The sequence below is a fragment of the Micromonospora zhanjiangensis genome, from assembly GCF_042650605.1.
GTDB lineage: Bacteria > Actinomycetota > Actinomycetes > Mycobacteriales > Micromonosporaceae > Micromonospora_J > Micromonospora_J zhanjiangensis.
This window is the reverse complement of the sequence record NZ_JBHSBN010000009.1, coordinates 110,505-224,525: the sequence shown is the minus strand read 5'-3', so window position 1 is coordinate 224,525 and position 114,021 is coordinate 110,505. Positions and strand designations below refer to the sequence as shown.

Annotated in this window: 94 protein-coding genes, 1 tRNA gene, 1 other RNA gene and 1 riboswitch (1 of these 97 cut by a window edge); of the genes, 66 read left to right on the top strand and 30 right to left on the bottom strand. The window is 71.7% G+C overall.

Annotated elements, in window-relative coordinates:
- Positions 1 to 4,660: beta-ketoacyl synthase N-terminal-like domain-containing protein (locus ACFOX0_RS16145; RefSeq protein ID WP_377546344.1), on the bottom strand; the 4,660-nt coding region annotated here is incomplete at its 3' end.
- A 486-nt stretch (positions 4,661 to 5,146) separates the two neighbouring features.
- On the opposite strand from ACFOX0_RS16145, the gene ACFOX0_RS16140 reads away from it, so the two are divergent.
- The 10 genes from ACFOX0_RS16140 (at position 5,147) to ACFOX0_RS16095 (ending at position 26,801) form a co-directional block, all read left to right on the top strand.
- The gene (locus ACFOX0_RS16140; protein ID WP_377546342.1) at positions 5,147 to 5,626 is read left to right on the top strand and encodes an ester cyclase; all 480 of its coding nucleotides are present in this window, start codon (positions 5,147 to 5,149) and stop codon (positions 5,624 to 5,626) included.
- 164 nt (positions 5,627 to 5,790) lie between these two features.
- Positions 5,791 to 8,349 carry an acyltransferase domain-containing protein gene (locus tag ACFOX0_RS16135; protein WP_377546340.1) on the top strand — a complete coding sequence of 853 codons (2,559 nt, stop codon included), beginning with the start codon at positions 5,791 to 5,793 and terminating at the stop codon, positions 8,347 to 8,349.
- The gene (locus tag ACFOX0_RS16130; protein WP_377546337.1) at positions 8,346 to 14,723 is read left to right on the top strand and encodes an amino acid adenylation domain-containing protein; all 6,378 of its coding nucleotides are present in this window, start codon (positions 8,346 to 8,348) and stop codon (positions 14,721 to 14,723) included. The genes ACFOX0_RS16135 and ACFOX0_RS16130 overlap by 4 nt, the downstream gene beginning before the upstream one ends.
- Positions 14,716 to 17,601, top strand: a complete 2,886-nt coding sequence (locus ACFOX0_RS16125) for a type I polyketide synthase (protein WP_377546335.1) — start codon at positions 14,716 to 14,718, stop codon at positions 17,599 to 17,601. Before ACFOX0_RS16130 ends, ACFOX0_RS16125 begins: the two co-directional genes overlap by 8 nt.
- Before the next feature lie 4 nt (positions 17,602 to 17,605).
- Complete coding sequence (locus tag ACFOX0_RS16120; protein ID WP_377546333.1) at positions 17,606 to 18,475, top strand: class I SAM-dependent methyltransferase; 870 nt, start codon at positions 17,606 to 17,608, stop codon at positions 18,473 to 18,475.
- Positions 18,472 to 18,684 carry an MbtH family protein gene (locus ACFOX0_RS16115; protein ID WP_377546331.1) on the top strand — a complete coding sequence of 71 codons (213 nt, stop codon included), beginning with the start codon at positions 18,472 to 18,474 and terminating at the stop codon, positions 18,682 to 18,684. Before ACFOX0_RS16120 ends, ACFOX0_RS16115 begins: the two co-directional genes overlap by 4 nt.
- The gene (locus tag ACFOX0_RS16110; RefSeq protein WP_377546329.1) at positions 18,685 to 20,172 is read left to right on the top strand and encodes an alpha/beta hydrolase; all 1,488 of its coding nucleotides are present in this window, start codon (positions 18,685 to 18,687) and stop codon (positions 20,170 to 20,172) included.
- Between the two features lie 28 nt (positions 20,173 to 20,200).
- Positions 20,201 to 20,623, top strand: coding sequence for an aspartate 1-decarboxylase (gene panD, locus ACFOX0_RS16105; RefSeq protein WP_377546326.1), 423 nt, complete (start codon positions 20,201 to 20,203; stop codon positions 20,621 to 20,623).
- Between the two features lie 48 nt (positions 20,624 to 20,671).
- Entirely contained in the window at positions 20,672 to 21,103 is a 432-nt protein-coding gene (locus ACFOX0_RS16100) for a hypothetical protein (RefSeq protein WP_377546324.1), read from the top strand.
- An 85-nt stretch (positions 21,104 to 21,188) separates the two neighbouring features.
- A complete protein-coding gene (locus ACFOX0_RS16095) occupies positions 21,189 to 26,801 on the top strand; it encodes a non-ribosomal peptide synthetase family protein (RefSeq protein ID WP_377546322.1) in 5,613 nt (1,870 codons plus the stop codon).
- A 21-nt stretch (positions 26,802 to 26,822) separates the two neighbouring features.
- Here ACFOX0_RS16095 and ACFOX0_RS16090 read toward each other — a convergent pair whose 3' ends face one another.
- The 4 genes from ACFOX0_RS16090 to ACFOX0_RS16075 all read right to left on the bottom strand — a co-directional run bounded on the left by ACFOX0_RS16090 (position 26,823) and on the right by ACFOX0_RS16075 (position 29,909).
- Entirely contained in the window at positions 26,823 to 27,479 is a 657-nt protein-coding gene (locus ACFOX0_RS16090) for a 4'-phosphopantetheinyl transferase family protein (protein ID WP_377546319.1), read from the bottom strand.
- Positions 27,476 to 28,309 carry a metallophosphoesterase family protein gene (locus tag ACFOX0_RS16085; protein WP_377546317.1) on the bottom strand — a complete coding sequence of 278 codons (834 nt, stop codon included), beginning with the start codon at positions 28,307 to 28,309 and terminating at the stop codon, positions 27,476 to 27,478. Before ACFOX0_RS16085 ends, ACFOX0_RS16090 begins: the two co-directional genes overlap by 4 nt.
- 117 nt (positions 28,310 to 28,426) lie before the next feature.
- Positions 28,427 to 29,113: a hypothetical protein gene (locus tag ACFOX0_RS16080; protein WP_377546315.1), complete on the bottom strand. Its 687-nt coding sequence runs from the start codon at positions 29,111 to 29,113 to the stop codon at positions 28,427 to 28,429.
- 145 nt (positions 29,114 to 29,258) lie between these two features.
- Positions 29,259 to 29,909 carry a hypothetical protein gene (locus tag ACFOX0_RS16075; RefSeq protein ID WP_377546312.1) on the bottom strand — a complete coding sequence of 217 codons (651 nt, stop codon included), beginning with the start codon at positions 29,907 to 29,909 and terminating at the stop codon, positions 29,259 to 29,261.
- Between the two features lie 23 nt (positions 29,910 to 29,932).
- Between ACFOX0_RS16075 and ACFOX0_RS16070 the strand changes: the two genes are divergently transcribed.
- From ACFOX0_RS16070 to ACFOX0_RS16060, 3 genes are all read left to right on the top strand, one after another.
- Positions 29,933 to 30,454 (top strand): acyl-CoA thioesterase, encoded by a 522-nt coding sequence (locus ACFOX0_RS16070; RefSeq protein WP_377546309.1) that lies wholly within the window; start codon positions 29,933 to 29,935, stop codon positions 30,452 to 30,454.
- Between the two features lie 233 nt (positions 30,455 to 30,687).
- Entirely contained in the window at positions 30,688 to 32,751 is a 2,064-nt protein-coding gene (locus ACFOX0_RS16065; RefSeq protein WP_377546307.1) for an acetoacetate--CoA ligase, read from the top strand.
- A gap of 163 nt (positions 32,752 to 32,914) precedes the next feature.
- On the top strand, positions 32,915 to 33,262 hold the full coding sequence (locus ACFOX0_RS16060) for a hypothetical protein (protein ID WP_377546305.1): 348 nt from the start codon (positions 32,915 to 32,917) through the stop codon (positions 33,260 to 33,262).
- A gap of 9 nt (positions 33,263 to 33,271) precedes the next feature.
- Here the strand turns inward: ACFOX0_RS16060 and ACFOX0_RS16055 are convergent, their stop codons facing one another.
- Entirely contained in the window at positions 33,272 to 33,964 is a 693-nt protein-coding gene (locus ACFOX0_RS16055; RefSeq protein ID WP_377546303.1) for a TIGR03089 family protein, read from the bottom strand.
- A gap of 167 nt (positions 33,965 to 34,131) precedes the next feature.
- On the opposite strand from ACFOX0_RS16055, the gene ACFOX0_RS16050 reads away from it, so the two are divergent.
- Together ACFOX0_RS16050 and ACFOX0_RS16045 are read left to right on the top strand one after the other, a co-directional pair.
- On the top strand, positions 34,132 to 35,277 hold the full coding sequence (locus tag ACFOX0_RS16050; protein ID WP_377546301.1) for a glycosyltransferase family 4 protein: 1,146 nt from the start codon (positions 34,132 to 34,134) through the stop codon (positions 35,275 to 35,277).
- A 66-nt stretch (positions 35,278 to 35,343) separates the two neighbouring features.
- Positions 35,344 to 36,444: a mannose-1-phosphate guanylyltransferase gene (locus ACFOX0_RS16045; protein WP_377546299.1), complete on the top strand. Its 1,101-nt coding sequence runs from the start codon at positions 35,344 to 35,346 to the stop codon at positions 36,442 to 36,444.
- On the opposite strand, the gene ACFOX0_RS16040 is transcribed toward ACFOX0_RS16045, so the two are convergent.
- Positions 36,413 to 36,979 carry an NUDIX hydrolase gene (locus ACFOX0_RS16040; RefSeq protein ID WP_377546296.1) on the bottom strand — a complete coding sequence of 189 codons (567 nt, stop codon included), beginning with the start codon at positions 36,977 to 36,979 and terminating at the stop codon, positions 36,413 to 36,415. The two genes, ACFOX0_RS16045 and ACFOX0_RS16040, sit on opposite strands and share 32 nt — an antisense overlap.
- 258 nt (positions 36,980 to 37,237) lie before the next feature.
- Here ACFOX0_RS16040 and ACFOX0_RS16035 point away from each other — a divergent pair, with 258 nt between their 5' ends.
- Complete coding sequence (locus ACFOX0_RS16035; RefSeq protein WP_377546294.1) at positions 37,238 to 38,248, top strand: ArsR/SmtB family transcription factor; 1,011 nt, start codon at positions 37,238 to 37,240, stop codon at positions 38,246 to 38,248.
- Positions 38,249 to 38,269: 21 nt separating this feature from the next.
- Here ACFOX0_RS16035 and ACFOX0_RS16030 read toward each other — a convergent pair whose 3' ends face one another.
- On the bottom strand, positions 38,270 to 39,457 hold the full coding sequence (locus ACFOX0_RS16030; protein ID WP_377546291.1) for a coenzyme F420-0:L-glutamate ligase: 1,188 nt from the start codon (positions 39,455 to 39,457) through the stop codon (positions 38,270 to 38,272).
- Complete coding sequence (gene cofD / locus ACFOX0_RS16025; RefSeq protein ID WP_377546288.1) at positions 39,454 to 40,407, bottom strand: 2-phospho-L-lactate transferase; 954 nt, start codon at positions 40,405 to 40,407, stop codon at positions 39,454 to 39,456. The genes ACFOX0_RS16030 and cofD overlap by 4 nt, the downstream gene beginning before the upstream one ends.
- A 98-nt stretch (positions 40,408 to 40,505) precedes the next feature.
- On the opposite strand from cofD, the gene ACFOX0_RS16020 reads away from it, so the two are divergent.
- The 6 genes from ACFOX0_RS16020 to ACFOX0_RS15995 all read left to right on the top strand — a co-directional run bounded on the left by ACFOX0_RS16020 (position 40,506) and on the right by ACFOX0_RS15995 (position 47,555).
- The gene (locus ACFOX0_RS16020; protein ID WP_377546286.1) at positions 40,506 to 41,825 is read left to right on the top strand and encodes a hypothetical protein; all 1,320 of its coding nucleotides are present in this window, start codon (positions 40,506 to 40,508) and stop codon (positions 41,823 to 41,825) included.
- A gap of 304 nt (positions 41,826 to 42,129) precedes the next feature.
- Positions 42,130 to 44,733: a bifunctional FO biosynthesis protein CofGH gene (locus tag ACFOX0_RS16015; RefSeq protein ID WP_377546283.1), complete on the top strand. Its 2,604-nt coding sequence runs from the start codon at positions 42,130 to 42,132 to the stop codon at positions 44,731 to 44,733.
- A gap of 131 nt (positions 44,734 to 44,864) precedes the next feature.
- Positions 44,865 to 45,137 (top strand): hypothetical protein, encoded by a 273-nt coding sequence (locus ACFOX0_RS16010; protein WP_377546281.1) that lies wholly within the window; start codon positions 44,865 to 44,867, stop codon positions 45,135 to 45,137.
- Between the two features lie 9 nt (positions 45,138 to 45,146).
- Entirely contained in the window at positions 45,147 to 46,538 is a 1,392-nt protein-coding gene (locus ACFOX0_RS16005) for a DUF4331 domain-containing protein (protein ID WP_377546279.1), read from the top strand.
- Positions 46,535 to 46,897, top strand: a complete 363-nt coding sequence (locus ACFOX0_RS16000) for a phospholipase (RefSeq protein WP_377546277.1) — start codon at positions 46,535 to 46,537, stop codon at positions 46,895 to 46,897. The genes ACFOX0_RS16005 and ACFOX0_RS16000 overlap by 4 nt, the downstream gene beginning before the upstream one ends.
- Before the next feature lie 400 nt (positions 46,898 to 47,297).
- Positions 47,298 to 47,555 carry a WhiB family transcriptional regulator gene (locus ACFOX0_RS15995; protein ID WP_192765159.1) on the top strand — a complete coding sequence of 86 codons (258 nt, stop codon included), beginning with the start codon at positions 47,298 to 47,300 and terminating at the stop codon, positions 47,553 to 47,555.
- Between the two features lie 4 nt (positions 47,556 to 47,559).
- On the opposite strand, the gene ACFOX0_RS15990 is transcribed toward ACFOX0_RS15995, so the two are convergent.
- Positions 47,560 to 48,009 carry a metallopeptidase family protein gene (locus ACFOX0_RS15990; RefSeq protein ID WP_377546275.1) on the bottom strand — a complete coding sequence of 150 codons (450 nt, stop codon included), beginning with the start codon at positions 48,007 to 48,009 and terminating at the stop codon, positions 47,560 to 47,562.
- Positions 48,010 to 48,266: 257 nt separating this feature from the next.
- Here ACFOX0_RS15990 and ACFOX0_RS15985 point away from each other — a divergent pair, with 257 nt between their 5' ends.
- The 10 genes from ACFOX0_RS15985 (at position 48,267) to ACFOX0_RS15940 (ending at position 57,061) form a co-directional block, all read left to right on the top strand.
- Entirely contained in the window at positions 48,267 to 48,632 is a 366-nt protein-coding gene (locus ACFOX0_RS15985; RefSeq protein WP_377546273.1) for a DUF3499 domain-containing protein, read from the top strand.
- 146 nt (positions 48,633 to 48,778) lie between these two features.
- Entirely contained in the window at positions 48,779 to 49,978 is a 1,200-nt protein-coding gene (locus tag ACFOX0_RS15980) for a polyamine ABC transporter substrate-binding protein (RefSeq protein WP_377546271.1), read from the top strand.
- Positions 49,979 to 50,157: 179 nt separating this feature from the next.
- Positions 50,158 to 51,354 carry a polyamine ABC transporter substrate-binding protein gene (locus ACFOX0_RS15975; protein ID WP_377546269.1) on the top strand — a complete coding sequence of 399 codons (1,197 nt, stop codon included), beginning with the start codon at positions 50,158 to 50,160 and terminating at the stop codon, positions 51,352 to 51,354.
- Positions 51,351 to 52,505 (top strand): ABC transporter ATP-binding protein, encoded by a 1,155-nt coding sequence (locus ACFOX0_RS15970; protein WP_377546267.1) that lies wholly within the window; start codon positions 51,351 to 51,353, stop codon positions 52,503 to 52,505. The genes ACFOX0_RS15975 and ACFOX0_RS15970 overlap by 4 nt, the downstream gene beginning before the upstream one ends.
- Positions 52,502 to 53,377, top strand: a complete 876-nt coding sequence (locus tag ACFOX0_RS15965; RefSeq protein WP_377546265.1) for an ABC transporter permease — start codon at positions 52,502 to 52,504, stop codon at positions 53,375 to 53,377. The genes ACFOX0_RS15970 and ACFOX0_RS15965 overlap by 4 nt, the downstream gene beginning before the upstream one ends.
- Positions 53,374 to 54,174, top strand: coding sequence for an ABC transporter permease (locus tag ACFOX0_RS15960; RefSeq protein WP_377546263.1), 801 nt, complete (start codon positions 53,374 to 53,376; stop codon positions 54,172 to 54,174). Before ACFOX0_RS15965 ends, ACFOX0_RS15960 begins: the two co-directional genes overlap by 4 nt.
- A gap of 137 nt (positions 54,175 to 54,311) precedes the next feature.
- Positions 54,312 to 54,677 carry a hypothetical protein gene (locus tag ACFOX0_RS15955; protein ID WP_377546261.1) on the top strand — a complete coding sequence of 122 codons (366 nt, stop codon included), beginning with the start codon at positions 54,312 to 54,314 and terminating at the stop codon, positions 54,675 to 54,677.
- Positions 54,678 to 54,706: 29 nt separating this feature from the next.
- Positions 54,707 to 55,201, top strand: a complete 495-nt coding sequence (locus ACFOX0_RS15950; protein ID WP_377546259.1) for a DUF6036 family nucleotidyltransferase — start codon at positions 54,707 to 54,709, stop codon at positions 55,199 to 55,201.
- A 73-nt stretch (positions 55,202 to 55,274) separates the two neighbouring features.
- On the top strand, positions 55,275 to 55,763 hold the full coding sequence (locus tag ACFOX0_RS15945; protein WP_377546257.1) for a Uma2 family endonuclease: 489 nt from the start codon (positions 55,275 to 55,277) through the stop codon (positions 55,761 to 55,763).
- Positions 55,764 to 55,912: 149 nt separating this feature from the next.
- Positions 55,913 to 57,061, top strand: a complete 1,149-nt coding sequence (locus ACFOX0_RS15940; RefSeq protein ID WP_377546255.1) for a protein kinase family protein — start codon at positions 55,913 to 55,915, stop codon at positions 57,059 to 57,061.
- Between the two features lie 66 nt (positions 57,062 to 57,127).
- On the opposite strand, the gene ACFOX0_RS15935 is transcribed toward ACFOX0_RS15940, so the two are convergent.
- The 9 genes from ACFOX0_RS15935 to ACFOX0_RS15895 all read right to left on the bottom strand — a co-directional run bounded on the left by ACFOX0_RS15935 (position 57,128) and on the right by ACFOX0_RS15895 (position 62,477).
- Entirely contained in the window at positions 57,128 to 57,787 is a 660-nt protein-coding gene (locus ACFOX0_RS15935) for a hypothetical protein (protein ID WP_377546253.1), read from the bottom strand.
- A 123-nt stretch (positions 57,788 to 57,910) separates the two neighbouring features.
- Positions 57,911 to 59,059: a restriction endonuclease gene (locus tag ACFOX0_RS15930; protein WP_377546251.1), complete on the bottom strand. Its 1,149-nt coding sequence runs from the start codon at positions 59,057 to 59,059 to the stop codon at positions 57,911 to 57,913.
- A gap of 131 nt (positions 59,060 to 59,190) precedes the next feature.
- A complete protein-coding gene (locus ACFOX0_RS15925; protein WP_377546249.1) occupies positions 59,191 to 59,622 on the bottom strand; it encodes a hypothetical protein in 432 nt (143 codons plus the stop codon).
- Positions 59,623 to 59,657: 35 nt separating this feature from the next.
- The gene (locus ACFOX0_RS15920; protein ID WP_377546247.1) at positions 59,658 to 60,089 is read right to left on the bottom strand and encodes a hypothetical protein; all 432 of its coding nucleotides are present in this window, start codon (positions 60,087 to 60,089) and stop codon (positions 59,658 to 59,660) included.
- Positions 60,064 to 60,744, bottom strand: coding sequence for a hypothetical protein (locus ACFOX0_RS15915; RefSeq protein ID WP_377546245.1), 681 nt, complete (start codon positions 60,742 to 60,744; stop codon positions 60,064 to 60,066). Before ACFOX0_RS15915 ends, ACFOX0_RS15920 begins: the two co-directional genes overlap by 26 nt.
- A complete protein-coding gene (locus ACFOX0_RS15910) occupies positions 60,741 to 61,001 on the bottom strand; it encodes a hypothetical protein (protein ID WP_377546243.1) in 261 nt (86 codons plus the stop codon). Before ACFOX0_RS15910 ends, ACFOX0_RS15915 begins: the two co-directional genes overlap by 4 nt.
- Positions 61,002 to 61,003: 2 nt before the next feature.
- On the bottom strand, positions 61,004 to 61,267 hold the full coding sequence (locus ACFOX0_RS15905; protein ID WP_377546241.1) for a hypothetical protein: 264 nt from the start codon (positions 61,265 to 61,267) through the stop codon (positions 61,004 to 61,006).
- A 141-nt stretch (positions 61,268 to 61,408) separates the two neighbouring features.
- Positions 61,409 to 61,606 (bottom strand): DUF397 domain-containing protein, encoded by a 198-nt coding sequence (locus tag ACFOX0_RS15900; RefSeq protein ID WP_377546239.1) that lies wholly within the window; start codon positions 61,604 to 61,606, stop codon positions 61,409 to 61,411.
- The gene (locus tag ACFOX0_RS15895; protein ID WP_377546367.1) at positions 61,599 to 62,477 is read right to left on the bottom strand and encodes a helix-turn-helix domain-containing protein; all 879 of its coding nucleotides are present in this window, start codon (positions 62,475 to 62,477) and stop codon (positions 61,599 to 61,601) included. The genes ACFOX0_RS15900 and ACFOX0_RS15895 overlap by 8 nt, the downstream gene beginning before the upstream one ends.
- A 365-nt stretch (positions 62,478 to 62,842) precedes the next feature.
- On the opposite strand from ACFOX0_RS15895, the gene ACFOX0_RS15890 reads away from it, so the two are divergent.
- On the top strand, positions 62,843 to 63,160 hold the full coding sequence (locus ACFOX0_RS15890) for a DivIVA domain-containing protein (protein ID WP_377546365.1): 318 nt from the start codon (positions 62,843 to 62,845) through the stop codon (positions 63,158 to 63,160).
- Positions 63,157 to 65,433 (top strand): hypothetical protein, encoded by a 2,277-nt coding sequence (locus ACFOX0_RS15885; RefSeq protein ID WP_377546237.1) that lies wholly within the window; start codon positions 63,157 to 63,159, stop codon positions 65,431 to 65,433. Before ACFOX0_RS15890 ends, ACFOX0_RS15885 begins: the two co-directional genes overlap by 4 nt.
- Before the next feature lie 242 nt (positions 65,434 to 65,675).
- Here ACFOX0_RS15885 and ACFOX0_RS15880 read toward each other — a convergent pair whose 3' ends face one another.
- On the bottom strand, positions 65,676 to 66,395 hold the full coding sequence (locus ACFOX0_RS15880; RefSeq protein WP_377546235.1) for a VOC family protein: 720 nt from the start codon (positions 66,393 to 66,395) through the stop codon (positions 65,676 to 65,678).
- The gene (locus ACFOX0_RS15875) at positions 66,349 to 67,218 is read right to left on the bottom strand and encodes a hypothetical protein (protein WP_377546233.1); all 870 of its coding nucleotides are present in this window, start codon (positions 67,216 to 67,218) and stop codon (positions 66,349 to 66,351) included. The genes ACFOX0_RS15880 and ACFOX0_RS15875 overlap by 47 nt, the downstream gene beginning before the upstream one ends.
- Positions 67,219 to 67,307: 89 nt before the next feature.
- Between ACFOX0_RS15875 and ACFOX0_RS15870 the strand changes: the two genes are divergently transcribed.
- The 17 genes from ACFOX0_RS15870 (at position 67,308) to hpf (ending at position 87,774) form a co-directional block, all read left to right on the top strand.
- Entirely contained in the window at positions 67,308 to 68,324 is a 1,017-nt protein-coding gene (locus ACFOX0_RS15870) for an HAD family hydrolase (RefSeq protein ID WP_377546231.1), read from the top strand.
- A gap of 116 nt (positions 68,325 to 68,440) precedes the next feature.
- Complete coding sequence (locus ACFOX0_RS15865) at positions 68,441 to 69,880, top strand: aldehyde dehydrogenase family protein (RefSeq protein ID WP_377546229.1); 1,440 nt, start codon at positions 68,441 to 68,443, stop codon at positions 69,878 to 69,880.
- A 172-nt stretch (positions 69,881 to 70,052) separates the two neighbouring features.
- Positions 70,053 to 70,937: a hypothetical protein gene (locus ACFOX0_RS15860; protein WP_377546227.1), complete on the top strand. Its 885-nt coding sequence runs from the start codon at positions 70,053 to 70,055 to the stop codon at positions 70,935 to 70,937.
- 81 nt (positions 70,938 to 71,018) lie between these two features.
- On the top strand, positions 71,019 to 72,434 hold the full coding sequence (locus tag ACFOX0_RS15855) for a phosphomannomutase/phosphoglucomutase (RefSeq protein ID WP_377546225.1): 1,416 nt from the start codon (positions 71,019 to 71,021) through the stop codon (positions 72,432 to 72,434).
- Positions 72,435 to 72,546: 112 nt separating this feature from the next.
- The gene (locus tag ACFOX0_RS15850) at positions 72,547 to 72,744 is read left to right on the top strand and encodes a Trm112 family protein (protein ID WP_377546223.1); all 198 of its coding nucleotides are present in this window, start codon (positions 72,547 to 72,549) and stop codon (positions 72,742 to 72,744) included.
- A 45-nt stretch (positions 72,745 to 72,789) separates the two neighbouring features.
- A complete protein-coding gene (locus ACFOX0_RS15845; RefSeq protein ID WP_377546363.1) occupies positions 72,790 to 73,983 on the top strand; it encodes an SIS domain-containing protein in 1,194 nt (397 codons plus the stop codon).
- A gap of 34 nt (positions 73,984 to 74,017) precedes the next feature.
- The gene (locus tag ACFOX0_RS15840; protein ID WP_377546221.1) at positions 74,018 to 75,040 is read left to right on the top strand and encodes a cation diffusion facilitator family transporter; all 1,023 of its coding nucleotides are present in this window, start codon (positions 74,018 to 74,020) and stop codon (positions 75,038 to 75,040) included.
- Between the two features lies 1 nt (position 75,041).
- Positions 75,042 to 76,220: a mannose-6-phosphate isomerase, class I gene (gene manA / locus ACFOX0_RS15835; RefSeq protein ID WP_377546219.1), complete on the top strand. Its 1,179-nt coding sequence runs from the start codon at positions 75,042 to 75,044 to the stop codon at positions 76,218 to 76,220.
- A gap of 371 nt (positions 76,221 to 76,591) precedes the next feature.
- Complete coding sequence (ahcY, locus tag ACFOX0_RS15830; protein WP_377546217.1) at positions 76,592 to 78,088, top strand: adenosylhomocysteinase; 1,497 nt, start codon at positions 76,592 to 76,594, stop codon at positions 78,086 to 78,088.
- Between the two features lie 280 nt (positions 78,089 to 78,368).
- Complete coding sequence (gene efeU, locus ACFOX0_RS15825; RefSeq protein WP_377546215.1) at positions 78,369 to 79,250, top strand: iron uptake transporter permease EfeU; 882 nt, start codon at positions 78,369 to 78,371, stop codon at positions 79,248 to 79,250.
- A 17-nt stretch (positions 79,251 to 79,267) separates the two neighbouring features.
- A complete protein-coding gene (efeO, locus tag ACFOX0_RS15820; protein WP_377546213.1) occupies positions 79,268 to 80,398 on the top strand; it encodes an iron uptake system protein EfeO in 1,131 nt (376 codons plus the stop codon).
- Positions 80,395 to 81,696 carry an iron uptake transporter deferrochelatase/peroxidase subunit gene (efeB, locus tag ACFOX0_RS15815; protein ID WP_377546211.1) on the top strand — a complete coding sequence of 434 codons (1,302 nt, stop codon included), beginning with the start codon at positions 80,395 to 80,397 and terminating at the stop codon, positions 81,694 to 81,696. Before efeO ends, efeB begins: the two co-directional genes overlap by 4 nt.
- Positions 81,697 to 81,874: 178 nt before the next feature.
- On the top strand, positions 81,875 to 82,564 hold the full coding sequence (gene mtrA / locus ACFOX0_RS15810) for an MtrAB system response regulator MtrA (protein ID WP_377546208.1): 690 nt from the start codon (positions 81,875 to 81,877) through the stop codon (positions 82,562 to 82,564).
- 75 nt (positions 82,565 to 82,639) lie between these two features.
- Complete coding sequence (mtrB, locus tag ACFOX0_RS15805) at positions 82,640 to 84,331, top strand: MtrAB system histidine kinase MtrB (RefSeq protein ID WP_377546360.1); 1,692 nt, start codon at positions 82,640 to 82,642, stop codon at positions 84,329 to 84,331.
- Positions 84,328 to 86,118 (top strand): LpqB family beta-propeller domain-containing protein, encoded by a 1,791-nt coding sequence (locus ACFOX0_RS15800; RefSeq protein WP_377546206.1) that lies wholly within the window; start codon positions 84,328 to 84,330, stop codon positions 86,116 to 86,118. The genes mtrB and ACFOX0_RS15800 overlap by 4 nt, the downstream gene beginning before the upstream one ends.
- 22 nt (positions 86,119 to 86,140) lie before the next feature.
- Positions 86,141 to 86,845: a ComF family protein gene (locus tag ACFOX0_RS15795; RefSeq protein ID WP_377546204.1), complete on the top strand. Its 705-nt coding sequence runs from the start codon at positions 86,141 to 86,143 to the stop codon at positions 86,843 to 86,845.
- Between the two features lie 266 nt (positions 86,846 to 87,111).
- Entirely contained in the window at positions 87,112 to 87,774 is a 663-nt protein-coding gene (hpf, locus tag ACFOX0_RS15790; protein WP_377546358.1) for a ribosome hibernation-promoting factor, HPF/YfiA family, read from the top strand.
- Positions 87,775 to 87,858: 84 nt separating this feature from the next.
- Here the strand turns inward: hpf and ACFOX0_RS15785 are convergent, their stop codons facing one another.
- Positions 87,859 to 89,094 carry a GNAT family N-acetyltransferase gene (locus ACFOX0_RS15785; RefSeq protein WP_377546202.1) on the bottom strand — a complete coding sequence of 412 codons (1,236 nt, stop codon included), beginning with the start codon at positions 89,092 to 89,094 and terminating at the stop codon, positions 87,859 to 87,861.
- Complete coding sequence (locus ACFOX0_RS15780; protein ID WP_377546199.1) at positions 89,091 to 90,338, bottom strand: GNAT family N-acetyltransferase; 1,248 nt, start codon at positions 90,336 to 90,338, stop codon at positions 89,091 to 89,093. Before ACFOX0_RS15780 ends, ACFOX0_RS15785 begins: the two co-directional genes overlap by 4 nt.
- A 170-nt stretch (positions 90,339 to 90,508) precedes the next feature.
- Here ACFOX0_RS15780 and secA point away from each other — a divergent pair, with 170 nt between their 5' ends.
- Positions 90,509 to 93,388 (top strand): preprotein translocase subunit SecA, encoded by a 2,880-nt coding sequence (gene secA, locus ACFOX0_RS15775; protein ID WP_377546197.1) that lies wholly within the window; start codon positions 90,509 to 90,511, stop codon positions 93,386 to 93,388.
- 204 nt (positions 93,389 to 93,592) lie between these two features.
- On the opposite strand, the gene ACFOX0_RS15770 is transcribed toward secA, so the two are convergent.
- Together ACFOX0_RS15770 and ACFOX0_RS15765 are read right to left on the bottom strand one after the other, a co-directional pair.
- On the bottom strand, positions 93,593 to 94,258 hold the full coding sequence (locus tag ACFOX0_RS15770; RefSeq protein WP_377546195.1) for an Rv3235 family protein: 666 nt from the start codon (positions 94,256 to 94,258) through the stop codon (positions 93,593 to 93,595).
- Positions 94,259 to 94,496: 238 nt separating this feature from the next.
- Positions 94,497 to 94,724 (bottom strand): helix-turn-helix domain-containing protein, encoded by a 228-nt coding sequence (locus ACFOX0_RS15765; protein ID WP_377546193.1) that lies wholly within the window; start codon positions 94,722 to 94,724, stop codon positions 94,497 to 94,499.
- A gap of 225 nt (positions 94,725 to 94,949) precedes the next feature.
- Between ACFOX0_RS15765 and ACFOX0_RS15760 the strand changes: the two genes are divergently transcribed.
- Positions 94,950 to 95,453, top strand: coding sequence for a DUF6912 family protein (locus ACFOX0_RS15760; protein WP_377546191.1), 504 nt, complete (start codon positions 94,950 to 94,952; stop codon positions 95,451 to 95,453).
- Positions 95,454 to 95,474: 21 nt separating this feature from the next.
- Here ACFOX0_RS15760 and ACFOX0_RS15755 read toward each other — a convergent pair whose 3' ends face one another.
- Positions 95,475 to 96,497, bottom strand: coding sequence for a GlsB/YeaQ/YmgE family stress response membrane protein (locus ACFOX0_RS15755; RefSeq protein ID WP_377546189.1), 1,023 nt, complete (start codon positions 96,495 to 96,497; stop codon positions 95,475 to 95,477).
- A 251-nt stretch (positions 96,498 to 96,748) separates the two neighbouring features.
- Between ACFOX0_RS15755 and pruA the strand changes: the two genes are divergently transcribed.
- Entirely contained in the window at positions 96,749 to 98,377 is a 1,629-nt protein-coding gene (gene pruA, locus ACFOX0_RS15750) for an L-glutamate gamma-semialdehyde dehydrogenase (protein ID WP_377546187.1), read from the top strand.
- 197 nt (positions 98,378 to 98,574) lie between these two features.
- Here the strand turns inward: pruA and ACFOX0_RS15745 are convergent, their stop codons facing one another.
- A complete protein-coding gene (locus ACFOX0_RS15745) occupies positions 98,575 to 101,115 on the bottom strand; it encodes a helicase-associated domain-containing protein (RefSeq protein ID WP_377546185.1) in 2,541 nt (846 codons plus the stop codon).
- 314 nt (positions 101,116 to 101,429) lie between these two features.
- On the opposite strand from ACFOX0_RS15745, the gene ACFOX0_RS15740 reads away from it, so the two are divergent.
- The 8 genes from ACFOX0_RS15740 (at position 101,430) to ACFOX0_RS15705 (ending at position 107,861) form a co-directional block, all read left to right on the top strand.
- On the top strand, positions 101,430 to 101,945 hold the full coding sequence (locus ACFOX0_RS15740) for a PadR family transcriptional regulator (RefSeq protein WP_377546183.1): 516 nt from the start codon (positions 101,430 to 101,432) through the stop codon (positions 101,943 to 101,945).
- A 141-nt stretch (positions 101,946 to 102,086) separates the two neighbouring features.
- The gene (prfB, locus tag ACFOX0_RS15735; protein ID WP_377546181.1) at positions 102,087 to 103,208 is read left to right on the top strand and encodes a peptide chain release factor 2; all 1,122 of its coding nucleotides are present in this window, start codon (positions 102,087 to 102,089) and stop codon (positions 103,206 to 103,208) included.
- A 128-nt stretch (positions 103,209 to 103,336) separates the two neighbouring features.
- Positions 103,337 to 104,017, top strand: a complete 681-nt coding sequence (gene ftsE / locus ACFOX0_RS15730; protein WP_377546179.1) for a cell division ATP-binding protein FtsE — start codon at positions 103,337 to 103,339, stop codon at positions 104,015 to 104,017.
- A gap of 84 nt (positions 104,018 to 104,101) precedes the next feature.
- Complete coding sequence (ftsX, locus tag ACFOX0_RS15725) at positions 104,102 to 104,977, top strand: permease-like cell division protein FtsX (protein ID WP_377546177.1); 876 nt, start codon at positions 104,102 to 104,104, stop codon at positions 104,975 to 104,977.
- 124 nt (positions 104,978 to 105,101) lie between these two features.
- Positions 105,102 to 105,578 carry an SsrA-binding protein SmpB gene (gene smpB / locus ACFOX0_RS15720; RefSeq protein ID WP_377546175.1) on the top strand — a complete coding sequence of 159 codons (477 nt, stop codon included), beginning with the start codon at positions 105,102 to 105,104 and terminating at the stop codon, positions 105,576 to 105,578.
- 134 nt (positions 105,579 to 105,712) lie between these two features.
- Positions 105,713 to 106,088, top strand: a transfer-messenger RNA (tmRNA) gene (gene ssrA / locus ACFOX0_RS15715).
- A gap of 153 nt (positions 106,089 to 106,241) precedes the next feature.
- Positions 106,242 to 106,358: riboswitch (SAM riboswitch) on the top strand.
- A gap of 8 nt (positions 106,359 to 106,366) precedes the next feature.
- Positions 106,367 to 107,113 (top strand): GNAT family N-acetyltransferase, encoded by a 747-nt coding sequence (locus ACFOX0_RS15710; protein WP_377546173.1) that lies wholly within the window; start codon positions 106,367 to 106,369, stop codon positions 107,111 to 107,113.
- Between the two features lie 268 nt (positions 107,114 to 107,381).
- Entirely contained in the window at positions 107,382 to 107,861 is a 480-nt protein-coding gene (locus tag ACFOX0_RS15705) for a hypothetical protein (protein WP_377546171.1), read from the top strand.
- Positions 107,862 to 107,908: 47 nt separating this feature from the next.
- Here ACFOX0_RS15705 and mdlC read toward each other — a convergent pair whose 3' ends face one another.
- Both mdlC and ACFOX0_RS15695 read right to left on the bottom strand, forming a co-directional pair.
- Positions 107,909 to 109,507, bottom strand: coding sequence for a benzoylformate decarboxylase (mdlC, locus tag ACFOX0_RS15700; protein ID WP_377546169.1), 1,599 nt, complete (start codon positions 109,505 to 109,507; stop codon positions 107,909 to 107,911).
- Between the two features lie 149 nt (positions 109,508 to 109,656).
- Positions 109,657 to 110,460, bottom strand: coding sequence for an S-methyl-5'-thioadenosine phosphorylase (locus ACFOX0_RS15695; protein ID WP_377546167.1), 804 nt, complete (start codon positions 110,458 to 110,460; stop codon positions 109,657 to 109,659).
- Positions 110,461 to 110,680: 220 nt separating this feature from the next.
- On the opposite strand from ACFOX0_RS15695, the gene ACFOX0_RS15690 reads away from it, so the two are divergent.
- Both ACFOX0_RS15690 and ACFOX0_RS15685 read left to right on the top strand, forming a co-directional pair.
- Entirely contained in the window at positions 110,681 to 111,277 is a 597-nt protein-coding gene (locus ACFOX0_RS15690) for a YqgE/AlgH family protein (protein WP_377546165.1), read from the top strand.
- 110 nt (positions 111,278 to 111,387) lie between these two features.
- Positions 111,388 to 111,460 (top strand) — tRNA-Ala (locus ACFOX0_RS15685).
- A 245-nt stretch (positions 111,461 to 111,705) separates the two neighbouring features.
- Here the strand turns inward: ACFOX0_RS15685 and ACFOX0_RS15680 are convergent.
- Positions 111,706 to 112,242: a TetR/AcrR family transcriptional regulator gene (locus ACFOX0_RS15680; protein WP_377546355.1), complete on the bottom strand. Its 537-nt coding sequence runs from the start codon at positions 112,240 to 112,242 to the stop codon at positions 111,706 to 111,708.
- A 146-nt stretch (positions 112,243 to 112,388) separates the two neighbouring features.
- Here ACFOX0_RS15680 and ACFOX0_RS15675 point away from each other — a divergent pair, with 146 nt between their 5' ends.
- Together ACFOX0_RS15675 and ACFOX0_RS34365 are read left to right on the top strand one after the other, a co-directional pair.
- Positions 112,389 to 113,300: a Vgb family protein gene (locus ACFOX0_RS15675; protein WP_377546163.1), complete on the top strand. Its 912-nt coding sequence runs from the start codon at positions 112,389 to 112,391 to the stop codon at positions 113,298 to 113,300.
- A gap of 231 nt (positions 113,301 to 113,531) precedes the next feature.
- Positions 113,532 to 114,021, top strand: partial view of a hypothetical protein gene (locus ACFOX0_RS34365; RefSeq protein WP_449288859.1) — the 5' portion only. It continues 1,619 nt past the right edge of the window; the window shows 490 of its 2,109 coding nt (coding positions 1–490); its start codon is at positions 113,532 to 113,534; its stop codon lies beyond the right edge, outside the window.

Sequence of the window (114,021 nt, the reverse complement as noted above, 5' to 3'; positions counted from 1 at the left end):
TGTCGTTGGTGGTCATGGCGGTGCGTAGTTCGGGGTTGAAGTGGGTGAGGATCTGGTTGAGGTGGTGGGTGAAGGTGGGGTGGGTGATGTGGTGCATGTTGGGGTGTTGGGCGCCTTGGCCGGTGAAGAGGATGGCGAGTTTTCCGCGTGTGGTGCCGGTGGTGTATTGGTTGTGGCGTAGGTCGGTGGGGGTGGTGATGGCGCGGTGGGTGAAGGTGGTGCGGGTGGCGAGTTGTCCGGCGAGTCCGGTTTCGTTGTTGTGGTGTAGGTAGTTGGCGAGGTTGTGGGCGTAGGCGTGTAGTGCTGTCTCGGTTTTGGCGCTGAAGGCCAGCACTTGGCGCTGTCGCACGGCACCGCGGGTGAGGGCCTGGGAGTCCGGGGTGGTGTCGATCGGTTGTGTGGTGGGTGCTTCTTCGAGGATGAGGTGGGCGTTGGTGCCGCTGATGCCGAAGGACGAGATGCCCGCCCGGCGTTTGACGGACCCGGTCGGCCAGGGCTGGGGCTCGGTCAGGAGCGCGAGAGCGTTGTCGTTCCAGTCGATGTGGCTGGTTGGCGTGTCGACGTGCAGGGTTTGGGGTAGTTGCTGGTTTTGCAGGGCGAGGGTCATCTTGATGACTCCGGCGACTCCGGCGGCGGCTTGGGTGTGCCCGATGTTCGACTTGAGGGAGCCGAGCCACAGCGGCCGCTGGCGGCCCGTGCCGTACGCATCCGTCAGTGCTTGGGCTTCGATGGGGTCGCCGAGTCGGGTGCCGGTGCCGTGGGCCTCGACGGCGTCGATGTCGTCGGGTGACAGACCCGCGTTGGCCAGCGCCTGCTGGATGACGCGTTGTTGGGCGGGGCCGTTGGGTGCGGTGAGTCCGTTGGAGGCGCCGTCCTGGTTGATCGCGGTGCCGCGGATGACGGCGAGGATCGGGTGGCCGTTGGCTTGGGCGTCGGACAGCTTCTCCAGCAGCAGCATGCCGGCGCCTTCGGCCCAGCCGGTGCCGTCGGCGTCGTCGGCGAACGCCTTGCACCGGCCGTCGACGGACAGACCCCGCTGCCGCGAGAACTCCAGGAACATGCCGGGGGTGGCCATCACCATCGCCCCGCCCGCCAGGGCGAGATCGCATTCTCCGCTGCGCAGCGACTGGGCGGCGAGGTGGATCGCGACCAGCGACGACGAGCAGGCGGTGTCCAGGGTGACGGCCGGGCCCTCCAGACCGAGGGTGTACGCCACCCGGCCCGACGCCACACTGACACTCGTCCCGGTCAACAGATACCCCTCCACGCCCGGCCCGGCGTTGGCCAGTCTCGGGCCGTAGTCGGCGGCGGTCGCCCCGACGAACACCCCGGTCGAGGACCCGCGCAGGGCGGTGGCGTCGATGCCGGCGCGTTCGAGGGTTTCCCAGCTGGTTTCCAGGAGGAGGCGTTGCTGGGGGTCGGTGGCGAGGGCTTCGCGGGGGCTCATGCCGAAGAAGTTGGGGTCGAACTGGTCGGCGTCGTGCAGGAAGCCGCCGTGGCGGGTGTAGCTGGTGCCGAAGTGTTCGGGGTCGGGGTGGTAGAGGGTGTCGAGGTCCCAGCCGCGGTTGGTGGGGAAGTCGCCGATGGCGTCGCGGCCGTCGGCGAGCATCTGCCACAGCTGTTCGGGGGTGGACACGCCGCCGGGTAGCCGGCAGGCCATGCCGACGATCGCGATCGGCTCGTCGGGCATGCCGGCCACAGGTGTGCGTGCGCGGGTGGCGGCGGCGCCGGTGAGGTGGTCCAGGAGCAGCTGCGGGGTCGGGTAGTCGTAGATGAGGCCGGCCGGGAGGGAGGCACCGGTGTCGGCGACGAGGAGGTTGCGCAGTTCGACACCGGACAGCGACTCGAAGCCGAGATCCTTGAAGCTCCGGTCCAGGTCCACAGTAGCCGGATCGTCGTGGCCGAGGATCTGCGCGGCCGCCGCCCGGATGATCCGGGCCAGTTCCGGCCGGCCGAGGGTGCCCGGCCGGGTGGCCGGCGATTCGGCCGGGCCGGTGTCGGCTGCCGGTACGCCGGTGGTGGGTGCCGGGCGCCGGGTTCCGCTCCCGGGCCGTACCCAGTGGCGTTTGCGCTGGAAGGCGTAGGTGGGAAGGTCGATCCGGCGGCCGGGACCGCCGAGGAGAGCGGTCCAGTCGAGCTCTGTGCCCCGGACGTGGAGGCCGGCGGCCGCCGCCACGACGGTGCGGATCTCGTCCTGGTCGCGGCGGCGGGCCGCGGCGACGACGATGCCGGTGTCGGTCAGGACGGCCGCGGCCATCGCGGTCAGGGCGGCGTCCGGTCCGATCTCCACCATGTCGGTCACACCGCCGGCGGCGATCGCGGCGACACCGTCGCTGAACCGCACCGTCTCCCGGACGTGCCGGACCCAGTAACCGGGCCGGCGGATCTCGCCGGGGTCGGCCACCGTACCGGTCAGGTTCGAGATCAGGGTGCGCTCCGGCGCGGCATAGGAGATGCTCTCGGCCACCTCGCGGAACGCGTCGAGCATCGGATCCATCAGCGCCGAGTGGAAGGCGTGGCTGACCCGGAGCCGGTGGGTGCGCCGACCCTGCCCGTCGAGCAGCCGGACCACCTCGTCGACGGCGTCCCGGCTGCCGGAGAGGACGACCGAGGTGGGGCCGTTGACCGCGGCGAGGCTCACCGCGGACTCGTGTCCGGCCAGGTAGGGCTGCACGTCCTCGGCGGACGCCTCGACCGCGACCATGGCGCCGCCGGTGGGTAGTGCCTGCATGAGCCGGCCCCGGGCCGCGACCAGCCGGACGGCGTCGGGCAGGGAGAAGACTCCGGCGACGTGCGCCGCGGCGATCTCGCCGATCGAGTGGCCGGCCAGGATTCCGGGCCGTACGCCCCACGACTCCAGCAGCCGGGCCATGGCCACCTCGAAGGAGAAGAGCGCGGCCTGGGTGAACAAGGTCTCGTGCAGCCGGGAGTCGTCGGCGGCGAACATGATGTCGCGCAGCGCGACCCCGAATTCGGCGTCGAACCCGGCACACGCCTCGTCCAGCGCGGCGGCGAACACCGGGAAACGGGCGTGCAGATCCGCGCCCATCCGGTGCTGCTGGCTGCCCTGCCCGGTGAAGAGGAACGCCACGCGTGGCCCGTTTCCGGTCAGCACGCGGCCGGTCACGACATCGGCGGACCGGCGGCCCTCAGCGAGCGCGGTCAACGCGGCACGAGGGTCGCCGTCACCGAGGACGACGGCGCGGTCCTCGAACGCGGTGCGCGTGGTGGCCAGCGCGTGGGCGACGTCCCGGCGGTCGATGCCGGGACGGTCGGCCCAAAGGCGGCTGAGCTGCCCGGACTGTGCGCGGAGGGCGTCCGTGCCCCGCCCGGAAATCGGCAACGGGAACGGACCGGCGGACGAAGTTACCGATGAGTTCGATCCCGCCATCTGGGCGGGCAGGCCGGAAATGATTACATGGCAGTTGGTGCCGCCCATGCCGAAGGAACTGACACCGGCAATCAGTGGTCCCCGTTCCGGTGGCCAGAGAAACCTCTCCGTGTTAACCAAAACGTTATATTCGCTAAACGGAATCGACGGATTTGGGTGCGCGAAGTTCAGCTGGGCCGGCAGCGTTGAGTGTTGCACACTCAGAACCGCTTTCAATAGCCCGGCGATGCCCGCGGCACCCTCGAGGTGTCCAATATTCGTCTTTATCGAGCCGATCAGAAGGGGCTCGGCGGGCGGGCGATGGCGGCCGTATGTGGCGCCCAGAGCGGCAGCTTCAATCGGATCACCAACTTTTGTTCCCGTGCCGTGCGTCTCGACGTAACCAACCTGACCCGGGTCGATTTCGGCGCGCTTCCACGCCGCGCGGATGACATCCTCTTGAGCTGTCTGGTCAGGGATGGTGAGGCCGTCGGTCGAGCCGTCATTGTTGACCGCGCTACCCCAAATTACCGAGTAGATCCGGTCGCCGTCGGAGAGCGCGCGTTCCAGCGGCTTGAGCATCATCATGACGCCGCCCTCGCCGCGCACGTACCCGTTGGCGCGGGCGTCGAAGGTGTAGCACTCGCCGTCCGGTGAGAGGCCGCCGAACCGGGCGGCGGCCAGGGTGCTCTCTGGCGCGAGCAGCAGGTTGACCCCACCGGTCAGGGCGAGATCGCACTCGCCGCGCGCCAGGCCCTCGACGGCCAGGTGCACGGCGACCAGAGACGACGACTGGGCCGAGTCGACGGTCAGGCTGGGGCCCCGCAGGCCGAGCGTGTAGGACAGCCGGTTGGCGATGATCCCCCTGGTCAGACCGGCCACGGTGTGGGGTGTGACGGCGTCCGGCCCCTGGTCGTGCACCACTGTCGCGTAGTCGCCGGCCATCGTGCCCAGGTAGACCCCGGTGCGGCTGCCGGCCAGGGTGGCGGGCCGGACGCCGGCGTTTTCCAGGGCCTCCCAGCCCAGCTCGAGAGCGAGTCGCTGCTGGGGGTCGAGCATGTCGGCTTCGCGTGGGGAGATGCCGAAGAAGGCCGCGTCGAAGGCGGCCGGATCGGCGATGAACCCGCCGCGGCGGGTGGGCGGAAGACGGTCCGGATCGATCGGTGCGGCGGGCGCCCACCGGTCGGCCGGCCAGTCGGAAATGCCACTGGCACCGCCCTCGAGCAGGGCCCACAGCGCCGGCACGTCCGGTGCCTGGGGGAGTCGGCAGGCAAGGCCGACTACCGCCACCGCGGAATCGTGGTCACCATTCATCGCACTGGCTCCTGTCCCCGAAACCATTTGCCAAAGGTTTCGCCATGGCCGATGGAAGGCCGGGTCCGGAACAGAAAGGCTGAATTCACCGTTTGGTGGCAGTGCTGCAGTCCATCTGCCGCCGCGTAAAGGTCCCCGAACCTTTCGCCGCACTTGTCGATCGCCGACTCTACGGCGTAGGACAGCTAGCCCGTATGCCCGGTCAATGTGATGCTCATCACATTGATGAGGGCGGTGCGTCGTGCTAGACCAACCATGTCAAATTCCTTCGCGGTGCCGCCGCATTCCGGCGGCAAAAACAATTGAAACCGCAAGTATCGTGTTCGTTCTGCGAAGTACGTGCAGGACCTGCCGCAATGAGGCGGTCATGCCCGGTTTGGTACCTAACCGGCAGCCGATCGCGCCGCCCCTGAATCGGGGTGAACAGTTAATCGACCGTTCTCAATTAGATGAGGTGGAATCATGGGGGAAGACCGTTCCGTCTGCGAGAAAGTGCTCGCGGTCTACGTCGAGGAAGTGCTCAACAAGGGGAACATCGACCGCCTGGGTGAGTTCATCCACCCGGACTTCATCACGCACACCGACGAGTCGGCGCTGAAGCTCGACGCCACCGGTGACGACCTCGAGGGCATCCGGGCCGGCATCACCGAGCTGCGGGAGAAGCTGCAGCCGGTGTACACCGCGACCGTCGTGCGCTGGGAGGACGACACCGTCCACCTGGCGTGGACGATGGCCGGGGTGCACGTCGGCCCGATGATGGGCTTCGCGCCGACCGGCAAGCGGTTCAAGGTGAGTTACACCAGCTGGTGCCGCTTCCAGGACGGCAAGGCCATCGAGGCCAAGGGCGAGTGGGACCCGGAGCAGACCCTCGCCGAGATCCGCCGTCAGATCGACGCCCAGCTCGCCGAGGACGCGGCGGCCGCCACGGGCGCCGTCGCCTGACAGCAGTCCGCCGGCCACCGGGCCGGCGCGACGCGTGACGGCGGCCGCCGCTCGGCGGCCGCGATGCCGGCCGAGCGCCGGTGAAACACCTCGACAGCACCGGGCCGCGGGCCGCCGTGCCCACGGCGTCCCGGTCCGGCTGCTGCCCACGGAAGGAATGACACGTGCGCGGGGGAATCAGCGAACGATCCGGCAACGGCACCGCTGTGCTGCTGCCGGTCTCCGGCGACGACCCACGGTCGCTGGTGGAACTGGCCGACTACTACCGGGCGCTGCTCGACCGGGGCGGCGCCGACCTCGGTGACCTCGCCTACACCGCGGGAGCGCTGCGGCCACACGGCCGCCGGCGCCGGGCCCAGGTGGTCACCGATGTGCCGCAGGCCCGGGAATGGCTCGCCGGCCTGGCCTCCGAGAGCACCGCCGACAGCGGCACACCGGGACCGGTCGCGCTGGTCTTCTCCGGGCAGGGCAACCAATGGCCCGGAATGGGCCGGGGCCTGTACGCCTCCGAGCCGGTGGCCCGCGACCTCCTCGACGAATGCGACGACCTGCTGCGCGCCATCAGCGGCTGGTCCCTGCTGGAGGTGCTGGCCGCCCTGTCGCCGGACGGCCGGATCAACGACCCCGCCGTGCTGCAGCCGGTCCTGGTCGCCCTGCAGGTCGCGGTCGCCCGGCAGCTGGCCCACTGGGGGCTGAACGCCGGCGCGTACGTGGGGCACAGCCTCGGTGAGATCGCCGCCGCGGCCGCCGCCGGAGCGCTGCCGCTCGCTGACGCCCTGCGCCTGGCCGGCCTGCGCGGAGCGCTGATGCGCTCGGCCGACGGAACCGGGCGTACCGCGCTGCTCGGTGTCCCCGCCGACGAGGCCGCCGACCGGATCGTCGCGGCCGGTGGCGACGCCGAGATCGCCGGCTGGAACGGCCCCGCCTCGACCCTCGTCGCCGGCGGCGAGCAGACCGTCACCGAGCTGGTACGGCAACTGTCCGCCGAGGAACACTTCGCCCGGATGCTGCCCGGCGACATCGCCTTCCACAGCAGCCGGATGGACGCCACCGCCGCCGAGCTGGGCCGGCAGGCGGACTTCCTGCACCCGCGGGCGATCGGTGCGCTGTTCGTCTCCACCGTCACCGGCACCGAGGTATCGGCGACCGAGCTGGACGCCGCCTACTGGGCCCTGAACGTGGCCCGGCCGGTGATGTTCCGGCAGGCCGTCGACGAGCTCGCGGCCCGCGGTTACCGCACCTTCGTCGAGGTCGGCCCGCACCCCACGCTCACCCCCTCCCTGATCGACTGCCTGGCCCGCTCCGCCGGGCCGGCCGCCGCCTCGCTCGTCGTGCCGACGCTGCGTCGCGACGGCGACGAACGGGCCGACCTGCTGACCACCGCGGCCCGTCTCTACGAGGCGGGCCACGCACTCGACTTCTCCGCCCTGGCGGTGCCCGGCCGACGGGCCGTGACACTGGACCCGCCGGCCGCGGCCCGCCCCGCCCCGGCCGGGCCCACGTCCGGGCTGCGACTGTGGCGGGCGGCGCCGGCGCGCCGGGCCGAACCCGGCCGGCTGGCCTGGCAGGGCACGCCGCTGGCGTCGTTCGCGCTGGCCGCGCACACCGCGCTCGGTGCGCTCGTGCCGGCCGGCGACTCCCGCCGGATCACCGTGCGGCTGGAGGTCGGCGCCCGGCTGACCGCGCCCGACGAGAGCTACGTGGCCGTCCCGACCGGTGAGAAGACCGTCGACGTACGGCTCGGCTCGGCCGGCACCTGGACGACACAGGCCACCGCCCGGCTCGACGACGCGACCGACGGCTGTGACCGGATGGACGTCGCGGCGCTGCGGGCACGCTGCGGGCCGGACCGGTCGGCCGACACGGCGTACGGCCATCTGGTCGCCCTGGGTCTGACCTCGCGCTCGCGGCCGGCCGCCCGGATCGCCGACGGCCCGCACGGTGAGCTGCTGATCGACCTGCGCCCGGCGCCCGCCGGCACCGCCCGCTCGCTGGTGGACCTGATGCTGCACGGCGCGGTCCTCGCCGCCGCCGGCCCGCACCAGGTGTTCCTGCCGTTCGAGTGCGCCGCCCTGTACGCTCCCCGCGACACCGAGCGGATCCCGGCCCGCTGGCTGCACCTGGGCCGTCCGGAGACCCGCGACGACGGCCTGCCGGCCCGCCCCGCCATGGTGCTCGCCGAGGACGGCCGGGTCCTGGCCGAGGCCGGCCGTCTGGTGCTGCAGCCGGTCACCGCCGACGTGCTCGCCGAACTCGCCCGGCAGGAGAACACCGCCACCGGTGCGGCCGGCGACCCCTCCGCCCTGGCGGCGCTCGCCGCCATGGACGCCGCCGACCGGATCGTGGCCGTCACCGAGCTGGTACGGACCGCGGTCGCGCGGGTTCTGCGAATTCCGGCCGGCCGGGTCGACACCACCCGGTCGCTCAACCACCTCGGCGTCGACTCGATCATGGGCCTGGAACTGCAACGCCGGCTCGAGGCGGACCTGCACACCGAGATCAAGGTGGTGCAACTGCTGCGCGGCGACAACATCGACGACCTCGCCGCGGATCTCAGCCGCCGTGTCGGTGAGACCGGCTCCGCCGAGCCCGGCCCGGGTCTGCCCGATCTCGACGACCCGCGCGCCGTCGAACGTCTTCTGGCCACGATGGACGACCTCTCCGGGGACGACGTCGACGCCCTGCTCGAACGCCTCGCCGAGACCTCGGGAGACCTCTCGTGACCGTCGACACCGTCGACACCGTCGCCGCGGACCGGCGCGAACTTCTGCGCGAGATGCTGCGCGCCCGGGCCGCCCGGGCCGACGCCGGACAGCCCGTCTCCGCCGGACAGCGGGCCCTGTGGCTCTTCGACCAGCTGCATCCGGGCAGTCCCGCCTACCACCTCGCCGGCGCCGCCCGCATCGAGGGACCGCTGGACATCGACGCCATGCGGACCGCGTTCCAGCGGGTCCTGGACCGCCACCCGGCGCTGCGCACCACCCTCGCCCTGGCCGACGGCGAGCTGCGGCAGCGGGTGCACGCCACGATGGCCGCCGACTTCACCGTCGCCGACCTCACCGGCCTCGACCCGGCCGGGATCGACGCCGCGGTCCTGGAGTTCACCGAGAAGCCGTTCGACATGGCCGCCGACCCGATGCTGCGCGCCCGGATCGGCCGCCTCGACGACGGCACCCACCTGCTCCTGCTGGCCTCCCACCACATCGCCACCGATCTGTGGTCGTTCGGGCTGCTGGCCGAGGACCTCGGCCGGTTCTACGCGGGCGCCACCGAGCAGCGGCCACCCGCCGCCGGCTACCTCGACTACGTGCGCCGCCAGCAGCAGTGGCTGGACGGACCGGAGGCGGTGGCCGCGGCCGCGTACTGGGCCGACCGGCTCGGCGGCGAGGTCACCCGCCTGAACCTGCCCACCGACCGGCCCCGCCCGGCGCGCCCGTCCCACCGTGCCGCCGCCTGCTCGTTCACCCTCGACCGGGAACTGACCTCCGCCCTGCGCGAGACCGCCCGCCGGTACGGCTGCACCCCGTACATGTCGCTGCTCGCCGTCTTCAGCCTGCTGATGTCGCGGTACAGCGGCCAGCGCGACGTGTGGATCGGCACCGCCACCGCCAACCGTGACCAGGCGGCCTTCCGTGACGTGGTCGGCTACTTCGCCAACATGAGCGCCATCCGGACCGGCGTGCGGCCCGGCGACACGTTCGGTGACCTGCTGAGCCGGGTCCGCGAGTCCGTGCTCGGCGCCATGAGCCACCAGGACTACCCGTTCCCGCTGGTCCTGCAGCAGACCGCGGAGTCGCGTGCCGACGGCGCCACCGTCCTGTTCGACGTCGCGTTCCACTACGAGACCGTGGTCGCCGACGCCGGGCGTGGCCTGTCACTGCTCGGCACCGGCTTCACCGACCTGCGCATCCCGGTCGGTGACATCGTGCTGCGCCCCTACGAGGTGCCGGCCCACGGCAGTGAGCACGACCTGGCGTTGTTCGTCGAAGAAGTCGACGGCGTCTCGTACTGCTCGCTGCGCTACGCCGTCGACCTGTTCGACGCCGGCACCGCCGAGCGGATGGCCGGTCATCTCCAGGTCCTGGCCCGCGCCTGCGCGGCCCGCCCGGCCGACGACACCGGCCTGCTGCCGCTGCTGCCCGGCGCCGAACGCGACCTCGTGCTGCGCGGCTGGAACCGGCCGGACGACGGCATCGCCGGGCCCGGCGACTGCGTCCACCATCTGATCGAGGCCCAGGCGCGCCGTGACCCGGATCGGATCGCGGTGGTCGGCGGCGACCGGAGCCTGACCTACCGGGAGCTGATCGACGAGTCGCGCCGGCTCGCCGCAGTGCTGCGGGGCCACGGAGTGGGACCCGAGGTCAAGGTCGGCCTCAGCGTCGACGGCCGGGCCGACCTGCTCGTCGGCATGCTCGGCACGATGATGGCCGGCGGCGCCTACGTCCCGATGGACCCCGGCTACCCGCCGAGACGGCTGGAGTACATGATGGCCGACTCGGCCGTCGCGTTGCTGCTCACCACCGCCGACCTGGCCGCCCGGCTGCCGGTCGGCGATGTGCCGGTGCTGTTGCTCGAGGAGCCGCACGAGGTGCCCGCCACACTGCCGGACGTCCCCGAGCCCACCGGCGCCAACCTCGCCTACGTCATCTACACCTCCGGCTCCACCGGCCGGCCCAAGGGCGTCATGGTGGAACACCGCGGTGTGGTGGACCTGGACCTCGCCCACCGGCAGGGCTTCGACCCCGACCCGGAACGCCGGATCCTGCAGAACTCCTCGATCAGCTTCGACGTCAGCACCTGGGAATACGTCATGGCGCTCACCACCGGCGCCACCCTGTACGTGCTGCCGCGCGCCCAGCTGCGCCCCGGGCCGCCGCTGGTCGACACGATCCGCCGGCACGCCATCACCGGCCTGTGCGCCACCCCCTCGGTGCTGGCCACCCTCGACCCCGCCGAGCTGCCCACCGTCACCGAGCTGACCTCGGTCGGCGAGGCGATCTCGGCCGAGATCGTCCGCACCTGGGCGCCGGGCCGGCGCATCGTCAACGCCTACGGCCCCACCGAGATCACCGTGTTCTGCACAGTGGAGCACTGCGTGCCCGACGGGCGCACCCCGGCGGTCGGCCGGCCGGTCGCCGGCACCGAGCTCTACGTCCTCGACGAGTACCTGGAGCCGGTCCCGATCGGCGTGGTCGGCGAGCTCTACGTCGGCGGCACCGGCGTCACCCGCGGCTACCAGGGCCGGCCCGACCTGACCGCCGACCGGTTCGTGCCGCACCCGTACTCGGACAGACCCGGCGCCCGCCTCTACAAGACCGGCGACCGGGTCCGCTACGGCGTCGACGGGCGGCTGCACTACCTGGGCCGCAACGACCACCAGGTCAAGATCCGCGGGGTACGCACCGAGCCGGGCGAGGTCCAGGCCGCGCTCACCGACCATCCGGGCGTGCACGAGGCCGTCGTCCTGGCCCGCCCCGCGCCGAGCGGGGAGCTGCGGCTGCTCGGTTACGTCGTGCCGGACCGCGGCTACGACGGCCCGGTCACCCCGGCCGGCCTGCGCGACTGGCTCGCCGAGCGGCTGATGCCGAACATGGTCCCGTCGTTCGTGACCGTGCTGGACGCCTTCCCGCTCAACCCCAACGGCAAGGCCGACCGCGATCTGCTGCCCGACCCGGAGGTCGGCGGGGCGGCGGACACGACGGCCACACCGCTGGGCTCCGAGCAGGAGCGGCAGATCGCCGAGATCTGGCAGGAGGTGCTGGGCGTACCGGCGGTCGGGCCCGACGACGACTTCTTCGATCTGGGCGGCCACTCGCTGCTGGCCACCCGCCTGGTCGCGCGGATCCGCGAGCGCTGCCACGCCGACCTGCACCTGCACGAGATCTTCGACGCGCCGACCGTACGCGGCCTGGCCGATCTGGTGCGGCGGCGGGCCGGCGCGGGAGCCGGCGACGGCATCCCGCGGCTGCCCCGCGACCCGGCCGGCATGGCGCTGTCCTTCGCCCAGCAGCGGCTGTGGTTCATGGAGCAGCTGCGCCCCGGTGACCAGGCCTACCGGCTCTCCGGCGAGCTGCGGTTCACCGGCGACCTCGACGTCACCCGCCTGCGGGCCGCGCTGGCCACCGTGGTCGGCCGGCACGAGATCCTGCGCACCCGGTACGTGCTGGTGGACGGCGCACCGCGGCAGATCGTCACCGACGGTGATCCCGAGCCGCTGCCGCTGACCGACCTGACCACGCTGCCGGACTCCGAGCGGGACAGCGAACTCGACCGGATCCGGACCGTGTTCGACACCGAGCCGTTCGACCTGACCCGCGGCCCGGCCCGGGCCCACCTGCTGCGGACCGCCGCCGACCGGTACGTGGCACTGCTGGCCGTGCATCACATCGCGGCCGACGGCTGGTCGATGCGGGTGCTGGTTCGCGAGCTGCTCGCCGAGTACCGGGCGGCCGGGTCCACGCCGGCGCCGGCCGTCCAGTACGCGGACTTCGCCGCCTGGCAGCGGGCCCGTCAGGACGCCGAGCCGGGAGCCGCCGGGATCGCGTACTGGGAGTCCCGGCTCGCCGGGGCGCCGCCCACCCTGGACCTGCCCACCGACCACCCCCGCGGCCGGTCCGGTGAGCGCCGCGCCGGCCGGGCCGGCCGGGAGCTCGGCCCCGAGTTGGTCACCGCGCTGGAACAGCTGGCCCGGCCGGCGCACGCCACGCTGTCGATGGTGCTGCTCGCCGCCTACCAGGTGGTGCTGTCGCGGTGGGCCGGCCAGCCGGACGTGGTCGTGGGCATGCCGGTCGCCGGGCGCTCGCGCAGCGACATCGAGGACAGCATCGGCCTGTTCGTCAACACCGTCGTGGTACGCACCGACGCCGCCGGCAACCCCGCCTTCACCGACCTGCTCGGCCGGGTCCGGCAGGCCGCGCTCGGCGCCGACGAACACCAGGACGTGCCGTTCGAGCGGATCGTGGAGCGGCTGGCCCCGGCCCGGGACCTGGACCGCACGCCGATCTTCCAGGTCCTGTTCAACATGATCAACCTGGAGCCGTTCGACGCCACGGTGCCCGGGCTACGACTGGAACTCGCCGAGGCCGAGGACGTGGCGCCGCGCTACGACCTCACCCTGTACGCCAAACCGCACGACCGGGGGCTGACCCTCGACCTGGTCTACGACGCGACCCTGTTCACGCCCGGCACCGCCCGGGAGCTGCTGGAGCAGGTCCACGAGGTCCTGCGGCAGGCCGCCCGGGCGCCGCGGACCCCGATCGACCAGCTCACCATCGGCGCCCGGCCGGTCCCGGCGGCGGCGCCCGCGACGGCTCACGGCACGGTGCCCGAGCCGTTCCTGCGCGTCGCCGCCAGCACACCGCAGCGGCCGGCCCTGGTGTGGGCCGGTGGCACGGTGACCTACGGGCAGCTGGCCCGGGACAGCGCCGGGCTCGCGGCGTGGCTGGCCGCCGGGGAGGTCCGGCCGGGGACGGCGGTGGCCGTACGCGGCGCCCGCCATCCCGGCCTGGTGACGGCCCTGCTCGCGGTGCTGCGCGCCGGGGGTGCGTTCGCCGTCCTCGACCCGGCCCTGCCGGACCGGCGGATCGTCGACCGCGAACGCCTGCTCGGCGCGGTCGCCGACCTGGACGCCGCCCACCTGCCGCGGGTGCCCGGCGCCGACGCCCCCGCGGTCACCGTCACCCCGGACACCCTCGCCCACGTGGCGTTCACGTCCGGCTCCACCGGCGAACCCAAGGCGGTGGCCGCACCGCACGGCCCGCTCGCGCACTTCGCCGCCTGGTACGGCGAGACCTTCGCGGTCGGCCCGGACGACCGGTTCGCGCTCACCTCCGGACTCGGCCACGACCCGTTGCTGCGTGACGTCTTCGTGCCGCTGTCGCTCGGCGCCGGCCTGCACATCCCCGCACCGCGACAGCTCACCGACCCGGCGGCGTACGCCACCTGGCTGGCCGCCGAGCGGATCACCGTGCTGCACCTGACCCCGCCGACGGCACGGATGCTCGCCGGGGCGCCGGCCGGCTGCCTGCCCGACCTGCGGTACGCGTTCTTCGGCGGCGACCGGCTCACCGGCGACGAGGTGGCGATCATGCGCCGGCTGGCGCCCGCGGCCACCGTCGTCAACTTCTACGGCGCCACGGAGACACCGCAGGCCCCGGCATACCACGTGGTCACCGCGACGCAGCCCGGGCAGGCGGTGCCGCTGGGCCGCGGGGTCGGCCCGATGCGCCTGGTCGTCGAACGTCCGGACGGCAGCCCGGCCGGCGTCAACGAGCTGGGCGAGATCGTGGTGCACGGGCCGCACCTGGCCGACGGCTACCTCGGCGATCCGGCCGGGACCGCGGACCGGTTCACCACCGGCCCGGACGGGCGCTCGTACCGGACCGGGGACCTGGGCCGGCTCGGCACCGACGGCGAAATCCGCTTCGCCGGGCGTGCCGACCGGCAGGTCAAGATCCGCGGGTACCGGGTCGAACCGGCCGAGATCGAGTCCTGCCTGCGCACCCATCCGCTGGTCGGGCAGGCCGCCGTCGTGGCGTCCACCGACGGCACGGGCGAGACCACTCTGCTCGGCTTCGTCACCACCACCGCCCCGATCGCGCCGGCCGACCTGCGGGCACACGCCGCCGCGGCGCTCGCCGGCCACCAGATGCCCGCGCGGATCGCGGTGGTCCCGGAGATCCCGCTGACCCCCAACGGCAAGGTCGACACCGGGCGCCTGCTGGCCATCCCCTCCGCCGGGGCGGGCCCGGGTACCCCGGTCACCGGGCCGGAGGCCGCACTGACCGGGCTCTGGGCCCGGCTCCTCGGCGTCGCCCCGGACACCATCGCCCGTACCGACAACTTCTTCGACCTCGGCGGCCACTCGCTGCTGATGGTCGCGATGCGGGCCGCGCTGCACACCGAATTCGGCAGGGACCTGCCGGTCGTCGAACTGTTCCGCCACCCCACCGTGGCCGCACTGGCCCAGGTGCTCGCCACCCCGGACGGCTCCGACACCGGCGGCACCGGCCACGACGACGACAACGCCGACGAGGACCGGGCGCGCCGGCGGGCCGACCGTCGCCGCCGTCTGCGACAGGAGCACCGAAATGCCTGAGCAGGACTGGGACGACGAACGGATCGCGGTGGTCGGCATGGCCTGCCGGGTCCCCGGAGCCGGCGACGTCGACACGCTGTGGGCCAACCTGGTCCGCGGCGCCGACGCCATCGAGCGGCAGCCGGCCGGCCCCGGCGACCCGCCCGGTTACGTCGCGGCGTTCGGCCGGATCGACGCCGTCGAGGACTTCGACGCGGATTTCTTCGGCATGACCGGCCGGGAGGCGGCCTACCTCGACCCGCAGCAGCGGCTGTTCCTGGAGCAGAGCTGGATCGCCCTGGAACACGCCGGCATCGACCCGGACCACTTCGGCGGCCGGATCGGAGTGTGGGGTGGCTGTGGTTTCAACGGCTACCTGCCGCTGCACCTGCTGCCCGGCATCTCCGGCGCCGACGCGCTGCGCGAGTACCCGGCCGAACTGCTGCACGGCAACGACAAGGACTACCTGACCAGCCGGGTCGCGTACCGCCTGGGCCTGAACGGGCCCGCGGTGACCGTGCAGACCGCCTGCTCCACCTCGCTGGTCGCGGTCGCCCAAGCCGCCCAGTCGCTGCTCGACTACCAGTGCGACGCCGCCCTGGCCGGCGGCTCGTCGGTACGCCTGCCCCAGGACTGGGGCTACGTCTACGAGACCGGTGGCATCCAGTCCCCGGACGGGGTGTGCCGGCCGTTCGACGCCGACGCGGCCGGCACCGTCTTCACCAGCGGCGTCGGGGTGGTCGTGCTCAAACGGCTGTCCGACGCGCTGGACGACGGCGACCGGATCCACGCGGTGCTGCTGGCGTCGGCGGTCAACAACGACGGCGCCGGCAAGGTCGGGTTCGCCGCGCCCAGCGCCGACGGGCAGCGTGCCGTGCTGGCCGAGGCCTACCGGACGGCGGGCATCAGCCCCACCACGGTCGGCTACGTCGAGGCGCACGGCACCGGCACCGCGGTCGGTGACCCGATCGAGTTGAGCGCCCTGGACCGGGTGTTCACCGGGGCGGCGCCCGGCTCGATCCCGATCGGGTCGGTGAAGTCCAACCTCGGCCACCTCAACGCGGCCTCGGGTGTGGTGGGCCTGCTCAAGGCGATCCTCGCGGTCCGTGAGGACCTGATCCCGGCGAGCCTGCACTTCCGGCGCCGCAACCCGCACACCGACCCGGGCAGCCCGTTCTCGGTGATCACCGAGGCGCGGCCGTTCACCGGGGACGGGCCGCGGCGTGCCGGGGTCAGCTCCTTCGGCGTCGGCGGCACGAACGCGCACGTCATCGTGGAGCAGCCGCCGCCGTCCGCCACGACCGCGCCCGGCGGCCGGCCGGTGCTGCTGCCGGTCACCGCCCGCAGCCCGGAGGCGCTGGCCGCGGCCCGCACCGGGCTGGCCGCCGAGCTGGCCGGCGTCAGCGCCCTGGATGACGTCGCCTACACGCTGCAGCGTCGCCGCCGGCACTTCGAGCACCGCAGTTTCGTGGTCGCCGACGACGGCGCGGCCGCCGCCGGTGAGCTGGCGCGCGCCGGCGCTGCTGTGACAACCGGGCCGGCCACGGTCGCGCTGCTCTTCCCCGGCCAGGGAACGCAGTACTCCGGCATGGCCGCGGGCCTCTACGCCACCCGCCCGGTCTTCGCCGAAACCCTCGACGAATGCCTGAAACTGCTCGATCCCGCCCTCGGCGCCGAGCTGCGTGACCTGCTGCTCGGCCCGCGCCGGGACGGCACCGATCCGCTGACCCGCACCGACCTCGCCCAGCCGGCCCTGTTCGCCGTCGAGTACGCCCTGGCCCGCTGGTGGGAGTCGGTCGGGGTACGCCCCGCCGCGATGCTCGGCCACTCGGTCGGCGAATGGGTCGCCGCGTGCCTGGCCGGCGTCTTCGACCTGCCGGACGCGCTCGCCCTGGTCGCCGCCCGGGGCCAGCTCATGGCGGGGATGCCGGGCGGCGCCATGCTGGCCGTCGAGGCCGACGAGGACACCGCCCGCTCCCTGGCCCTCCGGCACGGCCTGTCCCTGGCGGCGGTCAACGCCCCCGGCCGGTGTGTGCTGGCCGGGCCGGCCGCGGCGATCGACGAGCTGGCCGCCGAGACCGGCGGGCGCCGCCTGGTCACCTCGCACGCCTTCCACTCCGCGCTGCTCGATCCGATGGTCGAGCCGTTCACCGCCCTGGTCGCGGCGGTGCCGCGGCGCGAACCGGCCGTCCCGTTCCTGTCCGGTCTGACCGGTTCGTGGATCACCCCCGCCGAGGCGGTCGATCCGGCGTACTGGGCGCGGCAGGCACGTTCCGCGGTGCGCTTCGCCGACGGAGTGGCCGCCCTGCTGGCCGCCGGGCAGCCGGTGCTCGTCGAATCGGGTCCGGGCCACACCCTCGGCCGGCTGGCCCGGATGTCCGGTACCGGCGTGGTGACGGCCACCTCGATGCCGGCGGCCGGTGACACCACCACCCCCGCCGAGGTGGCGCTGTTGCGCGGCGCGGGCACGGTGTGGGCGGCCGACGCCGGCCTCGACTGGGCGGCGCTGACACCGGACGCCGGCCGGCGCGTCGCGGCCGGTCTTCCCGGCTACCCGTTCCAGCGGCGCCGGCACTGGATCGACCCGCCCGGCGCCGTACACACCGGGCGGCCGGGCCCGGCGCCCGCCGCCGATCCGGTCCCCACCGCACCCGAACCCGCCGGCACCGGCGACGTGCTGTCGCAGGTCCTGGACCTGTGGCGGGAACTGCTCGGCGACGACACCGTCGCTGCGGCCGCCGACCTGTTCGAACTCGGCGGCGACTCGCTGCTGGCCACCCGTCTGGTCTCCCGCGCCAACCGCATGTTCGGTGTGGATCTGCCGCTGGAGGACCTGCTCGACGACCCCACGCCCACGCGGATGGCACACCTGGTGACGTCCGCACCCGACCGGAAGTGAACTCATGACCACCACCGCACCGGCGACGCCCACCGAGGGCGAGTTCCGCCAGTCCTACTACGGCGCCGGCGAACACCCCGACCCCGAGGGCGAACTCAACCGCCTGCGCCTGCAGGCCACCGCCTCCTGGCCCAAGGAGGCCCGGGTGCTGCGCGAGTTCGGCATCCGCCCGGACGCGGACCTGCTCGAGGTCGGCTCCGGGCCCGGCTTCACCACCGAGCTGCTGCTGCAGGAGGTGCCGCAGGGCTCGGTGACGTGCCTGGAGCTGGAGCCGCACCAGATCGCCGAGGCCACCGGGTACCTGCAGCGCCGGGCCGCCAGCCCGCCCCGCATCATCGAGGGGTCCATCCTGGACGCGCCGCTGCCCGACGCCTCCTTCGACCTGGTCCACGCCCGGTTCGTGCTCCAGCACGTGCCCGACCCGGTCCAGGCGCTGACCGAGATGCGGCGGCTGCTGCGCCCCGGCGGCCGTACCGTCATCGTCGACATCGACGACCGGCTCTGGGGCAGTGTGCACCCGAGCGCCGACCTGCCGGTGATCGAGAAGATCATCGAGGGCCGGGTCGCGATGCAGGCCGCCCGCGGCGGTGACCGGCTGATCGGCCGCCGGGTGCCGGCCCTGCTGCGCGAGGCCGGTTACACCGACATCCGGGTCGAGGCGGTCGCGGTGTCCAGCGACGAACTGGGCATGGCGGCGCTGGAGCCGCAGCTCAACGTCCGGTCCCGGTACGCGCTGATGGTCGACCAGAACCCGGAGGCCGCCGCCGCGGTCGCGCACGTGGCCGACCTCGTCGACCAGTTCCTGGCCCTGCCGGACGCCTCGGCGATGCTGCTGGTCTTCATGTTCACCGGTGTCAAGCCGGAGCAGTCGTGAGCACCGCCGCCACCGCCGGCTGGGCGGTCGTCGTCAACGGCGAGGAGCAGTACTCGGTGTGGCCGGACTTCCGGCCCGTCCCGCCCGGCTGGCGGACCACCGGCTTCACCGGTGCACGACAGGAATGCCTGGACCACATCGCCGTGGTGTGGACCGACATGCGCCCGCGGACCGTACGCGAGCAGCAGACCACCATCGAGGGGGAGTAGATGACGGGGACCGCAACCGGAGCGCCGGCGTTGACCTGGCGCCCACACGACAGCGACCCCGGCTACCAGGTGGCCACCGTGGCGGTGCCACGCGACCACGGGCAACCGGGCGGGCCGACCATCGACCTGGAGATCATCCGGCGCCCGGCCGCCGATCCGCAGCGGCGCCTCGGAACGCTGTTCTTCGTCCCGGGCGGCCCGGCGTTCCCCGGCGTGACCCTGCTGCCGTCGCATCACCGGTTCCTGCCGGCCGAGGTCCGCGAGCGGTTCGACGTGGTCAGCCTCGATCCGCGCGGCTCCGGCGCCAGCACCCCGGTGCACGGGTTCGTCTCGATGGAGGAGGCGATGACCGTCTTCGCCGGCCTGCCTCAGCCGTTCCCGGTGAACGACGTGGAGGGCGCGGTCTGGATCGAGCGGTTCACCCAGTTCGGTGCGCTGGTCCGGGAGCGCAACGCCGACCTGCTGCCGTACATCTCCACCACCGGCATCGCCCACGACATCGCGCTGCTCGCCGACGCACTCGGGGAAGAGCAGATCAACTTCTACGGCATCTCGTACGGCGCACTGCTCGGCGTGGTCCTGGCCAACCTCTACCCCCAGCGGGTACGGGCCATGGTGCTCGACGGCAGCATCGACCCGGTCGCGTGGTATCACCCGGACGCCGAGCCGGAGCTGTGCACGCCGCTGCGGGTGGGGTTCGACCTCGCCGCCGACGCCGGCCTCAACCTCTTCCTCGACCTGGCCGGCGCCTCGGCCAGCCCGTTCTCGGCCGGCTCGCCGGAGGCCACCCGGGCGAAGTTCGCGACGCTGCTGCAGCGGCTGCGTGACCGGCCGGTGCGACTGTCCACTCCGGCCGGCGAAGCCGAGATCAACTACGGCACCGTCATCGCCCACATGTGGGTGACGCTGTACCAGACCGCGTACTGGGACGAGCAGGCGCGACGGCTGCAGGATCTGTGGCTGGCCACCGAGGCCGACGACGAGCCGTACGTCACCGCCTTCGACTTCTCCGGTTCGCCGGAGGGCGCCGACGTGCCCCCGCTGTTCGCCAGCCCGCCCGAGCAGTCGCTGTCCCTGCTCGGCGGGGACGCACCGGCCCCGGCCGACGCGCAGAGCTGGTTCGCCCAGACGAAGCTGGCCGAGGACCGCGCCGGTGGGATGGGCTCGATCGTGGCGTGGCCCGCGGTCGCCACCGCCGGCTGGCCTGCCGCGGCCGGCCGCTACACCGGGCCGTGGGACCGCCGGACCGCGGCGCCGGTGCTGTTCATCGGTGTCACCGGTGACCCGGGCACACCGTACGAGGTCACCCGCCGCCTGTCCGGCACGTTGCCGGGCGCTCGCCTGCTGACCGTGGACGGCGTCGGGCACACCACCCACTACAACCCCGACGAGCGCGTGCACCGGCTGGTCGCGGCGTACCTGGCCGACGGGGAACTGCCCCCGCCGGGCACGACGCTGCGGCAGGAGAACTCGCCCTTCCGGACCTGAACCGGACCCCCACCGAAAGGCCCGCATCATGATCCGCACCTTCATGAAGTCGAAGATCCACCGTGCCACCGTGACCCAGGCCGACCTGCACTACGTCGGATCGGTGACCATCAGCAAGGAGCTGATGGAGGCGGCCGACCTGCTGCCCGGCGAGAAGGTCGACGTCGTCGACATCGACAACGGGGCACGGCTGTCGACCTATGTCATCGAGGGCCCCGCCAACTCCGGCGTCCTGGGCATCAACGGCGCCGCGGCCCGGCTCGTCAGCCCCGGCGATCTGGTCATCATCATCGCGTACGCCCAGGTCAGCGACGAGGAACTGAAGTCGCTGGAGCCTCGTGTGGTGTTCGTCGACGACCGCAACCGGGCGATCACGGTCGGATCCGACCCGGCCGAGGCCCCCGAGGGCGGGCCCCTGATGCGCGGCGACGTGGTCGCCGTGCAGGGTTGACCGGCCGGCATCCGCCGTCCACTTCGTAGTCGAACCGAGGAGCTGTCCGTGAAGTCCGAACCGCCCATCGTCAAGGTCTTCGAGTCCCAGCCGGGTCAGGTCCGTCGTGTGAACATCGACATCGTCGGCGGAAACATCCGGCTGAACGCGTCCCGCCGTGACACCGTCGCGGTTCGGGCCAAGGGAGACACCGCCACGCTCGGCGCGAAGGCCCACGTCGCCGGCGACGTCCTGCACATCGGGTCGTCGTCCGCGTGGCGTTACTTCCGGCAGCGGGGCCGGATCGACCTCATTCTCGACCTGCCGAACGACATGGACGTCGACATCAAGGTGTTCGGCGCCGACGTGGTGGTGGACGGCGGCACCGGCCGTCTGCACGTCAAGAGCGTCGCACTGTCCATCGAGGGCACCACGTACTCCCGCGACGTGCAGGTCAAGTTCCGGGTCGGATCAAACGACCTGGCCACCCCGAACTGCTGAGCGATCGGCGTACCCGGCCACCGGCGGCCCCGCGCCCGCCGGTGGCCGCGCGCCGCGCGTGGCATCGAAACCCTCTGGAGAGATCATGACGACGGCCGCAGCATCCTCGGCCACGGCCGCCCGCCGGCCCGGCCTGACACCCCTGTCCTTCGCCCAGGAACGGCTCTGGTTCCTGGAGCAGCTCGTCCCCGGCACCGCCGTGCAGAACGTGCCCCTGGCCGCCCGGATGCGGGGCCACATCGACCTGGCCGTCCTCGAACGCGCGATCGGGACCCTGGTCGAGCGGCACGAGACACTGCGTACCGCGTTCATCTCGGCCGACGGTGAGCCGATGCAGCGTGTCCTGCCCGAGCTGCACGTCCCGCTGGAGGTGCTCGATGCCGGGGACGCCGCGCCGGACGGCCCGCGGACCGCGGCTTGGCTGGCCGAGCTCGCCGCCGTCCCGTTCGACCTGACCGCGCCTCCGCTGCTGCGCGCGACCCTGCTGCGGCACGGCCCGGACGACCACACCCTGCTGTTCGTGATGCACCACATCATCTCCGACGGCTGGTCGGTCGGCGTGCTCTTCAAGGAGCTGTTCGCCACCATCGCGGCCCGGCACGGCGGTGCCGGCGCGCCGCTGCCCCCGCTGCCGATCCAGTACGGCGACTTCGCGGTCCGGCAGCGGGAACGGTACGCCGCCGGCGACTTCGACGCCGACCTCGACTACTGGCGTGACCGGCTGGGCAGCACCGTCCCGGCGCTGGACCTGCCGATGGCCCGCCCGCGTGCCGACACCGGGCCCGCCATCGCCGCCGGCGGCCGCGTCTGCCTGGAGCTCGGCGCCGAGCTGAGCGCCGCCCTCGACGCCTTCGGCCGGGCCCACCGGTCCACCCTGTACATGATTCTGCTCAGCGGTTACGTCGCCCTGCTGGCCCGGCATCGCGGCATCGGCCAGGAAGACGGGCCGCTGGTCGTCGGCACACCGATCGCCAACCGCAACGAGCTCGACATCGAAGGCCTGATCGGATTCTTCGTCAACGCGCTGGCCCTGCGGTTCGACATCACCACCGGCATGAGCATGCGTGAGCTGCTGCGCCACGTACGGTCGGTGGCGATCGGCGCGTTCGGTCACCAGAACGTCCCGTTCGAGAAGCTGGTCGCCGAGCTGCGCCCGGAACGGCAGATGAGTCAGGCCCCGCTCTTCCAGACCATGTTCGTGCTGCAGAATGCCGGCCAGGACGCCGGCTCCCTGCCCGGCCTCGACGTCGAGCCGCTCGACGTGCACACCGGCACCGCCAAGTTCGACCTGCTGCTGTCGGTGACACCGCGCGCCGGTGGCCTGGTCGCGGCACTGGAATACGACGCCGGCCGGTTCGACGAGGACACCGCGGCCCGCCTGCTGCACCGCTACGCCACCCTGCTGGCGGCGGCCGTGGCCGAGCCCGAGACCCCACTGCGGGACCTGCCCATGCTGCCCGGGCATGAGCGCGCCGAGCTGCTGGGCAACGGCCGCCGCCGCGCGGAACCGGCCGGCGCCGGCACCCTGCACGAGCTGCTCGCCGCACAGACGCGGCGTACACCCGATGGCGTGGCCGTCACCTTCGCGGGGGAGGACCTGACGTACGCGCAGCTCGACGAGAGCGCGGGCCGGCTCGCCCGGCGGCTGCACGAGCACGGGGTACGGCCGGGGGACCGGGTCGCGCTGTTCGTCGACCGGTCGCTGTGGACGGTGACGGCGATCGCGGCGGTGCTGCGGGCCGGCGCCGCCTACGTGCCGCTGGATCCCGCCTACCCGACCGCCCGGCTCAACGCCATCGTCACCGACGCCCGGCCGACGGTCCTGCTCACCCGGGCACACATGGCCGGCCAGCTGCCGGACAGCCCGGCGCCGGTGCTGTCGCTGGACGAGCTGGACCTCACCGGCGCCGAACCACTCCCGCCGGTGCCGGCCGGCCCGGACGCCGGGGCGTACGTCATCTACACCTCCGGTTCCACCGGTACACCCAAGGGTGTGCTGATCACCCACCGCAACGTGATCAGGCTCTTCGAGGCGGCCGAGGAGCTGTTCACCTTCGGCCCGGCCGACGTCTGGACCCTGTTCCACTCGTACGCCTTCGACTTCTCGGTCTGGGAGATGTGGGGCGCGCTGCTCTACGGCGGCCGGGTCGTGGTGGTGCCCACCGAGACGGCCCGGTCGGCGGAGGCCTACCACGAGCTGGTCCGCGACGAGGGCGTCACCGTGCTCAACCAGACGCCGTCCGCGTTCGTCCAGTTCAGCGCGGCCGCGGTACGCGCCGGCGACGCACTGGCCCTGCGGTATGTCGTCTTCGGCGGCGAGGCCCTGGACCCGCAGACCCTGCGCCCGTGGATCAACCGGTACGGCGACCAGCAGCCGCTGCTGATCAACATGTACGGCATCACCGAGACCACGGTGCACGTGACCTACCGGGTCATCCGGGCCGCCGACGCGGAACAGCCCGGCCGCAGCCCGATCGGGATCCCGCTGGCCGATCTCGAGTTGTTCGTCCTGGACGGCACCGCGATGCATCCGGCTCCAGCCGGGGTGCCCGGCGAGCTGTACGTCGGCGGGGCGGGACTGGCCCGGGCGTACCTCAACTCGCCTGCCCTGACCGCCGACCGGTTCGTGCCGCACCCGTTCGCCGACCGGCCCGGCGCCCGGCTGTACCGGACCGGCGACCTGGCCCGGGCGATGCCCGACGGCGCGGTCGAATACCTGGGGCGCATCGACCACCAGGTGAAGATCCGCGGGTTCCGGATCGAGACCGGCGAGGTGGAGGCGGGTCTGCTCGCCCACCCGGCGATCACCGCGGCCGTGGTGCAGGCCCACGAGACCGGCGACGGCGACCGCCGCCTGGTCGGTTATCTCGTGCCGGACCCGGCCGCCCTGGACGCGGCGGCGTCACCGCCCGGCGCCGGCCCCAACTTCGTCTCCCGCAACCACATCGCCGAGTGGGAGCAGGTGTTCGACGGGATGTACGGGTCGGCCGCCGGCGCCCTCGCCGACGACTTCGACATCACCGGCTGGAACAGCACCTACACCAACGCCCCGCTGCCGGCCGAGGAGATGCGGGAGTGGGTGTCGGCCACCGTCTCGGCGGTACGCGACCTGCAACCGCGCCGGATCCTCGAGGTGGGCTGCGGGACCGGTCTGCTGCTGCACCGCCTCGCGCCGGACGCTCTGGAGTACGTCGGCACCGACCTGTCCGCCGACGCGATCGCCACCCTCAAGGGCCGGGTCACGGCTGATCACGTGACACTGCTGCACCAGGCGGCCGACGTGGTCCACGACCTGCCGCACGACCTCTTCGACACTGTGGTGATCAACTCGGTGGTCCAGTACTTCCCCGACGTGGAGTACCTGACCACGGTGCTGAGCCGGATCGCCGGGATCCTGCCGTACGGCGCGGCGATCTTCGTCGGTGACGTCCGCGACCTGCGCCTGGTGCAGGCCTTCCACCTCTCGGTCGAGCTGGCCCGCGCGGCCGACGACATGCCGGTGACCCGCCTGCGCGGTCAGATCACCCGGCGTGTCCAGGAGGAGGAGGAACTGCTCTGTGACCCGCGCTACTTCCCGGCCCTGCGTTCCCGGATCCCCCGACTGGCCTCGGTCGAGGTCCGGCCGCGGCGCGGCCGCTTCCACAACGAGATGAGCTGCTTCCGGTACGACGTGGTGCTGCGCCTGGACGAGGCACGTCCCCCGGTGCCGGAGACCGAGGTGGCCTGGTCACCCGGCCTGGACCTGAAGGCGCTGCTCGCCGCGCCCGCCGGGGACCGTCCGCTGCGCGTCGCCGGGATCGCCAACCCGCGCGTGGAGGCGCCCGTGCGCGCGCTGGATCTGCTGGCCCGGGCCGCGCCCGGCGCGAGCCTGGTCGACCTGCGCCGCGAGACCGACCGCGCCCCGGCGACCGGCATCGAGATCGAGGACGTCGCGGCACTGGCCGAGGCGGCCGGCCGGAGTTACCGCTTCCACCCGAACGCGGACCTGCCCGGTGCGTACGACCTGGTGCTCGACGGGGGACCGGGTGAGGTCGCGGTGACCGACGCGGGCCCGCTCGGCGCGCCGGAGCTGTACGCCAACGACCCGCCCCGGGCGCTGCGCCGTCGCCGGCTGGTGCCGTCGGTCCGCGAGTTCCTCGGCCGGCGGGTGCCCGGCTACATGGTCCCGGCCGCGTTCGTCGTCGTGGACGCCTTGCCGCTCACCCCGAACGGCAAGGTCGACCGGGAGGCGCTGCCGGCCGCCGACGCCGACAGCGTGATCCGCGAGACCGGGCACGTGGCGCCCCGGACCGAGGCCGAAGCGGTGGTCACCCGGATCTGCGCCGAGGTGCTCGGCCTGGAACGGGTGGGCGCGGACGACAACTTCTTCGAGATCGGCGGCCATTCCCTGGTCGCCACCCGGTTCGTCTACCGGCTGCGCGAGGAGTTCGACTCGGAGATCCCGCTGCGGGTGCTCTTCGAGTCGCCGACCATGGCCGGCATCGCCGCCGCCATCGCATCCGCCGGCGACGGTGACGGCGGCGGCGCCGACCTGGTCGCCGAGGTCCGACTGGCCAGTGACATCGTGCCGACCTATCCGGTGGCCGCGGTGGCCGCCGATCCGCGTACCGCCCTGCTCACCGGGGCGACCGGCTTCCTCGGCGCCTTCCTGCTGCGCGAGCTGCTCGACAGCACCGAGGTGGTCGTGCACTGCCTGGTCCGGGGCGACAGCACGGCACCCGCCCGGGACCGGCTGGCCGGTGCGCTCGCCCGGTTCGAGCTGGATCTGCCGTGGGATCGCATCGTGGTGCACGCCGGAGACCTCGCGGAACCGTGGCTGGGACTGGGCGAGAGCCTTTTCGACGACCTGGCCCGCACGGTCGACGTGGTGTACCACGCCGGCGCCTCGGTCAACCTGGTCTACCCGTACGCCCAGCTCAAGGCCGCCAACGTGACCGGCACCGAGCAGGTGCTGCGGCTGGCGGCACGCCACCGCACGGTCCCGGTGCACTACGTCTCCACCATCGGTGTCTTCGGCGCACAGACCCCGGCCGACGGGCCCGGCGGCACCATCCGGCAGGACGCCCCGACGGGCCCGCCCGCGTCCCTGGGCACCGGTTACACCCGCAGCAAGTGGGTGGCCGAGCAGGTGGTCGGTGTCGCCCGGGAGCGGGGCCTGCCGGCCGTCGTCTACCGGCCGTCGCGGATCAGCGGCGACACCCGCACCGGCGCGTGCCAGGGTGATGACTACCTGTGGCGGGTCCTGAAGGGATGCGTGCAGGCCGGAGCCGTTCCGGCCGGCGCCGCCATGGCCGTGGACCTGGTGCCGGTGGACTACGTGGCCGGCGCGATCCGGGCGATCTCTCGGTCACGCCAACCCGACCCGGTCGCCTACCACCTCACCCACCGCCGGCCGGTCACCCTCACCGACATGGTGCGGCGACTGCGCGACCTGGGCTACCTCCTCGCCGAGGTGCCGTTCCCGCGGTGGTGCGAGCGGGTCGAGGCGGACCCGGACAACGCCGCCTATCCGCTTCTCGGAGTTCTGAACGACGGCAGCGGCGGCATGACAGACGCGCTGTTCGACATCACCGAGACCGAGTCGGCACTGTCCGGCACGGGGGTACACTTGCCCGACCTCGATGACGCCTCGTTCACCCGTACCGTCGACTATTTCGTCCGTACCGGACAGTTGCCCGCCCCCGGCCTGCCGGCGTAGCCGACCGCACCGACGGGTGCCTCAGCCAACGACGGCCGCGGTCCCCACGATGCCCCGGCTGACCAGGAATCTCCCGGTCAGCCGGGCCAGGGCCGGGCCGCCGTCCAGACGGCTGCCGTCGACCCGTAGCTCGGCGGTGAACGTGCCCGCGGCCGCATCGATGCCCATCCGCGCCTCGAGGAAGTCCAGCTCCCGCCGGGTCAGCGGATACCAGGCCTTGAACACCGATTCCTTGGCGCTGAACAACAACCGGTCCCAGTGCACGCCAGGGGCGGCGATCCGCAGCCGATTGAGCATGTCCCGCTCCTCGGGCAGGATTACCAGCTCATCCACCCCTTCCGGTAGCGGGCCGTTCGGCTCGGCATCGATGCCGAGCGACACCGCGTCCTCGGCGCGGGCCACCGCCGCGGCCCGATACCCACGACAATGCGTGATGCTGCCGATCACCCCAGCCGGCCACACCGGTTCGCCGCGTGGTCCGCGTGGAATGGCTACCGGCGCATGACCGAGTATGGCCAGCGCCTCACGGGCGCAGCGGCGGGCTCCGGTGAACTCGCGCCGGCGACCGTCCACCGCCCGGGCGACGAAACTCTCCTCGCCGGGAAACACCGGCTCGTCGCCGGCGTCCCCGAAGGACTCCACCGACACCACGCCCGCCGGCAGCAGCCGCTCGATCACGACGCCCCGCCCAGAATCCGGCGCATCGGCTGCGGTGACGGGCCTCGCTTACGCCACTCCCGCGGGTAGCCGAGCGACACCTCCTCGAAGCGGACGCCGTCGTAGAAGGTGGTGCGGGGGATGTGCAGGTGCCCGTACACCGCCACCGCGGCCTGGTAGCGCACGTGCCAGTCCGCGGTGCGTGTCGTGCCGCACCACTGGGCGAACTCCGGATACCACATCACCTCGGTGGGCTGCCTGACCAGTGGCCAGTGGCTGACCAACACGGTGGCCGTGTTGTCGGGGAGCGCGTCGAGGCGCCGGGTGGTGGTTGCCAGCCGATCCCAGCACCACGACTCCCGGTCCGGATACGGGTCCGGATGCAGCATCACCTCGTCGGTGCAGACCACCCCGGCGTCGTACGCCTTCTTCAGCGACTCCTCCTTGGTGCTCGTTCCCGCGACGCGGAACGAGTAGTCGTACAACTGAAACAGTGGCACCACCGTGACCGGACCGTCCGGGCCGGACCAGACAGGGTATTCGTCTTCCGGGGTGTGCACCCCGTTGTCCCGGCACATCCGGACCAGCGCCTCGTACCGTTCGACGCCGCGCGTTTGTACCGGATCACTGGGATGGGTCCAGAGCTCGTGATTGCCAGGCACCCACACGACCGTGGCGAAGCGGGCGCTCAGCCTGCTCAGTGTCTTCTCGACATCGGCGAAGATCTCACCTACGTCACCCGCCACGATCAGCCAATCCTCAGGCGATTCGGGACGTAGGCGGTCGACGATCACCCGATTCTCGGCATACGAGACATGGAGATCGCTGGTGGCGAACAGGCTCCCCGTCATGCAGACGATCCTGCCGCAGCCAGCCGGGGCACATCGATCCGAGGCATGCTATTCGCGGTAAGTGAGAAGCAACTGCCGCCGGCTCCGTCAGCGGCCGAAACCCGGCAGCGGGACCAGCTACTGCCGCGGGCCGTCCGGCCGGTACAGCGGGCGGAGTTGGTCGGTCAGGTCGGCGGTGTCGTCGCTGACCCACGAGCGCTGTCCCTCGGCCTGGCCGGCGACCGGCGGCGGGGCCTGCGGTGACCGGTCGCCGGACCGCGGCCAGCCGGTCGGCCCGGCCGGTCGCTCCCAGTGCGGCGGCGCGGGCGGGTACGCCGGCTGGACCGGGTAGTCCGGCCCGTACGCCGGGGGGTGTTCGGGACTGACCGACACCGGCCGCTGGTCGGTCCGGTCCGCGTCGTCGGCCCCGGCGTACAGGGCGATCATGCCCCGGTAGTGCCGCCACCGCCGGGTCCGCAGCACGGTCGCCACCAGCGGTACGCCCAGCAGCGCGGCGAGCCCCTCGGCCGGGCGCAGCAGCATCGGGTCCCCCGCCGGGTAGAGCCCGAGCAGGACCTGCCGTACCCGTTCCGGGTCGGCGGCCAGCCAACCGGCCAGCGCCAGGTACACCAGCCCGGCCAGCGCCGGCCCGACCGGGGAGATCCGCGCCGTGACCAGCACGGCGAACAGGACCCCCGCGATGAGGTACGCGATCGGGACGACCGGCACCGGCTGTGGGTCCTGCTGTTCCAGCCCGTAGCCGGTCAGCACCCAGATCGCCGGGGCGAGGGCGAGTGACAGCAGGAGCGAGTTGACGTGGCGCATCCGAGGCTCCCTGGTGATACCTCCTCGGACGATACCCGCAGTGGTCAACCGGTCACCCGATTGCGGCAAAGCCGCCACCGCGGAGGCTGGGGAATCTGAGTGTCGTTGCAGCGACACTCAGATTCCCCAACCCGACCCGGAACCGTCAGCCCGGGTGGGCGTCCCGGTTCGGCGTACGGGGTGGGGCCGACCACGGCGACCCGCCCTCCCGGCGGGGCGCCGGCGGGGTCGCCGGTGCCGGGTCGGGATAGCCGAGGCTCATCGGCGCGGTGTCGTTCGCCTCGCGCTGGCCGGACAACGGTGACCAGTCGGTCCGGTCCGGTCCGTCCTGGTCGACCGGGGGCGGGCCGACCACGGCGGTGCCGGCCGGTGCCGGCCAACGCCGCCAGCGCTGGGCGCTGAAGGTCGCCATCACCAGCAGCGCGCCGATCAGGAAGAGGGTCCCGTTCTCCAGTGGCTTCAGCAACGGCAGCGGGTCGCCGAGGACCTTCCACGTCGTCGGGACCCGGTCGCGGACCGCGAACGGCGCGACGAACAGCCCCACGTACGGGGTGATCAGCAGCAGGCCGGCGAACAGTGGCCCGAGCGGCGAGATGCGGGGGGTGGCGATCAGCCCGAGCAGGATGCCGGCCACGGCGAGATAGACGGCCGGCTCGATGAGGTTGGCCGTGTTGAACGTGCCCACGTCCACCCAGTTGGTGACGGTACGTGCCGACCCGTCCTGACCCAGCGTGATCAGAATCCAGGTCAGTGGGGCCGCCACCACACCGGCGAGAAGGCTCCAGATGTGTCGCATCCGCGCACCGTACCGTTTTCGTCATGTTCGAGCAGCCAACGGTGCCGCAGTCGGGAAAACCAACCTCGTACTCTCGCGTCACGCTCAGTAAGATCATGACCGCTGTCGATGTCAACCTGTACGGCACGGTGCACGGCGGTGTGCTGATGAAGTTCGTGGACGACGTGGCCGGAGCGTCCGCCGCCCGGCACTGCGGCGGTACGGCGGTGACCGCCGCGATCGACGAGATCATCTTCTCCGAGCCGGTCCGGGTCGGTGACCTCGTGCACGCCCACGCCCAGGTCAACTGGACCGGTTCCACCTCGATGGAGGTCGGGGTCAAGGTGCTGGCCGAGCGGTGGGACTCCGCGGAGACCGAACCGGTCCGGGTGGCCACCGCCTACCTGGTCTTCGTCGGGGTGGACGTCTCCGGCGCGCCCCGGGAGATCCGGCCGGTGCTGCCCGAGACGCCCACCGAGGAACGTCGCTTCCGGGAGGCCGAGATCCGTCGCGCGCACCGGCTGGCCAAGCGGAACGCCATCCAGGCCGCCCGCGGCGCCGCCTGACCACGGCGTCCCGGCCGCCGGGCCTCGGCGAACCGACCTCGGTCCTTGGCCGACGGTCGTACCGGTCCAGGGCCGGCCAAGGTGGTCGGGGGCCATATGTCCGACCGGTCCGGCGTGTGGTCCGGCCACGCGCCGGGCGCCCGGTCCGGGTCGGAGAATGGCCTGGCGGATGCGGCAAGATGGCGGGCGGGTCCGGCACAGTGTCGTGGCGGCCCAGGGGAGGGGAAGGTTCAGTGGGTGAGGTGCTGTGGACGCCGCCGGCCGACGTGCGGGAGCGGTCGCGGATCGGGGACTACCTGCGCTGGCTGCGCGAGCACCGGGGCCTGGACTTCGCCGACTACGACGCCCTCTGGCAGTGGTCCGTGACCGATCTTCCGGCGTTCTGGCAGTCGATCTGGGACTACTTCCAGGTGATCGCGCACAGCCCGGCCACCGGGGTGCTCACGTCGCAGGCGATGCCCGGCGCCCGCTGGTTCCCGGGCGCCACGCTGAACTACGCCGAACACGTGCTGCGGATGCCCGGCCTGGCCGAGAACGACCCGGTGGTGATCGGGCACAGCCAGACCCGGGCGCCGGTCACCCTCACCGCCGGGCAACTGCGTGAACAGGTCCGCCGGGTCGCGGCCGGCCTGCGCCGGCTCGGCGTCGGTCGGGGGGACCGGGTCGCCGCGTACGCGCCGAACATCCCGGAGACGTTCGTGCTGCTGTTGGCCACCACCAGCCTGGGCGCGGTCTTCTCGTCCTGCGCACCCGAGTTCGGCACCCGCAGCGTCACCGACCGGTGGCAGCAGATCGAGCCGAAGATCCTGGTCGCCGTCGACGGCTACCGGTACGGCACCAAGCCGGTCGACCGGATGGCCGAGGTGGCCGCGATCCGGGCCGCGCTGCCGTCGGTGCAGCACACCGTACTGCTGAACTATCTCCAACCGGACGCTGCGCCGGCCGACGGCACCCCGACCGACCGGGAGCCGGTCGACGCTGTGCTGACCGACCGAGAGCCGGTCGACGCTGTGCTGACCGACCGGGAGCCGGTCGACGCTGTGCTGACCTGGGCCGACCTGACGGTCGACGTGGATGAGCCGCTGGCCTTCGCGGCGGTGCCGTTCGACCATCCGCTGTACGTGCTCTACTCCTCGGGCACCACCGGGCTGCCGAAGCCGATCGTGCACGGGCACGGCGGGATCCTGCTGGAGCACCTGAAGATGCTGGCCCTGCACCACGACCTCGGGCCCGGCGACCGGTTCCTCTGGTTCTCCACCACCGGCTGGATGATGTGGAACTTCCTGGTCTCCGGGCCGGCGGTGGGCGCGGCGATCGTGCTGTTCGACGGCAACCCCGGCCATCCCGACCTGACCGCGTTGTGGCGGCTGGCCGCCGACACCGGCACCACGTACTTCGGCACCTCGGCGCCGTACCTGCTGGCCTGCCGCAAGGCGGAGATCGTGCCCCGGCAGGTGGCCGACCTGTCCGCGCTGCGCGGCCTCGGCTCCACCGGCGCGCCGCTGCCGGCCGAGGGCTTCACCTGGGTGTACGAGACGGTCAGCGACACCCTGCAGCTCCAGTCGCTGTCCGGCGGCACCGACGTGTGCACCGGCTTCGTCGGTGGGGTGCCGCTGCTGCCGGTGCACGCCGGCGAGATCGCCTGCCGCTGCCTGGGCGCCCGGGTCGAGGCCCGCTCCGCCGACGGTACGCCGGTGATCGGGCAACTGGGCGAGCTGGTGATCACCGCGCCGATGCCGAGCATGCCGGTGGGCTTCTGGAACGACCCGGACGGGCGCCGCTACCGGGAGGCGTACTTCGACGTCTACCCGGGCGTGTGGCGGCACGGTGACTGGATCACGATCAACGAGCGGGGCGGCTGCGTCATCACCGGCCGGTCGGACGCCACCCTCAACCGGGGCGGGGTACGCCTCGGCACCGCCGAGTTCTACTCCGTGGTCGAGGGGCTGCCCGAGGTGGTCGACTCGGTGGTGGTGCACCTGGAGGACAACGAGGGCGGTGCCGGCGAACTGCTGCTGTTCGTGGTCCTGGCCGAGGGGCTGGAGCTGGACGAGGCGCTGACCGCCCGGATCGCCCGGGAACTGCGTACCGCGCTGTCGCCGCGGCACGTGCCGGACGAGATCCACCAGGTCCGCGCGGTGCCCCGCACGCTGTCGGCGAAGAAGCTGGAGGTGCCGGTGAAGAAGATCCTCACCGGTACGCCGGTGGACTCGGCCGCGGCCACCGGGGCACTGGCCAACCCGGACTCGCTGACCGCGTTCGAACGCTTCGCCCGCGCCCGCGCCGACCGCCCGTAGCCGGTCGCCCGCGAGGCCGGCCCATCGTGGCGCGCCGGGCCGGCCGATCCGTTCGACCGGCCGGTCGGTCCGGCCCTGAGCCCGGTGGAGGTGACCGCTCGGCCCGCGCGTTCTGACCGGCCGGTCAGCAACCCGGTGGGGGTACCCGGGCGTCTCACCTTCCGTGGGCACCTACCTGCGGCTGACGATCACCGGCACCCTCGACCTGCGCGACGGGACCGGGCACGCCGTGCACCCGTTGTCGGACGTGATCAGCACGGTCTGGTGCCGGGTGCCCGCGAACTGGCTGACCGACGGCCGGTTGCCCGCCGGCCGGCAGCGCCTCCTGCTGGACCACCTGATCGGGACGGAACCCGACGAGCACCGGGCCAGACTGATGATCCGCACAGTCCGCACCGACCTGCTCACCGACGGCGAGGCCCGGGACAGGCCATGGCTGACCGAGCCCGCCGGCCGCTACACCTGCACCCCCGACGGCTCGCTCCGCCCCGCCGGCCACGACCGCTTCTGACCGAAGCACCTAGGCGAGATTGACGGTGACCCGTTCCGTGGTCAGCCGATCCGACAACCGGGCCGGGTCGAGCCGCCCGCACAGCACCACGCTGGCGCCGGCCACCAGCGGCGCGAGCAGCCAGTCCACCGGGTCCGGGTGCCGGCCCGCGTCGATCAGCACCCGATCGCCGGGGCCGAGGCCGAACTCCGCCGCCCGGCGGCCGGCCCGGCCGATCAGCTCCGGATCCCCCGGACCGCCGGCCGGCCCGGGGGTGAAGTGGTCGCCGTGCCCGCGTACCTCGACGACGTAGTCGGCGAAGCCGGCCGGGACGTCCCGCAGCGGCGCGGCCATCGGGGCGAGGGCCAGGGCGTACCGTTCGCCGGCCGGCCAGCCGGCCGCCTCCGCGGTCCGGTCCGCCGCGGCGAACACCGCCTCCACCGGCCGCGCCGGCCCGGTGGTCACCGCCCCGCCGGCCGACCAGCAACCGAGCAGTACGGCGGCGGTCTGCCAGTGCGCCGGCAGCAGTACGCCGATCTCGTCGCCGGGCGCCAGCCCGACCGAGTCGACCAGCAGGTTGGCCGTCTTGGCCACCCAGTTGGACAGCGTCGCGCCGGACAGTTCGGTGCGCTCGCCGGTGCCGTCGTCGTACCAGGTGAGCAGCGGGCGGGCCGGGTCGGGCGCCACCGCGGCGGCGAAGATCCGGGCAAGGTTGTCGACCATCGGGGGCGACGATACCGGTACCTTGGTCGGTCGAAACAAAGACAGGTGAAAGACAGCCGCCTGTCGGGTCGCGGTCCACGCCCGTCCGGGAGCCCGCGTAGGCTGGCGCAGTGGTGTTTGCCACAGCTGTCGTCCCCCACAGCACCGCGATGTTGAGGAGTTGCCCAGTGACCGCCGGTCGCCCGCCCCGCGTTCTCGTCGACGCCACGAGTGTCCCCGCCGACCGCGGTGGCGTCGGTAGATACGTCGATGGCCTGCTCGGCGCGCTGGGCAAGGTCATCGGCTCGGACCTGGAGCTCGCGGTGGTGGGGTTGCGCACCGACCTGGAGCGGTACACCCGGATGCTGCCGGCCGCCGAGATCATCGCCGCGCCGACCGCGGTGGCCCACCGGCCGGCCCGGCTGGCCTGGGAACAGACCGGGTTGCCGCTGCTGGCCCAGCAGGTCGGCGCGGACGTTCTGCACTCGCCGTTCTACACCTGTCCGCTGCGAGCCGGTTGTCCGGTCACCGTGACCGTGCACGACGCGACGTTCTTCACCGAGCCCGAGCACTACGACAAGTCGCGTCGGACGTTCTTCCGCAGCGCCATCAAGACCTCGCTGCGCCGCGCCGCCCGGGTGATCGTGCCGAGCAAGGCCACCCGGGACGAGTTGATCCGGCTGCTGGACGCCGACCCGACCCGGATCGACGTGGCCTACCACGGGGTCGACCACGCCGCGTTCCACGCCCCCAGCGACGAGGAGAAGGCCCGGGTCGCCGCCCGGCTCGGCCTGGCCGGCACCAGCTACGTGGCGTTCCTCGGCGCCAAGGAGCCCCGCAAGAACGTCCCGAACCTGGTCCGCGGCTGGGTACGCGCCGTGCAGGACCGGGAGAACCCGCCCGCCCTGGTGGTCGCCGGGGGGCAGGGCCACGACGACGAGATCGACCGCGCGGTGGCCGAGGTGCCGGCCCACCTGCGCCTGCTCCGGCCGGGTTACCTGCGCTACGCCGACCTGCCCGGCTTCCTGGGCGGCGCGCTGGTCGCGGCCTACCCGTCGTACGGCGAGGGGTTCGGCCTGCCGATCCTGGAGGCGATGGCCTGCGCCGCGCCGGTGCTGACCACGCCGCGACTGTCGCTGCCCGAGGTTGGTGGCGACGCGGTGGCCTACACCAGCGAGGACCCGGACCAGATCGCCACCGACCTGGCCCTGCTGCTGGACGACGAGGCGCGCCGGTTGACCCTGGCCAAGGCCGGGTTCGACCGGGCCAAGGAGTTCACCTGGGAGACCAGCGCCGAGGTGCACGTCGCCGCCTGGAGCCGGGCGCGAGCATGAGATCCGACTACCGTCCGTGAGACCCGGTGTGCGGGACCGGGCCGTCCGGTCCGGCATGATGGGCTGATGCTCTTCGCAGTGATCCCGGCCGGCGGCAGTGGCACCAGACTGTGGCCGTTGTCCCGGGCCGGTCATCCCAAGTTCCTGCATCCCCTCACCGGGACCTCCGCCTCGTTGCTGCAGGCGACGGTCGAACGACTCGACCCGCTGACCACACCCGAGCGGATCCTCGTGGTGACCGGCGCCGCGCACGCGGCCGCGGTGGCCCGGCAACTGGCCGCCGTACCGGAGGAGAACATCCTGGTCGAACCGTCGCAGCGGGACTCCTGCGCGGCGATCGCGTTGGCCGCCGCCGTGATCGCGCTCCGCGAGCCGGAGGCGGTGATGGGGTCGTTCGCCGCCGACCACCTGATCGGCGACCCGGCGGTCTGGGTGGACACCGTCCGGGCCGCGGTGGCCGGCGCCGAGCAGGGGCTGTTGACGACCGTCGGGATCACCCCGACCCGGGCCGAGACCGGGTACGGCTACCTGCAGTGCGGCGAGTTGCTGGGCGACGGTCCGCTGCGCCGGGTGGAGGAGTTCAAGGAGAAGCCGGACGCCGAGGTGGCGCGGGCGTACCTGCGTTCCGGCCGGCACCTGTGGAACGCCAGCATGTTCGTCTGGCGGGTGGACGTGTTCCTGACCGAGCTGGAGCGTCAGCAACCGGAGCTGCACGCCGGGATCATCACCATCGCGCGGGCCTGGGGCACCGCCGAGCAGGACGACGTGCTCGGCGCGGTCTGGCCCACGCTGCCGAAGATCTCGATCGACTACGCGGTGATGGAGGGCGCGGCGGCGGCCGGCCGGGTGGCGACCGTACCCGGTGACTTCGGCTGGAACGACGTGGGCGACTTCCACACCCTGGGCGAGGTGCTGCCCGGCGACCCGGCGGGCAACGTGGTGCTCGGTGCCGATCGGGCCGAGGCGAAGCCCGGGGTGCTGTTGCAGGACAGCACCGGCTTGGTGGTGGTGCCGCAGTCCGGTCGGCTGGTCGCCGCCGTCGGGGTGCACGACCTGATCGTGGTGGACACCCCGGACGCGGTGCTGGTCTGCCCGCGTGACCGGGCGCAGGACGTGAAGAAGCTGGTCGACGAGCTCAAGGAGCGCGGCGAGCACGGGTACGTCTGACCGCCGCCAGGGCCGGCGCCACCAGCTGCTCGGTGGCGTCGGCCAACGGCCGGGGCAGCGCGTCCGGGGCGAACCAGCCCAGGGCCGTGGACTCCGGACTGACCCGCTCGACGGCGTCCGGCGGGGCCACCGCCACGAACCGTACGTCGTGGTGCGTCGACCGGCCGTGGCAGGTGACCGGGTGGATGTCCAGGTCGATCGGTCGGGGGTCGAGCCGCAGCCCGGTGATGCCCGACTCCTCGGTGGCCTCGCGCAGGGCGGCCCCGGCCAGGGTGGCGTCGTCCGGCTCGCAGTGCCCGCCGAGCTGCACCCAGACGCCGTACCGGCCGTGCAGGCAGAGCAGCACCCGGGAGCCGGTCGCGTCGACGACCAGGGTGCTGGCGGTGAGGTGGCCGGGACGGTGCGCCCGGGTCAACGCGACCGGACCGTCGTCGAGCAGTCGCAGGGTCGCCGCGCGGGCCCGCCGGCCGGCCGGGGTGGCCGGCTGCCACCCGGTGAGCAGGGACTTCGCGTCGGCGTGCAGGGTGGCCGGCATGGTGCGACTGTACCGAAACAACACCGGCGGACCGGTGACGCCGGGCGACACCTTCGCGGAAACCATGGCCGCGAACCCTCGTGGTGTACGTCCCGGGCGCCACCGGCCCGCCGGCGACCGCTGTGGGCCCGCTGAGCATGCCTGGTCGCGGGCCTGCCAGTCGAGGCATTTCGGTCCAGGCTTAAAGACCCCTGGCGGCAGGGTGGGTAAAATCCGAATCGTCATCGGATTTCGGTCGGCGACCACAGTGGAGTGCCCGTGCTGAGGATCTTTTTCTCCAGCGAGGACATCATCCGGACCAGGGTGGCCCCGGCGGCGGATCCGGTCTGGGAGACGATCCTCAGCCTCCACCTGCTCCAGCGGCGCCGCCCCGAACCGGTGATGGCGGGCTGGCGCCGCGACGTGGCGCACACCCTGCGGCGGGACGGCACGGCGGCCCAGCACCGGTTGCTGTTCGCCCTCAACCCGCCGCAGGGCTACTTCCCCGACTTCCTCACCCCGTACGTGAGCCGGGACGGCTTCGAGGCCGGGTTGGAGGCGATCCGGTCCACCCCGATTCGCCAGTTGCACCGGGACATGACCGTCCTGGCCGGCGAGAACGCCCTGCCGTCCAGCGCTCCCGAGCTGGCCCGGGGCGAACCGGGCGCGCTGCGCCGGCTGACCGGTTCGATGCGGGCGTACCGGGAGACCGCGATCAGCCCGTACTGGCCCCGGATCCAGGCCGCGGTGGAGGCCGACCGGATCCGCCGGTCCCGGGCGCTGCTCGACGGCGGTACGGAGGGGCTGCTGGCCAGCCTGCGACCGTCGATGCGGTGGGAGTCGGGCGTGCTGGACGTGTACGACTACCCGTACCAGCGGGAACTGCGCATCGAAGGGCGCGGCCTGCTGCTGGTGCCGTCGTTCTTCTGCTCACGGGTCCCGGTGGCACTGCTCGACCCGGACCTGCCGCCGGTGCTGGTCTACCCGGTGGACCGGCTCGGCGGCATCCTGCCGGCGGCGGGGGAACCCGACCTCGTGCCGGCGAAGCGGAACCCGGAGGAACGGGCGGCGCTGGCCGCCCTGCTCGGCCGCACCCGGGCGGCGGTGCTGGAGACCATCGACGGGGGCTGCTCGACCGGGGAGGTCGCCCGGCGGCTGCAGATCTCGGCCGCGGCCGCGAGCCAGCACACCACCGTGCTGCGCAACGCCGGCCTGATCATCAGCCAGCGCGAACGCAACACCGTCCTGCACACCCTGACCCCCCTCGGCCGCGCCATCCTCGACCATTGAACGGCCAGCGCCGCCGGCGGGTCAGACGGCGAGGACGGCGGCGAGGCCGGTGGTCGGGGGTGGGGTGAGGATCGTGGAGGGGATGCCCTCGGCGGCCAGCGCGGCCCGCAGCCGGTGCAGGTCCGCGCCGAGCCGCAGCAGGGCGGCCGGAGCCGGATCCGCCGGCAGGGCGCAGGTGACCGCCCCGGTGGCCGCCGCCGGCCAGTCCGGCACCGAGCCGGCCAGCAACCCGCGTACGTCCGGTCCGGTGATCGGGGTGAAGACCGTGCCGGGCGCCACGGCACCGGCCACCGTGGCCACCGCCCGACGCAGCGCGGCCGGGTCCACCGGCCCGGTGCCCTCGGGCGGCAGTTCGGCCTGGCCGAGCGTGCCGGCCGCGCGCAGCCCCTCGGCCCGCGCCTCGGCGGTGCCGAGCGAGAACAGGTCGTACTCGGCGTCCCGGATCAGGGCTGCCGCACCCGGCCCGTGCTCGGGCTCCGCGGCCGGGGCGCCCGCGTCCGCGCCGTAGCCCGACCCGTCCGCCGCGGCGCCGCCGGGTCGCTGCTCCCCGACGGCCGTGGGCACCGGCGCGATCGGGTAGCCGCGCACCACCGCCACCGGTACCTGGTCGAACTTGCCCTTGACCAGTTCGGCGGCGGCGGCCAACTCGTCCACCACGGCCACCTGGGTGATGCTCAGCTCGTTGCCGTACGGGTCGAACTCGCCGCGGTAGTCGCGGATCGGTGGCATGCCGGCGACGCCGAGCGCGACGTCGGTGAGGCCGTTGCGCCACGGCCGGCCCATCGTGTCGGAGACGATGACCGCCACGTCGGCGCCGTGCCGCTCGCGCAGCGCGGTACGCAGCGACCGGGCCGAGGCGTCCGGGTCCTTGGGCAGCAGCACCAGCCGGGTCGGGTCGACGTTGGACGCGTCGATGCCGGCCGAGGCCATCACGAAACCGTGGTGGGTCTGCACGATCCGGGTCCCGCCGCGCCGGGCCACCGGCCGGGCGGTCTCGGCGGCCAGGATCTCGTCCTTGGCGGCGGCCCGTTCCGGACCGTCCTTCGGCACGTCGACCAGGCGTCCCTCCGCCTTGGAGACGATCTTGCTGGTGACCACCAGCACGTCGCCGTCGCGCAGCCAGGGCGCCGCCAGGCTGATCATCGCGGCCAGGTCGTCGCCCTCGGCCACGTCGGGCATGCCGATCACCGGCAGAATTTCCAGCCTCACGCCAACCCCACCGCCGTCCGGACCATCGCGGCCGTCTTCTCCTCGTCGGTCATCCACAGCGGTGTCGCCCGGACCGTGACGCCGGGCACCTCGGCGTCGGCGTCGACCGGATCGACCAGCCAGCCGTCCAGGATCCCGTCCTTGGTGCGGGCGCCGTACAGGCCGCCGACGGACGCCGCGTCGCAGCCGACCCCGATCGCGGCCAGGCACTTGTCGGCCATGCCGCGTACCGGCGCGCCGCCGATGATGGGGGACACCCCGACCACCGGCGCCCGGCCGCCGACCACCGCGTCCCGCAGACCGGGTACGGCCAGGATCGGGGCGATGCTGACCACCGGGTTGCTCGGTGCCACCAGGACGACGTCGGCGGCGGCCAACGCCTCCGGTACGCCGGCCGCCGGTTTGGCCGCGTCCGCGCCGACGAAGACGAACCGGTGGGTGGGCAGTTCGCCCCGGTAGCGCACCCACCACTCCTGGAAGTGGATGGCCCGCTGACCCCCGCCGTCCGGCAGGTCGCACACCACGTGCGTCTCCAGCCGGTCGTCGGTGGCCGGCAACAGCCGTACGCCCGGTTGCCAGCGGGCGCAGAGCGCCTCGGTGACCGCGGACAGCGGGTAACCGGCGTTCAGCATGGTGGTGCGGACCAGATGGGTGGCGATGTCCCGGTCGCCGAGGCCGAACCAGCTCGGCTCGGCCCCGTAGGCGGCCAGCTCACCCTTGACCGTCCAGGTCTCGTCGGACCGGCCCCAGCCGCGTTCGGCGTCGGCGCCGCCGCCCAGGGCGTACATCACACTGTCCAGGTCGGGGGAGATACGCAGGCCGTGCATCAGGACGTCGTCGCCGACGTTGACCACGGCGGTCACCTCGGCGTCCACCGCACGGGCGTACGCCCGGACCCCGGCGAGGAACCGCGCGCCGCCGATACCGCCGGCGAGTACCACGATGTGCATGACAACCATCCTCGCCTACGCGTCGTCCGGAGGCGGGGCACGACCGGGGAGACTAGGCTCACGATCGCTAACCGTCCGTCACCGCTTCAGGGGGATCCTTGACCAGCCAGCCCGGTCCGACGCCGACCGAACAACAGGCCAGCCAGTTGACCAAGCCACTGCGGGAGCTCGCCGCACTCGTGCTCGTCGGGGCGAACGCGCTGCTGCTCTTCGTCGGGCTGATCGACCTGCTGGTGCCGGCATCGGCGAACGACACGTTCAGCCGACGGGCCAGCGGCGCCTTCGCCGACTTCGCCGGCCTCACCGCCATCGTGCTGCCGCTGCTGGCCGTGCTGCTCGCCACGCACATCCAGCCGGTGGTGCCGCGGGCCAAGCTGATCACGCAGGTCGCCCTCGGCGAGTACGCCCTCTCCGCGCTCCTCGGCCTGATCACGTTCCTGGTCGCCCTGGTCAACGACCTGGCCGACGCCCAGTTCAAGTACGCCTTCACCGGCCTGCTGGCCCGGCTGGCCTGGTTCGCGATCTTCGCGGTCGCCGGGTACGCGGTGTTCAAAATCTGGCGGACGCTCTACTACGTACCCAAGCCCAAGCCGCAGCCCGGTCTCTACGGCCGCCCCCAGTCGGCCCCGCCGTACGGCCAGGGCGGCTACCCGCAGCAGGGCTACGGCCAGCCGGGCCAATACGGCCAGCCGGGCCAGCCGGGCCAGCCGGGCCAGCCGGGCCAGCCGGGCCAGTACGGCGGCTACGGCGCCGGCCAGCCGGCCGGCTACGGCGCACCCCAGCCCGGTCAGTACGGTCAGCCCGCCGGCTACGGCACGGGCCAGCCCGCAGGCTTCGGCGCACCCCAGCCCGGCCAGCCGACCGGTTACGGCACCGCCCAGCCCGCCCAGCCCGGTCAGCCGGCCGGTTACGGCGCGGACCAGTCCGGTTCGCAGCCGACCTTCGCCCCGGGCCAGGCGCCCGGTGTCACCGGCGGCGGGATCGCCTCGGCGGACGCCACCCAGGTCACCTCCTACTCCGCCCCGCCCGCCTCCGCCCCGCCCGCCTCGGCCCCGCCGGCCTCGGCTCCGCCTGCGTCGGCCCCGCCGGCCTCCGCCGCACCTGCGTCGGCTCCGCCTGCGGCTACCGCACCGGCATCGGCCCCGCCGGCGGCCGCCAGCTCTTCGCCTGCCTCGGCCTCGCCGTCGACTCCGCCCGCGTCGGCCCGGCCCGCCTCGGCTCCGCCCGCGTCAACCGCACCCGCGTCTGCCCCGCCGGCCGCGGGAACCGACTCGGGGGCCGGTGGTGCCGAGCCGACCCAGGTGATCCCCAGGCCGACGGCGGGTGGCCACGAGTCCGGTGACGACGCCACTCAGATGATCATCCCGGCCAGTCGCCGGCCGGCCTCCGAGGACGACGGCTCCGACCGGAAGGGCTGACCCGGCGGCGTCGGCGAGCGCTCCAGCCTTCCGCCGGGAGGCGAGGCCAGCCGTCGCCGGCACAACGACATTTTGGGCCCACATCATCTTTCGGGTAGCTACTACGAAGATGATGTGGGCCCAGAACGAGGTGGTCCCCCGGGGTGGCCTGGGAATCCGGGCGAGGCCCAAGACCGAGCGGACCACGCTTGATCGTTAACGGCTGAGCCGTACGACGACACGCCGGGTCAGTGACGGTTGAGACGTTAACGATCAAGCCCACGGCTCGCGGGTGGTGTCGCGGGTCACCGCCTAGGCTTCAGGCGTGGCTGGACGATTCGAGAACGCGCCCAGTGAGGCGAGCGTACGGCGGGCGTTGCGGCGGGCCGCCGACGGCCGGACGCTGGACACCGACGAGGCCGCGGCGCTGCTCGCGGCGCGCGGGGCCGCGCTCGACGAACTGCTGGCCGTGGCCGGGGCGGTCCGCGACGCGGGTCTGGCCGAGGCGGGCCGGCCGGGCGTGGTGACCTTCTCCAAGAAGGTGTTCATCCCGCTCACCCGGCTGTGCCGGGACCGCTGCCACTACTGCACGTTCGCCACCGTGCCGCACCGGGTGCCGGCCGCCTACCTGGACCGCGACGAGGTGGTCGCGATCGCCGCCCAGGGGGCCGCGCTCGGCTGCAAGGAGGCGTTGTTCACCCTCGGTGACCGGCCCGAGGAGCGCTGGCCGGCCGCCCGGGAGTGGCTGGCCGCGCGCGGCTACGACTCCACGGTCGGCTACCTGCGCGCCTGCGCGGTGGCGGTGCTGGAGGAGACCGGTCTGCTGCCGCACCTCAACCCGGGGGTGCTCGACTGGGCGGAGCTGCAGCGGCTCAAGCCGGTGGCGCCGAGCATGGGCATGATGCTGGAGACCACCGCGGAGCGGCTCTGGTCGACGCCGGGCGGTCCGCACTACGGCTCGCCGGACAAGGAACCGGCGGTCCGGCTGCGGGTGCTCGACGACGCCGGTCGGGTCGGCGTGCCGTTCACCACCGGCATCCTGATCGGCATCGGCGAGACCCGGGCCGAACGGGCCGAGTCGATCTTCGCGATCCGGCGCAGCCGCCGGGAGTACGGCCACATCCAGGAAGTCATCGTGCAGAACTTCCGCGCCAAGCCGGACACCGCGATGCGCGGCATGCCGGACGCCGAGCTGCACGACCTGGCCGCCACCGTCGCGGTGGCCCGGGTGCTGCTCGGGCCGGGTGCCCGGATCCAGGCCCCGCCCAACCTGATCGAGGGCGAGTACGACCTGCTGCTGCGCGCCGGCATCGACGACTGGGGCGGGGTCTCGCCGCTGACCCCCGACCACGTCAACCCGGAACGGCCCTGGCCGCAGCTCGACGAGCTGGCGCGGCGGACCGCCGCGGCCGGGTTCACCCTGCGGGAGCGGCTCACGGTCTATCCCGAGTACGTCCGGCGCGGCGACCCGTGGCTCGATCCACGCCTGGCGGCGCACGTCGGCGCGCTGGCCGACCCGGCGACCGGGTTGGCGGTCGAGGACGCCCGCCCGGTGGGCCGGCCCTGGCAGGAGCCGGACGACGGGTTCGTCCCCGGCGGCCGTACCGACCTGCACGCCACCATCGACACGACCGGGCGGACCGGTGACCGGCGGGGCGACTTCGACAGCGTCTACGGCGACTGGTCCGAGGTCGCCAACAAGGTCACCGCCGAGGCCCGCGCCACGTCCGTCGCCGCCGACGCGTCCGCCGCCGCCGACGCGTCCGCCGCCGCCGACGCGTCCGCCGGCGCGCGCGGCGCGACCGGCGCGGCGCGCGGCACGACCGACCACGACCTGCGGGCCGGGCTGCGGCTGGCCGGCGACGACCCGGCCGCGCTGCTGCGCCCCGAGCACGAGGCCGCCGCGCTGGCGTTGTTCGCCGCGTCCGGACCGGCCCTGGACGAGCTGTGCCGGATCGCCGACGACGTCCGCCGGGACACGGTGGGCGACGACGTCACGTACGTGGTGAACCGCAACATCAACTTCTCCAACGTCTGCTACGTGGGCTGCCGGTTCTGCGCCTTCGCGCAGCGCGAGCGGGACGCCGACGCGTACCGGCTCTCGGTGGACCAGGTGGCCGACCGGGCCGAGGAGGCGTGGCGGGCCGGCGCCACCGAGGTGTGCATGCAGGGCGGCATCGACCCGAAGCTGCCGATGAGCGCGTACCCGGAGATGGTCCGGGCCATCAAGGCCCGGGTGCCCGGGATGCACGTGCACGCGTTCTCCCCGATGGAGATCGTCACGGCCGCGGCCAAGGCCGGGGTGAGCGTCCGGGAGTGGCTGGGGTCGTTGCGCGACGCGGGCCTGGACACCATCCCGGGCACCGCCGCGGAGATCCTCGACGACGACGTGCGCTGGGTGCTGACCAAGGGCAAACTGCCGGCGTCCGCCTGGGTCGAGGTGGTCTCCACCGCCCACGAGCTGGGCATCCGGTCCAGCTCCACCATGATGTACGGGCACGTCGACCATCCCGGCCAGTGGCTCGGCCATTTCCGGGTGCTGGCCGGGGTGCAGGACCGCACCGGCGGGTTCACCGAGTTCGTCGGCCTGCCGTTCGTGCACACCAACGCCCCGATCTACCTGGCCGGGATCGCCCGACCCGGGCCGACCTGGCGGGAGAACCGGGTGGTGCACGCGATGGCCCGGCTGCTGCTGCACGGCCGGATCGACAACATCCAGTGCTCCTGGGTCAAGCTCGGCGACCGGGGCACGGCGGAGCTGCTGCGCGGCGGTTGCAACGATCTGGGCGGCACGCTGATGGAGGAGACCATCTCCCGGATGGCCGGCTCGGACAACGGCTCGGCCCGTACCGTGGCGCAGTTGGAAGCGATCGCGGCGGCCGCCGGCCGGTCGGCCCGCCCGCGCACGACGGCCTACGGGATCGTCTGACGACGACGGTGAACCGTACGGAGCGCAGATCCGTACCTCTTCGTGCCGGCGTCGGGCAACCGCGGTGCTCCGCCGGCCGGAGCCCTCATCGCACAGCGGACCAGCCCTGCTGGCCCGCCGGAAAGGTTGTCATGCGTAGAGAACAGCACGGCCGGTCCAAGCTGCGGCTGACCCGCCGCCAGGCAATTACGACGGCCGCCACCGTCGGGGTCGGCGCGGCCGCGATCAGCGTCACCGGCCTTTCGTTGGCGAACGAGAGTTACGCCGGCGGTGAGCAGCAGATCGTCGTCCATCTCCGCGACCCGAAGGCCGGAATTCTCGACGTGTTCGTCGGGGAGTCCCGGGTCGAGGTCAAGGACAAGAAGCTGGCCGACAGCCTGCGGCGCGCCGCGGCCGGAAAGTGAGGCGGGCCGATGTCTTCGCATCGTGAGGCACCGGAGATCTCCAAGGACCCGGTTGCCGACAGCACCGACCTGTACGCCTTTGTCAGCCCCGACAAGCCGGACACGGTCACGCTGATCGCCAACTACATTCCGGCGCAGTTGCCGTCCGGCGGTCCGAACTTCTTCGAGTTCGGCGACGACGTGCTCTACGAGATCCACATCGACAACAACGGTGACGGCGAGCCGGACGTCAGCTACCAGTTCCGGTTCACCACCGAGATCACCAACGACAGGACGTTCCTCTACAACACCGGGCCGATCGAGTCGCTCGACAGCAAGAACTGGAACCGCAAGCAGTTCTACTCGGTGACCAAGGTGGTCGGTGGAAAGTCGTACCAGCTGGCCAAGAAACTGCCCTGCCCGCCGTGCAACATCGGCCCGCTGTCCACCCCGAAATACTCGTACCTCGCGCAGCAGGCGACCTTGAAGCTGCACAGCGGCGAGGTGGTCTTCGCCGGGCAGCGCGCCGACGGGTTCTTCGTCGACCTGGGTTCGATCTTCGATCTGGGCACCCTGCGGCCGTTCCAGCAGTTGCACGTGGCGGGCAAGGCGCTGTTCAAGGAGCCCGGCACCCCGGTCAACGCGCTGGACCGGACCAACGTGCACAGCATCGCCCTCCAGGTGCCGTTGAAGGACGTACGCCGCCCGAACGCCAGGTACGGCTACCGGGACGCGGGCGCGGTGATCGGCGTGTGGACGTCGGCCAGCCGGCAGGAGATGCGCCGCCGGGGCCACGGACGGTCCGTCGACATCGGCCCGTACGCCCAGGTCTCCCGGCTCGGCAACCCGCTGTTCAACGAGGTCATCGTGCCGATGGCGGAGAAGGACCGGTTCAACGCGCTGCCGCCGAGCGAGGACAAGCGGTTCGCCAGGTTCGTCGAGCAGCCGGAGCTGGCGGCCCTGCTGCCGGTGCTGTACCCGGGTGTCTTCCCCAACCTGGACGCGCTGAACAAGGCCAAGAAGCCCCGGGCGGACCTGCTGGCCATCCTGCTCACCGGTATCCCGGAAGGGATCATCGACGGCTTCCAGAACAACACCGGGAAGCAGCAGGCCGACATGCTGCGGTTGAACACCGCCATCAAGCCGGCGGCGAAGCAGAACAAGTTCGGCCTGCTCGGCGGCGACCTGGCCGGCTTCCCGAACGGCCGGCGGGTCACCGACGACGTGGTCAGCATCGCGCTGCGGGCCATCGCCGGCGTGACGGTCCCGTTGGTGGACAAGGGCTTCAAGCCCGACGACGCGGCCGGGCAGCTGACCGACGGGCTGAGCGCGGCCGACGTGACGGCGCCGTTCCTGAACCGCTTCCCGTACCTGGGGGTGCCGTACGACGGCTTCAACAACCCGCCGGCGGCCAAGAAATGACCGCCACCCACCACCATCACCACACGCTGGCGCCGTCGTACACCGGCACCGTCGTGCTGGACATCGGTGGTGACACGGGAGCCCTGGTGATCCACACCGGACCCGAGCTGCTGGGTGCGGAGATCGAGGTCAGTCCGGTGGATCGGGGGAGTACGGCGCCGCGTACCCATTCGGCGGTTCGTCCCCGCCGGTTGGGCGACGCCGTACTGCACAGCGCCGTCTATCCCGAGTTGACCGCCGGGACCTACACCGTCTGGGCCACCGACGACGTACCGGTGGGCACGGTGACGATCAACGGCGGCCGGGTGGGCGAGTTCACCTGGCCCGACGGGGTGTCGTACCACCACCCGGCCGACTGAGCCGACCGGCTCGCCCACGAACCCGCGTTCCGTCCATCATGTGGACGGAACGCGGGTTTTTCGTGCTGTCGCGATGGGATTTCCCGGCGTACGCATCTCGACACGCCGAGTACGCCACGCCGTTTTTTCGACGACTCGCCGCAGGAGGCGTTACCCGGGCCGGCCCTGAACCGATAGGTCAGTTTGTCGGGGCGGTTGCACCAGCCGGCCGCGACACACCGGGAGAGCAACCCCACTTATCAGGTTCGGCTTGACGGCGCACGCATTACACGCGTGTAATTTCAAAGGGGTTGTTCGCTCGGAGTGGAGGGAAATGGCCACCGGACGGACGGGGTGAAACGCCTTCCGCGTGGGGGGTTGCGACGGCGGAGCCGTCGTCGCACGAAAAGGAGGCAACTGGATGGACGGCCGGCTCGAAGTGGCCGACCTGCTCGGAAACGCGCCGGAGTGGCAGGAGCGGGCACTGTGCTCGCAGACCGACCCCGAGGCGTTCTTTCCCGAGAAGGGCGGCTCGACCCGTGAGGCGAAGCGGATCTGCTCCCGCTGCGAGGTCAAGACCGAGTGTCTGGAATACGCGCTCGGGCACGACGAACGGTTCGGCATCTGGGGTGGGCTGTCCGAGCGGGAACGCCGCAAGCTCAAGCGCCGGGTCGCCTGACCGGTCAGGACAACTCGTCCGGGTCGACGCCCAGCAGGTTCGCCACCTGTTCGATGATCACATCGTGGACCAGGTCGGCGAGATCCTCCCGGTCCATGGCCCGGAACTCCAGCGGGCGCCGGTAGAGCACGATCCGGGGCGGCACCTCCTGCCGCCCGGGCCGTCCGGGCAGCAGCCGGGCCAACGGGACCTCGCCGTCCTCCAGGACGTCGGAGTCGTAGACGTTCAGGTCCGGCGGTACGTCCTCGACGGCGAACTCGACACCGGCCAGCTCCTTGGCGAACCGGCGTTCGAGGGTCTCCACCGTGTCCAGCACGAGATCATCGAAGATCTCCGACTTGGTCCGGGCCAGCGGCACCGTCGCGGGCACGAGCCGACCCCGCAACCCCCGGCCGTGCCGGTCCCGGTGGCTCCGGCGCCCGGTGCCGGGACGGCGGTGGTCCGGACTGGTCATGTGCACCCTTCACCCCGCTGGCCGGGCATCACGCTGGACGCCCCGTTCACCGCCCAGCGTATCCCCGCCCGGGCGGTCCGGACCCGTCGCGGTCGGACGTGTCGCGCCGCCCGGCGGGGGCGGCCGTGATCCCCGCCACGGATCCCGGGCGGTTGGTGCCGGTGTCGGGCGAGGCGCCCGAATTGTGATCATCATCATCGGCGTGTCGGATCGCCGAACGGGTGTTCCGGAGCCGGCTTTGGCGATACCGTGCGGCCGTGAGGTCACCACGGCGTTGCTCCCGTAACGGCTGTCCCAGACAGGCCGTCGCCACGCTGACCTATGTGTACAACGAGTCGACAGCCGTGGTCGGTCCGCTGGCCGCGTTCGCCGAGCCGCACACCTACGACCTGTGCGAGCAGCACGCGCGCAGCCTGACCGCCCCGCGCGGCTGGGACGTGGTCCGGCACGAGGGCGAGTTCGAGCCGCCGCCGCCCACCACCGACGACCTGGTGGCGCTCGCCGAGGCGGTCCGCGAGGCCGCCCGCCCGGTGCAGCGGGCCGAGGAGATCGACGTCGACCTGCCCGGCGGACACCAGACCGGCCGGCGCGGCCACCTCCGGGTGATCCCTCCCGCGCACTGACCTCGACGAAGGTCCGTACGCCCCCGACGGATTCGTTCTGTTCCGTCCCCTCGTGTCACTATCTGCCCCTGCCGGATTGATCGACGTCGTCCGGTCACGGCGGGCGACGATGCCCGGCCGGCCGGGCACACCCTTCGAGGAGCCTCATGGTGTTCCACCGCCGCCTGTCCGCGTCCCTGTCGCGGCGCGCCTTCCTGCGGGGCGGTCTCGCCTCCGCCGCCGTCCTGTCCACCGGCGCCGGGCTGGCCGGCTGCGGCACAGCGGCCGTGCCGCCGAAACAGGCCGAGGCCGGTTGTGTGAGCCAGGACCGCTCCGACCTGGAGCCGACGCTGAACTTCTCCAACTGGATCCGGTACATCGACGTCGACGCCAAGGACCCGACCAAGCGGCCGACCCTGGAGACCTTCCAGGAGATGACCGGCATCCGGGTGACGTACACCGAGGACATCAACGACAACGCCGAGTTCTTCGGCAAGGTGCGCGGCGAACTCGCCGCCTGCCAGTCGATCAACCGGGACATCATCGTGGTCACCGACTGGCTCGCGGCCCGGCTGATCCGGCTCGGCTGGGTGCAGCGGCTGGACACCGCCGCGATGCCGAACGTGCAGCGCTTCCTGCTGCCCTCGCTGCGCAACCGGTCGTTCGACGGGGACAACCGGCTGGCCATCCCGTGGCAGTCCGGCCTGGCCGGGCTGGCCTACAACGGCCACGAGACCAAGGCGGTGCGCACCGTCGACGAGCTGCTCACCCGGCGGGACCTGAAGGGCCGGGTCACCCTGCTGGCCGAGATGCGCGACACGATGGGCCTGATCATGCAGTCGAACGGGCACGACCCGGCCAACTTCACCGACCGGCACTTCGACCTCGCGCTGGAGAAGCTGCAACGGGCGGTGCGCAACGGGCAGATCCGCCGGTTCACCGGCAACGACTACGCCCCGGACCTGGCCAAGGGCGACATCGCCGCCTGCTTCGGCTGGTCCGGCGACGTCATCCAGCTCGCCGCCGAGGACCCGAAGATCCGGTTCGTCACGCCCGAGTCCGGCATGATGATCTTCTCGGACGACATGCTGGTGCCCAACCGGTCCACCCACCGGGCCAACGCCGAGCGCCTGATCGACTACTACTACGACCCGGCGACCGCGGCCCGGCTGGCGGCCGCGGTCAACTACATCTGCCCGGTGGTGGGCGCCCGGGACGAGATGGAACGAATCGACCCGGCGCTGGCGCGCAACCCCCTGATCTTCCCGGACGACGCCATGCTGCTGAAGTCGAAGCTGTTCATGTCCCTCACCGAACAGCAGGAGAAGACGTACGAGGAGAAGTTCCGCCGGGTCACCGGCGGGTGACCGGGCCGGTCGGCCGGGCAGCACCGGGCCGGTCCGCCGGTAGGGTCCGCCCGACCCGCCAGCGGGACGGGCGCCGTGGCGTGCCACGATCGATCGGCGAAACCGACCCCGTGCCGCCCGCCGACCGGCGCTGCCGAACGGCCCCGGCGCGGCTACCGACCCCTCACAGGAGCCGTGCGATGCGCCCTCGCCGTCCCCACCGCCGGATGCCGGTCAGCCGGCGGCACGTCCTGCGCGGCGGCCTCGCCGCGGTCGCGGCGCTGGCGGCCGGCGGCGGGGTGGCCGGCTGCGGCACCAAGGGCACCGGGCACACCTCCGGCGGCTGCGTCGCGGAGGACCACTCCGACCGGGAGAAGACGCTCAGCTTCGCCAACTGGATCCAGTACATCGACGTCGACGGGCGGGACCCGTCGAAGCGCCCGACCCTGGACGCCTTCGCGCGGTCCACCGGCATCCGGGTCACCTACACCGAGGACATCAACGACAACAACGAGTTCTTCGGCAAGGTCCGCAACCAGCTCGCCGCCTGCCAGTCCATCGACCGGGACCTGATCGTGCTCACCGACTGGATGGTCATCCGGCTGATCCGGCTCGGCTGGGTGCAACGACTCGACCCGGACAACCTGCCGGACGTACGGCGGAACCTGGTGCCGGCGCTGCGCAACCGGTCGTTCGACCCGGTGGGGCGGCTGGCCGTGCCGTGGCAGTCCGGCCTGGCCGCGCTGGCCTACCACGGCGGTGTCGCCCGGGAGGTCCGGACCGTCGACGAGCTGCTGACCCGGCCCGACCTGAAGGGCCGGGTGACCCTGCTGGCCGAGATGCGCGACACCATGGGCCTGCTCATGCAGTCGAACGGGCACGACCCGGCCAACTTCACCGACGAACAGTTCGACGCGGCGCTGGCCAAGCTCGACAAGGCGGTACGCGCCGGCCAGATCCGCCGGTTCACCGGCAACGACTACGCCCCCGAGCTGGCCCGGGGCGACATCGCCGCGTGCTTCGGCTGGTCCGGCGACATCATCCAGCTCGCCGCCCAGAACCCGAAGATCCGGTTCGTGACGCCCGAGTCCGGATCGATGCTCTACTCCGACGACCTGCTGGTGCCGAACAGCGCCACCCACCGGGCCAACGCCGAACGCCTGATCAACTACTACTACGACCCGGCGGTGGCGGCCCGGGTGGCCGCCGCGGTGCGCTACATCTGCCCGGTCCGCGGCGCCCGCGAGGAGGCGGCGAGGACCGACCCGAAGCTGGCCGACAACCCGCTGGTCTTCCCGGACGACGACACCTTCGCCGTGTCGAAGGTCTTCATGGCGCTGACCGAGGCGCAGGAGAAGACGTACGAGGAGAAGTTCCAACGGGTGATCGGCAAATGACCGACGGCGAGACAGCCGGCGACGACCTCCGGCTGACCGGCCTCACCCGCCGGTTCGGCCCGGTCACGGCCGTCGACGACGTCACCCTCACCGTCCCCGCCGGCTCGTTCTTCGCCCTGCTCGGCGCGTCCGGCTGCGGCAAGACCACCACCCTGCGGATGGTCGCCGGCCTGGACCGCCCCGACGCGGGCCGGGTGCTGCTCGGCGACCGGGACCTCACCCGGCTGCCGCCGCACCGGCGCCCGGTCAACACCGTGTTCCAGAGCTACGCGCTCTTCCCGCACCTGGACGTCTTCGAGAACGTCGCCTTCGGCCTGCGCCGCTGCGGCGTACCGGATGTGGCCGGCCGGGTCCGGCGGATGCTGGCACTGGTCCGGCTGGCCGGCTACGACCGGCGCCGGCCGGGCCAGCTCTCCGGCGGCGAACAGCAACGCGTCGCGCTGGCCCGCGCGCTGGTCAACCAGCCCCGGGTGCTGCTGCTCGACGAACCGCTCGGCGCGCTGGACCTGCGGCTGCGCCGGCAGATGCAGACCGAACTCAAGCGCGTCCAGGACGAGGTCGGCGTCACCTTCCTGCACGTCACCCACGACCAGGAAGAGGCCATGACCCTCGCCGACACGGTCGCCGTCCTGAACGCCGGCCGGGTCGAACAGCTCGGCCCGCCCGCCGACCTCTACGAACTGCCGGCCACCGCGTTCGTCGCCACCTTCCTCGGCCGCTGCAACCTGCTGCCCGCCGAGGCAGCCGGCCCGACCGGCGGCGAGGTCCCGGTCCGGGCGTACGGCTCGCGGTTCCGGGTGCCCGCGGCCCGCGCCCGGTCCGACCGGGGCGCGGTCCATTTGGGGGTACGCCCCGAGAAGCTGCACCTGACCGGCACGGTCGAGCAGGTCCCGTCGGGGCATCATTCGGTGGCCGGCACGGTCACCGACGTGTCCTACCTCGGTGTGGGCACCGAGTACCTGCTGCGCACCGGCTGGGGCACCGAACTGTCCGCGTTCGCCCCGAACAGCGGCGTCACGGCGGACCGCTGGCCGATCGGCGCTACGGTCCAGGCGTACTGGTGGCCCGACCACGCCTTCCTGCTGCCCCGCTCCACCGGCCCGGCCTCCGTCGAGCCGGCCTCCTTGGATCCGGACGAGGTGCCGGCGTGACCGGTGGCCGGGGGCGGCTGTTGCCGTACCTGTTGGTGTTGCCCGGGGTGGGGTGGCTGGTGCTGTTCTTCGCGGTGCCGGCGGTGCAGCTCGGCGCCGCGAGCCTGTACGACCCGGCCGGGTCGCTCACCGACGGGTACGCGATGACCTGGGCGGTCGGCAACTACCCGGCCGCGCTGCGGGCCTACTGGCCGCAGTTCGTCCGGTCCTTCCTGTACGCCGGGACCGCCACCCTGATCGGCGTCGCGCTCGGCTACCCGCTGGCGTACGCGATCGCCCGCAAGGCCGGACGCTGGCGCAACCTGCTGCTGGTCTGCGTGGTCGCGCCGATGTTCACCAGTTTCCTGGTCCGCACGCTGGCCTGGAAGACGATCCTGTCGGACACTGGATGGCTGGTCGGCGCGCTGCGCGCCGTACACCTGCTCGGGCCGGACGGCCGGCTGCTGGCCACCCCGGCGGCGGTGGTCGCGGGCTTGGTCTACAACTTCCTGCCGTTCCTGGTGCTGCCGCTGTACGCGAGCCTGGAGCGGCTCGACCCCCGGCTGCTGGAGGCGGCCGGCGACCTGTACGCGGGCCCGGTGCGCACGTTCCGTCGGGTGACCCTGCCGCTGTCCATGCCCGGCCTGGTCGCCGGCGTGCTGCTGTTCTTCATCCCGGCGGCCGGCGACTACGTCAACGCCGAACTGCTCGGCGCCCCGAACCAGTACATGGTCGGCAACGTCATCGACTCGGCGTACCTGGTCCGGCTGGATTACCCGCAGGCGTCGGCGCTGTCCTTCCTGCTGCTGGCGGCCGTCCTGGTCCTCGTGCTCGGCTGGCTGCGCCGTCCCCGGGGGGCTGCGGCGCAACCGCTCTCGCGGGTCGCACCGTGAGTGTCGCCCGGCGGGTCTGGCGCTGGCTGGCCGGGCACTGGGTGCTGGGGGTCGGGCTGCTGGTGCTCGGCTACCTGTTCCTGCCGATCGCCGTCGTCGTCGGGCTGTCGTTCAACCGGCCGTCGAGTCGGCTGTCGTACGACTTCCACGCGTTCACGCTGGACAACTGGCGGCATCCGTGCGGGGCGGCCGGGCTGTGTGACGCGCTGGTGCGCAGCGTGCAGATCGGGATCCTGGCCACGGTGGTCGCCACCGTGCTCGGCACGATGCTGGCGTACGCGCTGGTTCGTTACCGGTTCCGTGGCCGGTCGGCGCTCGGTCCGCTGATCCTTGCGCCGTTGGCGATGCCGGAGGTGGTGCTCGGGTCGTCGCTGCTGACTCTGTTCGTGGCGGCCGGGGTGCCGCAGGGGTTCTGGACGATTCTGGTGGCGCACGTGACGTTCTGCGTGTCGTTCGTGGTGGTCGTGGTGAAGGCTCGGCTGGCGGGGTTGGACCCGGCGTTGGAGGAGGCGGCGGCGGATCTGTACGCGACCGGGTGGCAGGTCTTTCGGCGGGTCACCCTGCCGTTGCTGTTGCCGGGGATCGTGGCGGCGGGGTTGCTGGCGTTCTCGCTGTCCTTCGACGACTTCATCGTGACCAACCTCAACGCCGGGACGACGGTGACGTTTCCGATGTACGTGTGGGGGGCGGCGCAGCGGGGGATCCCGCCGCAGGTGAACGTGATCGGCACGGCGATGTTCCTGGTAGCAGTCCTGCTGGTGGCGGCCACGACCTTCCGCCGCCGTCACCGCCACTGACTGGCCCGTCAACACCCACTCGGCGCAGCTCTGCCGGTGGTAGACGCGTCTACCAGCGGGGGGAGACGGTAATCTGCAGTTAGCGATGCTGTTGGTCCGGAGGTGGGGTTCACGCTGTGGGTACTGGTTACGAGCCGATGACCCTGGCCATGTTGGCAGCCCGTCTCGCGTCCGCCGAGAGCGATCAGATCCGCTGGAAGCTGGTGTGGGAGTTCCAGGAGGAGTACCGGTGGGAGCCGGCGGACACCAGGGTCGACCTGTTGAGGGACGAGCCTGAGCCGTGTGGGGACGAACGCTGGGATGCGCTGCTCGCGGCACTCGCGGAGCACCTGCTCGCACAGGTTGATCTTGCCCCGCCCGGGTGGGTTGAGGCACGGGTGCTGCGGCGAGCCTGGTTCCCGGCCGAACTGGCCATCCACCGTGCCGACGCGCTGGCGTGGGCACCAGCCGCGTTCCGGAAGCACGGTGTGTACCTGTCCGTTCATGACCTGGCAGCGGCGTGACAGGGGCCGACGGCGTCCTGATGGGGCGCGTGGAACTCGAGCGTGCGTTCACCCGACTTGGTGAGAGGCTCGTTCGCCGCGGCGTCGTCGCTGACATCTTTGTCGTGGGCGGCGCCGCGATGGCGCTGGCCTACGATGCCAAGCGGGTGACCAGGGACGTCGATGCGATGTTCATTCCGCACGGTGTCGTCCTCGACGAGGCGCGGGCGGTGGCCGACGACCTGGGGCTGCCTCCGTGGTGGCTCAACGAGCAAGCCAGCGTGTACGTCTCCGGGAAGGAGGATCCGGGGCGGCGGCGGGTCTTCGACCATCCGGGGTTACGCGTCATGGCGGCCTCACCAGAGCACATCTTCGCCATGAAGGCGCTTGCGGCGCGGGCCCGAGATGTGGACGACCTTCGCACCTTGGCGGCGCTGTCAGAGGTCACGACCGTGGACGACGCCGTCCGCCTCTGCGGGGACTTCTATCCAGACGAGGTGATCTCGCCGAGGGCCATGGGGGTCATCCGCGAACTGTTCGAATGAGCCCATGCTTTCCTACCGATGGAGCCGGAGCGAGTTCGTGCGGGCGTCCGATGCGGGTGCCTTCGACCACCGGGTGGAACTCGTCGAAGGAGAGATCTGGCGAGTAGCGATCGGTTCGTGGCACGGCGATACGGTTGGCCAGCTTCTCGCTCTGCTGCCGCGGGCCGGGGCGCGGGTAACGACCGCGACGCTGCCGACGGGAGAGTCCCTGCCCGACCCCGACTGTTGGGTGCGTCGGGTCGACGCGGATCCGATCGGGACCGTCGGGACCGTCGGGACAAGGCTGTCGGTATGGGACGCCGCCGACGTGCTGCTCGTGGTCGACGTTGCCGACGAGACCGTGATCCAGGACCTCAACGTCAAGGCCCGGCTCTACGGTCGGGCCGGTTACCCCGTGTACTGGGTGGTGACCCAGGAGGCGATCTACGAACACACCGGGCCCATCCCGACCGGATACCGGACGAGGGTCGAATATCTCCACGGGGAGCGCGTGCCTGTCCCGTACACCTCCGCCGAGCTCACCCTGGGCGACGCGAGCGTGCTGCTCGCGCACGGCAGCTGACTGACCGCACAGGCTAAGAACCGGTCATCCGGATTTGAAGACGTCCGGGCCGGTATAATCACCGCGATCCGCTTAGCGGCTACTATAGAGTGACGAGTAGAGGCTGGTGTGGCTCGATGGTGAATGACGCGCTGAGATCTTCAAGATTTATGCTGGACGATCTCAGAGCAAAGTATGCCGCCCAGGAAGCATCGCAGGCTTTCTTGCGGCTTTATGATTACCAAAACTTCAGACATATGTTCGCGGTCCTTCACGAGCGGCTGAATGGCCACTTCGAAAGCGTTAATGATCGGGCGAGAAGTACCCATCACTACTGGGCCGAAAGTAGTCGTGACCTTATCGCACTTATCGACGAATTGAACCAAGATCTTCAGGGCCTCAACCATGCTGGCATTGAAGTAGCGCTCGATGAGAGGTATAAGGAGGCGATCAGGCGTTGCGATCCCTGGCTGTCTAGCAGCGGCGGGAGTAAGATTCCTGATGACTTTGAGCAAATTATGGTCGTGAAGTACGAGCCGATCTTCCTGCAGTCCGACATGGCTGCGAGCCTAAAGAAGCGCCAATCGGCGGTCAGTTTAAAAATGGAAGGGCAAGGCTCTTACGCAATCGTCTATTCTTATGTCGACCCCGATTATGGTGTAAAGTTCGCAATAAAGCGGGCTAAGCGAGGAATAGAAGAGCGCGACCTGCTCCGATTCAAGCGGGAATTTGATGTCATGAAACGCCTCAGCTTCCCTTATGTTCTTGAGGTGTATCAGTACGACCAGGAGCGGAATGAGTACCGCATGGAGTACTGTGACGATACGTTGAGGGGGTTTATTGCCAGACGAAACAACAAGCTTTCATTTTCCTCTAGGAAGCGTATCGCGCTTCAGTTCCTTTACGGGATCAACTACCTCCATGGCCAGAAGCTACTGCACCGTGACATTAGCCTTCAGAACGTTCTTCTGAAGGTCTATGAAAGTGGCGCGGTTCTTGTGAAGCTGTCGGATTTCGGTCTAGTGAAAGATCAGGCGTCAGAATTTACTCGAACTCATACGGAGATGCGTGGAACCATCCGCGATCCTCTCCTCCATGACTTCAAGAGCTATGGGGTTCTGAACGAGATTTATTCAATCGGCTGGATATTATCCTATATCTTTACGGGCAGGGAATCTCTTAAGTCGACCGACGACCAAGTGAGCCGAATAGTGCAGAAGTGTGCGGCACATGACGTTGCGAAGCGTTATCAGACCGTGCGTGAGGTCATCTCGGACGTCGAACAGCTCGACGCGAAGCCGATAGATTCGCCTGCTTGACCGCCACTAGTTAGTCGTCCAGTAGCGCATAGCGGTCCAGCTCATCCCGAATCTGACCGCGGTCCGCTAACGTTCCTCGCAGCTCTTGTACAGATCCCGCATAGCTTCCTCGTGCTCATTGCGCTGGTCGGTTAGCACGCGGATCCCGGTATCCGAGCCGTCGAGCAGGCCCGCGACCGCCTCCATCACCTCGTGGAACCGGCGGATATGTACGCGGCCAAGTGTCGAGAGTGTCTCCGAGCCGTCCCTATGGATCGGATAACGGAAGTGCTCGGAAGTGGGATCGAAGCTGTTTAGCTGCAGGAGGACTCGCTCGACGTTGTCTAGGTCCTCTTGGGAGTCGCCCGGGAACGCGTCCTGCAACAACGGGCGAGTCACCCGCCACAACTGGTCAATCTTGTGGGTTAGTGGCAGATTCGCAGGCTCGCGGCGATACGTTTTGGTCAGAAGGATCAAAGCCTTGAGCTGAAGCTCAACGTAGTGACGCCAACACATGAGGAACGGGTAGACCAAGTAGTCTTGGTCTCGGCCAGTGACAGTGACCTGCTCGGCGATCACCGTAGCGGCCTTCCAATAGCCCTTGATGTAGCCGATCCAGCGGTCCCGTGGCCAGTCCATGCAGGCTACAAGCCACCAATCCTCGCCCTTGGCTAGCAGGCTAGTGTCAGCCGCCGGCCAGGGGGAGCAGAAGTTTGGATCATCGGAGTGTTCTCGCGCCAGGTTCATTGAACTATGGTCGCGCCTATTAACCCCGCTGTCCAATCATTTGTCCCCGCGATATTTGTTCCGGCTCTAGTCGGGGAAAGTTTATTCGCTTCCTTCTTTTACGCTCTACGATTGCGGCCGTCACTAACGAATTAGGATTCGAAATGGCTCGCGCTCCGTCACAACCGTAGCTGTCTTCTCGCGGATCCAGTCTTCGACGGGGCGATCACCTTCAAGTAGGAGCGTGAGTTCGTTCAGTTCTGCGAGGACCATTAACTTCTGGGACAGCACGTCTCGGCACGCCTGTACCGCGGGATCGGTATAGCCTGAGTTGGAAATGAAGAGGCCCCTAACGTCGGGCCGCCTGAAAAGTCTAAGAAGATGACTCGACATGGGGGCAATGTCGATAGGCTCGCTCCACCACTTGACTTCCACGAGGTAGAGATGACCGTCCGCCATGACGACACCGTCGATCTGCTCCTCAGGCGTGCCGGCGCTGCGTACCTCGAACGGCTCGCGTATTTGTATACCCTCAACTTTACAAAGGTCGGAGAGTAAAACCTCGATTCTCCTTCCTCGTCGCTGAGGATTCGACTCACCTTTAAGGTCGATCATCCGCGTACGCAATGCCGTCCTCGCGGCGCGGTGACTCCGCTTCCGTTCAAGCTGCTCTTCTCGCTCTCGAATGCGTGCTAGGCGCTCTTGGTCGCGCTCCTGTTGCATCCGAGTAAAGGAATCTCGTACGTCGACGATTTGTCGAACTGCGGCTACGAGTCCACGAGCTTTGTCCTGATCGTTAGGCCAAGAAAGCGTAAAATCCTCCCATTGGGTCACGCGCCGAATTATTTCACGCCGCTCACGCAGGAACCGATCTCCGCCATCGTTCAACTGACGAATGACGATGCGAGCAATCTCGTATTTACTAATCGACCGAGCATCGGTAGATACCGTCGCCTGAATCTTGCGCAGCAAAGCCTCGGCGACCCCGGCACTCCGGAAAAAGTCGATTGTTTGCTGCTTCGACTTGACCAATATGGGAATGGTATCGACCAGTCGATCGACAAGGTCTGGAGAGTAGTGCCAGCTGGCGTCCGGCAACGGTGCCCCCTTCAGGTGCCGCCCAACTTCATCTTTCATGGTGATACTACGGCCATTGCGGTGGATGCTTTCGGCGCCAAGCCGACGGCCCGGCTGGTGACACCTGGAGAAGAAGTAGCGTTTCCTCAGCCAAGTGGCGATCTTGGGAATGCTCGCCGCCGCGATGACGTGGTAAGCCGTGCTTCCAACAAGCATCGCCCAGGCTGGCCGCGAGGCGGTCGGCCTCGTCCCAGTCCTGGCGAGCATGACGCCCTGACCAGGTCACTCGCGATGGTGGACGCCGTCACGTTGAGCCGACACTCGTCGCCTCGCTGGTCTATTTCCGGCTACAAATACTGCGCGGCCGCCTGCTCGACCTCGTTGATGAAGGTCTCAAGCTGCTCCTCGCTGTGCATGTCATCGCGGAGCAGCGTGCCCAGGACAACGATCTGCGCCGGGATGTAGACCTCCGGCGAGAGGGTGTCGAGAAGTTCCGGCTCTCCGACGGCTGCTCTGATCAACGCCTCCGTCTCAAGTGCCGGCAGATCCTTGCCGTCCACGTACCGGGCGCGAGTGTCAGACACGAATCTTGTGATTGCGTTCAGGTCCGGTGCCGCGCCGAACCGGTTGCCGACCGCCAGGGCGAAGGCCATGCCGATCACCTGTAGCGCATTGGGCAGCTCCATGACCTTCGACTCGCCGGTCAGGCGGTCGACGGTTCCCCAGTCACTCCGAGCCAGAGCTCGAAGCAGGTCGGTTATCTCTGGCCGGACGCTCATGGGTACATTCCCCCAGCGCTTTGGTGGAGGAGTCGCTACATGTACTCAGCCGCCGTCCGCTCGGTCTCTTGGATGAAGCTCTCAAGCTGAGGCTCGTCGAGGTTCAGGTCGTCGAGCAGAGCGCTCAACAGCGCGAGCTGAGCCGAGAACGCGGCCTCTGGCGCCAGGTTGTCGATCAAGTCAGCCTCGCCGAGCGCTGCGCGGATCATCGCCTCCAGGTCCATTGCTGGGAGGCTCTTGCCGTCCTGGTACCGGGACCGCACGTCCGCCACATAGGCGGTGATCGCCCTGACGTCGGTGTCGGGCGAGAACCGGCGGGTGACCGCGACATAGAACGCCGCGCTCAGCACTTGCGAGCCGCCCGCCCAGCCGAGCCTGTCCAGCTCGGCGAGTAGCTGGTCGATGGTGCCCCAATCTTGCCGGGCCATCGCCCTGATCAGGTCAGTCAGCTCCTGCTTGGCCTGCATCTCTCCACCGTTTCGTTAGATATTCGCGAGCCATCCGCCCGGTCTTATGGACGGCGATGCCGACCACGACACCTATGACGATCAGACTGCCCGCCGTGCCAGGAACATCAATCTTGTTCGTTGTATCTGGTTGCTGGACCGAAGGGGTGGTGGTGCCGGTGCTGTGGCCGCCGGAGGGCCCTGCCTTGTGCATAGTGACCTTGAATACGTTCTCGGCCGCCTCGGTCACGGACTTGCCGGTGTCTTGAATGTCCTCGATGTTCCGGGTCATCTTACTGAAGAAGCCTTGAGCGCCCCGGTGGGTCTCGGATCGCCGTGCCGCCTCCTGTAGGAGTTCCTCACCGCTGGGCATGGCTGATTCTGCTGCCTGCTTTTCAGGCGCAGAGCCAGGGGCGATGTGGTTGGCGTAGGCGTTCAGGTGGTTGGCGGCTTCGGCAAGTAACCGCTCGACCTTGCCGACCTTGGCGGCGGCGATCTGGCTGCTGTCGACCGCGGCGCGGATGTCGCGATGATCGCTGCCTTGACCAGCCGCGGTGAGTAGGGCGTGCCCCTGCTGCGCATCCGCCCCGACGCGATGGGTGGCCGCAGCCGCACTGTCGAGTTCGTTCGCTGCGGCACGGAGCTGAGCGACGATCTGCTCAACGAGTCCACTCATCCGAGCGTGGCCGAATACTTCTGCGCGTGCTCCCGGGCTTCTTCGAGGCGTCGGACCACCAACTCGATCTCGTGCTTGGCCTCGGCCAACGTTGCACGCGCCTTCTCGGTCAGGTCGTGGTGGCTGTCGGTCAGGGTGGCCAGCGCCAGAGCGGATACATCGGTCAGGCGGCCGTTCACCTGCTCGATGCCCTTGCGCGCCTCATCGAGTGAGTGACCGCCTTGCCGGATCGTCGCCTTGACATCCCCGATGTTCATGGTCAGCCGAGGACGCTCATGTACTCCCGAGCGGCCTGCGATCCGCCCTGCACGAGCTGCGCGGCTTGAGCCAGGTGCTGCTTGCTCTGTTCGGCGCGGGCGATGGCTTCGGCGATCTTCGGGTGGCCGGTGCCGGCGGCGACGGCGCGCAGCCTGGCGAGAGTCTGTTCGACGCCGGCCGCAGCGGCCTGGATCTGGTTGACCGCGGTGTTGCCCTGCTCGGCTGCTTGGGCAAGCGCTGCCTTGACTTCCTCGATGCTGGCCATCTCGCTCTTTCTTCCGAGGGTCGCTGTCGCGACCGCGCAAGCGTCTGCTGTGGTCAGACGAACACTATCCGACAGCATCAAGTCGGTGAATAACGCGGAGGCCCGCCGAGGGGCCGGTAGGCTCCCGCGTCCAGCTCGGTATCAGGCTGCCGCGTCGCCGTCCTTAAGGCCGTCGAGGAAGCGGCCCCAACCGTCTCGGTCGAACGTCAGCACCGGACCTGTCGGATCCTTGCTGTCCCGAACGCCGACGACGCCCGGCAGGTTGTCGGCGACCTCGACGCACTCGCCACCGTTGTTGCTTCGGCTGCTCTTGCGCCAGCGTGCCGTCCGGTCAAGCATTGCCGTACTCCTCTGCGATGGTCTGCATCATGCTCCTGGACTTGGACTCGTTCAGGGTTCGCCCCTCCATGTCCTTCCAGATATCCGAGTGTGTTCCGGCTTCGTGGGGCTTGTCGAGGTAGATCGCACCGGTGGCCGTCTCGATGTAGACCACGGTCGGCTCCACCACCTCGCCGTCCTTGCCGCGCGGAAATTCCAAGATTGAGAACGCTCCGGTCATCGCGCCGGCGTGCAATCCGGCCGAGAACGGCAAGATTTTTACAGTTACGTTCGGTAGCTCGGCGGCCTTGATGATCTGGTTCAGTTGCTCGGACATGATCTCTGGGCTGCCGACCTGCCGCCGTAGAACCGACTCGTTGAGGATCACGCTTAGTTGCAACGGCGAGAAGCGGGTCAGGATGGCTTGGCGTTCCATCCGGAGTTGGATGGCGCGCTGCACGTCGTTCGGCTCGGCGATGTTGACCGCGCCTCCCGGCATGCTGAAGACCTGCTCGGCATAGGCCCGGGTCTGCAGGAGGCCGGGGACCAACTCGTTCTGGTAGCGGCGGATGGTGGCAGCGGACGCTTCCAGTCCAACGTAGAGGTTGAACCAGCGGGGCAGGCCCGAGCCGATGTAGTCGTGCCACCAATTCTTGTTCTCGCGGGTGGCAGCGGTCATCGCGAGCAGGAGTTCGGCTTCCTCCGCCGATGCGCCGTAGAGGTTGAGCATCTGCTCCACGTCGGCCTGGCGGAAGCGCACCGTTTCCGCGCCGTTCTCGATGCGGTAGAGGGTCGCTCGTGCACGGTCCAGCCGCTCGGCCGCGTCCTCCATGGTGATGCCGGCCGCCTTGCGAAGAGCCTCGAACTTTCTCCCGATCTGCCGGCGAAGCATCGTCGATCCGGTTACGCCTTGTGACACGCGCGCCTCCTGGTCGCGGGGCTGTGAATCGTTCCGGTGGCTAACGAGAGCGAATGGATTGTCTAACCGGGAATAGACACGTGACTGAGTGTACGGATCTGGAGACTCTATAGCAATGGAGTGGTCCTGTTAGACGTTGCTATTGACTGGCTCTGGTGCTTCACTGCCATCACGAGCCGCTGGCGAAACCTCCTTGAGCTGCGGCTTTGTGGATCAGCTCGGCTGTCGTACCGCTGGTCGTGGCTGCGGTGGTCGGGCCCGGTGGGCCGTCCGTTCCCTTCCCGGACGGCCCACCCGCTCCGCACAACCCCGATTCGAGAGGTGGGTTCGCCGTGCGCATGTTGTTCCGTCGTCTGCTCGCCGGGCGCCGTCAGACCGAGCCGCCGCCCCAGGAGACGGACTCGACGTGTTACCGGGCGGCGTCGTACCTGCCGTTGCGGCCGTGGCAGGTGCGGCGGCGGCCGTTCACCCGGCGGGGCCGGCGCGGCGTCGACGCGGCCGAGGTCCGCAACTTCCTCGACCAGGTGGCCGGTGACCTGGCCGACGCGTACAAGGCGTTGTCGGCCAGTCGGGCCGAGACGGCCAGGGTGGAGGCCGAGTTCCGGCAGTGGCGGGCCCGGCAGTCCCGGTACGCCCACAACGGGCACACCCGGTGACCGCCATGAAAGCCGGCGGCGGGGGAGCGCCGGTGACCGTGGTCTGCCCGGACTGCGACGGGCTGACGTTCGTGCTGCGCCGGTGCCACTGCGTTAGTCGTGGCGACCGGTTCCTGGTCGACGAGGACGCGGCCCTCGGCAAACCGGCCGACGAGGCGTACCGGGAGTGCCGGGTCTGCGGCGGTGCCGGCAGCGTGGCGCAGGCGTGCGGGTCGTGCCGGCAGCGGGGGAGCCGGCGGGCGCAGCTCGTGCTGACCGTGGCGAACCTGGACACCGGCGCGGTCGCCTCCCGCGAGGTGGTGCCCGGCGCGGTGCCGCCGGACCGGCGGGCCGGGTACGGCTGGTGCCTGCCGCTGGATCCGGTCGTGCGGGAGTTGGCCGCCGCCGTCGGCGCCGGCTCGGTCCGGGACGTGCGCTACCCCGACCGGCCGGTCGGCGAGCTCGTCCTGTCGCTGCCGGCGCGGTGGCGGCCCGACCTGCCCGCCACCGACCGGTACGCGATCGAGGCGCAGGTGGTCGCCGGGCAGGACTACCACCCGTGGTGGGTGTTCCTCGGCCGGACCGCCGCCGAGACGCCCCGCGACCTCGACCGGGACCTGGGCCGGTTGTGCGAGGTGGCCGAGCTGCTGCGGCTCGACCTGGTCGTCGAGGCCCGCCGGCAACGCTGGGGCGAGCTGTCCTGGGACATCCGCTACGAGCTGCCCGGCGCCGACGTACCCGACGATCCGACCCGCCGGGGCGCGGACCTGCCCGCGGCGGTCGCCGCGACCACCGTCGCCGACGCGCTCTACGGGCTGGACGTGCGGGGTCGGCGCGCGCCCGCGTACACGATCGAGCCGGCACCGCCCGACCGGGTCGGCGCCCCGATTGTCGACCTGGACCAGGTCGAACGCCGCATCTACGCCGACCTGGCCGACGCGGCCGGCGCACAGGCCGTCTGGCGCGACGGCCGGTGGTGGCACGTGCGGCTGCGGGTCGGCGGCACCATCGAGATCCTCACCGAACGCGACACCGGCCAGGTCACCCGCCGCACGGTTACCGCGCTGCACCGCGTCTGGCAACCGCCGGCACCGTCGTGGTGGGGCACCCCCATCGGGTACGACGAGTGCCCCGACTGCCGGCCCGCCCACGGGCTGCGCCGCTGCTACTGCACCATGGGCGGCCGACCCGCCGACCCGCACTGCGCCGCCTGCTCCGGCGCCGGCATGGCCCCCTCACCGCTGCCCTGCCACACCTGCCGGGGCAGCCACCGCCGACACCACGCCGTCGCGGTCACCCTCACCGACCTGCGCCACCGCGTCGTCCACCAGACCTGGCGGCCGACCCCCGGCACGCCCGCCCCGCTGGTCGCCACCCAACCCGGCGGCAAGCCGGTGCACCAGCTCCCCGACCGCTACCGGCTCGCCCGCTGGGCACCCACCTTCCGGGTACGCCCCGAAGACCTCACCGAAGCCGACCTGGGCCAGCCTCTCGGCCAGGACCTGCGCGACGGCACCGTCACCCTCCCGTACGCCGGCGCCGACCCGCTCACCGAACACCTGCACGCCATCGGCCGCGGCCTGCCCGGCGCGCGCCTGCTCGTCCTCGCCTGCGCCCCTGACGTGCCGCCGCTGACCGAGTTGATCCGGCTCGCCCACGGCCTGCACCTGGCCATCGTGATCACCGTCGAGGACCACCGGCAGCACGACGGCGATCCGCTGCGCGTCCACGGCCACCGGTGGGAGGTCGACGTCGTCCCGCCCGACGCGCTGCCCACCGGCCCCGACGGCCCGGCCGCTGGCTGCGACGGCCCGCTCGCCGGCTCCGACGGCCTGGTCGCTGGCTCCGACGGCCCGCTCGCCGGCTCCGACGGCCTGGTCGCTGGCTCCGATGGCCCGCTCGCTGGCTCCGACGGCCCGGCCGCCGGCTCCGACGTTCTGTCCGCTGGCTCCGACGGTCCGCGGACCTTTCGGCTCGAACCGCCGCTGCAGCAGACCGTCGAGGCCGCCGTCGCCAGCTGCCTCACCTACCTGGAGCTTGCCCTGGCCCGCACCGTCCCCACCGACCCGGGTCGCCCGGTGCCGGTGCCGCAGAGCGCGGCCGTCGCCGCCATGGACGACCCGACACCCTCGATCCTCCGGCTCGCCCACCACTACGCCGGTCAACCGGTCACCGTCCACCTCGCCCCGACCGGCTGTCGCCTCCTGCTGCACGAGCGCGACGGAATCCGACAACTCGCCCAAGCAGGCACTCCCCGCGAGGCGCTGTCCCTTTTGGGCCTACATCATCCTTGATGTAGCTACTACGAAGATGAGGTAGGCCGTGCCCGTCGCCGCCCAGCATCCCCGGAACCACTCCGGCCGTGCCCCCGGAGTCCGGTGATCGTTAACGTCTGAGCCGTAGCTCCACCGGCGTGTCGGACGGCTCAGCCGTTAACGATCATGAGGGAATCCCGCTGACCGTCCGCCCAGTCGGCCACGCGTCGAGCCACTGCCGGTCCGTGGCCGCACGTGCCTCGATCGTCCGTAACCCTGGGTCACCGCAGTGCTGCTGCGAGTTCGGCGGCGTTGTCGAACGTGGCTGCCGCCCTTTCGGATTCGTGTTCCGTGAGCGTGACGGACCGGGCGCGGGCCAGCATCTCGGCCGTGGTCGCTGGATCGTGCAGCACCATCGCGAGTTCGGCGCGGTAGACCAGGACCTCCACCTGCTCGACCGGGTCATCGTCGGACTGCGGGCGGGCCAACGCGCTGTCCAGGATCCGAACGGCCTGTCCGACGCTTCCCCTGGAATCGGCCTGCACGACAGCATTCGCCAGGGCCTTGGCCAGCCGCCCGGCAGGCGTGGCGGCCGGCATCGGCGCGGTGACGGCGTCCCGGAAGACGCGGATCCAGTTGCCGCCCGGGTCGATGACGCTGAACCCGCCCAACCCGTCGGCGTTCTTCCGCGCCCTGGGCCGGGTCATCCGCGGCGTTCCGGACACCAGTACCTTGCCGTACGCGGCGCGCATGCCGGCGGCGAATGCCCGGTGCAGTCCCTCGATGTCCGAGGTGAGTACGAGACAGGAGCCATAGGACTGCTCCGGATCAAATCCGGGGATCTCGAAGAACTGCAGATGCAGGTCTTCCCGCCGCACCCCCACGCACGGGTTGGGCTTGCGTTGCTTGTACGTGGTGTGGAAACCGAGAACCTCGTAGAAGGTTTGGATGTCGTCAATGGATGCGCACGGCAGCAGGGGAACGGTCCGTTCGTTGCTCATGCGTCCTTCCTAGGCGTCGGAGGATGTCCGTCGCACATGGAAATAGCCGATCATCGCCTTCGGTCATCCGATCGGCTGATGACCCCGGACGCGGCGCCGCCGAGCCCCCGCCATTGGCGGGGAAAGCCAATGAGTCTTGGACAAGTTCTGTTCGGTTGGAACGCAAACTGTCCAAGACTTGTTTTACGTCCATGTGGTGCGCCCCGTCGACCTCGACATGCAGCCGGTATTCGCGCCAGTAGGCGTCCAGGTAGCGGTTCCGTCCCGCCGCGTCGACCCGACGCTCCTGCAGGTCCGGCACGGGAAGCCGGTACCGCCGGCAGAGTCGGACGAAGTTGATCTCCGACAGGGCTTCCGCTCCGCCGGAGATGTCGTCGATGGTCTGCCGGATGAGCGCCCGCCGGGGCACGTTCGGCAGCCGTTCCAGCACCGCACCGAGTTCAGCCGGAGTGACCCGGCGTTGCTGACACGCCGACGCGAGGACGACCCGGGCCTGGTCCGCGCCCCGCGCCCAGGCCGCGGCGTCCACTACCGCACGAGCCATTGTGGTACGCATCGGCCGGGCCAGTTGCACGTGTTCCTCGGGCAGTATCGAGGTCCGGTGCAGGATGACCCCCGGCATGTCGATGGGCAGCGTGCGCAGGACGTTCCGCGCCGGGCGGCGGTGGGCCGGGACCAGGACGTGTATCGCCTGGCGCCGGAGGCCGCGTACCCCGCCCTCGGCGGCCGCGGTTGCCCCGGCCAGCACCGAGTCCGGCCCGGTGACCAGGACCGCCACCCACAGTTGCTGGTCGAGGGTGAGGCGACCGTTGCCGGCCAGCACGACGCCCCCGGCAGATGGATCGCCAGCGCCCGGAATGGATCAGCCCGCTTAGCGTCCCCGGGCTGAGCGCACCGGTCGCCTGGCTGGTGGTGAGCACGTTCGACTGCTCGAACAGCAGCCAGTCCAGGTCCGAGGCGTCGTCGGCGGGTGGCCGGGAGGTGAGCACCGCGCGAGTTTCACCGCCCCCGGCGGTCGGGACAACCGTGCTGCCGGTTCCTGGACAGTCGCCGCCACGGACGCTCCGTCGGCTCGTCCGGCGCAGCGGCGTGGTGGGCGAGCAGCTCGCCGACGCCGCCCGGTGCCGTGGGTCGCGACTGATCCGGTCGGCGGCCATTCTGCTGCGGGGCCGAGGGTGGCGGCGGATAGGCTGCGGCATGCTCACCGACACAGCGCCCGAAGCGATCAACGGAGTCATCTTCGACTTCCACGGCACGCTGGTTGATGGCGGCGACGCCCGTCGTTGGATCGAGGCCGCTCTCCGGCGCCTGGCCGAGGACGGAAACGCGGAGCCGGAGCTGAGCGCCGACCAGATCACGGGCCTGCGTGAGCATCTCGACCAGATCTGGCAGCACGCCCACACGATCGACCCCAGCAGCGAGCGCGACCTCAGCCACGAGCGTCATCGGGACGTCTTCAGCAGGACGGTGGCGCTGTATCCCGGCATCAAACCCGACCTGATCGCCGCACTGTACGCGGTCATGCCGGATCAGTGGACGCCCTTCGTCGACACCCTCCCCGTCCTCCGGGAACTCAGGTCACGCGGCATCAGAATCGTGCTGCTGTCCAACATCGGGCTGGACATTCGTCCGCTCCTGGACCGAGTTGGCCTGAGTGGTCTCCTCGATGGCGTAATGCTGTCCTTCGAGGTGGGTCTGGTGAAGCCCGACCCGGCGATCTTCGCCCGCGCGCTGGAACTGCTCGACGTTCCGGGCAGCCAGACCCTGATGGTCGGCGACAGCCCCAGGGACGACGTCGGCGGAGTCTCCCTGGGGATTCGGACGCTGATCCTGCCTCGGACCGAAGGCCCGGTTCACGGCCTGAAAACGGTCCTGCACATGGTCGGGAACTCCCCGGCAGTCGAGGACGCAGTGATCGTTAACGTCTGAGCCGTCGTTCGATCGGCGTGTCGAACGGCTGAGACGTTAACGATCACAGGCAGCCACGTGCGGCGGGCGGGCTTGAGGCTCGTAGGGCGTCGGGGCGAGGCCGTTAGGCTCGACGGGTGGAATCCGTACCGTTCTTCGTGGCCGGCCGGGCGGTCCACGGCGAGGGCGAGACGACCGTCCGGCATCCGTACGACGGTCGGGTCGTGGGGCGGACCAGCGTGGCCGCCGCCGATCAGGTGGAGGCGGCGGTGGCCGGGGCCGCGGCGGTGGCCGCCGAGGTGGCGGCGCTGCCGGCGCACGTCCGGGCCGCCGCCCTCGATCACGTCTCGGGGCGGCTCGCCGAGCGCGCCGACGAGGTCGCCGAACTGATCACCGCCGAGAGCGGGAAACCGGTCAAATGGGCCCGGGTCGAGGTGACCCGGGCGGTGTCGACGTTCCGGTGGGCGGCCGAGGAGGCCCGGCGGTTCAGCGGGGAGGTGCAGCGGCTGGACACCGACCCGGCGGCCACCGGCCGGCTCGCCCTGGTCCGCCGGGTGCCGCGCGGCCCGGTGCTGGGCATCACGCCGTTCAATTTTCCGCTCAACCTGGTCGCCCACAAGGTCGCGCCGGCGCTGGCGGTCGGCGCCCCGATCGTGGTCAAGCCGGCGCCGGCCACCCCGCTGACCGCGCTGCTGCTCGGTGAGCTGCTGGCCGAGACCGACCTGCCGGCCGGCTGCTTCTCGGTGCTGCCGCTGCCGAACGACCGGGCCGCCGACCTGGTCGCCGACCCCCGGCTGCCGGTGGTCTCGTTCACCGGTTCCGGCCCGGTCGGTACGGCGATCCGCCGGGCGGTGCCGGACAAGCACGTCACCCTCGAACTCGGCGGCAACGCGGCGGTGGTGATCTGCGAGGACTGGTCGTCCGACGAGGACCTCACCCGGGCCGCCGGACGGATCGCCACCTTCGCCAACTACCAGGCCGGGCAGAGCTGCATCGCCGTGCAGCGGGTCTACGTGCACGAGTGGCTCTACGACGGGTTCCTGCCCCGGCTGGTGGCGGCCGTGCGGGCGCTGCGCAGCGGCGACCCGGCCGACCCGGACACCGACGTCGGGCCGCTGATCGACGAGGCCGCCGCGAGCCGGGTGGAGCAGTGGGTGGACGAGGCGGTCGCGGCCGGCGCGGAGATCGCGACCGGCGGCCGGCGAACGGGTACGACGTACCCGCCGACGGTGCTCACCGGCGTGCCCCGGGACGCCCGGGTGAACACCGACGAGGTGTTCGGGCCGGTGCTGACGGTCGCCCCGGTGGCCGGCACCGACGCCGCCTTCGCCGCCGTCAACGACTCCGGGTACGGGCTGCAGGCCGGCGTGTTCACGCACGACCTGCGGACCGCGTTCGCCGCCCACCGCGCCCTCGCCGTGGGCGGGGTGATCATCGGAGACGTGCCGTCGTACCGGGCCGACCAGATGCCGTACGGCGGGGTGAAGGGCAGCGGCGTCGGCCGGGAGGGCGTCCGCAGCGCGATGGACGACTACACCGAGCCCCGCGTCCTGGTCCTCACCGGCATCGACCTGTGACCGTCACCCGCCGCCAAGGGCGGCCGGGTGGGGTGCTTCGGCGCGTTGTTCGGGGGGTTCGTGGGGTTCTGTCGCACACTGTCTGTGCAGCTTGATGCCGGTGTTGACGACGGGGCGGGGTAGCCTGTCCGCCGGATCCACCCGGACGGACAACATGACGGCGAGGTGAATGATGGCGGTACGACGCGGTGTGACCCGGTTCGCGACGGTGTTCCTGCTGTTCGCCGGTCTGGTCGCGGTCGGGTCGAGCCCGGCTCTGGCCGCCGACGAGGCCAAGGTGGGGCTGCGGGTGCCCGACAGCTTCACCGCCGGGTCGTCCGGACAGGTCGTCGTCACGGCGAGCCGGAAGGGCAAGGAGTGCGTGGTCGCGCGCACCGCGCTGGCGATCGAGCTGCGCGGCCTGGAGGCCGACCAGATACGGGTCGAAGCCATGGTCGGCCGGGACTGGCAGCCGGTGGGCCTGTCCGGCGTCGGGGTCGGCACGGTGGCCACGTCGCCGACGCAGCCGGAGCGGCCGATGCTGTGCGAGAAGCGGAACGTGGCGGTCCGCTACCGGGTGACCTTCCTGAGCGGGGTGACCTCGGGCACCGCGACGGTGGTGGCCCAGGTCTCCGCCGCCGACGGCAACGTGCTCGGTCGTAAGACCGACACCGCCCGGGTGGCCGGCCGCAAGGCGTCGTCGTCGACCCCGTCGGCCACGCCGTCCGCCGCGCCGAGCCCGAGCGCCGTCTCCGACGAGCAGGGCATCGCGGCCAGCAGCGCGCCGGCGGTGGCCGCGCCGGTGCAGAAGTCGAACTCCGGCGGTGGTTTCGGGCTCGGCGGCATGGTGATGGTGGTGGGCCTCGGCATGGTCGGCATCGGGGCCGCGCTGCTGGTGGTGCTGCTGCGGCGCAACCGCCGCGACCGGGAGCCGGCGGCCGACGACGGGTACCAGCCGGTCCCGCCGGTGGTGCCGGCGCAGTATCCGCCCCGGTTCCCGGGCACCGGGCCGTTCCCGCCCCGGCCCGCGGCTGCCGACGCGACCGTCGTGATGCCCCGCCTGCCGAACCAGCCCTGATCACGGCGTGGCGCCGGAGGCCGGGCCGGCTCGACTAGGCTCAGGCCCGTCCATCGTCGCCCATGCCGAGGAGCAAGACCGTTGTCTGACCTGTCCCAGATCGTCAAGGCGTACGACGTGCGTGGCATCGTCCCGGACCAGTGGGACGAGCGGGCGGCCGAGGCGCTGGGCGCCGCGTTCGCGCAGTTGCTGCGCGAGTCCCCGACCGGCGACGCGTCGGCCGATCGCGCCGCGGACCGGGTGGAGACGGTGGTCGTCGCGCACGACATGCGGGACTCCTCGCCCGGCCTGGCCGCCGCCTTCGGCGCCGGGGCCCGGTCCGAGGGACTGTCGGTGATCGAGGCCGGTCTCGGCTCGACCGACATGCTCTACTACGCCTCGGGCGTGCTCGGCCTGCCCGGCGCGATGTTCACCGCCAGCCACAACCCGGCGAAGTACAACGGCATCAAGATGTGCCGGGTTGGTGCCCGGCCGATCGGCCAGGACTCCGGCCTCGCCGAGATCCGGGACCGGGCCCAGGCCATCCTCGACGGCGGTACGGACCGTCCCGCCGACCGGCCCCGGGGCGACTCGCGGCGGCGGGACCTGTTGGCCGACTACGCGGCGCACCTGCGCGGGCTGGTCGACCTGTCCGGCATCCGGCCGCTGAAGGTGGTGGTCGACGCCGGCAACGGCATGGGCGGCTACACCGTGCCGGCGGTGCTCGGCGACGCCGTGCTGCCGGCCCTGCCGCTGACGATCGTGCCGCTCTACTTCGAACTCGACGGCTCGTTCCCGAACCACGAGGCCAACCCGCTGGACCCGGCGAACCTGGTCGACCTGCAGCGGGCCGTCCGGGAGCACGGCGCCGACCTGGGCCTGGCCTTCGACGGGGACGCCGACCGCTGCTTCGCCGTCGACGAGCGGGGTGAGCCGGTCTCCCCGTCGGCGATCACCGCCCTGGTCGCGGTCCGCGAGCTGGCCAAGCACCCCGGATCGACGGTGATCCACAACCTGATCACCTCGCGCGCCGTACCGGAGATCGTCGCCGAGCACGGCGGGCGGCCGGTGCGCAGCCGGGTCGGGCACTCGTTCATCAAGGCCGAGATGGCCCGCACCGACGCGGTGTTCGGCGGTGAGCACTCCGCGCATTACTACTTCCGCGACTTCTGGTTCGCCGACACCGGCATGCTGGCCGCGATGCACCTGCTGGCCGCGCTCGGCGAGCAGGACCGCCCGCTGTCCGAGCTGGCCGAGAAGTACGAGCGGTACGTCGCCTCCGGTGAGATCAACTCAACGGTGCCGGACCAGGCCGCGAAGATGTCCGAGGTGCGCCGGGCGTACCCGGACGCCGAGGCGGACGAGCTGGACGGGCTGACCCTGCGCTTTCCCGACGGCGCCTGGATCAACCTGCGGGCCTCCAACACCGAGCCGCTGCTGCGGCTGAACGTGGAGGCGCCCACCGCCGAGCGGATGACCGCGCTGCGTGACGAGGTGCTCGGCCGGGTCCGCGCCTGAGCTCGCCTGGGTGATCCTTCGGCAGCCGGTCGGCGCCGACGCGATTAGGATCCTCAGCGCCGGGGGACACTGCCGACCGTCCGCCCGAAAAAGAGTGGAAGGAGCCCGGATCGTGGCCCTCGACCCGCAGTTGCTGGAGATCCTCGCCTGCCCGGACACGCACCACGCCCCGCTCGACTACGATCCCGCGGCCCAGACGCTGACCTGCACCGAGTGCGCCCGGGTCTTCCAGGTCCGGGACGACGTACCGGTGCTGTTGCTGGACGAGGCCACCGGTGGTCCCGGCGGATCGGCGGGGAACGGTCAGTGATCGGAAACGTGGCTGGAGGACGAGCCTGACATGGGCGGCCCTGAGATGGACGGCACCAGCGGACTGAGTGGCCGACGCGTGGTGGACGAGGCGACGCTCGACGACGTCGAGGCACTGGCCGAGGGCGATCCGGGCGGCATGCTCCGGTTCACCGCCTCCGCCGGCGCCCAGGTACGCGAGTCGGCGAGCCTGGCCGCGGAGGCCAACCTCGCCGTACTCGGCGACGAGGGACGGCCGCGGGCGGTGGTCATCGCCGGGATCGGCACGGCCGGTCGTACCGGGGACGTGCTGGCCACGGTCGCCGGGCCGCGCTGCCCGGTGCCGGTGATCCCGCACCGCAGCGCGGGGGTTCCCGGCTGGGTCGGCGCGGCCGACGTGGTGATCGCGATCAGCGCGTCCGGGCGCAGCCCGGAGGCGCTCGCCGCGGCCGAGGCGGCGGCCCGGCGCGGCGCCCGGCTGGTCGCGGTGGGCGCGCCGGACTCCCGGTTGCAGTCGATCGCCGAGGGCGCCCGGGCACCGTTCGTGCCGGTGCCCCGGCGGGCACCGGCCCGGGCCAGCCTGTGGGCGCTGACCGTGCCGGTGCTGCTGGTCGGCCGGGCGCTGGGCATGGTGAAGGTCAACGAGGCCGACCTGGCCGAGACGGCGGCCCGGCTGGACGCCGACGCCGACCGCTGCCGGCCGACCGCCGAGTCGTTCGTCAATCCGGCGAAGTCGCTGGCCCTGGGCCTGGCCGGCTCGATCCCGATCGTCTGGGGTTCGTCGCCGCTGGCCACCGTCGCCGCCCGCCGGTTCGGCGACACGCTGTCGGCCAACGCCCGCTACCCGGTGGTCGCCGGTGCGCTCGGCGAGGCCGGGCGGGGCCGGGTCGGCCTGCTCGACGGCGTGTTCGGCGGGCTCGGCGAGGCCACCCGGGACATTTTCGCCGACCCGGACGACGGTGCCGACGGGCAGACCCGGCTGCGGGTGGTGCTGCTGCGCGACGGCGGCCTGAACGCCGACGACGACACCGACGAGCCGCTCGCGGTCGAGGAACGCCGGGCGGACGCGGTGCAGACCCTGGCCGAGCGGCGCGGCGTGCGGTGTGACGTGGTGACCGCCGAGGGCGGCTCCGCCCTGGAACGGCTCGCCTCGCTGGTCGCGGTACCCGACTTCAGCTCGATCTACCTCGCCCTGGCACACGGCCTCGACCCGATGGCGGTTCCCGCCGTCACCGAGATGAAGGAGCTGGCCAACCAGTGAACAGTTGTAAGCAGTTGGCCGTCGGGGTGCCGTCGTGAGTGCGGGGGGTGGCACCAAGGCCATCGTCGCGGCGCTGCTGGCCAACCTGGGCATCGCCGTCACCAAGCTCCTCGCGTTCATCCTGACCGGGTCCTCGTCGATGCTGGCCGAGTCGTTCCACTCGGTGGCCGACACCGGCAACCAGGCGCTGCTGCTGCTCGGTGGCCGGCGGGCCAAGAGGGGCGCCACCCCGAAGCACCCGTTCGGCTACGGCCGGGAGCGCTACGTCTACGCGTTCATCGTGTCGATCGTGCTGTTCAGCCTCGGCGGACTGTTCGCCCTGTACGAGGCGTACCACAAGTTCCAGCACCCGGAGCCGATCACCGCGTGGAAGTGGGTGCCGGTGGCGGTGCTGCTGGTCGCGGTCGGGCTGGAGGGCTTCTCGTTCCGGACCGCGATCCACGAGTCGAACCAGATCCGCGGCAACACCTCCTGGAAGGACTTCATCCGCCGGGCCAAGGCCCCGGAGCTGCCGGTGGTGCTGCTGGAGGACTTCGGCGCCCTGGTCGGTCTGCTCTTCGCCCTGGTCGGCGTCGGGATGACGCTGGTCACCGGCAACGGCATGTGGGACGCGGCCGGCACCGCGATGATCGGGCTGCTGCTGGTGACCATCGCGATCATCCTGGCCGTCGAGACGAAGAGCCTGCTGCTCGGCGAGGCGGCCAGCCTGACCGACCTGGCCAGGATCGAGCAGGCGATCCTCTCGGGGGACGACGTGCAGAGTGTGATCCACATGCGGACCCTGCACCTCGGTCCGGAGGAGCTGCTGGTGGCGGCGAAGATCGCGGTCTCGCCGAACGAGCGGGCCGAGGACGTGGCCCGGGCCATCGACGCGGTCGAGAGCCGGATCCGGGAGGCCGTACCGATCGCCCGGGTGATCTATTTGGAGCCGGACATCTACAGCGCTCGAACGGCCGCGCAGGGCCCGAAGACCGGTACGTCGGCGCCGCCGCCCGCCGACGGCACCGGGCCCGGGTCGGCGGGACAGCCGACCGCCGCCGGGTCGCCGGAGCGCTGACGTGGAACCGCTGCGCGGCCGGATCCGGGACTACGCCTGGGGATCGCGTACCGCGATCGCCACGTTGCAGGGTCGGCCGGTGCCCAGCGCCGGGCCCGAGGCCGAGCTGTGGCTGGGCGCCCACCCGGGCGCGCCGGGCCTGGTCGACCGCCCCGACGGGCCGGCCAGCCTGGCCGACCTGGTCGCCGCCGAACCGGCCGACTGGCTCGGCCCGGAGGTGACCGCCCGGTACGGCGACCGGTTGCCGTTCCTGCTGAAGGTGCTGGCGCCGGAGGCGCCGCTGTCGCTGCAGGCCCACCCGGACGCCGAACAGGCCCGGGCGGGCTTCGCCGCCGAGGAGGCGGCCGGGGGCGACGGGCCGCGCAACTACGTCGATCCGTACCACAAGCCGGAGATGCTGGTCGCGGCGTCGCCGTTCGAGGCGCTCTGCGGGTTCCGGGACCCGGCCCGCTCGGCCGAGGTGCTGGCGGCGTTCGGCGTCGCCGCGCTGGACCAGGTCGTGGCCGCGTTGCGGACCGGCCCGGCCGGGCTTCCCGACGCGGTACGGACGCTGCTGGCCTGGCCCTACTCCGAGCGGGGCAAGCTGCTGGACGCGGTACGCGCGGCCGACGTGCCGGCCGACTTCGACGCGTCGGCCGGACTGCTCCGGCGGCTGGCCGAGCGGTATCCCGAGGATCCCGGCGTGCTGGTCGCGCTGCTGCTCAACCACGTCATCCTGGCGCCCGGTGAGGCGATCTGGATGCCGGCCGGCAACCTGCACGCCTACCTGCACGGCGTCGGCGTGGAGATCCTGGCGGCCAGCGACAACGTGCTGCGTGGCGGGCTGACCCCCAAGCGCGTCGACGTCGCCGAGCTGATCCGGGTGCTGCGTTTCGAGGTGCTCGACGACCCGGTGTTCGGCGCGGTGCCGGTGGCCCCGGGAGTGGTCACCTGGCCGGTGCCGATCGGGGACTTCGCCCTGCACGGGGTCCGGCCCACCGACGACGGGCCGGTGCGCCTGGACCTGCCCGGTCCGCGGGTGGTGCTCTGCTGGTCCGGCCGGATCGAGGCACGGGACGAGCGCGGCGCGGTCGTCCTGGGCCGCGGCGAGGCGGCCGTCGGCCCGGCCGGCGCCGGCCCGCTCCTGCTCTCCGGCACCGGCGAGGCGTACGTCGCCTCGGTGGGCACCGACGAGGGCTGACAGGGAGCCGGACGGGCGGGGCTGCTCGCTCCACGGAGTCGGAAATTCCGGATCCGCTTGACATGCCGTGTGCGCTGAGTAACGTGATGGATACGCGGTGTTATTGGAGTCGCCATCCGGGGCGCCGCGGCGAGACCAAACCGGGGGGATGCGCGGGGCGGCTGGGTTGACGGGCGGTTACTCCGCCCGTGGCCTGCCGTCCCGCGCGCTACGTCCACCCATGCCGTACCCCGCCCGGTTCGGCGCGTGCCGTACGCCACCCGGGCCGGGCATGCCGCCACACCACGTTCCCCCGGCGGTCATCCTGTCCGCGTAAGGTGGAGGGTCGCGCAGCAGAGCAGACCCGTCCCGTCCGTACGACAGGAGCTTTCATGACCAGCACCCTCCCGACGCGCTCGACCGGTGCGTCGACCGAGGCCCGGCCCGGCACTCTTGCCGAGGGCGACTACAAGGTGGCGGATCTGTCGCTCGCCGAGTTCGGGCGCAAGGAGATCCGGCTGGCCGAGCACGAGATGCCCGGCCTGATGGCGATCCGCCGCGAGTTCGCCGACGCACAGCCGCTGCGCGGAGCCCGGATCACCGGGTCGCTGCACATGACCATCCAGACCGCCGTGCTGATCGAGACCCTGGCGGCGCTCGGTGCCGAGGTCCGCTGGGCGTCGTGCAACATCTTCTCCACCCAGGACCACGCCGCCGCGGCCGTCGTGGTCGGCCCGGACGGTACGCCGGACGCGCCGGCCGGCATCCCGGTCTACGCCTGGAAGGGCGAGACGCTCGAGGAGTACTGGTGGTGCACCGAGCAGGCGCTGACCTGGCCCGGTGAGGGCCCCAACATGATCCTGGACGACGGCGGCGACGCGACGCTGCTGGTGCACCGGGGCGCCCAGTTCGAGGGCGTCGGCGAGGTGCCGCCGATCGAGAGCGCCGACTCCGAGGAGTACGCGGTCATCCTGGGTGTGCTGCACCGGACGCTGGCCGAGAACCCGCAGAAGTGGACCCGGATCGCCGCCGGCATCAGGGGCGTCACCGAGGAGACCACCACCGGCGTGCACCGGCTCTACGAGATGCACCGGGACGGCACCCTGCTCTTCCCGGCCATCAACGTCAACGACTCGGTGACCAAGAGCAAGTTCGACAACAAGTACGGCTGCCGGCACTCGCTGATCGACGGCATCAACCGGGCCACCGACGTGCTGATCGGCGGCAAGGTCGCGGTCGTGTTCGGCTACGGCGACGTCGGCAAGGGCTGCGCGGAGTCGCTGCGCGGCCAGGGCGCCCGGGTGGTCATCACCGAGATCGACCCGATCTGCGCGCTGCAGGCCGCGATGGACGGCTACCAGGTCGCCACGCTCGAGGACGTGGTGGAGACCGCCGACATCTTCGTCACGGCGACCGGCAACTTCAACGTGATCACCGCCGAGCACATGGCCCGGATGAAGCACCAGGCCATCGTGGGCAACATCGGCCACTTCGACAACGAGATCGACATGGCCGGCCTGGCCAAGCGCTCGGACGTCCAGCGGATCAACATCAAGCCGCAGGTCGACCTCTGGCAGTTCGACAACGGCCGGGCGATCATCGTGCTTTCCGAGGGCCGGCTGCTGAACCTGGGCAACGCCACCGGGCACCCGAGCTTCGTGATGTCGAACTCGTTCGCCAACCAGACCATCGCGCAGATCGAGCTGTTCACCAAGTCGGACGAGTACCCGATCGGCGTGCACGTGCTGCCCAAGCACTTGGACGAGAAGGTGGCCCGTCTGCACTTGGACGCGCTCGGCGCCAAGCTGACCGAGCTGACCAAGGAGCAGGCCGCCTACCTGGGCATCCCGGTCGAGGGGCCGTTCAAGCCGGACCACTACCGGTACTGAGCGCTCCGACCCGTACGACTGAACCTTTTTCAACCTCCCCTTGCGGGCCGTCGTCGGCCGAGGTCGAAGGCGGTGCTTGCGCGCCGCGCGGTTCAGGTTGAAAAAGGTTCACTGGACGGGCCGGCCGGGGTGACCTGGCCGGCCCGTCCGGCGTCTGCGGGGTGCGACCGGCGGTGGGGCACCGGTCACGGCTGCCGGGGGGATTTGACACCGCCGAACCGGTGCGAGAAGGTAGGCTGCCCTTACTTAGGAATGCCTTACCTGTCCGCCGGAGGTCCCCATGTTCGCCACCTACCTGATCGGCCTGCGCGAGGGCCTGGAGGCGGCACTGGTGATCAGCATCCTGGTCGCCTTCCTGGTGAAGTCCCAGCGCCGCGACCGGCTACCCCAGGTGTGGCTCGGGGTCGGCTCGGCCGTGCTGCTCAGCGTGCTGTTCGGTTGGCTGCTCACCTACACCAGCACCACGGTGCTCGACTCCTCGGCGGAGCGGGAACTGTTCGACGCGATCACCTCGGTGCTGGCCGTCTGCTTCGTCACCTGGATGATCTTCTGGATGCGCCGGGCGGCCCGGTCCATCGCCGGTGAACTGCGCGGCAAGCTGACCGACGCGCTGGCCCTCGGTTCGCTCGCGGTGCTGTTGATGGCCTTCCTCGCGGTGATCCGGGAGGGCCTGGAGACGGCCCTGATCTTCTTCTCCGCGGCGCAGACCGTCGGTGGCCAGAACGGCCCGCTGTACGCCCTGATCGGTGGCCTGCTCACCTCGGCCGTGCTCGGCTGGCTGCTCTACGCCAGCGCGGTGCGGATCAACCTCTCCACCTTCTTCACCTGGACCGGCGCGCTGCTGATCCTGGTCGCCGCCGGCATCTTCAAGTACGGCGTGCACGACTTCCAGGAGGCGGGCGTGCTGCCCGGCCTGAACTCGCTCGCCTTCGACATCTCGAACGTGCTGGAGCCCGGCACCTGGTACGCCACCCTGCTGTCCGGCATGTTCAACATCACCCCGGCGCCCTCCGTGCTGGAGGTGATCGCCTGGTTCGCCTACGGCATCCCGGTGCTCGTCCTGTTCCTCAAGCCCACCCGCCGCGGCCCGGCCAAGCCGGCCACGTCCGCGCCGGACCGTGCCACCCCCGCAGACCCGGCCGCCGCGCCGCAGAACGCCTGACCGCAGGAGACCGATCGATGCGTACCAGCAGGATGCTCGCCCTCGGCGCCGCCGGCGCCACCGCCGTCGCCGGCCTGGCCGGCTGCGGCGGGTCCGGCGACAAGACCGCCGGTGGCACCGGCCCGATCGCCGTCAAGGCGACCGACACCAGTTGCGACGTCGGCCGGACCGACCTGCCGGCCGGGGCGCACACCTTCACGGTGACCAACTCCGGCGCCAAGGTCACCGAGTTCTACATCTACGCCTCCGGTGACCGGGTGATGGGCGAGGTGGAGAACGTCGCCCCCGGCCTGAGTCGGGAGCTGAAGGTCGAGTTGCCGGCCGGGACGTACGAGACGGCCTGCAAGCCGGGGATGAGCGGCAAGGGCATCCGGGCGGCGCTGCGGGTCAGCGGCTCGGCCGTGCCGCTCGCCGCGGACGCCGCGCTGGCCGCGGCGACCGAGAACTACCAGCGGTACGTGCGCAGCCAGACCGACGCCCTGGTGCAGAAGACCGGCGAGTTCGTCGCGGCGGTCAAGGCCGGCGACGTGGCGAAGGCCAAGGCCCTCTACCCGGTGGCCCGCACCTACTGGGAGCGGATCGAGCCGGTGGCTGAGATCTTCGGCGACCTGGACCCGAAGATCGACGGCCGGGAGGACGTCGTCACCGAGGGCATGGAGTTCACCGGCTTCCACCGGATCGAGAAGGACCTCTGGACCACCGGCGACATCAGCAAGGACGGTCCGATCGCGGACCGGCTGATGGCCGACGTCAACGAGGTGGTGGCCAAGGCCAACGCGGAGAAGCTCTCCCCGCTGAAGCTTGCCGGCGGCGCCAAGGAACTGCTCGACGAGGTCGCCAGCGGCAAGATCACCGGCGAGGAGGAGCGGTACTCGCACACCGACCTGTGGGACTTCAGCGCCAACGTGGAGGGCGCCAAGGCGGCGATCGCGGCGCTGCGGCCGGCCCTGGAGCAGCGGTCGCCGGAGCTGGTCGGCACGCTGGACAAGGAGTTCGCGGCGGTGGAGGCCACCCTCGGCAAGCATCGCGCCGGCGACGGCTGGAAGCTGCACACCGAGCTGTCCAAGGCCGAACTCAAGGAACTCTCGGACGCGGTGAACGCACTGGCCGAGCCGGTCAGCAAGGTCGCGGCGGTCGTCGCCCGATGACCGGCGGCACGACGGACGATGGGGCGGGGCGGGTCTCCCGGCGCCGGGCGATGACCCTCGCGGGCGTCGGCGTGGCCGGGGTGGCCGGCGTCGCGGCCGGGGCCGGCGCCCTGGTCCGCGGCGCGGTCGACCACGCGGCGGCCCCCGCCGACACCGCCTCCGGCGCCGTGCCGTTCTACGGCGAGCACCAGGCCGGGATCACCACCGCGGCCCAGGACCGGCTGCACTTCGTGGCCTTCGACGTGATCACCACGGACCGGGCCCGGCTGGTCGACATGCTGCGCGAGTGGACCGCGGCGGCGGCCCGGATGACCGCCGGCAAGGACGCCGGCATCTACGGCGCGGTCGGCGGTACGCCGGAGGCGCCCCCGGACGACACCGGCGAGGCGCTCGGCCTGCCCGCGTCCGGGCTGACCCTGACGGTGGGCTTCGGCGCGACGCTGTTCCGGGACGCGTCCGGGCGGGACCGGTTCGGCATCGCCGCGCGGCGTCCGGCGGCGCTGGCCGACCTGCCGCACTTCGCCGGGGACGCGCTGCGGCCGGAGATCTCCGGCGGCGACCTGTGCGTCCAGGCGTGCGCCAACGACCCGCAGGTGGCGGTGCACGCGATCCGCAACCTGGCCCGGATCGGCATGGGCGTGGTGAGCGTGCGCTGGTCGCAGCTCGGCTTCGGGCGTACCTCGTCCACCTCGCGCGACCAGGCCACCCCGCGCAACCTGTTCGGCTTCAAGGACGGCACCGCCAACCTGAAGGCCGAGGAGACGGACCTGCTCCGCGAGCACCTGTGGGCGCAGCCGGGCGACGGGGCGGACTGGATGGCGGGCGGTTCCTACCTGGTCACCCGCAAGATCCGGATGCTGATCGAGACCTGGGACCGGACCTCGCTGGCCGAGCAGGAGACGATCGTCGGCCGGACCAAGGGCAGCGGTGCGCCGCTGGGCGGGAAGGCCGAGTTCGACGAGATCGACTTCGCCGCGCCGGGTCCGGACGGGCAACCGGCCATCGACCGGGCCGCGCACGTACGGCTGGCCCACCCGGACTTCAACAACGGCGCCCGGTTGCTGCGCCGGGGCTACAACTTCGTGGACGGGTCGGACGGCCTGGGCCGGCTGGACGCGGGCCTGTTCTTCATGGCCTACCAGCGGGACCCGCGTCGGCAGTTCGTGCCGATCCAGACCCGGCTGGCCCGCCAGGACCTGATGAACGAGTACCTGCGACACGTCTCCAGCGGGCTGTTCGCCTGCCCGCCCGGGGTCCGGGACGCGACCGACTACTGGGGCCGCGGCCTCTTCGGCTGACCGTCGCACCGACCGGCCCCGGGCCGCTCCCGCCGGTCGGGCCGGCCGGCCCGGCACGCTCCCGCGGGCGGGTCGGGCCGCTTCCGACCGCCCGTTCGGGGTGGGATTTCGGGTACGAGATCGGAAAGCGGGTGGAGCGGGTCCCACGAATCGGAACGGGGATGCAAATATTGGTGCCATGAGAGCCCGGGTACTGGTGGTCGACGACGACCCCGCGCTGGCCGAGATGCTCGGCATCGTGCTACGCAGTGAGGGCTTCCTGCCCTCGTTCGTGGCGGACGGTGAACGGGCGTTGGCCGCCTTCCGGGAAAATCGTCCCGATATCGTGCTGCTCGACCTGATGTTGCCCGGGATGAGCGGTATCGACGTGGCGCGGGCGATCCGGTCCGAGTCGGGCGTCCCCATCGTCATGCTCACCGCCAAGAGCGACACCGTTGACGTGGTGCTCGGGCTGGAGTCCGGCGCCGACGACTACGTGGTCAAGCCGTTCAAGCCCAAGGAGCTGGTGGCCCGGATGCGGGCCCGGTTGCGCCGGGGCGAGGACGCGGCGCCGGAGATGTTGACCATCGGCCCGCCCGGCAACCAGATCAGCATCGACGTGCCGGCCCACACGGTCAGCCGGGACGGCGACGAGGTCAAGCTGACCCCGCTCGAGTTCGACCTGCTGGTGGCCCTGGCCCGCAAGCCGCGTCAGGTGTTCACCCGGGAGGTGCTGCTGGAGCAGGTCTGGGGCTATCGGCACGCCGCGGACACCCGGCTGGTCAACGTGCACGTGCAGCGGTTGCGTGCCAAGATCGAGCCGGATCCGGAGCGACCCGAGATCATCCTGACGGTGCGCGGAGTGGGGTACAAGGCCGGCACCGGATAGCCTGGTTGCACTGTGGCTCCGCCCGTGATCTCCACCTCCACCTTCGTCGACCGCGCCCGTACCGCCGGGCGCGGGCTGCGGCGTGCCGTCACCGGGCGTACGACGGTGCTGCTGGCCGGGGCGCGCCAGACCTGGCGGCGTTCGCTGCAGGTCCGAGTGGTCACCATCACCCTGGTCGCGTCGAGCCTGCTGGTGGGCGGCTTCGCCTACCTGGTGGCCGACAAGATCACCAACATCCTGCTGGACAACGCCACCGCCGACGTCCGGGACCGGCTGGTGAACGGCCGGGTGTACGCCATGAACCAGACCAGCGTGCACAACCAACCGTACGAGCCGAAGCTGCAGGACACCCTCGGCAACACGGTGGACTACCTGGCCGGCGGCGACCCGAAGCAGATCGGCGGGGTGGTGGTGGCGCTGACCGCCGACCGGTACGAGGCCATCGCGCCGCGTACCTCGGCGCCGAAGGCGGACGTCCTGTCCATGATCAGCCCGGCGCTGCGTCGGACGGTCGACGCCGGCAACATGGCCTCCCAGATCCGCACCGGCGACCTCGGCAGCGGCCGGACGATCTACCTGGTCTACGGCTCACCGGTGCCGACCAAGTTCGGCCAGGTGGAGCTCTACTACTTCGTACCGCTGACCCGGCAGGACGACACGGCGGCCCAGGCCCGGTCGACGGTGCTGGCCACCGGCGTCGCCCTGGTCCTGCTGCTCGGGCTGCTCGCCGCGCTGGTCACCCGGCTGGTGGTCACCCCGGTCCGGGTCGCCGCCCGCACCGCGCAGCGGCTGTCGGCCGGGCTGCTCGACCAGCGGATGGCGGTCAACGGCGAGGACGACCTGGCGTTGCTCGCCGCGTCGTTCAACCAGATGGCCAGCAACCTGCAACGGCAGATCGTCCGGCTGGAGGAGATGTCCCGGCTGCAACGCCGGTTCACCTCGGACGTGTCGCACGAGCTGCGCACCCCGCTGACCACCGTACGGATGGCCGCGGACCTGATCTTCGCCGAGCGCGACGAGTTCGACCCGGCGGTGGCCCGCAGCGCCGAGCTGCTGCAGGCCGAGCTGGACCGGTTCGAGAGCCTGCTCACCGACCTGCTGGAGATCAGCCGGTTCGACGCCGGGTTCGCCATGCTGGACGCGGAACCGACCGACCTGGTCCCGGTGGTCGACCGGGTGGTGGACCGGCTGTCCGGGCTGGCCGACCGGGTCGGCGTACGACTGCGGACCGACCTGCCGGACGGCCCGGTCATCGCCGAGGTCGACCCGCGCCGGGTCGAGCGGATCCTGCGCAATTTGGTCGGCAACGCCGTCGAGCACGGCGAGCGCCGACCGGTCGACGTCGTCCTGCGCGCGGACAGTTCGGCCGTCGCGATCACCGTTCGGGACCGGGGGATCGGGTTGAAGCCGGGCGAGGAGAAGCTGGTGTTCAACCGGTTCTGGCGGGCCGACCCGTCCCGGGCCCGGCAGACCGGCGGCACCGGCCTCGGGCTGTCGATCAGCCTGGAGGACGCCCGGCTGCACGGCGGCTGGCTGGAGGCCTGGGGTGCCCCGGGCCAGGGCGCCCAGTTCCGGCTCACCCTGCCGGCCCGGGCGGGCGACCGGCTGACCTCGTCACCGCTGCGACTGGTGCCCGCCGACGCGAGTCTGCCGTCGGTCGGCGACGGCGCCGCGCTGGCCATCGGTCCGGGCAGCACCGCCGGAGCGCTGGCGATCGGTCCCGGTACGGCCCGCGGCGACGCCACCCCGGCGGAGGTGACCGGGTGAACCGCCGGCGCACCGGGTTGGCGGCCGGGACGGTGCTGCTGGCGCTGATCGCCGGCTGCGGCATCCCGGACGGGACCGAGGTCCAGGTCGACGGCCCGGTCGCGACGCCGCTGTCCGGCCGGTCGGGCGCGTCGGGCGCCGAGCTGCCGACCCGGTTGTCCACCGTCGACCCGGGTCAGTTCGTGGTGAACTACCTGAAGCAGGCGGCGGGGGAGACCGGCGGCGCCTACGAGCGGGCCCGCGGTTTCATCGCCCCGGAGGACCGGGAGTTGCTGCGGGTGCGGCAGGGCAACGAGGTCACCATCAACATCGTCCGGATCGCCGAGACCGTGCCGGTGGCGGTGCCCGACGTGGTGACCAACCGGAGCCGGGTCACCCTGCCGGTGCAGCAGGTCGGCGTCCTGCACGCGGACGGTTCCATCACCCCGCCGCTGCCCGCCGCGCCGTCGTCGTACACCTTCACCGTGGGCCAGCGGCCGTCCGCCGTGCCCGGCGGCCGGGAGGACAGCGGCCTGTGGCTGTTCCGGCCGCCGGACACGCTCCTGATGAGCACCGACGCGCTGCGCCGCTACTACCGCTCCCAGACGATCTACTGGTGGAGCGGCGTGGACCGGCCGGTCCTCGTCCCGGACCGGCGTTACCTGGCCGACGTGGTGCCGGTGGAACGGCGGGCGACCGAGGTGCTCGGCTGGCTGACCGGCGGCCCGCCGGACTGGTTGACCGGCACGGTCCGGCCGCTGCCGGACGGCACCAAGGTGGTCGGCAACGTGCCGCAGACCGAGGACCGGTTGGAGGTGCCGCTGTCCGCGCCGGCCGGTTCGCTGGACGACCCGGCGGAACTCGACCGGCTGGCCGTGCAGCTGGCCTGGTCGCTGCCGGACTTCCACGGCGACATCGAGCTGAAGATCCGGAACCAGACGCCCACCACCGGTGACGCCGACGACTTCCGGCAGCAGGTCAAGCCGGCCGACCGGGCCGGTGACCCGCCCCAGCGGTACGTGGTCAACGGTGGCACGGTCCGGCCGATGACCGGCGCCGAGCCCGCTCCCGAACTGGTCAACAACCAGCAGAACCGCAACGTGGTGGCCGCCGGGGCGACCCGTAACCAGGGCACCTTCGCGGTCGCGCTGGTCACCACCAACGGCAGCACCAGCCGGCGTCGGTTGCAGGTCGGCGTGGGCCTGGTGCCGGTGACGATGTCGAGGACCAGCACCGAGGCGTTCGCCTCGATGGGGCGCCCGGTGTGGCTGAAGGGCACCGATCCGGCGGCTCCGGTCGGCCTGGTGGTGGCGGACGGGAAACTGCGGCGGTTCGACCCGACCGCCGTGCTGACCAAGGTGGCCGGCGTGCCGGACATGACCGCGGTGGGCGTCTCGTTCGACGGCCGCCGGATCGCCTACACCGCCGCCGACGGCGGGCTGTACGTCGCCGCGTTGAGCACGGACGGCGGCACCCTCACCGTCGGACCGCCCCGCCGGTTGGCCATCTCGCTGCGCAAGGCCACCGCGGTCGACTGGATGAGCGAGGACTCGCTGGTGGTCGCGGGCCAGGGGGCCGACGGGCAGACGGCCGTCTACGCGGTGGCGGTGGACGGCACCGAGGAGAACCCGCTCACTCCGCCCGGAGGCAAGGTGACGCAGGTCGTCGGCTACCCCAACAACCAGGTGATGGCGGAGGCGAACGGAGCGGCCTCGATGGGTTTCGGCCAGTTCCGTCGGGTCGAGCCCTACGAGGTGCCCGGCGCGGCCGCCGGCAGCAGCCTGACCGCGCCGTTCTTCCTGTACTGACCGGCGATGGGCCGCTGACCCGATGGGCCGCTGGGCCGACCTGGCCGATCTCGTCCTGCCGGCGGAGTGCGCCGGTTGCCGGGGCGAGCGGGTGCCGCTGCGCCGGGGCGTCTGCGCCGGCTGTGCGGCCGCGCTGACCGCGCTGCGGCCCAGGCCGGTACGCCCCACGCCCGCGCCGGCCGGCCTGCCGCCCTGCGTGGCCCTCGGGCCGTACGACGGGGCGCTGCGGCAGGCCCTGCTGGCGTACAAGGAGCGCGGGCGGCACGGGCTTGCCGTACCGCTGGGTGGGTTGCTGGCCGAGGTGGTGGCCCGGGCGGCCGGCGGGCCGCGACCGGTGCTGCTGGTCCCGGTCCCGGCGACCGCGGCGGCGGTCCGGGCCCGGCACGGCGATCATCTGGTCCGGCTGGCCCGGCACGCGGCGCGGCGGCTGCGGGCCGCCGGCTGGCCGGTCGGGGTGGTCCGCCCGTTGCTGGCGGCGCCGCGGCCGGACTCCGCGACGTTGGACAGCGCGGGCCGGGCCGCGGCCGCCGCACAAGCCTTCCGGGTACGCCGGAGAGCCCTCCGCCGGTTACCGTCCGTGTGCGCCGGCCGAACGGTGATCGTGCTCGACGACATCGTCACGACCGGCGCCACCCTGGCCGCTGTTACCGGCGTGTTAACGCAGGTCGGGGTGCCTGTGCAGGCCGCGGCGGTGCTCGCCGGAACGGTCCGCAGGGGTCGCGGGTAACGCTGGGTGGTGCCCATTTCACCCGAAAGTGCCGACCCCGGAAAACTTCTCGAAGCGGTCCGGCCGGTGGGGGTGACTACGGCCCGCACAGGGGTTAGCGTCATCTTCACCTGGGGTACGACGGAGGTTCATCCTCGTTCCCCGGCGGGTTGCCGAAAGGAGGCATCGCCGATTGCCAACCGGTCGACGCCGTCAGGAGAGAGCCCGGGGGTCTCGTCGGCCGGACATCTGTACTGCACGACCGTCCGCACGTCTGGAGGTCACGCGTGGATATCGTGGTCAAGGGCCGCAACGTCGAAGTGCCGGATCACTACCGGGTACACGTCGCCGACAAGCTCGCGAAGATTGAGCGATACGACCATAAGATCATTCGGGTCGACGTGGAGCTGTTTCACGAACGGAATCCGAGACAGACCGACCATTGCCAACGGGTGGAGATCACCTGCGTCTCCCGCGGACCGGTGATCCGCGCCGAGGCGTGTGCGAGCGATTTCTACGCCGCACTCGACGCCGCCTTCGGCAAGCTCGACAGCCGACTACGCCGGGCCGCCGACCGGCGGCGGGTGCACCGCGGCCGGCGCGCGCCGGTCTCCGTCGCCGCCGCCACCGCCGACCTGCCGGTGGCCGGCCTCGACGACGCGCCGATGTTCGGTTCCGGCGCCGGCACGGCCACCGCGACCGTCGCCCGGCCCGACACCGCCGATCCCGCCCTGGACGGCTATGGCTACGACGACGAGGACGACCAGCCCTGGCACATCGCCCGGGAGAAGGTGCACCCCGCCGAGCCGATGACCGTCGACGACGCGCTGCACAACATGGAACTCGTCGGCCACGACTTCTATCTCTTCCTGGACAAGGAGTCCGGCCGGCCGAGCGTGATCTACCGACGCCGCGGCTACGACTACGGGATCATCGCACTCGAGGCCTGACCTCGACCCGGTGACGCGTCGACGGGGCGGTCCGCCGTGCACGACGGCGGACCGCCCCGTTTCTTCCCCGCCCGTCCGGGCGGCTCAGTCGGTCGGGAGCAGGCCGAACACCACGTCGTCGGCCCGGGTGCCGGCCCGGCCGGGCAACTGGCCGCGCAGCACGCCCTCCCGGCGGAAACCGGCCTTCTCCAGCACCCGCTGCGACGCGACGTTGGTCGGCAGCGTGCCGCCGAACAGCCGGGCGATGCCCGCCTCGCGGAACGCCCACCCGGCGAGCAGGCGTACCGCCCGGGTCGGGTAGCCGCGGCCGCGCCAGGCCGGCAGCAGGCTGTAGGCGACCATGGCCTCGCGCAGCGCGGGCTGCTCGTAGTACAGGGCGACGGCACCGGCCGGCCGGCCCGAGGCGACGTCCACCAGGACCAGGTCGGCCTGCTCACCGGCGAGCCAACGGGCGGCCGCACGGTCGCACCGCGTCACGATTTTCGCCCGGTCGGCCGGCCCCGGCGGGACGTTGGTCGCCATCACATCCGGCTGGTTCTGCAACTCGTGGAAGAAATCGACGTCGGTCGGGCCGAGCCGGCGCAGCCCGATCACGCCGTCGGTCAGCCACCCGCGCCGCCGGCCGGTCTCGGTCGGGCCGGCCCCTGCGCTGGTCTCGGTCGGGCCGGCCCCTGCCGTGGTCTCGGTCGGCCGGGCCGGGACGGTGGGCAGGTTGGGCAGGTCGGGCAGGTCGGGCTTGGGCAGGTTGGGCAGGTCGGGCAGCAGTCGGGGCGCCGGGCCGGGCGGATCGTCGGCCAGCCGGACCCAGGCGACCAGGTCGACCCGGCCGCCGTCGCGGCTCCGGGCGGCCCGCCGGCGTACGCCCTCGCGCTGGAAGCCGGCCGCGAGGGCGACCCGCTGGCTGGCCTCGTTCGCCCAGTCGGTGAGCAGTTCGAGTCGTTCGAGACCGCTGTCGAAGGCGTACCCGGTGAGCGTCCGGACCGCGGCGGTGGCGACGCCGCGACCCCGCGCCCACGGCGCCACCCAGTAGCCGATCTCGGCCTGCGCCCGCTCGGGCACCACCTGGCCGAGGCCCATGCCGCCGAGCAACCGGTCGGTGGCCGGGTCGACGATCGCGTACGCGGCGCCGCCGCCGGCCCAGGCGGCCGGGGCCCCCGTCCCGATCCACCAGTGGGCGTCGGCCGGGGTGTACGGCTCGGGCATACCCGTGACGAACCGGAGGGTCACCGGATCGGCGCAGGCCGACGCCAGGTCCGCCGCGTCCGACTCCCGGTACGGCCGCAGCAGCACGCCGTCGCCGGGGACCGTTTCCCGCCTCATCCGCGCCGGCCGAGGTCGTCGGGGAGCAGGGCGGCCACCCAGGCGTCCACCCGCTTGCCGCGGTGCGCGACGGCATGCCGCGCGGTGCCCTCGAAGACGAACCCGGCCTTCTCGGCGGCCCGCCGGGAGGCGTGGTTCCCGACGTTGGCCCGCCACTCGATCCGGGCCAGGCCGAGGCTGGTGAACGCCCAGGCGGCCAGCGCGCCGAGTGCGGCCGGCAGGTAACCCCGCCCCCGGTACGCCGGTGTGGTCAGGAACCCGACGTCCGCGACGGTCGGGTCGACGGGGGAGATGCGCAGGTCGAGCGTGCCGGCGTACCGGTCCTCGGGGTCGGCGACGGCGAAGATCGCGCCGGTGCCGCGGGCCCAGGTGTCGACGGCGAGTTCCCGGACGTAGAACTCCGCGTCGCCGCGCTGGTAGGGGTCGGGCACGCTGGTCCAGCGGATCGACTCGGGATCCCGGCAGCCGACCACCAGGTCGTCGATGTCCCGGTCCTCGGGCCGGCGCAGCCGGATCTCGCCGTCCACGGTCGTGGCGAACAGCACCGGCTGGTCGCGGCCGAAGACGGCCGCCCGCCGGACCTCCAGCGGATCGAGCACGACCGCGCCGTCGTCGGCCGGGGTGGCCGGGCGGCCGGTGGGGCTGGCCGGGCCGCCGTCGTCGACCGGGTGCTCGGTCGGGGTGGCCGGGGCGTCGGGCGGCGTGGGCAGGTCGGCGGGGAGCAGGGAGCCGATCCAGCCGTCCGGACCACCCATCGGGTGCGGGTGGGCCAGCCGCAACCGCCCGTCGATCCGGAAGCCGGCGCGCAGGGCGACCAGCCGGGAGGCGTGGTTGCCCACCTCGGCCTGCCAGACGATCCGACGCATCCCGAGCTGGTCGAACGCCCAGCGGGCGACGGCCCGGGTGGCCCGGACGGCCACCCCGCGCCCGCGCGCCCAGGGCGCGGTCCAGTAGCCCACCTCGGCCGAGTCGAGGGCGCGGTCGATCGACACCAGCCCGCAGGAGCCGAGCAGCTCTCCGGTCCCGGCGTCGCACACCGCGAACGGCGCGCCGGTGCCGGCGGCCCAGGCCGCCGGGGCGATCCCGGTGACGAATCCGGTGGCGTGCTCCGGCAGGTACGGGCTGGGAACGCTGGTCCAGCGCTGGATGGCCGGGTCCTGGCAGGCCCGGTGCACCGCGTCCGCGTCACCGCTGCGCCAAGGCCGGAGCAGCAGATCGCCGTGGATGATCTCTACCGGTTCCATCGGGCAATCGTGCCGGACGCTTCGCGCTGGGCGTAACCGTTTATCGGCCCTCGGACCCGATGATTGGTGCGAAATGAGTGTTTTGTCGGCTTGGGAAGGCGGCGCGGCTGACGGAAGTGCCGACGGAGCGCCTACGATGGTTCGCAGACTGTCTAGGGGAGCGTTGATCCGTGTCGATACTGGAAAAGGTCCTCAATGCCGGCGAGGGACGCATGCTGCGCCGGCTCAAGGCCATCGCCAACGCCGTCAACTCGCTCGAGGACGACTACCTCGACCTGAGCGATGAGGAACTGCGGGGCATGACCGACCAGTTCCGGGAACGGTTGGCCGATGGCGAGACCCTCGACGACCTGCTCCCGGAGGCCTTCGCGGTGGTCCGCGAGGCGGCCGCCCGGGTGCTGGGCCAGCGTCCGTACGACGTCCAGGTGATGGGCGGCGCGGCGCTGCACTTCGGCAACATCGCCGAGATGAAGACCGGTGAGGGCAAGACCCTGACCTCGGTCATGGCGGTCTACCTCAACGCGCTCGCCGGCGAGGGCGTGCACGTGGTGACGGTGAACGACTACCTGGCCCAGCGGGACGCCGCCTGGATGGGCCGGGTGCACGAGTTCCTCGGCCTCACCGTCGGGGTGGTGCTGCCCAACCGGCCGTCCGCCGAGCACCGGGCCGCGTACGAGTGCGACATCACCTACGGCACCAACAACGAGTTCGGCTTCGACTACCTGCGGGACAACATGTCCTGGTCGAAGGACGAACTGGTGCAGCGCGGGCACAACTTCGCCGTGGTCGACGAGGTCGACTCGATCCTGATCGACGAGGCCCGGACGCCGTTGATCATCTCCGGCCCGGCCGAACACTCGGCCCGGTGGTACTCCGAGTTCGCCGGAGTGGTGGCCCGGCTGCAGTCGGGCAAGGACGGCGAGGGCGACTACGAGGTCGACTACTCCAAGCGCACCATCGCGGTCACCGAGCGCGGCGTCGCCAAGGTCGAGGACCGGTTGGGCATCGACAACCTGTACGAGTCGGTGAACACCCCGCTGGTCGGCTACCTGAACAACGCGATCAAGGCCAAGGAGCTCTACAAGCGCGACAAGGACTACATCGTCAGCGACGGCGAGGTCCTCATCGTAGACGAGTTCACCGGCCGGATCCTGCACGGCCGGCGGTACAACGAGGGCATGCACCAGGCCATCGAGGCCAAGGAGGGCGTGGAGATCAAGCAGGAGAACCAGACTCTTGCCACGATCACCCTGCAGAACTACTTCCGCCTCTACAACAAGCTCTCCGGCATGACCGGTACGGCGCAGACCGAGGCCAGCGAGTTCAACAAGGTCTACAAGGTCGGCGTGGTGTCCATCCCCACCCACCGGCCGATGGTCCGGATGGACATGCCGGACGTCATCTACAAGACCGAGAAGGCCAAGTTCAACGCCGTGGTGGAGGACATCGCCGAGCGGCACGCGCTGGGCCAGCCGGTGCTGGTCGGCACGGTCTCGGTGGAGAATTCCGAGATCCTCTCGCAGTTGCTGCGGCGGCGTGGCATCCCGCACGCGGTGCTGAACGCGAAGTTCCACGCCAAGGAGGCGGAGATCATCGCGCAGGCCGGCCGCAAGGGCGGGGTCACCGTGGCGACCAACATGGCCGGCCGGGGCACCGACATCCTGCTCGGCGGCAACCCGGAGTTCCTGGCCGCGAACGAGCTGCGCCAGCGCGGCCTGGACCCGGACGAGACCCCGGACGACTACGCCAAGGCGATGGAGGAGGTCCTGCCCCAGTGGAAGCAGGCCTGCGACGCCGAGGCCGAGGAGGTCACCGCCGCCGGCGGTCTCTACGTGCTGGGCACCGAGCGGCACGAGTCGCGCCGGATCGACAACCAGCTGCGCGGTCGGGCCGGCCGGCAGGGTGACCCCGGCGAGTCCCGGTTCTACCTGTCGCTGCAGGACGAGCTGATGCGCCGGTTCCGGGCCGGCGCGGTCGAGGCCGTGATGGAGCGGTTCAACATCCCGGAGGACGTGCCCATCGAGTCGAAGATGGTCACCCGCCAGATCAAGAGCGCGCAGGCCCAGATCGAGGGCCAGAACGCCGAGATCCGAAAGAACGTCCTGAAGTACGACGAGGTGCTCAACAAGCAGCGCCAGGTGGTCTACGCCGAGCGCAAGCGCGTGCTCGACGGCGAGGACCTGCACGACCAGGTCGACCACATGATCGACGACGTGATCACCGCGTACGTGACCGGGGCCACCTCCGACGGCTACCCGGAGGACTGGGACCTCGAACAGCTCTGGGCCAGCCTCAAGCAGCTCTACCCGATCGGCGTGACCATCGAGGACCTCGAGGAGGAGGTGGGCGGCGAGCGCAACGGCCTCGACGCCGACTTCCTGCTGGCCCGGCTCAAGGAGGACGCGCACGAGGCGTACGCCCGCCGGGAGGAGGAACTCGGCAGCGAGGCGACCCGTGAGCTGGAGCGGATGGTGCTGCTGCAGGTCATCGACCGCAAGTGGCGCGAGCACCTGTACGAGATGGACTACCTGCAGGAGGGCATCAGCCTGCGGGCGTACGCCCAGCGCGACCCGGTGGTGGAGTACCAGCGGGAGGGCTTCGACATGTTCGCCACCATGATGGACGGCATCAAGGAGGAGACGGTCGGCTTCCTCTACAACCTGGAGGTCCAGGTCGAGGAGCCGCAGCCCGCACCCGAGCAGGAGGTCAAACTGCTCGAACAGCCGGTGGAGATCAAGGCCAAGGGGCTCAACCGTCCGCCGCGTACGCAGGGTCTGCAGTACTCCGCGCCCACCATCGACGGTGAGGCCGGCGCGGGCGGGGTCGCCGTCGAGCGGCCCGAGGCGCAGGCCCCGGCGCTCGGGGTGGGCCGGCCCGCCGGCGGGACGAACCCGGCTCCGGGTGCCGCCGCGGCCGCCGCCGCGGCCCGGCGCTCCGCCTCGGCCGGACAGGCCGCGAGCGGTAACGGCCCGTCCCGGAACGCGCCCTGCCCCTGCGGCTCCGGTCGCAAGTACAAGCGCTGCCACGGCGCGCCGTCCGGCGGAGCCTGATCCGACAACGGCCGCGGGGTCGTCGTCAGCGCACCGAGCGCCGACGGCGGCCCCGCGGCCTTTTGACGTGCGGGCCGGGTGGAGGCCCGGGACGCCCACCGGCCGTTCCAGGTGAGCGCCCCGGGCAGATCGGTGCCGACCCGGCCGGGTAGTGGCCGGTGCTGACCCGGCTGGTCGGTGTCGGGGTGCACGGGCGCCGCACCATCACGAGGTGTCCCGGCCGATCAGCAGGTCGGCATCGGTGAGCAGCCAGTTGCCCCGACGCCGCTCCAACCGCAGGGTCATGGCCCAGGCCCGGTCGCCCCGGCCGAGCACGGCGGCGATCTCGGCCGCTCCGGGGCGGGGCTCGCAGACGCGTACCCGTCGGAGCCTGAACGGCACGGTCGGGCGTCCGGGCCGGGGCGTAGCCGGACTGCCGATCCGCCGTACGGCGGCGCCGATCCGCTCGACCAGGCCGGGCGCGTGGGCCGGGATGGACAACGCGCGCAGGTGTCCGACCGGGCGGTAGCCGTTGAGGATCTCCAGGCACCGGCCGAGGACCAGGTGGGCGGCCTGTCTCGTCCCCGGCGAGGCGACCGCTCCGGCCGTCCCGGCACCGGCCGCCCCGGCCGTCCCGGCACCGGCACCGGCCGGAGTGCCGGCTGGTTCGATTCGGCCGCCGGCGGGTGTGCCGGCGCCGGTGGGGTGGGCGGCGAGGGGCGTCTCCCCCGCACCGCGGCGACGGGCCCAGAGGTCGAAGGCGAGCTGGTCGATCGAGGGCGGCGGCCAGGTCGCCACCGACGATTCGTCGTCGAACGGCGGATCCAGCGGCGGGACGGCGCGCAGTCGGATGGATGGACGGACTCCGGGCCTGGTCCGGACTGCGGGCATCGGGCGCTCCGATTAATCGATCTTGCGTTTGCCTTCGTTTGCCTTCGTTCGACATATTTAAGTTAAAGATGACGGCGCACGTCAATGTCATCCGGGCGGCAGAAATCGACGATCGACGGGCGACCTGAACCTGCCGCTTCTGCCGGCCGCGTGGGCGGCGGGGCGGGATGAGCGGCGGGGCGGGATGGGCGGCGGAGGGGGTGAGGCTGGGTGAGCGGCGGGCCGGTGCGGGTTCGGGCTAGTCCGGCTCGCGGTCGACGAGGGGGTTGTCCTTCACCCACTCGGCGGTCTCGGCGTACTTGCGCTGGATGTACTCCTCCAGCCGGGCGCGTTCGACCCGCCACTGCCCCCGACCGCCGATCTTGATCGCCGGAAGCTCCCCGCTGCGCACCATGTGGTAGACCTGCGAATCCGAGACGTTCAGCTCGGCTGCGACGTCGGACAGCAGCAGGAACCTGGACTCCACGAGGAAGACTCCCGACGGTGAGTGGTCGTTGCCTCAGTTTGCCATCGACCACGGGGGCGGCGGCGTCGCGGGCTTCGGGGCCGAAAAGGAGCAACCGGGCGTATCCGGGAGAGTCGGCTTCCCGAACGCCGCCAACGGGTGTACTACAGGAGCGGCGTACGGCATGATCGGCGCGCCGCGCGGTCGTCCGAGGCCGGCGGGTACGGGTTCAGGTGGGAGACAGCGGTGAAGGACCAACTCGTCCGGGTGTACGTCCCGGCCACCGTGCCGATGCTGGCGAACCTGCGGAAGCAGGGCGCACTGCCGGCGGCCGGCGCACACGCGGTGACCCCCGCGTTGCGGGAGTGGTACGCCGAGGGCGACGAGGAGGAACTGGAGTACGTGGCCTTCACCCGGGCGGCCCAGGACGCCCTGCGCCTGCTGCGGGACGATGCCGGGGCGCCCCGCCGGCGGGTGGTCGTCTCGGCCGACCTGCCGCCCGGCAGCGTGCCCGGTGGCGACCTCGAACTCGGTTCCAGCCTGGTGCGGCTGACCGGGCCGATCCCGCTCGCCGCGGTGGCCGCGGTCCACGTCGACGGCGCGGACGCGGCGGCGGACGTCGAGGCCGCCGCAGCCGTGATCGGCGAGGCCCTGGCCGGCGATCCGGACGCCCAGTTCACCGTCGACGGCGCCGAGGACCACGAACTGGAGTGGTACGACGTGTCCGAGTTGGACACGCTGGTGGGCTAGGTCCGGTGCCCACGCGGTCGGTCAGCGGGTGACCGGCTCGCTGCTCTCGGCGGGCTTGCCCGGCTCGATCGCCTCGTCGTCCGGCCCGGCGTCCTCGGCGGCGGGTCCCAGGGTGCGACCGAAGGCGATGAGCGCGGTGAGCGCGCCGACGAAGAGCACCACCAGCGCGTGGTTGACCCGGGAGCCGCCGAGCAGCCCCTGGGCGTCCCGGTCGGCGGCGCTGATCGAGCCGGCCAGCGCCAGCACCCGCGATCCGGCGGTGCGGATCAGCACCTCGGCCACGAGCAGCAGCAACCCGGCGCCGGCGCCGGCGGCCAGGTAGGCGGGCCACCGCAGCGGCGGCCGGTCCGGGTCGACGAGTTCGGCCCGGCGCCCGGTGCGGCGCAGGTAACCGAAGGCCAGCAGGCCGGCGACCAGCCCGCTGGCCAGCGAGGCGGTCCAGGAGAACCAGCGCAGCGCGCCGGCCTGCGACTCGATGGTGTCGCCGGAGCCGTACAGGGTGGTGAGGTCGGTCTTGAAGTAGGCCAGCGTGAAGGTGACGGCGGAGACGGCCAGCGAGGCGAGCAGGGCGGCGCCGACCACCGAGGGCCGGAGCACCCCGAGCGCCGAGCCGATGATCACCGCGGCGGCGATGGTGCCGGCGAGGATGGTGACGGCCGCGCCGCCGCCGTAGGTGAGTTTGACCACGAGGGCGGCCAGCACGCCGGTGACCAGTCCGACCCCGATCGCCGCGGCGAACCGCGGGGTCGGTCGGCCGATCCCGCGCCGGGCCAGCAGGTTCGCGGTGAGCAGGCTCGCCGCGACCCCGGCGACCAGGCTCGGCCCGACCAGCGCCGGCAGCGCGTACGCGGACATGGTGATCGACAACGTCCCGGCGTTCGAGAAGATCGCCGTCCGGGCCGACCACAGCATGGTGGCCAGCCAGATCAGGGCCAGCACGGCCAGCAGGGCGGCGCCGGGCGCGGGAACCGGCCGGGTCGCGCGGGTCGCGCCGCCGACGGGCTCGGCCGGCGGGTCCGCGGTGGTGCCGGATCTCTTGGTCATCTTTTCCCCTTCAGCGGATGCCCGGGCCGCACCGGTGGGGCGGCGGAGACAGGGGCGCGGCGCTCGTGGCCCGCCGCCGGCCCTTCAGGGTACGCGGGGTCGGCGGGGGCGGTCGGGCGTGGGAGGATTGGCGCAGGTCCCGCCGTCGCGGCTCCGGTCACCCCGGGGCAGCGGCCCGAGGCGCATGGCGACAGGCCATGGCCCGTGGGTCCGATTTCGCCACTGTTGCCGAGATCGCTCAGGAGCTTCTGATGGACGCCGTGTTCTCCGTACCCGAGCCGCGAAACGAGCCGGTGCGTGACTACGCCCCGGGCAGCGCCGAGCGGGACAGCCTGCAGCGGCGGCTCGGTGAGCTGGCCGCCGAGCGGATCGACCTGCCGATGACCGTCGGCGGCGAGCAGCGGATGGCCGCGGGTGCGGCGATCGAGGTCGTGCAGCCGCACCGGCACCGGCATGTGCTGGGGGTCACCCACAACGCGACCAACGCCGACGCGGCGGCAGCGGTGACGGCTGCGAAGGAAGCCGCCCCGATGTGGCGTGATTTGTCCTTTGACGACCGCGCCGCGGTGTTCCTCCGCGCGGCGGACCTGCTGTCCGGACCGTGGCGGGACACGCTCAACGCCGCCACCATGCTCGGCCAGTCCAAGACGGCGGTCCAGGCCGAGATCGACTCCGCCTGCGAGTTGATCGACTTCCTGCGGTTCAACGTGTCGTTCGCCCGGCAACTGCTGGCCGAGCAGCCGATCTCGTCGGCCGGGGTGTGGAACCGGTTCGACCACCGGCCGCTGGAGGGCTTCGTCTACGCGGTCACCCCGTTCAACTTCACCGCGATCGCCGGCAACCTGCCCAGCGCGCCCGCCCTGGTCGGCAACACCGTGGTCTGGAAGCCGGCGCCGACGCAGCAGTTCGCCGCCCACTTCACCATGCGGCTGTTCGAGGCGGCCGGCCTGCCGCCCGGCGTGATCAACCTGGTCACCGGGCACGGCCCGGAGATCTCCGAGGTCGTGCTCGCCGACCCGGACCTGGCCGGTATCCACTTCACCGGCTCGACGAAGGTCTTCCAGCAGCTCTGGCGCACGGTCGGGGAGAACATCGACCGCTACCGCGGCTACCCCCGGCTGGTCGGCGAGACCGGTGGCAAGGACTTCGTCATCGCGCACTCCAGCGCGGACGTCGACGCCCTGCACACCGCGCTGGTCCGCGGTGCCTACGAGTACCAGGGCCAGAAGTGCTCGGCCGCGTCCCGGGCGTACGTCCCGCGGTCGATCTGGGCGGGCGGCCTGGCCGACCGGATGGCCGCCACCGTCGACTCGCTGCGGTACGGCGACGTGACCGACTTCGCCAACTTCGGTGGCGCGGTGATCGACGCCAAGGCGTTCGCCCGGCACACCGCCGCCCTCGACATGATCAAGTCCGACGACACCTGCCGGATCCTGGCCGGCGGCACGGCCGACGACTCCGAGGGGTACTTCGTCCGGCCGACGCTGTTCGAGTGCACCGACCCGGCACACGAGTCGTTCACCACCGAGTACTTCGGCCCGATCCTGGGCGTGCACGTCTACGACGACGCCCGGTTCGAGGCGGTCGTCGCGCAGGCGGAATCGGTCGCACCGTACGCGCTGACCGGCTCGATCTTCGCCACCGACCGGCGCGTGATCGCCTGGGCCGGCGACAAGCTGCGGTACGCGGCCGGCAACTTCTACATCAACGACAAGCCGACCGGCGCCGTGGTGGGGCAGCAGCCGTTCGGTGGCGCCCGGGCCAGCGGCACCAACGACAAGGCCGGCTCGCCGCTGAACCTGGTCCGTTGGATGTCCCCGCGGACCATCAAGGAGACCTTCGTCCCGGTCACCGACCACCGCTACCCGCACATGGGCTGACGCCGCCAGCCGCCCGCCGCGCGGGCGGCAGCGGGCGCGCCGAAGCCGGTCCCGATTTCGGCGCCACATCGAGAAAGTAGTAGCTACTACGAATTCGATGTGGCGCCGAAAGTGACCTGTCCTCGGCGGGCGGCACTCTCCGTGCTCGACCGGCCCACCCGCGCACCCACCCGCCCACCGGGCCACCCACCCACCGGCTACGCCGGGGCGACCGACTCGATCCGGTCGAGGGCGAAGTTGCGTTCGTCGGCGCGCAGGTGACACCAGGCGACCAGCAGGCGTCCGTCCAGGCAGACCGGCTCGACGATCCGGACGGTGTAGTCCCCGGCGGAGTCCCGGTAGCTGATCTTGATCGGATCGCCCCGGTCGATCGCCGTCGCCAGCCGGCGCCGCTCGTCCGGCTGCAGCTGCCGGGCGTGCCGGTGCACCACCGGCAGTGGATCGTCCGGGTCGGCGGCGGCACCCACCGGCAGCCGGATGACGGTGGCCAGCGCCTCGGCCTCGCCGGCCACCGGCTCCGCCGGCCGGGTCCGCGACCGACCCGTCAGTTCCGTCGGCCCGGTCCGCGGCCGTCCGGCGGACGCCGTCGGCCCGGTCCGTGGCGGCCCGGCCGGACCCGCGGACCCGGCCAGCAACCGACCCGCCAGCTCCACGAGCCCGGCCGTGCCGGCCGCGCCGGCAGCGCCCGCCGCCCCGGCCGGTGACGCGGGTTGCGCCGGGCGGTGCGGAGCGGCCGGTCGGCGTGGCACCGGTGCCCGCAGGCGGGGCGGCCGTTCGATCCGTGGCCGGCCCGCGGCGTCCTCGCCCACCGGCGGGTAACCGGCGTCCCGCAGCACCCGCAGCGTCTCGGCGACCGGTCGGCCGCTGGCCAGTACGGTCGGGGCCAGCTCGGTCAGCTTCAGCGGACCCAACGACCGTGCCCGCAGCAGTTCGGCGCCGAGCGCCGGATCGTCGACCCGCAGCACGCAGCCGACCGCCCGGACCCGTACCCGACCGTGCTGCCGGCCGACGTCACGGATCAGGTACTCCAGCGGCTGCGGCAACGCGTCACCGGTCACCACGGCGCGCAGGGCGGCGGTCAGGCCGGCCGGATCATGGCCGGCGTCCAGCGCGGCGCGGACCGAGGACGCGGTGAACCGCCAACCGGTGGCGCCGCCCCGGGACTCGCGTACCGCGGCGGCGTCGAGCAGGTCGGCGAGCGCCGCCGCGGGGACGCCCGGCACGACCGCGGTCAGGTCGTTCTGGAACAGCGCCCCGGCCAGCGGGCGGGGCAGCAGCGCCGCGGCGGTGGCGGGTAACGATCCGGGGTCGGCCAACAGGGCGCGGCCCAGGGTGGACAGCGCGCCGTGCGCGACCACGCCGAGCGCCCGGGCCTCCCGGGCGAGACCGGCCAGCACCGCGAGCCGGGTGTCCGGCTCGGACCCGCCCAGCAGCGGCAGTTGCCAGGACAGCGCCGCGGCGAGTTCGCCGTCGTCACCGGCGCCCCGCCCGGCGGGCAGGTCGCCGATGGTGCGCAGCAGCGCGGTCCGCAGGTCGCCGACGGTCAACCCGGTGCCGTCCCGGGACAGTGCCGCGCCGGCCGGCGTACCGTCCGGTCGGACGTCGGCCAGCGGCGCCGCCGGCAGCCGGGGCCAGACCCGCAGCAGCGTCGACAGCCGGTCGGCCGGCTCGGCGGCACGCCACTCGTCGTACCGGTCGGTGGGGCGCAACTGGCCGTCGGCGAAGCCGACCAGGCCGGCCGCGTACGCCAGCTCCAGCCACAGCCGTACCCGGGGCTCGTCGCAGCCGGCGGCCCGGGCCAACCGGCGCAGCTCCCGGGTGCCGACGCCGCCGGTCTTGAGCGTGGTGGCCGGCGCCGCGTCGACCAGGCCGAGCAGCGCGGCGGCCTGGTCGAGGGCGGCCGTCGCGGCGGCCGCGGCCTCCCGCCGCACGGCCTCGACCGGTACGTCGGTAAGCGTCCAACCCGGCGGCTCCGGGTCGAACGGTGCCCGCCAGTCCGGTCCGCGCAGGGCGACGCCCACCTCGGCCGGCAGCTGGGCGTGCCGCCACCCGTCCCAGATCAGCAGGCCGCGCCGGGTGGCCCAGCCGACGGCGTCGTCGGCGGGCCGGTCGCGGTGGCCCGGTGGTACGGCGACCAGCGGCTCGCCGTGGGCGAGTTCGGTGAGCAGCGTGCGGGCCGCCGGCGGGGCGGCCGAAACCAGCTCGCGGACCCGGTCGCCGTCGGCCAGGGCGGCGCAGACGCCGGTCAGCAGGTCCCGCCGGCCGCGGGCCGGGGGCAGCGTCAGCGCCCGGGCGACGGCCCGCAGTTGGTCGGCGGGCAGCCCGGCGAGCAGCCGCTCGGCCCGGGCGCCCAGCCCGAGCGGACGCGGGAAGGCCGACCAGAGTGGAGCGGCCATCCGCAGCTCGACGCCGTCCGGCCAGACCAGCGCCCGACCGGCGAGCACCGCCAGGGTGGCGCCGAGTTCCGGGTCGTCGGACGACCGGCCGAGCAGGGCGGCGAGACGTTCCACCGACGTGGTCGGACCGCCGGACGCCTGCACCGCCTCGATCAGCTGAAGCGCCGGGCGGGGCAGGGCGCTCAGCGCGGCGGTCACCGAGGCGCGCGACTGCAACCGGGTGGCGAGATCGGCGAGGTCGTCCGGTTCCGTCGGGCCGAGCGCGTCGGCCCGGCGGGCCAGGATCGCCGCGAGTTCGTCGGCGGTACGCCCGGCGAGCCAGCGGACCAGGGGGGATGCCACGATCGGTCAATCTGCCGCACCGGTGCCGGCGGGTCAACGCGGCGCCGCCTCCGGGCGACCGGCGTGTCGACCGGACCGGGCCCACTTTCCGGGGCTTATTGTCGCCGTTTAGGGCCGCCTGGGCGTTTTGTGCAATACCATGCTTCTGCCACCCCCGTGCCCGCTACGGCCGGATCTCCTCACCCGCCCCATCCGCACAAGCATCGAAATTCCTCAATGGACTGTCCGTGACGGACAGTGCACAGTGGATGACGATTTGCCGCAGATCAGCCATTTTCTGGACGCCGGGTCCGCAAAGTGGCAGCGTAGAGGGCATGGCGGATACAGGAATCAACCCCACAGCGGCCGCTCTGCTCGGCCTGCTCCACGAGGGACCGATGACCGGCGGCCAGCTGATGGCCGCCGCCGAACGACGACTCGCACCGTACTGGTCGATGACCCGCAGCCAGGTCTACCGCGAATTGCCGGTGCTGGCCGACCAGGGTCTGGTCCGGCTCGGCAAGCCCGGACCGCGGTCCAGCCAGCCGTACGCGATCACCGCGGCCGGAAAACGGACATTCTCCCGCTGGTTGGCCGAGACCCCCGGGCGGGACACCATCCGGAACCCGACCGCCCTGCGGGTCGCCTTCGGGCCCCAGCACTCGGCGACCCAGTTGCGCAACCTCTACGCCGGGGCGAACGACTACCACACCGAGTCCCTGGCCCTGGCCCGTGACCAGGCCAAGGAGGCCAAGAAGACCGGTGACACGTACGGCGCGGCGGCCCTGGAGTTCGCGGTGGCGTACCACAAGGCGGCGCTGACCTGGCTCAAGAACGCTCCGAGCGCCTGACCCGCCCGGCGCCGACGTGCCGGGGACGCACGGGCGGACGGCCCCTCCGCCGACCCGTCCGCCCGTGCCGGGACCACCCGCCGGCGCCCGTTCGGTGGCAGGTGGTCGGGTTCCGCCGGGGGCGACGTATTCTTGCCTGTTGTGACCGCTGCCGAATACGCCGACCAGCTCAAAGACCTCGACGCCACGCTGCGCAACATCGAGGCAGTCCTCGATGTCGACCGCCTGCGCCGGGACAAGGCCAGGCTGGAGGAGGAGGCCTCCGCACCGGACCTGTGGGACGACCAGGCCCGGGCCCAGGACGTGACCTCCCGGCTGTCGTACGTGGGCGGCGAGATCACCAAGCTGGAGGACCTGCGTCGCCGGCTCGACGACGGCCGGGTGCTGCTGGAGCTGGCCGAGGCGGAGGACGACTCGGGCGTGCTGCACGAGGTGGAGACCGAGCTCGGTGCGCTGACCAAGGCCATCCAGGAGATGGAGGTCCGCACCCTGCTGTCCGGGGAGTACGACTCCCGGGAGGCGCTGGTGGCGATCCGGGCCGGCGCCGGCGGGGTGGACGCCGCCGACTTCGCCGAGATGCTGCTGCGGATGTACCTGCGCTGGGCCGAACGGCACGGCTACCCCACCGAGGTCTACGAGACCTCGTACGCCGAGGAGGCCGGGCTCAAGTCGGCCACCTTCACGGTCAAGGTCCCGTACGCCTACGGCACGCTCAGTGTCGAGTCCGGCACGCACCGGCTGGTCCGGATCAGCCCGTTCGACAACCAGGGCCGGCGGCAGACCAGCTTCGCCGGGGTCGAGGTGCTGCCCGTCGTCGAGCAGACCGACCACATCGACATCCCCGAGAACGAGATGCGGGTCGACGTCTACCGCTCGTCCGGGCCGGGTGGGCAGAGCGTGAACACCACCGACTCGGCGGTCCGGATCACGCACGTCCCGACCGGCATCGTGGTCACCTGCCAGAACGAGAAGTCCCAACTGCAGAACAAGGCGTCCGCGCTGCGGGTGCTGCAGGCCCGGCTGCTGGAGCGCAAGCGGCAGGAGGAGCAGGCCAAGATGGCCGGCCTGAAGACCGACGCCGCCGGCTCGTGGGGCGACCAGATGCGGTCGTACGTGCTGCACCCGTATCAGATGGTGAAGGATCTGCGAACCGAGCAGGAGACCGGCAATCCGAGCGCGGTCTTCGACGGTGAGCTGGACAGCTTCATCGAGGCGGGCATCCGGTGGCGCAAGCAGAGCCAGCTGGCGGTTGACGCTCAGTGAGCGTCCGGGGCCGCACGGTGGCGCGGCGCGGCCGGCAGCCATGACAATTTTCGCTTAGCTGACAACATCGGTCGGGGGGCGGACCGTCGGACTTGGCAGTTCCATCACACCGCGTAGACTCTCGACCCGTGATTCAGCTTGAGCAAGTGACGAAGACGTACCCGAAGGCGTCCCGGCCATCGCTGGACGACGTGTCGGTGTCGATCGAGAAGGGCGAGTTCGTCTTCTTCATCGGTCCTTCCGGCTCCGGCAAGTCCACGATCATCAAGCTGTTGCTGCACGAGGTCCACCCGAGCAAGGGACGGGTCGTCGTCAACAGCCGGGACGTCACGTCGATGCGGTCGTGGAAGATCCCCCACTTCCGGCGCTCGATCGGCTGCGTCTTCCAGGATTTCCGTCTGCTGCCCAACCGCACCGCGTACGAGAACGTCGCGTTCGCCCTCGAGGTGATCGGCAAGACCAAGGCGGTGGCCCGCCGGGTCGTTCCGGAGGTGCTCGAGCTGGTCGGCCTCGGCGGCAAGGAGCACCGGTACCCGCACGAGCTGTCCGGCGGTGAGCAGCAGCGGGTGGCGGTCGCCCGGGCGTTCGTCAACCGGCCGCTCATCCTGCTGGCCGACGAGCCCACCGGAAACCTGGACCCGGACACCTCGATCGAGATCATGCGTCTGCTGGACCGGATCAACCGGACCGGCACCACCGTCGTGATGGTCACCCACGACTCCAACATCGTCAACCAGATGCGCCGCCGCGTCATCGAGATCGAGAGTGGTCGGATCGTGCGCGACCAGGCCCGTGGTGTCTACGGCTGAGCCGGCGGCTCGGCCGGATCGCCGGCCATCGACACCTGACCTGACCACGATCGACTCTCTGCGGAGATCCGAAGGGAACCCCCGATGCGCGTGAAGTACGTCCTGTCCGAAGTGCTGGTCGGGCTCTGGCGCAATGTGACGATGACCATTGCCATGATCATCACCATGGCCGTGTCGCTGACCATGCTCGGCGCGAGCGGTCTGTTGTTCATCCAGGTCGACAACATGAAGACCCGGTACTACCAGGACGTCCAGGTGGCGATCTTCCTGAGCAAGGAGGTCACCGACGCGCAGCGCACCAGCCTGGACGCGGCCCTGAAGAGCGACCCGCTGGTCAGCAAGGTCATCTACGAGTCCAAGGATGACGCGTACAAGAACTTCAAGGAGATGTGGCGGGACGCCCCGGACCTGGTCAACGCGATCAAGCCGGACACCCTGCCGGAGTCGTACCGGGTCAAGCTGAAGAACCCGGAGGAGTACCAGCAGATCAAGGACAAGTACAAGAACACCGAGGGCATCGACGAGATCGTCGACCAGCGCCAACTGCTGGAGAAGATCTTCAACATCCTCGGTGCGGTACAGCGGATGGCCCTGATCGCCGCCTCGGTGATGGCCATCGCCGCCCTGCTGCTGGTCGCCAACACCATCCAGGTCGCCGCCTACAGCAAGCGCCGCGAGGTCGCGGTGATGAAGCTGGTGGGCGCCTCGAACTGGTTCATCCAGGCACCGTTCGTGCTGGAGGCGGTGGTCGCCGGCCTGATCGGCTCGATCCTCGGCTTCGGCGCGCTGGCGCTCGGCAAGATCTTCCTGCTGGACGGCTCGTTGCGGGACCTCACCGACCTGCTGACCCCGATCAGCTGGAGCAGCGTCCTGCTGATGTTCCCGTTCATGGCCGGGGTCGGCGCGCTGGTCAGCGCCATCACCGCCTGGGTCACCCTGCGCTTCTACCTGCGCGTCTAGCTACCGTACGCCGCGTTCGGTCGCCGCTCACCGGGTCTCCCGGCGGGCGGCGACCGCCGTTTCGGGCCGTTCGGGGTAGCATTGCCCGGCTGTTCCACGACGCAGGAGAGGGGTGTGGCGCCGGATGCCACGGGAGAAGGGGCGTAAGGTCGTCGCCTCCAACCGCAAGGCGCGCCACGACTACGCCATCCTCGACACCTACGAGGCCGGCATGGCGCTCACCGGCACCGAGGTCAAGTCGCTGCGCGCCGGCCGGGCCTCGCTGGTCGACGCGTTCGCCCAGGAACGCGGCGGTGAGCTGTTCCTGCACGGGATGCACATCCCGGAGTACGTCCAGGGCACCTGGACCAACCACGAGCCCCGACGTACCCGCAAGCTGCTGCTCAACCGGCTGGAAATCGACCGGCTGCTCGGCAAGCTCAAGGAGAGCGGCCTGACCCTGGTGCCGCTGTCGGTCTACTTCAACGACGGTTGGGCCAAGGTCGAGCTCGGCCTGGCCCGCGGCAAGAAGTCGTACGACAAGCGGCAGGACCTCGCCAAGCGGGACGCGGACAAGGAGATCCGCCGGGCGGCCGGCCGGCGCGGCAAGGGCATGGAGTAACCGGTTCGCTCCGATCGGCCCGGCCGAGACGATCGTCACGTTCGTCCCGTTCGCGGGCGACGGGATATCCGGGATGAAGTCTGCCGGCCGAGGCGTTAGGCTTGGGGTGGTCGCCGCACCGGCGGCCGTGTCCAGGGGGTGACTGGTTTCGACTTTGTGCGTTGCGGCAGGGGAAGCGAGCCGAGGAAGCCGACGTCGTCTCGAAAATCGGTCGTCGGAAACCAATAAGCGCCAAGAACAATCGCGCTGACTTCGCTCTCGCCGCCTGAGGCGAGTAGCAAGTCTGTCGGCCTGGGAGTGCCTTCGACCCAGTTAGCCGGCATCAGCTAGAGGGCTGGCCAATCGGACCCGGTCGCGGGGTCCGTGCGGCGAGATCAATCAGCGACTGGGCCCGTCACACCGACTCGCTCGCGTGATCGGAGGGGCCGAGTAGAGGCACAGCGAGCTGCGCTCGGAGAAGCCCTGACAAGGCGGCGAAGGACCCGGGTTCGATTCCCGGCACCTCCACAAATCAGGCATACGGAGCGTCTTCGGACTTTCTGGGGCCTGTTACATACAGACCGTACGGTAGCGTCTTCCGGGATGCTGCCGTACGGGTGTTTCTGGGGTTCCCTCGGCTGAGCGGGATCGCGGTCCGTCCGGTCGCTTGGTAAGGTCATTCCAGGTCATGAGTGCCAGTGCGAAGCCCCGGCTTGCTGGCCGGCAACCCTCCGTCTCGTGGGTGGGGTGCCCCGGGTGATGACCCGGCCCGTTGCATGGTGCACCGAGCAAGCCGCGAACGGAGGGCTATGCCATTCCCGAATTCTCTGACCGCTCCTGTCCTCGAAGGCGACCTCGTCCGACTGGAGCCGCTGGATCATCGGCACGCCGCGGACCTGTCTGCGGCAGCAGAAGAGGACCGGAGTTCGTACCGGTTCACCTGGGTTCCAGCGGCAGCCGAGGTGGGTGCCTACATCGACGCGCAGCTGACCCGGGCGGCTGCCGGGACGCTGTTGCCCTATGCGCAGGTGGCGAAGGCGAGTGGACGTGCAGTCGGCGCGACTGCTTACTGGGACCCCCGGTGTTGGCCTGGCCGCGATGCGCTCTACGCAGTCGAGGTGGGCTTCACCTGGCTGGCGGCATCGGCACAGGGCACCGGGCTGAACGCGGAAGCGAAGCTACTGCTTTTCACCAACGCGTTCGAGGCGTGGGCGGTGGCCCGCGTCGACCTCAAGACTGACGCGCGTAATGAGATCTCCCGCAATGCGATCGAGCGCACGGGTGCCCGATTCGAGGGTGTCTTGCGGAGCTGGTCGCGGTCTTGGGCGCCGGGGGAAGAAGGGCTGTTGCGAGACTCAGCCATGTACTCGATTGTCGAGTCGGAGTGGGAGGCTTGCAGAGCCTTGCTGCAGACGCGGGTATCGACGGCAAGAACCGCTGAATCGAAGACCAGACGATTGGCCGAAAGAAGAGACCCAGCCGCACATCGGCACGAGCGTGCGCAGGCCGAGACGGTCGGTAGTGACGAGCCCCGCGGTCGTCGCCCATCACGTTGACGGAGTGCCGTTCGCGAAGCGCCCCGGTCCACCGACCGGGGCGCTTCGCCGTTTTCTCGATCCGGCCCGCGACGGTTTCCCCGGTCCCACCCGCCGACCCGTGTCGCTCCCGCCGACCGGCTCGCGGTTCCGAATCGCTGTCCGGTTTGTTACTGATGCGGCTGGCGTGGCCAATGAGCCAGATGAGCTGGCCCGCGGGTCTGGACCCCGGGCCGGGCCCGGCCCACGATCGGCACAGGGCGACAGGCGCGAACCCCGGAGGTGTGCCATGGTGACAGGCGCTGCACGACAACCGGCCACGATCCCCACCGCTGCGGACGACCGGTCGCTCCCGGCCTCCCGCCGCCTCCGGGCCGGCCTGCTGCCGGCCATCCGGGGGATCGAGCAGACCCTCGCGGCGCCGGCCGGCGACCCGGCGTGGCGGCACGGGCTGGCCGTCCGGCTGTGCACCCTGCAGGGCAGCTTCGCCGAGCACGTACGCGCCACCGAGGGGGCCGACGGCCTCTACGCCGAGTTGCTCGACCGCGCACCGTGGCTGGCCCACTCGACCCGGGCGCTGGTCCGCGAGCACGGTGCCGTGGCGGCGACCATCGGCGCGCTCCGCCGCCGTACGGAACTGCCCGAAACCGGGGTCGACGAGCTGCGGAACCGGTCGGTCGACCTGCTGCGGGCGCTGGCCCGGCACCGGCAACGCGGCGCGGACCTGATCCACCATGCGTACGAACTCGACCTGGGCGGCGAGACCTGACCTGACCTGACCGGGTCGGGTCGGTCGGGTTGGGTCGGTCGGGTTGGTCACAGGATGTCCGGCGCCTCCGGGGTGATCGGCACCGCTAGCACCGTCGGCCCGGAGGTCCGCGCCAGGCCGGTACGGACCGCCTCGGTCACCGCGTCGGTCGAGTCGGCGACGGCGGCGGCGCAGCCGTACCCCTGGGCGATGGCCAGGATGTCCAGCCCGGGCAGGTCCAGACCGGGCACCCCGGGCGTCCCTTCGTGCCGGGCGAACGCCTTGAGGATCGCGTACTGCCCGTTCATCGGCACCACGAACACCACCGGCAGCCGGTGCCGCGCCGCCGTCCAGAGGGCCTGCACGCTGTAGTGGAACGAGCCGTCCCCGATGACCGCCAGCACCGGCCGGCAGCGGCCGGTGTGCCGCTCGCCGAGGGCGATCCCGACGGCGGCCGGCAGGCCGAAGCCGAGGCCGCCGCTGGCCCCGGTGAAGAACGACGCCGGCCGGCGGGCCGGCAGGTACCGACGCAGCAGGCCGACATTGGACGGCGTCTCCGCGACCAGTACGCCGTCCGGCGGCCACTCCCGGGCCAGGGCGGCGAACAGCGCCTTCGGTGACAGCGGCACCCCGGCATCCGGCACCGGCGGCGCGGGCACGGGTGGCGGCAGCGGTCGGTCCGCGGTGGGCAGCAGCTCGGCCAGGGCCGCGCAGGCGAGCGCGGGGTCGCCGAGGACGCTGTCGCCCACCGCCGCCTGCGCCGCCTCCTCCGGATCGTCGGTGACGTGCAGCAGCCGGCTGCCGGCCGGCAGGTGCGGGCCGGCGACGTGCGGGTAGTACCGGAACACCGGCGCGCCGACGACCAGCACGGTGTCGTGCCCGGCCAGCCGCTCGGCCAGCGGCCCGGCGGCGAACGGCAGCGTCCCCTGGAACTGCGGGTGGTCGCCCGGGAAGCCGGCCCGCTCGGGGGAGGGCGCCGACCAGACCGGCGCCCGCAGCCGCTCGGCCAGGGCCACAGCCGCCGGCCACCCGCCGGCGCGGTCCACCGCCGCACCGACCACCAGTACGGGGTTGCGGCTGCCGGCCAGCACGTCGGCGAACTGGCGCAGCCGGTCCGGCTCGGGCGCGACCCGGTGACTGACCACGCGTACCGCCGGGGGTGGATCGGCCGGCTGCTGCCAGTCGTCCAGCGGCACCGAGAGCAGCACCGGGCCGGCCGGCGGCTGCACCGCGCTCGCGTACCCGCGCATCAGCGCCGCCGGGACGTCCCGCGCCCGGACCGGTTCGTAGCTCCATTTCACGTACGGCCGGGCCAGTTCGGTCGGCTGCCGGTTGGTGAGCCGGGGTTCGAGCAGCAGCATGGCGCGGGTCTGCTGGCCGGCGGTGACGACCAGCGGCGTCCGGTTGTGCCACGCGGTAACCAGGTTGCCCATCCCGTTGCCCACGCCGGGCGCGGTGTGCAGGTTCACATGGGCCGGCCGGCCGGTGGCCTGGGCGTAGCCGTCGGCCATCGCCACCGCGGAGGCCTCCTGCAGCGCGTGCACGTAGGTGAAATCGTCGGGAAACCCGCTCAGGAACGGCTCCTCCGTCGAGCCGGGATTGCCGAACACGGTGGTCATGCCCAGCTCGCGGAGCAGATCCAGGGTGACGTCGCGAACCGTGGCCATGCCGAGCCTCCCCGGTCGCCTCGCACCTGTCCCGTCAGGGGGAATCTATCCGTCGCGGGGGCGTCAAAACCCGCATACTGGACAAATTGCCCGGTAGGGTGGTGCGCTACCGGGGCCGACCGGTCCGTCGAGCCGGCCGGCCGGCGGCGTCAGGGCAGGTCGATCGGCAGGACGATGCCGTCCAGGCTCCGCGGACAGGCGCAGGACCGCTCCTGCGGCAACGCCGCCACGGTGCGCAGCAGCAGGTCCCGCAGGGTCGCGATGTTCTCCGCGAAGACCCGGAAGACGTCCTCCTGCACCACCCCGTGGCCCGTCTCGACGCCCGCGTCGTAGTCGGTCACCAGGGCCACCGCCGTGTAACAGAGGGCGAGCTCGCGGGCCAGCACCGCCTCCGGGTGGCCGGTCATGTTGATCACCGTCCCGCCGAGGTCGGCGTACCAGCGGGATTCGGCCCGGGTGGAGAAGCGGGGGCCCTCGACGACCACCATCGTCCCGCCGTCGTGCGCGGCGATGCCCTGCTTCCGCGCCGTCCGCAGCACCGTGTCGCGCCCGGCCGGACAGTACGGGTCGGCGAACGGCACGTGCACCGCACCCCGGTCGTAGAAGGTCTGCGTCCGGCCGCTGGTGCGGTCGACCAGTTGGTCCGGCACCACGAACGAGCCGGGGCCGTGCTCCGGACGCAGCCCGCCGACGGCACACGGGGCGAGGATCTGCCGGACCCCGATCGACCGCAGCGCCCACAGGTTCGCCCGGTACGGGATCAGGTGCGGCGGGTGCCGGTGGTCCCGGCCGTGCCGGGGCAGGAACGCCACCCGCCGCCCGCCCAGTTCGGTGATCATGATCTGGTCGGACGGCTCGCCGTACGGGGTGTCGATTTTGTGCCCGGTGAGACCGTCCATTAAGGCGTAGAGTCCCGAGCCGCCGATGATGGCGAGGTCCGCTTGTGGCTGCACCGGGCCACCTTTCCATGAGTGCTGAGCGGGCCGTCCCGCGACGTCGGGTTCGCACTGGCCCTCAGACCTTATCCAGGCACTGGCCCGCAGGCTATCGTGCGGTGCATGGCGTTGACTGCGCGCACGGCGACGATCGACCGGGGTGACCCGACCGGACCGGGGAGGTCCCGGTTCGGCGCGTCCGGCCACGGGTTCCGCGCATCGGCGGACGGGTAGCGGCATGTCGGTACACGGAGAGGGGCAGGCGATCGGGGGGCGCTCGATGGAGTCGATGACCGGACAGTTGCTGGTCGCGACCCCGGCCCTGAAAGACCCCAACTTCGACCGTACGGTGGTGTTGCTGGTCGCCCACGAGGCCAGCGGTGCGCTCGGGGTGGTGCTCAACCGTGCCACCGAGGTCCCGGTGGCCGACGTGCTCGGCGACTGGGGCGGCCTGGCCCGGGACCCGGCGGTGCTGTTCGAGGGCGGCCCGGTGCAGCCCGAGTCGGCGATCTGCCTCGCCCGGATGAAGACACCGGGCCGCCGGGTGAAGGGCTTCCACCCGGTCTCCGGCTCGGTCGGCACCGTCGACCTGTCGGTCGATCCGGACCGGCTGCGGGACAGCATCACCGGCATCCGGGTCTTCGCCGGCTACTCGGGCTGGTCACCGGGACAGGTCGAGGACGAGATCGCCGCCGGGTCCTGGTTCGTCTTCGACGCGCTGCCGGGCGACGCGTTCGTCGACCGGCCGGACGATCTCTGGCCGATGGTGCTGCGCCGGCAGGGCGGCATGCTGGCCGCGGTCGCCCACTTCCCGCCGGACGTGGCGCTGAACTGACCCCGTGGCGGGTGCCCGGCCCGGGCGGCGCCACCCCCCTCCCCGCGTGACCGGTCCGGCGGGCGTGTGTATTATTTCGCGAGTGCCCGGGAAGCTTCCGGGTGCGGCAGGGGGCCGTGGCGCAGCTGGTAGCGCACCACACTGGCAGTGTGGGGGTCAGGGGTTCGAGTCCCCTCGGCTCCACCCGTGTCGAGCACGACTGAACGCCCTGGTCGCGGTAATCGCGAGTCCAGGGCGTTGTCGTGCGTCAGGTTCCGTTCCGGGCCGGATGGTCCATACGGTACGGCTGCGTCCGGGCCCTCGGCGTCTGCCTCCGCGACTACGGTGCTGCGTCGGTAGCGGGTCTTGACGGCCGGGTGACCGGCCGGTCCGGGTCGGAGATGGCGATGAGGCGAACGCGGACCTGCTCCCCCCGACGTGTCGGTTCTTCATTCCAGGAAGGCGCCCGCGCGGGCCGCGGCGACCGCGTCCAGGGCCGCCCGCTCGGCGAGTTCCGGACCGGCGTCCGACCGCAGCAGCACCAGCTCGTGGTAGAGCGGCGCGGTGACGGCGACCAGCAGCCGGCGGGCGTCGGTACGGGCCGGCAGCTCACCCCGGTCAACCGCGCGGCGCACAATGACGGCGCAGCGGTCGTACCGGTCGGCCCAGAACGTCCGGAGCGCGTCCGCCGCCGGCCGCGACCGGAACGACGCGGCGATCAGCGCCAGGGTGACCGGCGGGTCCCCGGTGAGCGCGGCGTGCACCTCGCGGTTGACCGCGACCAGGTCGCCGGCGAGCGTGCCGGTGTCCGGCGCGCGCCAGTCGTCGCCGGTGGCCTCGGCCAGGACGTCGACCAGCAGCCCGCCGACGTCCCGCCAACGCCGGTACACGGTGGTCCGGTGCACGCCCGAGCGCTCCGCCACGGCGTCCACGCTCAGGCCGTCGTAGCCGTGCTCGACCAGTTGCGCCCCGACCGCGTCGAGCACCCGGCGGCGGACCCGGGCGCTGCGCCCACCCGGTCGCCGGACCGGGTTGGTGTCGCCCGGCTCGGCGGGAAAATCGTTTGCTGATCGCGGTGGCACCACGCCACGATGCTATCGCTACTAACGTCGCTTTAAGGAGGTGGCTCGGGTTGACAACCGTTTCCATCCGGGAGTACGTCGTCGCCGGCCCGGACGACGGCCCGTACGCCCTCACCACCGGTCCGGACGGCGCGCTGTGGTTCACCCTCGTCCACAGTGGCCGGATCGGCCGGCTGGTCCCCGGCGAGGAGCCCGTCAGCCACCCGGTCGACCCGGCCGGCCAACCGACGATCATCGTGGCCGGGCCGGACGGCGCGCTCTGGTTCACCGAGACCGCGGCCGACCGGATCGGCCGGATCACCACCGACGGTGTCGTCACCGGCTTCCCGCTGCCGAACGCCGGCAGCGGACCGTTCGGCCTCGCCACCGGGCCGGACGGCGCGCTCTGGTTCACCGAGTCCACCGCCGACCGGATCGGCCGGATCGGCACCGACGGCCGGGTCGACGAGTTCCCGCTCCCGACCACCGGCGGGTACCCCTCGGTGATCGTCGCGGGACCCGACGAGGCGCTGTGGTTCACGCTGAACCAGGCCAACGCGATCGGCCGGATCGACCCGGCCGGCGCGGTCGGCCTCCACCCGCTGCCGACGGCGGGGGCCGCCCCGGTGGGCATCACCGCGGGACCCGACGGTGCACTGTGGTTCGTCGAGATCGCCGCCGGTCAGGTCGGCCGGATCACTCCGGACGGTGTGATCACCGAGTTTCCGCTGCCCGACCGTGCGGCCCGGCCGCACGCGATCACCGCCGGCCCCGACGGCGCGCTCTGGTTCACCGAGTGGGGCGGCAACCGGGTCGGCTCGGTCGCCCCCGACGGGATCATCGAGGTGCACGACCTGCCGAGGCCGCGCTGCGAGCCGCACGGCATCACGGCCGGCCCGGACGGTGCGCTGTGGACGGCCCTGGAGGTCGGCGTCCTCGCCCGTGTCGCAGCAGGTCATGGGCGTGTCGATCGGACAGGGTGATTGATGGGGGTCGAACAACTGAATATCATGACCGTGGCGTGCCCGCCGGCGGGCCGCCGCGCGGTCCGCGGCCGTGCCCCCACACCGGGGGTAGGTCGTGGCATCGTGATCCGACGTGGCCTGGCCGTCGATGTCCAGCCACCCAGACACGACCGTGCCGGGCGGACTTCCGGCCCGTCGACAGGAGTGCACGTGGAATCCGAGCAGCGCGCGAGTTCCCCCGGTGATCGGCTGGCGGCGGGCGGCCAGGTGGCGTGGCGGGTGCTGCGGCACGAGTGGTCCCTGGCCGTACTCGGCGGCCTGCTGGCGGCCGTGGTGCTCACCTGGCCGACGCTGCGACACCCGTGGACCACGATCCCCGGTGACCTGGGCGACCCGACGCTGCAGGCGTGGCAGGTCGCTTGGGCGGGCCACGCCCTGCTCACCTCGCCGCTGCAGATCTGGCACTCGAACACCTTCTTCCCCGAGACGTACACCTACGCCTACAGCGACACCCTGCTCGGCTACGCCGTCGCGGGCCTGTTCGGCGACGGCGTCCCGGCGGCGATCTTCCGCTACAACCTGCTGTACGTCCTGCTCCACGCGCTCGCCTTCGTCGGCGCGTACGCCCTGGTGCGGCAGTTGGGGGCGGGCCGGACGGCGGGCGCGGTGGCCGGCGTCGCCTGGGCGTTCGCGCCGTGGCGGCTGGCGCACAGCGGCCACCTGAACATCCTGTCCGTCG

Coding starts and splice junctions, on each gene's coding strand:
- ACFOX0_RS15940 (WP_377546255.1), top strand. CDS start 55,913: ATGCTGGACGATCTCAGAGCAAAGTATGCCGCCCAGGAAGCATCGCAG.
- ACFOX0_RS15910 (WP_377546243.1), bottom strand. CDS start 61,001: ATGAACATCGGGGATGTCAAGGCGACGATCCGGCAAGGCGGTCACTCA.
- cofD (WP_377546288.1), bottom strand. CDS start 40,407: ATGCACATCGTGGTACTCGCCGGCGGTATCGGCGGCGCGCGGTTCCTC.
- ACFOX0_RS16140 (WP_377546342.1), top strand. CDS start 5,147: ATGGGGGAAGACCGTTCCGTCTGCGAGAAAGTGCTCGCGGTCTACGTC.
- ACFOX0_RS16125 (WP_377546335.1), top strand. CDS start 14,716: ATGCCTGAGCAGGACTGGGACGACGAACGGATCGCGGTGGTCGGCATG.
- ACFOX0_RS15925 (WP_377546249.1), bottom strand. CDS start 59,622: ATGAGCGTCCGGCCAGAGATAACCGACCTGCTTCGAGCTCTGGCTCGG.
- ACFOX0_RS15930 (WP_377546251.1), bottom strand. CDS start 59,059: ATGCTTGTTGGAAGCACGGCTTACCACGTCATCGCGGCGGCGAGCATT.
- mdlC (WP_377546169.1), bottom strand. CDS start 109,507: ATGGCCACGGTTCGCGACGTCACCCTGGATCTGCTCCGCGAGCTGGGC.
- efeB (WP_377546211.1), top strand. CDS start 80,395: ATGACCGGCGGCACGACGGACGATGGGGCGGGGCGGGTCTCCCGGCGC.
- ACFOX0_RS16045 (WP_377546299.1), top strand. CDS start 35,344: ATGCTCTTCGCAGTGATCCCGGCCGGCGGCAGTGGCACCAGACTGTGG.
- ACFOX0_RS16080 (WP_377546315.1), bottom strand. CDS start 29,113: ATGCGCCACGTCAACTCGCTCCTGCTGTCACTCGCCCTCGCCCCGGCG.
- ACFOX0_RS15975 (WP_377546269.1), top strand. CDS start 50,158: ATGCGCCCTCGCCGTCCCCACCGCCGGATGCCGGTCAGCCGGCGGCAC.
- ftsX (WP_377546177.1), top strand. CDS start 104,102: ATGCGCGTGAAGTACGTCCTGTCCGAAGTGCTGGTCGGGCTCTGGCGC.
- ACFOX0_RS16040 (WP_377546296.1), bottom strand. CDS start 36,979: ATGCCGGCCACCCTGCACGCCGACGCGAAGTCCCTGCTCACCGGGTGG.
- ACFOX0_RS15785 (WP_377546202.1), bottom strand. CDS start 89,094: ATGAGGCGGGAAACGGTCCCCGGCGACGGCGTGCTGCTGCGGCCGTAC.
- ACFOX0_RS15955 (WP_377546261.1), top strand. CDS start 54,312: ATGACCCTGGCCATGTTGGCAGCCCGTCTCGCGTCCGCCGAGAGCGAT.
- ACFOX0_RS15990 (WP_377546275.1), bottom strand. CDS start 48,009: ATGACCAGTCCGGACCACCGCCGTCCCGGCACCGGGCGCCGGAGCCAC.
- ahcY (WP_377546217.1), top strand. CDS start 76,592: ATGACCAGCACCCTCCCGACGCGCTCGACCGGTGCGTCGACCGAGGCC.
- ACFOX0_RS16120 (WP_377546333.1), top strand. CDS start 17,606: ATGACCACCACCGCACCGGCGACGCCCACCGAGGGCGAGTTCCGCCAG.
- ACFOX0_RS15880 (WP_377546235.1), bottom strand. CDS start 66,395: ATGAGCAACGAACGGACCGTTCCCCTGCTGCCGTGCGCATCCATTGAC.
- ACFOX0_RS15935 (WP_377546253.1), bottom strand. CDS start 57,787: ATGAACCTGGCGCGAGAACACTCCGATGATCCAAACTTCTGCTCCCCC.
- smpB (WP_377546175.1), top strand. CDS start 105,102: ATGCCACGGGAGAAGGGGCGTAAGGTCGTCGCCTCCAACCGCAAGGCG.
- ACFOX0_RS16005 (WP_377546279.1), top strand. CDS start 45,147: ATGTCTTCGCATCGTGAGGCACCGGAGATCTCCAAGGACCCGGTTGCC.
- panD (WP_377546326.1), top strand. CDS start 20,201: ATGATCCGCACCTTCATGAAGTCGAAGATCCACCGTGCCACCGTGACC.
- ACFOX0_RS15920 (WP_377546247.1), bottom strand. CDS start 60,089: ATGCAGGCCAAGCAGGAGCTGACTGACCTGATCAGGGCGATGGCCCGG.
- pruA (WP_377546187.1), top strand. CDS start 96,749: ATGGACGCCGTGTTCTCCGTACCCGAGCCGCGAAACGAGCCGGTGCGT.
- ACFOX0_RS15900 (WP_377546239.1), bottom strand. CDS start 61,606: ATGCTTGACCGGACGGCACGCTGGCGCAAGAGCAGCCGAAGCAACAAC.
- mtrA (WP_377546208.1), top strand. CDS start 81,875: ATGAGAGCCCGGGTACTGGTGGTCGACGACGACCCCGCGCTGGCCGAG.
- ACFOX0_RS16095 (WP_377546322.1), top strand. CDS start 21,189: ATGACGACGGCCGCAGCATCCTCGGCCACGGCCGCCCGCCGGCCCGGC.
- ACFOX0_RS15780 (WP_377546199.1), bottom strand. CDS start 90,338: ATGGAACCGGTAGAGATCATCCACGGCGATCTGCTGCTCCGGCCTTGG.
- ACFOX0_RS15690 (WP_377546165.1), top strand. CDS start 110,681: ATGTCGGTACACGGAGAGGGGCAGGCGATCGGGGGGCGCTCGATGGAG.
- ACFOX0_RS15845 (WP_377546363.1), top strand. CDS start 72,790: ATGGACGGCACCAGCGGACTGAGTGGCCGACGCGTGGTGGACGAGGCG.
- ACFOX0_RS15915 (WP_377546245.1), bottom strand. CDS start 60,744: ATGAGTGGACTCGTTGAGCAGATCGTCGCTCAGCTCCGTGCCGCAGCG.
- ACFOX0_RS15890 (WP_377546365.1), top strand. CDS start 62,843: ATGTTGTTCCGTCGTCTGCTCGCCGGGCGCCGTCAGACCGAGCCGCCG.
- ACFOX0_RS15970 (WP_377546267.1), top strand. CDS start 51,351: ATGACCGACGGCGAGACAGCCGGCGACGACCTCCGGCTGACCGGCCTC.
- ACFOX0_RS16010 (WP_377546281.1), top strand. CDS start 44,865: ATGCGTAGAGAACAGCACGGCCGGTCCAAGCTGCGGCTGACCCGCCGC.
- ACFOX0_RS15980 (WP_377546271.1), top strand. CDS start 48,779: ATGGTGTTCCACCGCCGCCTGTCCGCGTCCCTGTCGCGGCGCGCCTTC.
- ACFOX0_RS15755 (WP_377546189.1), bottom strand. CDS start 96,497: ATGACCAAGAGATCCGGCACCACCGCGGACCCGCCGGCCGAGCCCGTC.
- ACFOX0_RS15795 (WP_377546204.1), top strand. CDS start 86,141: ATGGGCCGCTGGGCCGACCTGGCCGATCTCGTCCTGCCGGCGGAGTGC.
- ACFOX0_RS16110 (WP_377546329.1), top strand. CDS start 18,685: ATGACGGGGACCGCAACCGGAGCGCCGGCGTTGACCTGGCGCCCACAC.
- efeU (WP_377546215.1), top strand. CDS start 78,369: ATGTTCGCCACCTACCTGATCGGCCTGCGCGAGGGCCTGGAGGCGGCA.
- ACFOX0_RS15770 (WP_377546195.1), bottom strand. CDS start 94,258: ATGCCCGCAGTCCGGACCAGGCCCGGAGTCCGTCCATCCATCCGACTG.
- efeO (WP_377546213.1), top strand. CDS start 79,268: ATGCGTACCAGCAGGATGCTCGCCCTCGGCGCCGCCGGCGCCACCGCC.
- ACFOX0_RS16070 (WP_377546309.1), top strand. CDS start 29,933: ATGTTCGAGCAGCCAACGGTGCCGCAGTCGGGAAAACCAACCTCGTAC.
- ACFOX0_RS16000 (WP_377546277.1), top strand. CDS start 46,535: ATGACCGCCACCCACCACCATCACCACACGCTGGCGCCGTCGTACACC.
- ACFOX0_RS15740 (WP_377546183.1), top strand. CDS start 101,430: ATGGCGGATACAGGAATCAACCCCACAGCGGCCGCTCTGCTCGGCCTG.
- ACFOX0_RS15905 (WP_377546241.1), bottom strand. CDS start 61,267: ATGGCCAGCATCGAGGAAGTCAAGGCAGCGCTTGCCCAAGCAGCCGAG.
- ACFOX0_RS16055 (WP_377546303.1), bottom strand. CDS start 33,964: ATGGTCGACAACCTTGCCCGGATCTTCGCCGCCGCGGTGGCGCCCGAC.
- ACFOX0_RS15860 (WP_377546227.1), top strand. CDS start 70,053: ATGGCGGTACGACGCGGTGTGACCCGGTTCGCGACGGTGTTCCTGCTG.
- ACFOX0_RS15710 (WP_377546173.1), top strand. CDS start 106,367: ATGCCATTCCCGAATTCTCTGACCGCTCCTGTCCTCGAAGGCGACCTC.
- ACFOX0_RS16075 (WP_377546312.1), bottom strand. CDS start 29,909: ATGCGACACATCTGGAGCCTTCTCGCCGGTGTGGTGGCGGCCCCACTG.
- ACFOX0_RS15995 (WP_192765159.1), top strand. CDS start 47,298: ATGGACGGCCGGCTCGAAGTGGCCGACCTGCTCGGAAACGCGCCGGAG.
- ACFOX0_RS16085 (WP_377546317.1), bottom strand. CDS start 28,309: ATGACGGGGAGCCTGTTCGCCACCAGCGATCTCCATGTCTCGTATGCC.
- ACFOX0_RS15705 (WP_377546171.1), top strand. CDS start 107,382: ATGGTGACAGGCGCTGCACGACAACCGGCCACGATCCCCACCGCTGCG.
- ACFOX0_RS15895 (WP_377546367.1), bottom strand. CDS start 62,477: ATGCTTCGCCGGCAGATCGGGAGAAAGTTCGAGGCTCTTCGCAAGGCG.